Here is a 115,343-nt window from a genome sequence, read left to right on the forward strand (position 1 = left end):
CCTTACTCCTCTCTTTTGTTCTTTCTGATTAATAGCTAAATGTAGAAAATGTAAACTTAAGGCGGTTTGGCTCAATAGCTACTAATCAATAAAAATCACGTTCGATTTTCCGCTGGAAAATCTTATCTTAGCAAGAAAATAATCGTTCACGCAGCCGCTACTGAGCCAAGCCGCGAAACGTTATGCATAATGTTTAGCCAACTTAATTTCTGAAAACATGAAACAATTTTTGACCTTTTTATTTGTTGTGTTAATTCTTTTTTCCTGTAATAATAAGAAAGCTTCAAATTCTGAAAATGGAAATGATAAAATTTCTGAATTCGATTTAAATGTTGTGAAATTAAAAATCCAGAAAAAAACCAAACTTTTCACCGAAGCGCATATAAAAAAAGACACAATATATCTCAACAATAGTTTCTGTCAAGATGCAAAAGTATTTCCTCCAAATTCGGAAATTGTAAATGGAATAAAAGCTATTTCTAAACTTAACTCTGATTGGGTTAATTATGGCGTTTATGAATTTAAAGAAGAGACAACATCATTTTACGGAAATCAAGACTATGTAATTGATGAAGGAAATTATTATCTGGTTTATGGCAAAGAAAAGACTGTTGATAAAGGTAAGTACATAAATATTTGGAGAAATGTAAATGGAGAATGGAAAATTTGTAGTAACATCTGGAATACAAATCTTCCTGCGCAAACTTCCGAATCAGAATAAAAACACTATGCATAACAGCAGTTTTATGCTATAGCGGGGCTTGGTGATTTTTTGGAATGGTTAGTGAAAGTATTTCTTCTTTTCATTCAGCTATTTTCTTTCAGACTCTTCGGTATATTTGTAAACATCAGTAATAAAAACACTCCACTTCTTAAAGCCGGTGGAACATTGGCGGTAATTTTACAAACCATGGGTAACAAGCAACTATTTCATGTTATTTGGACAACTTTTAATGAGTATCCCGTTTGGGACAAAAATGGGAATTGGCAAAAACTCTCCAACACTTATAGTGAATTACAAAAACAGCATATAAACTGTAACTTATTCAAAGAATTGCAAAATGGATACTTAAAAAGTAATTCAAAAAAAGACAGATTGCTTCTAAACAAACAAGCAATCTTGCAGTTAAAATTCGACATTGAGGATCTTTGCAAAGAAAACCATGACAGGATTATTGACGGATTGGAAATTAAAATGCTTACAATTGATGAATCAAAAGTGGAGCTGTTGGTATATTCCAATTTAAATGCATTAACCCAAAAAATATCCAGATTAAAAAGCAGAACTGCAACGCTTCTAAATTTGAAATATCCGGAAGCGTATTTCGGAAAAGGAACCTGGGGAAAGGGATTTTGGTATTCAAATATTCTAAACAAAGAAGATTTAGCCATTTCAATTATAAAAAACTGCCGTTAACAGTGGAATAGGAAAAGTAAAATAAAAGTATTTAAAATGGAAAATGCTGAAAACGAAAAATCATACATTGGTATTTTTGAAAACCAAAATCTATCTGAAAGAGAAAAGTATAAATATTTCGTAAATAATAACAAAGAAGCTCTTGCACTGAAACAAAAAGTTAAGAATATTGTTGCAGAAAAAGGCTTGACCTCCATGATGAATGACACAAAATGGTTGAAATTGCAAAGTGGTATTAACAAACTCCCATTTCCACCTGCATACACTAACAAATTTATTTTTGAAGAAAAAGCATTTGAAGATATTAAAATAAGCGATGATCCACACTGGTTTGGTAATTGGGATCCATTTTATGAAGAAGGGATGTATCTATTTTTTACCATTGAATATCTAAAAATCAAACCTCGTTATGCAGAACATATTGGACGCCATGTAAGTCCTAAAATACATGATGAAACAAAAGAACTTGAAGAACTCCTAAAAGAATTGCAAATACCCTATGAGACAGACAACGGTACTTTTGTAATATACGGATACAAATAGCCCTGCTACACAATCCCGATAGCTATTGTCATTGCAGAGTAAGTATTCTGAAATTTTATCTATTTTTGGAAGCGGTAAAAAATAAAGGGTATACACCACTAATAGTATACAAAAAAGTTAGCGGTAATTTTATCCTTAACATGACGTTGAAACCTTAAAATAGAATGTATGAAAAAGTATCTCCTTCCTATAGTTTTAATTTTCTTTATAGCACAAAATTTAGCGGCTCAAGGATTTAATAAAACCCATTATTTAAGTTTAATTAAAGTGGATAAAAATGAATTTGTGACTTATGCGGAATCAGTCGGCATGATAACAGAAATGGACGAAATCTCCGAAACATTGTTTGCCAGAACAAAAGGATGTGTTTTTGGAAAACCATTAGGAACCAAAAACAATAATGCATCTTATGACTTAGTGCTTTTAGTTTCAACCCTTGACAAAAGCAATAATAAGTTGATTTTAGACAAGGCAAAAGAAATTCCTGAAAAAAAAGGAACCTGGATCGATGATGAGTATTTATACATAGAATGGGACATGGAAAATCCTAACACAAAAGAAATGTGGTATAAAATCCTTGTTTACAAAAGAAAAAAATAAAACGTTTACTGCCTCTACTCTTGCGCCAAGCCACATTCCAAGATCAAATCCAAATTTTTTAAGCTAAAAATTTATTGATTTCTACATATGGCGTTCCTCTGTTTATGGTTGCAAATACTCTTGATCCAATTTTATTTCTGATAATGTTTAAAACTACCATTTTAGGCTTACCTTCTTCCACTCGTTTTTGGTAATATAATTTTAGCTCTTTATCGTGTTGAATGGCACTTATAGCAGACATTGACAATAAACTCTTCATTTTCTTATCGCTAATCGGATGTATTTTATTGCGCCCATTTATACTCGTCCCTGATTGATACGGATAAGGAATCAAGCCGCAATAAGCAGAAAACTGTCTTGAATTTTCAAAACGTGTGTAATTGTACGTGTGCAGTAACATTTGAACAACTAGAACCATCCCTACTCCTTTTACTGTTTTGGAAAGTTTGAAATTAGTTATCATTGTTTGGTCCTGCTTTATCAACTCGTTCATTGCTTTCTCGGTTGTTAGAATATGTTTTTCTATGTTGTTTATATTCTCTTGTAAAATTGACACAGTAACATCTTTTTGATCAAAAACAATCTCCTGCATTCCTTTGTAAAGATTCTTACTTGCTGTGAGCTGTTTGACTAATTGCTCACGCAGGCTCATCATACGCTGCAACTCGATTAATTTTTTGGCAGGAGGTATTGAGGGTGTTAATTCAACTCATCTAAGCCAGGCATAATTGGCTATTTCCCATGCATCTGCTTTTTCACTTTTTCCCCGCTTCAATCCCATAGAACGTTTGATTTCTATAGCATTAACGCAGCAATAACGATAGTTGTTTTCATAAAGATAATAACTCAACAGTAAACAATACCAACCTGTATGCTCAAAGCAAAACAGGGTTTCTTCCAGATTAATTTTCAGCTTTGTAGTCCAACTAATACTTTGTTTAAATCCCTTTACATCATTAGTGAATTTCTTGTGAACATTAATCGTTCTGACATAAAGATCTAATGTCAATTACGATACGTCAATACCAATGGTGTAACTTTTTTCATAGATTTGTTTTTAGGAAAAATAAATACCTTGCTGGGCTATCGCCTTTAGCGGGTTTAAAAACCCATCATTCCAAGTAGTACTGGCAAGACCGAAAGTGGAAACGGGACTTATGCGGCTTATAGGTCTCAACCCTACGGAACGTTTTAGTTCACCCGTTTCCTCTTCGGAAAGTTAATTATTTTAGTAATACAAACTAAAGACGGAACGTTATGCGTAAATTTATGAAACGACACATCTACATAATATTGACAGCTTTTTTGACTGCTTGTGGGACAACATCGGAAGACAAAAAAGAAGCTGAAGTTAATATTGCAAAAATCGATAGAACGATCAATTTACAAACTAACATTGCGCCTGACAATAATATAGAGGAAGACACGACCGACTATAATAATGCAACTTATTTCGTAGTGGTTGCCGACACAAGCCATGACTATTCAATGCTTCATAAAAAAATGTTTGACCTGAGCAGCAAATTAAAATTATCTATTGACACAATGGGACGATTTTACAACAAGACCAAAAATCTTATTGCCTTGCCCGACAATGACGAAGATGAAATATATGCAGGCGACTATTTCCCTAGACGCTTTCCATCGGACAATTTAAGTTTAGAATATTTAAACTTTTACCAAAGACAAGCAGGTGAAAAAACCATTGCTTTGGTGACAGGTATTTACGAAACAGAAAAAAGTGCAGACAGTGCTTTGACAATTTTACATAAAACAGAGAAAAAAGTGTTTAAAATAAAAGCTGACATTTATGTGGGTTGTACGCACTGAAAGGCAAATAAAATCTACGCATAACACGGGTTTTGCGTTAGGCGGGCTGACGTGCAAACTTGCAGCATTGTGCTTTTAATGAACTTTAGTTATAAATTGAAACTTTGTGCTCCGAAACCCGCCCGAACGCAAAGTCTGAAAACGTTAGCGGCAACTTAAGAACGACACTTCATGACAAAAACATCCTTCTTCTTCATTACACTCTTCTTAACTATTCAAACTTTTGCGCAGGAAACTTTTTCTGTTGACGCTATAATGAAAAACCAAAAGTTAAAGATTAAGACCCAATTTGAGTGTGACCAGAAAGGAAAGAACTGTAAAATTATATTTCAGGACCACTTTGACAATAAAGGAAGATTAACAAAACACATTGAATTTAGTAGTGGTAAACCATTTATGACATCATTGTATCACTATAACAAATTCAATAAAGCAGACATTTTTTATATCCAATTTTCAGGTCAGAAAAGTTATGTAAGCCAAGTTAATAAATTCGACAATAATGGAAATATTACTGAGTCTCAAAGTTGTTTTGAAAACTCAGGCTGTTCGACAAGTGAAAAATATTTTTATAACCGCAACAATAAACTTATTAAAAAGATTGAGTTTATTGACGGAAAGCCAGACACCATATACGAATATTTCTACGACAAGAAGGGGAATAACATAAAAGAGACCACTCAATATCCTGCTAATCATGATGAATTAAAAGAGCTTAATTACTTTGATAAAAATAATAGGATGATTAAGTCCATTAGTTATCAGAATGGGAAACCATTTGATAGCACCATTTATTCGTATGACACAAATGGTAATCTTACATTGCTTAACTGGAAAGCAGGTTATAAAAGTTTTTATTCCTACGATAGAGACGGTAATGAAGTTAAATATCTTTCTTTTTCACAAAATAACCAAAAAATCGACCATAGGGTAATGACTTACAAAAACAAATTGGAGCAAACTAGAATTCATTATATAGGAAAATCAATAGAGCGATTCTTTAAATTTAATTATCAATTTTATTAATTAGAACTGCCACTAACAAAGAACTTTGCTTAAAAACAAATACAATTTGATTTTTAATTATTTATTTGCGGTTTACTTCCATGAATTGGATTGAATGACACACCCGATTTAACAATCATAAAAGCCTTGTCGCATTTTGAGTTGAGTCCGCTGGAAAATAGTATCTTCGTAAGAAAATAAGTGTTACCAACTGCCGCTATTGCGCTTATTCACTTGAATAGTACCTATAATCATTGCAAAACTAAATACAACCCTTTTTATGAGTCAAAGTACCCAAAGAAATTTAATTATGTTGCTAATGTTAGTCTGTACTGACTTACTCTTTGCTCAAAAATTTCTTTTACCAAATGAGACATTAATTTACGGTTTCGAAACTCAAAGCGGGAAAAAACTTGTTTTAGCAAAAGACAGAAACGATAAATACATCATTTATCGATTTGGTACAAAAAATAAAATTGAATTTGAGTTCCCAAAAAAAACAAAAGAAAGTTGGAATACATTTACCTATGCATTTTATATGCGTGGAGGAGGAATTCGAAATGAAGGAATGGATTTGAATTACATCAAGTTTATAAATGGAGATTTTAAATACGTCATTTATGACACATATTATGCAATAGGTAATGAAACTTCAATAGGGATAAAAATAACGAACGTAAAAAATAATAAAACTACCGTCATTAAAGGAAAAAAAAGCACTCAAAAAGGAAATCTTGTTGACTTTAGATTTAATAAACTTTTAAAAATTCAAGACGAAGTCGAAGAGTAATTAATATTGCTAACTGCCAATTCCCAAATGTCTATATGAATGAAAATAATTTAAATATTGCTTTCGAAAATAATATAAAACTATATGTTTTGCAGAAAGATACAATACTCTTTGAAAGTGAACTGAAAAAGCAAGGTATAGAGTACTATTGCGATATTGATAATCAAGTAATGGTTGACAATGGCATTAGATATATCTTCAAAGCGACGGACAGCATAAAGCTTGATAAAATTTTGATGGAAAATGCAATAATTGCTTCTACCGAAACAATTTCAATTTATGATTATCGAGATGCAAAGAAAGCTCAAAAGTTGTATTTCAAAGTTACCGGAATTGTGTTGGCGGTAATGGTTCTGCTACTTATAATTGAACATTTCTTCAATTAAAGCACAACTATAACAACGATTGGGTGCTGTTACTAATTGTATTCCATTTCTGAAATATTTTGGTAGTGTCTCACTAACTGTTTTCGATAAAATGGCGTTAAAAGACTGCCTCAACAGTATTTTATACCAAGTAGCTTTCTTTGATAAAGCAGTATTCATTCCTCAACAAATGCTATACTGCTTCGATATGTTAGGAGCAATTAAAAATCTGGAATCATCCTTCAATTATTAGAGTAATAACTCCCTACACTTTGTGTTCGTTTAAAAAAGAAGCTACCACAATGTGGTAGCTTCTTTTTTAGTATCGCAGTTTACTATTCTTTATAAGCCATTGCTTCTATCGTCATCATCGTCTTCGTCGTCATCATTATCATCGTCGTCGTCGTCATTAATTTCATCGTTGTCATCATCGTCATCATCATCATCACTTATTCCATCATTATCATCATCATTGTCTATTCCATCAGACAATCCATCATTGTCATCATCGTTATCGTCATCATTATCCTGACCGTCATTGTCAAAATCATTATCTTCATTATCATCCTCATCATCATTGATTCCGTCATTGTCATCGTCTTCATCATTATCATCATTGATTCCGTCATTATCATCATCCTCATCCTCCTCGTCATTGATTCCGTCATTATCGTCATCGTTGTCAATGTTATTATTAATTCCATCAAGGTCAAAATCACCTTTCTTATTCAACGCAACAGTAGACTCATTTTCTGCTAATTCGTCAGAAGTACATGCATTTAAAAACAATAGACTTACCAGTAAGGCTATTAAATAGGAAATAAATTTAAGATTTTTCATAGATTAAGGTTTTAATTTAAAGCATTTCTACTACCAAAAATAACTACATTTCATTAATATTCAACGCGATACGAATCAAAATTAAGTAGGTATTTGTAAAACTTATCATTGCATCAGACAAAAACTATCGCTCAATAGAATATCGTATTTTTCAAAAGTAGCTAATAAGAAAACGAGGATTTAGACTTTTTGGGAGTATTTTTTTGTATTTTAGTCACTCTCCTATGAATAGAATAGGAACTAAAATCCAAAATTCTGTACTACAATGGATTTTCAGGCAAGATATTTAAACTAAAAAAAGTCCAAATTGATTGAAATACAATATACTCTACAAGAAAGTGATTTTTTAGAATTACATCTTTACTATTTTAAAAGTGAAGGAAAATTAAAACGTCTTACTTTAATAACTTGGATAGGATTCTTACTCGTAATTGGAATTCTCTCGGGAATACTAATTTGGAAGGATGATTTTTTTTTAGTTATTGTGTTAGGAAGTACTGCTGCACTACTCTCTATTTTTCATGGCAACCAAATGAAAAGAGTTTATCAAAAACATTTCAAAAAGACAATAAAAATTTACGAAAGTAGATTTGGCCAAGAGGTTTATTTAAAAATTACTGAGTCTCAATTACATGTTGAAAGCATAGCTGGTAGCACCAACATCAATTTTACTGAAGTAATTGAGCTTTCAGAAACCCAAAATCATTTTTTTATAAAACTGAAAACACAAGCTATTATTATTCCTAAAACCGAAGTAAAAAACATAGCAAATTTAAGCGCAAATTTAAAAGATCTGGCTAAAAAACTGAATGTAAACTACAGAGATGATCCGAATTGGAAATGGTAAAAACTGGTGAATTAAACGGATTTTACTATATTGATAAGTACAGCTGATTTTACAGGATGTTTTGATACCTAATTTCAGTAAATATTTAAAACAACCCGAATTATTTTAACGCTTTATAAAGAGCTTACAAAACAATAAACTACAAACCCCATGAAATTAAAGATCACCCTTTTTCTTGTATCAATTAGTTCGTTTTTGTATTCGCAATCGCCATTAGATAGCATTAAGCAATTCAATTATAAAAATCATTTTGAATTGATTCTTAAAGAAACAAAGAATGAAAAAAGTGACTATTCGTATTCGAAACAATTAAAAAAATTCATTAATGATGAGCCCCAAACTAATTTTGAGGTTTTAACTTTATTGATTGGGTATTCGGATAATGAAAACTTTACTCCTTACATAGATATTTTAATTACAGATAAAGAAATTTACGATTTAAATGAAGATGGTAAATTCAATGAAGCTATAGCATTTGGAAATAAAGCGCTTTTAACAAATCCCTTTATGATTAAAGTCATGAGAATTGGCGTATGCCTATGAAAAGACTGGAAATTCGGAAAAGGCAACAAAATTTATGGAACGAACCGGAAAAATATATCGAGCAATGTTTTATAGTTCATCTAAAACAGGAGTGTCAATTGACAGCCCATTTTTCTCGTTAGGACCTAAAGACGGACAATATTTCCTTAAGTATTTTTGCAAATTCGTACTAGGCAATATGGGTTCAGGTGATGATAAAAATGGCTACTTCATTGATATTTTAGAAGCTACTGTTGAAAATAAAAAAGTAAATTTTTATTTTAACATAAATCATGTAAGAACAAAAACGATGAAGAAATAGTTTCTTTTTAATACTATCCGACTTAAACTTCATTTGGGAAAATAGATTTGTCTCTAACGAAAAAAAATTACTTCCAAAAGATTCTATTTTATTGAATAGCAAGTGGTAAGTTGAACACTAAATAAAACAATTAGAACATTCACCAGGAAATTGGAAAATCTAAAATAAAACAATCACTATGTTTACTCAGTTTTTTGACTTTATAAATCTTCATAATGGAGAAGAACGAAAAGAAAAGGTTTTAGAAACGATACAATCCAATGTGTCTTTTCGTGGTTCAAACCTTTGGGTTTTAGCTTGTGCTATTGTAATTGCATCGGTTGGGTTAAATGTAAATTCAACTGCTGTGATTATTGGTGCAATGCTCATTTCTCCACTAATGAGTCCCATTGTCGGAGCAGGATTTGCCTTGGCTATTTACGATTTTGACTTACTTAAAAGATCGGGGAAAAATTTACTCATTGCAACGGTTGTTAGTTTAATAGTTGCAACAATCTATTTTTTCATTAGCCCATTCAAAGAAACACAATCAGAATTATTAGCCAGAACATCACCGAATATTTATGATGTTTTAATTGCCTTTTTTGGTGGCTTGGTTGGTGTTATTGCTTTGACAAGAGTTGAAAAAGGAAATCCGATACCCGGAGTAGCAATAGCAACCGCTTTGATGCCTCCACTTTGTACAGCAGGTTATGGATTAGCTACTGGCACTTATTCCTACTTTTTCGGAGCATTTTACCTGTACACCATTAATTGCTTTTTTATATGTATTTCCACTTTTTTGATCGTTAAATATTTAAAGTATCCACCCGTAAAAACATTAAATACGAAGTTTGAAAAACAAATCAGATATGGAATTACTATCCTGATTTTAGTTATGATCATTCCGAGTTTTTATTTAGCCTATGCCCTTTTTCAAGAAAAAAAGTACAGCCAAAACATTGAGCAATTTATTACAACTGAATTTGTGAACAAGGGGTATACTCTAATCTATCAGAAAACAAAATTCAATTCAACTCCTAAACAATTAGAACTCGCATTTTTGTCCAAAAAGTTCAATCAAGAAGAACTGAAATTGTTAAATCAAAAACTGATACAATACGACATTACCAATACGAAACTTACTATTAAACAAGACACAAAAGATCTAAAAGGTGAAATTCTAAATGAGTTGGGAAATCAAAATAAAAAATTATCTGAAAAGGATATTCTGATAAATACACTTCAAAATGAATTGAGTGAATATAAGATTGACAATACGGAAACAGTAAAAGAAATAGCAATACTGTTTCCCGAATTGAAAGAAGTATCGATTGGCAAACACATTACAAACCAAAATACAGACAGTACTAAAACAATGACTGTTTTACTGTATCAAACAGACAAAACCAAACAAGAAATTGACGTCAATAAAATTGACCGGTGGTTACAACTAAAATTCAATACAACGAATGTAAAAATAGTGCGTCAACAATAAGAACCACAAATTAAATTGCTGGTTTCCCGCTTCATAAAAAGCCTCACTTTTCAGTGAGGCTTTTCTATTCTTATATTGTGGTTGCTGTTTTGATTACACTACGAAGATTCTGCCTTCAATTCACTATTTTCGCTATATTTGAAGAGGTTTGTGTAGTTTTTTCACAAACTGATGTTATAGAAAGTATAAAGCCAAGTTTGTGTTGAAAAACACTAAAGAATAATTATAAACCATTTCTAGATTAAATGAAAAAAATAATTGTTGTCCTATTGTTTATAGTTAGTTTTTCTTGCAAAAAAAACAATCAAGAACAAAAGCTAATTTATAAACAACTTCTAACGTATAAAAATGAATTAAAAGCAGAAACTGAAGCTGTAGAATTGCATATCAATTCGCTAAAAGAAAGAAAAGTCTACAAAAATTCAGGTAAATTAGACAGTTCATTCGTTGCATTTGAAAATTCATTTAAAAAATTGAACCCAAAAGATCGTTTAAAAAAAGTCCAAATTCTAGATTCGTTTACTAGAAAATATCCATTGTATTTGAGATCTACTACTTCCGATTACAATACTATATCTGATACTATTTTCAATACCTTAATAGAAATTGAATTTTATAGAATAAAAAAAGAAACTCAAAGTATATTACTAAGAAATGGTTGCAAGTAAACAGAAAATTAAGCACGGAAAAAAGTAATAAATTAAACACCTTCTTGTAACAGCAGTAACTGTTGCACAAATTCTATTTTTACAAAAGAATTCCAAAAAGCATCCTAGTACAGCTCTTTTAAAGTATTTAAGGAAGTATTTTGGTTATATTTGAAAAGGTTTGTGCAGTTTTTTCACAGACTGATGTTAGGCACAATTATGAGAAACACAATAATCCTATTAATATTTCTAATGACTTTTAGTGTTCAAAGTCAGATTTCAGAAACTTGGGATCTGAATATTAACACTTACACTAATAACTCATCAAATTACTTCCAAAAATTTCCACCAATAGAAATGGCGAAATTTTCAAATGGCGATAACGTAGTTTTATCCCAAAATGGAACTTTAGCGAAAATAAAAACTAACGGAGAAATAGTTTGGCGTAAAGAATTAAAAATTGGCGCTCAACAAAGAATATTAATAGACACTAACAATAATCTTATTTTTAGTTGTGGAAGTGAAATAACTAAATTTAACTCCAACGGAGAAATTATTTGGAATCAAGACTATTCTAATAAATTTGATGAAAAATATCTGACATTTGATGCCATAACTTCTGACAAAGACAATTTATATGTTGTTGGTCATTTTTTTCATTCAAAAAATATTTGTCAACTTTCTATTGATACAAATGGAAAAATCTTGTGGAAAAAGAAATTTAAACAAGATGTTGATTATGAGTTTTCATTTTTACCACCAAAACAACTAGTTCTTTTTGAAAATAGACTCTATATTTTAGCTTATGACAATTCAAAATCAATTTCTTATTTATATTCATCAAATTTAAACGGTGGAAAAAGGAAGTACAAACAATTAGATTTTATAATCAAGAAACTAAAGTCAAAAGACAATACTCTGTTTGCTTTAGGACATTTTAATACTCTTGCTGATAAATTGATTGTTGGAAAGTTAGACGATCAATTGAACCTGATAGAAAAATCTGAAATAGAACTACCTCGAAATTATGATTACAAAAAAGCAATAAGAAGTTGGTCTACAGTACCACCAACAAAGGAAGAATTTGACAAAAAATATATAACTTCCTATGCAGTTAACGATTTTGTATTTGAAAATGCTCATGATATAATAGTAGTCGGAAATTCATATGGTAAACCTTGGATTACCAAAATTAATTTAAGTAATCAAATGGTTTGGAATTGGGATAATGAGGATTTTCGTTATTATAAATTTAATAATGAATATTCTCAACATAATTCGAGTCTTTTTTCGATTGCAAAAATTGGGAATCATTATTTAATTAGTGGAATTTGTGATGAAGAAGATTATAAAGAAAGTGGATTTACAAAACACATCAACATTTTTATTCGAGAAATTAAAATTGAAAAATAACTGTCCCTATCAGCAGTAGCTGTTGCACAATTTCTATTTTTACAAAAGAACTCCAAAAAGCATCCTAGTACAGCTCTTTTAAAGTATTTAAGGAAGTATTATGGTATATTTGGAAAGATTTATGAGGTACTTCATGAACTGAATTCAAATGAAATTTAAAAACAAAACTTAAGAAAAATGAAATACTTTTTTATTTTAATACTTATATCAACCTTTACATCACTTGCTCAAACGAACAAAAAAAACACTATAAAAATAGTAAAAGATGAACTAGAAAATTACAGCTTAGTAAATCCTTCAGATTCCACATTTGTACTAATTACTAATTCAATAATTAAAGGTTTTGCTTTAAAAAAGGAGCTTCCAAATGGAGAATACAGTATATATGTGAATAATAAATTAAAATCAGTGTATACAATAAAAAATAATAAGTTTGAAGGACAAAATTCAATTTATTATGACAACGGAAACATTTCGCGTATTCGATTTTTCAAAAATGGCGAAAGAGAGGGTTTACATAAATTATTCTATGAAACGGGTGAGTTACTTGAAGAAGTAAATTATAGTAATGGAAAAACTGTTGGTGTATCAAAAACCTATTATACAAATGGAAGCATTAAAAGTAAGGCATATTATGAAGAGGATAAATTGAAAAAAATTGAAAAATTCGATGAACAAGGTAATCTTTTAAGCACAAAAGATTATAATCAATAAACAGAATACAACAGTAGTAGCTGTTACACAATTACTATTTTTTTAAAAGAACTCCCAAAAACACTACACTTCTTTTGTTTTTTTTTAGGATTCCTTGGACCTATTACATTATTGAAACTTCGAAAATTCTTCTCATTCCTTTATTGCTCAAATTGTTGTGGCATTTTTTTTATCTGAACTATTTTGCCACACTTTTTCCTGTGGCAACTTTTTTTTTGAAAAAATTTTTGCAACGAAATCTGTGGCTGCTTTTTTTAAGATTTTATTTTGCCACAGGTTTTTTGAAAACCAAACGGGTATAAAAATAGCTTGGTATAGAGATTGTCAATGTGTTGAAAAGTGACTAGTTTTAGCCCCTTTTATGCTTCTCGAGGCTTATGAACGTGCAAATGTAGAAAACGGTTATGGTTGTGTTACTTCATAAAAAAAGCCCTGCATTACTGCAGAGCTTTTAACTATTTAGATAAAGAAAGATTATTTCTCTCCTTTTTCCATTTTAGCTTTCAATTCAGCTAATGCATCGATATCACCTAAAGTAGATGCCGGAGCATTGTTGCTTGAAGATGTAGTTTCAACAGAAGCTTTCACATTTTTCTCTTCTTCTTCACGGAAGATAGCAGTGTGAGAAGCAACTACTCTTTTGAATTCTTTGTTGAATTCAATTACTTTGAAATCAGCAGCTTCACCTTTTTTCAATTTTTTACCGTCTTCTTTTTCTAAGTGACGAGTTGGGATAAACGCAACTACATCATCTCCGAAATCTACAGTAGCACCTTTGTCAACGATTTCAGCGATTGTTCCGTTGTGGATAGTTCCAACAGCGAAAGCATCTTCGTGCTTATCCCAAGGGTTAGCAGTAGTTTGCTTGTGACCTAAAGATAATTTACGAGCGTCAACGTCTAATTCTAAAACAACAACGTCTAATTTCTCACCAACGTTGATGAATTCAGATGGGTGTTTGATTTTCTTAGTCCAAGATAAGTCAGAGATGTATACTAAACCATCGATTCCTTCTTCTAATTCAACGAAGATACCGAAGTTAGTAAAGTTTCTAACTGTACCTGAATGCTTAGAACCTACAGGGTATTTAGAAGTGATATCAGTCCAAGGATCTTGCGACATTTGTTTGATACCTAAAGACATTTTTCTTTCTTCTCTGTCTAAAGTCAAGATAACTGCTTCAACAGTATCTCCAATTTTCACGAAGTCCTGAGCAGAACGTAAGTGAGTAGACCAAGACATTTCAGAAACGTGGATTAAACCTTCAACACCTTCTGCAACTTCGATGAAAGCACCGTAATCAGCTAAAACAACTACTTTACCTTTCACTTTATCACCAACACTTAAGTTAGCATCTAAAGCATCCCAAGGGTGAGCGTTCAATTGTTTTAAACCTAATTGGATTCTTGTTTTCTCATCATCGAAATCAAGGATTACAACGTTTAATTTTTGGTCTAATTCAAGAACTTCAGATGGGTGGTTGATTCTTGACCAAGATAAGTCAGTGATGTGGATTAATCCGTCTACACCTCCTAAGTCAATGAACACACCGTAAGAAGTAATGTTTTTAACAACACCTTCTAATACTTGTCCTTTTTCTAATTGACCGATGATTTCTTTTTTCTGTACTTCAATATCCGCTTCGATAAGCGCTTTGTGAGAAACAACAACGTTTTTGAATTCATGGTTGATTTTAACCACTTTGAATTCCATCATTTTGTTTACATATTGATCGTAATCACGGATTGGTTTCACGTCAATTTGAGAACCTGGCAAGAAAGCCTCGATTCCGAATACGTCAACGATCATACCACCTTTAGTACGACATTTAACGAAACCATTAACGATTTCACCTGTTTCATTTGCAGCAATAACTCTATCCCAAGCTTTGATTGTTCTCGCTTTTTTGTGAGATAAAACCAATTGACCTGTTCTGTCCTCACGGATATCGATTAATACTTCTACTTTGTCCCCTACTTTCAAGTTTGGATTGTAACGGAACTCGTTTAATGAGATAACACCTTCAGATTTTGCGTTGATATCAACAATAGCATCTCTTTCAGTAATTCTTACTACAACTCCTTCAACTACTTCTTCAGCATCTGTAGAGATGAAAGTTTTTGCTACTAGATCTTCAAATTCTTGTAAATTTTTAGCATCAACTGCATCAATACCTTCAGCATAGTTATGCCAGTTAAAGTCTGCTAAAAATTGTTCTTGTGTTTTGTTTAATTCAGACATGTCTGATAAATAATTTGTATTCTGATTCTCTTGGGTTTCTTGTTGTGATAGAAAAAACAGAAGCGTTTTACATATAAATGATTGATTACCTTAAGGAAACCCTACTCACCAAAAGGTGTGCAAAAGTAAGAATAATTATTTAATTACCAAAGCTTTGGTTTATATTATTAGAATTTTTGATTGTTGGATTATTGACCTAAAGAACAGGAAGATAAATAGATTGAAGAATCCATCATAAAAAAAGCCGGCAAAAACCGGCTTTATCTTTTTTATTTTAGTGCGTTACACTCTCCACATCTCTAGGATTGTGCTTGTGTTTGAATAAAATAGCGAAAGCTATGGCAATAATCAAAGCATACACTGCGAAAGCGAACCAGATACTATGCCAGTCTCTGTTTCCGTTGATTGTATAAAATTTATCAATTAAGATACCACTGATTCTTCCGCCAAAATAAGCTCCGAAACCATTGGTCATCATCATGAATAATCCTTGCGCAGAAGAACGCATTTTAGAATCGGTTGTAGTTTCTACGAAAAGAGAACCTGAAATGTTGAAGAAATCGAATGCCATTCCGTAAACGATACAAGAAAGGATAATCATCCATAATCCTCCTTCCGGGTCACCATAAGAGAACAATCCAAAACGCAATACCCAAGCCAACATTGAAATCAACATTACCTGCTTGATTCCGAAACGTTTTAAGAAGAAAGGTATCGCCAATATGAATAACGTTTCTGATATCTGTGAGATAGACATAATGATTGTTGAATATTTCACAACGAATGAATCAGCATACTGAGGGATTTTCTCAAATTCAGACAGATAAGTATCTCCATACATATTGGTCAACTGTAAGGCACCTCCTAAGAACATAGAGAAGATGAAAAACAAAGCCATTTTATAGGTTCCGAATAATTTAAAAGCATCCAAACCCAATTTTTTTGTTAATGGAGCATCTTCATCCATCAACTTTTGAGGAGGACATTGTGGCAATGTAAATGAATAAATTCCTAAGATAACTGCAGAAACAGCTGAAATATAGAACATGTTAGCTGATGCCTTATTCCCTGTTAAATTGGTAATCCACATTGCAACAATAAAACCAACAGTTCCCCAAACACGAATAGGAGGAAAAACCTTTATTACATCGAAATCATTATTTTTAAGAATGGTATACGCTACTGAATTCGACAATGAAATGGTTGGCATATAACACATCATTGCTCCGAAGATAACCCAGTAAAAAGTTGATGGATTCTCCACCTGCGGTAAGTACGCAATGAACAATCCACCTAAAACATGCAAAATTCCATACAATCTTTCTGCATTCAACCATTTATCAGCAATGATACCTGTAATAGCAGGCATGATAATAGAAGAAATTCCAAGTGTTGAAAATATAGCTCCAAATTCTGCTCCGCTCCATTGTTTCGTTCCGAACCAATAATTTCCAACAGTAATTAACCAGGCTCCCCACACAAAGAACTGAAGGAAACTCATCACGGTTAGTTTAAATTTAATATTCATAATTTTGTTTTGGTTTTTGTTTGATTTTAAAAGGGCGGTAAAGCTAACATTAAAATTCAAATTCGCAAAGAATTACATCGATTTCGTGATTTCTTTTTCTGCCAATTCTAAAACTTTTTGGAATTGTTCTTCACGGGTAAGATTTGAATTATCAATTTCTACAGCATCATCTGCTTTGACCAAAGGAGAATCACTTCTACTAGTATCAATATGATCGCGTTGTAGCACATTTTCGAGAACACGATCGTAAGAAACCAACTGACCTTTTTCTGTCAATTCATCAAATCGACGTTGCGCTCGTACATCGGCACTGGCATTCATGAATATTTTTAGTTCGGCATCAGGAAAAACCACCGTACCAATATCTCTACCATCCATCACAACTCCTTTGCCTTTACCCATTTCTTGTTGTTGCTTAACTAACATGGCTCGGACTTCAGACACTTCAGCTACCTGACTTACAAAACCGGACACTTCCAAAGTTCGGATTTGTTTTTCAACATTTTTATCGTTCAAATACATTTCAGCAAAGCCAAGTGACGGATTGAATTGAAATTTAAGATGAATGTTATGCAATTTTTGAACAAGAGCTTGCTTGTTAAATTCAAAAGCGTCAATAAAATTATTTTGCATAGCATACAAGGTCACAGCGCGGTACATTGCACCAGTATCCACATACACATAACCTAGTTTCTTAGCAATTTGTTTTGCTAAAGTACTTTTTCCTGTAGACGAAAAACCGTCAATTGCAATTGTAATTTTTTTCAATCTATTATAAATTAATCATCAAACCGAACTGACTTGTACTTGAAGCCAGAGTATATCTTGAATACGAATAATCAAATCGGAATTTATTGAAACGTATACCGAAACCAGCTGAAATTCCAGCAAAAGTTCGTTGTTCCACCAACTTTAATTCGGCGGCACGTCTGAAGTTGTAACTCAAACGAAAATTAATCCCTTTGGTAGGTAAAATTTCGGCACCAAAAATCACATGTCGGAACGCATTTCCAAAAAAAGTTACTTTTTCTTCAATTACTTCACCGTCAATTGTTTCTTCTCCTCGTGCTGGATTTGCAAAGGCCACTTTCCATTGTTGCAAGTTTTCCAATGTTAAATGCCATCGGATGGGCACATTTTCCAGTTCTTGAGATACCCCAGCTATGATCTCTAGTGGCAACTTTTCTCTTTCACCATTGTACGTTGTAATTTGAGTTCCGAGATTTCGAATTACCAAACCATAATTTGTATTGGTTTTTTCATCTTTATAAATTGCACCCAAATCAGTAGCCACTCCTAACGAATTATAGCTTTCCAGAGTTGAAGAAATAAATTTTGCATTCGCACCAACATACAAATCGGTATAAGGAACATTATACGCATAACCTAAAGATAGGGCTACTTCTCCACCTGAAAATTCACCAGTAGCCTCCCCTTGTTCATTTCTTCCTTCAAATTTTCCGTAATTGATATAAGTAACCCCTGCATGAAACGTTTGCAAGTGTCTATCATAGGTATAGGCATAAGCCGCAGATCCATAACTCACATCCGCCAAATAGTTCACATAATTCAATCCGAGTCTACCACTCATCTCATCATTAATTGTGGCAGGATTGAATAAGGGCTGATTGACATCATAATCATAATTGGTAATGACCTTACCTCCCAAAGCGGCTTGTCTTGGAGATGCCACATTACTTAAAAACTGGTAAACACTCTTACCTCCTACTTGTGCAAAAGCCGAATAGTGAATTAAAAAAAAGATAAGAATACCGAATTTCTTTAGCATGGAATACGTGACAGATAATTATATATAACGTCGTGGCGAAGATATTATTTTTTACAAAAAAAACGGCTAAAAATTTTAGCCGTTTCACATTATAGTTTTTTCGCGTTCTTCACCTTGTCTTTAGTGATCGCAATTTCGAGTACTTCTGTCATATCATTTACATAATGAAAAGTAAGGCCTTCTAAATAATCCGCTTTGATTTCATCAATGTCGCGCTTATTTTCGGCACAAAGAATAATCTCTTTGATCTTTGCTCTTTTGGCGGCTAAAATCTTTTCTTTGATTCCACCTACCGGCAATACTTTTCCTCGTAATGTAATTTCACCCGTCATTGCCAGATGTTTTTTCACTTTCTTTTGCGTTAGTAAAGAAACCAAAGAAGTCAACATTGCTATACCGGCACTTGGCCCATCTTTAGGCGTAGCACCTTCCGGTATATGAACGTGAATGTTATATTTGTTGAAAATTTCAGGGTTAATACCTAACAATTCCGCATTGGCTTTTACATATTCCATCGCAATGGTTATTGACTCTTTCATCACCGTTCCCATATTTCCTGTAAAGGTTAAGTTTCCTTTACCTCCTGAAATAATTGACTCAATGAATAAAATATCACCACCAACACTTGTCCAAGCCAAACCGGTTACTACACCAGCCGTTTCATTATTTTCGTATTTATCACGCTCCAATTTTGGCGAACCCAAGACATCAATAATATCTTGATCTGTCACTTTTACATTGTACTCTTCTTCCAATGCGATCGACTTGGCTGCATTACGCACCATTTGCGCAATTTTTTTCTCCAATCCACGAACTCCAGATTCACGTGTATAGCCTTCTACCACTTTTTCTATTTGCTTTTTACCGATAGAAATTTGTTTTGAGGTTAATCCGTGTTCTTTGATTTGTTTCGGTACCAAATGCTGTTTTGCAATTTCTACTTTTTCTTCAATAGTATAGCCTGTCATGGTAATAATTTCCATACGGTCACGAAGTGCAGGTTGCACATTGGCGATATTATTTGAAGTCGCAATGAACAATACTTTTGATAAATCGTAACCCATTTCAAGGAAATTATCATAAAATTCCTTGTTTTGTTCTGGATCAAGCACTTCTAATAATGCAGATGACGGATCACCATGATTACTTATCGAAAGTTTATCGATTTCATCCAAAATAAAAACTGGATTGGATGTTCCTGCTTTCTTGATACTCTGAATGATTCTTCCCGGCATCGCACCAATATAGGTTTTACGATGTCCTCTAATTTCAGCTTCATCACGCAAACCACCTAAAGACATACGAACATACTCGCGTCCTAATGCTTCAGCAACAGACTTTCCAATCGATGTTTTACCAACACCCGGAGGTCCTGTCAAACATAAAATTGGGGATTTCATATCGTTACGCAATTTTAAAACTGCAAGATGTTCAATTATACGCTTCTTAACATCATCCAATCCAAAATGATCTCTGTCCAAAATTTGTTGCGCGCGTTTCAGATCAAAATTGTCCTTAGAAAACTTATTCCATGGCAATTCCAGGAATAACTCCAAATAATTGCGTTGTATTCCGAAATCGGGAGAATTAGGATTGGTACGTTGTAATTTTGAAATCTCTTTATCGAAATGTTTTCGGGTTTTAGCATCCCAATCCATTTCGGCCGATTTTTTGCGCATTTCTTCAATTTCCGCTTCATGTGAAACACCACCCAATTCTTCTTGAATGGTTTTCATTTGCTGTTGCAGAAAATACTCTCTTTGCTGCTGGTCCAAATCAAAACGTACTTTCGATTGAATATCATTTTTCAACTCCAATTTTTGAAGTTCAATATTCATAAATTTCAAAGTACTCAGCGCTCTATCTTTCAATTTATTTTCTTCCAACAAACCTTGCTTTTCGGAAGCATTCAGATTCATATTAGAAGAAACAAAATTGATTAGAAACGGATTACTTTCAATATTTTTAATTGCAAAAGTAGCTTCTGTTGGAATACTTGGACTTTCTTTGATAATTTGTATCGCCAACTCACGAACCGAATCGATTATTGCTTGAAATTCCTTGTCGTTTTTTCCCGGACGAACCTCGTCTACTTCTTTGATAGTCGCTCTAATGTAAGGCTCTGTTGTTGTAACCTTATCGATTTCAAATCTTTTTTTCCCTTGAAGAATAACAGTCACATTACCATCCGGCATTTTTAACACACGAAGAATACGAGCAACTGTACCCACCTTATTGATTTGGCTTTCGTTCGGATCTTCATCCTCTTCGTTTTTCTGCGAAACCACGCCAATAATTTTATCGGATGCATTGGCATCATTAATTAGTTTGATTGATTTATCTCTTCCCGCCGTAATAGGGATTACAACACCTGGAAATAATACCGTATTGCGCAAAGGTAAAATCGGCAAATCGGAAGGCAATTCTTCGTTATTCATTTCCTCCTCGTCTTCGGGAGTCAATAACGGAATTAAATCAGCTTCATGATCCAATTCCTGAAGTGACAAACTGTCAAGCGTAAGTATTTTTTGTTGGGACATATAAAAATTAAGTCATTTTGTCATTAAACATCGGCACTTTCCATTACAAAGATACTGTAATAAAAAGAGCCATTCTACTGAAAACCAATAAATAAGAAAAATATTAACGGAGTCAGCATACTAAATAGACAAGTTTTATGCCATAAAAAAATCCCGATGTAAAAATCGGGATTAATGTAAAATTATTTTTTTTGAGGCACTCTCAAGAGCAAAATCAGACCAATAATAAAGAAAACTGCTAAAAAAACAATAGAGTTTCTCATGGATCCAGTGACCTGGTCGATGATTCCATAAATAGACATACCAATTACTATACCTACTTTTTCTGTCACATCATAAAAACTAAAATAGGAAGCTGTATCTGTAGTTTCAGGTAAAAATTTAGAATAGGTTGAGCGAGCCAACGATTGGATACCTCCCATCACCAAACCAACAAATCCTGCTATCGAATAAAATTCATTAGGGGTTTCAACAAAAAAAGCAAAACCACACAAAGCCGCCCAAAAAGCATTCAAGAATATTAAAACATTTATATTCCCATATTTTGCTGATGCTCTCGAAGTTAAAAATGCCCCCAGTACAGCAACAATCTGAATCACTAATATACTAATAATCAAACCCGTTACTTTTTGGCTTGGTGTTTCCCAAGCAATTTCCTGTTCTCCAAAATAGGTAGCCACTAGCATCACCGTTTGCACAGCCATAATGAACACAAAATAGCTCAACAGATATCGTTTCAATACTAAATTTTTCTTTACATCATCCCAAACAATACCTAACTCTTTAAAACCATCTAAAACAACAGCTCTCGTTACTTTATGGCCGGTTGAAACTCCTTTAGGCAGATAATAATACGTAATATGACTAAAGCCAATCCACCAAATACCGGTCATCACAAACGAATACTTCATCATTTGCATACGTTCCGCATCGTCGTCAGCAAAAAACATTACCATCACTAAATTAACAACCAACAACAAAGTACTCCCAATGTAACCCATTGAAAAACCTCGGGCACTCACTTTATCCTGTTGTTCAGGATAAGCAATATCTGGTAAATACGAATTATAAAACACCAAACTTCCCCAAAAACCAATCAATCCAAAAAGATAAATCGTGTAACTCACAAAAAAGCTATTGATATCAAACCAATATAGCCCGATACATGAAATTCCACCCATATAACAGAAAAATCGTAAAAAAACGAGTTTATTCCCTACGTAATCGGCAATTCCTGACAAAATTGGAGACATAAAAGCTACAATTAAAAATGCCAAAGCAGTAACAAAAGTAATCATGGCTGTGTCTTTAAAATGGTATCCAAAAACATCCACATAATCTCTTTTGGCGTCTGTAAAAATAGCTTTATAAAATATTGGAAATATGGCCGAAGCAATAACTAAACTGTATACAGAATTCGCCCAATCATAAAAAGCCCAAGCGTTTAATAGTTTCTTATCTCCTTTTTGAAGTTGCTCCATATTGTTTTTTTTTGAGTATAAAAAAAGTCCCTTAATAATGTAAGGGACTTCGAAAATACACTTTTTTTCTTATTTCGCAGAGGAATTAAATTTTGCAGCCTCAGCTTTAATTCCAGGAATCCATGATTTGATATTATCAATACGAGTTTGGTTACTTGGGTGTGTGCTTAAAAATTCAGGTGGCGCTTGTCCACCAGATTGTGCTGACATTCTTTCCCAAACGGATACTGCATTTTCAGGCGCATATCCAGCAATAGTCATCAATAGCAATCCAATTTGATCCGCTTGCGTTTCATGGGCTCTGCTAAATGGTAACATTCCTCCTACTTGACTTGCTAACCCATAATATTGCATAAATTGCTGTTGCTCTTGTTCTGTCTTATTTCCTGTAGCTACAGCAACACCAACAGCTCCAGCCTGTTGTAATAATCCGGCACTCATACGTTGTTGTCCGTGATTCGCCAATGCGTGAGCCACCTCATGACCTAAAACTGCAGCTAAACCAGCATCGTCTTTAGTGATGGGTAAAATTCCGGTATATACTACAATTTTACCACCAGGCATACACCAAGCATTGACTTCCTTACTGTCAACCAATTTATATTCCCATTTATAATCTTTCAAATAATCTACATTTCCATTTGCTGTTAACCAACGTTCGGCAGCTACTTTAATCTTATTGGCTACCGCCTCTACCCTTTGTGCATCTTTGGTTCCGGTTACCACTTTATTTTCAGATAAAAACTGGCTATATTGTTGGAATGACATTGGAAAAATCTGACTATCGGGAACCAAGGCTAATGTTTGCTTTCCTGTAAACGGATTAGTAGCACAGGAATACACCAAAGCCAAAAGTCCAATTGAAACGACTATTCTTTTCATCTTAGTTAAATGTTTGTTGTTATTATACGTAAAATTACTACTTTTCATTCATTCCTTTTTACAAAATCTGAACGAATTTTATCATAATTTTAAGATTCAAATTCTATACCAAACGACAAAAAACCATTAAATTGCATACGATTTAAAGTAAAAAATTTTGAAACCAAAAAAAAATCAGGGTATCGAAGTCCCTAAACCATTGATATACACATTACAGTTCGTCCAATTTTTTTCAAAAGATTTAGTAACCAAAATTGGAGCTAGGATTTTCACGACACCTATAAAACACAAAGTGCCAAAACGTGAACATGAAATGGAGGCTAATGCCAGACAAGAAAAGGTGATGATTGCTAAAATTAATAAAGAAATAGTAACCTATCATTATGGAAACAGTAACAAAAAGGTACTATTGGTTCATGGTTGGTCTGGAAGAGGAACACAGCTAGTGAAATTTGCAGACGAATTAATAAAAAAAGGGTATTCGACAATAAGTTTTGATGCTCCCGCCCATGGAAAATCAACCACATCGACAACATTGATGCCTGAATTTATTGCATCGATTTTAGAATTGGAAAAAAAATACGGCCCATTTGAATTCGCTATCGGACATTCATTAGGAGGCATGTCATTGTTAAATTCGGTAAAGCAAGGACTAAACATAAAGAAATTAATTGTGATTGGAAGCGGTGACAAAATCATTGACATACTTAAAGATTTCGTTTCAAAATTGCGATTGAATCCAATCATTGCGGAAAAAATGAAAGATCATTTTGAAAAAAAATTCGGCGAACCTATGGAAAGCTATGCGGCACATGAAGCTGCTAAAAATGTTATGATTCCAACATTGGTTATCCATGATGAAAATGATTATGAAGTTCCTGTTTTTTGCGGTAGAAACATTCATAAAAATCTTCCCAACGGAGAACTTTTCATAACTCAAAAATTAGGTCATCGGAAGATTTTAGGCGACACAACAGTTATTAACAAATCAATATCATTTATTTATGATTAACATTTTAAAATACACCGTCCTATTGGTTTTCCTGTTTGTTTCATCGTGTCAAGGCCAGGAAAAAAAAACAACTTCTAAAAAAGAAATCAAAACCATGAAATACGCAGTAGAAAAAAGTGACGCTGAATGGAAAGAACAATTGGGTCCAGAACGCTATAGAATTCTAAGAGAAAAAGGAACAGAATATTCACATACTGGAGAGTACAATCTTCACTTTGAAAAAGGAACTTATGTGTGTGGAGGCTGCAGTGAGCCTTTGTTCACAAGCGATTCTAAATTTGAATCCCATTGCGGATGGCCTTCTTTCGACGAAGCTATTCCAGGTAAAATAGAATACAAAAAAGACTTAACTGCCGGGATGGTTAGGACTGAAATTTTATGTGCAAAATGTGGTGGCCATTTAGGACACATTTTTGACGATGGACCCACCAAAACAGGAAAGCGTTTTTGTGTTAATTCTGCATCACTCGATTTTAAAAAATGATAAAAAATTGTCATTCTTGTTAAATTTTTTTACTTTGCAATCCCAATTATATAGCGAACACCATAATGACCAAAATTACTCGATTATTTGATTTTCCTTATTATCAATTAGATAAACAAAATAAACCGGATGCCTTAGTAACAAAATACGACGGAGTTTGGGTTAAAACGTCCACACAGGAATATATTGACAAAGCCAATGCAGTTTCAAGAGCGCTTCTACGACTTGGAATTCAAAAAAACGATAAAATCGCCATAATTTCATCCAACAATCGAACGGAGTGGAATATTATGGATATCGGCGCTTTACAGACGGGAGCACAAACAGTGCCAATTTATCCGACAATTTCACAAGAAGATTACGAATACATTTTAAATCATTCAGAATCTAAATTTTGTTTTGTCTCAGATATCGAAGTATTGAACAAATTAAATGCTATCAAGCAAAATGTTCCATCGTTAACTAAAGTATTTACTTTTAACGAAATCGCAGGTGAGGCACATTGGTCAGAATTAGTAACACTTGGCGCAGACACTTCCAATCAAGACGAAGTTGAAGAACGTAAAAATAGCGTTCATCCAAATGATTTAGCCACCATTATATACACTTCAGGAACTACCGGAAAACCTAAAGGGGTAATGTTATCACACAGTAACATTGTCTCCAATGTAATTGACAGCTCGAGCAGAATTCCTTTTGCTGCTGGCAAAAACAGAGCATTGAGTTTTTTACCTGTTTGTCACATTTTTGAGCGTATGATATTGTATTTGTACCAATATTATGGCGTTTCAATTTATTTCGGTGAGTCAATCGAAAAGTTAAGTGACAATATAAAAGAAGTTAAACCTAATGTAATGTCAGCCGTTCCAAGACTTCTGGAAAAGGTTTATGACAAAATATATCAAAAAGGAACTGAATTAAGTGGCCTGAAAAAGAAGTTATTCTTTTGGGCAATTGATTTAGGCTTACGCTACGAACCTTACGGAGCCAATGGTTTTTGGTACGAATTTCAATTAAAAATAGCCCGAAAATTAATTTTCAGTAAATGGCAGGAAGGACTAGGCGGTAACCTAGATATGATGGTTTCAGGAAGTGCTGCTTTACAACCAAGACTAACACGCGTTTTTGCGGCAGCAGGAATTCCAATCATGGAAGGATACGGTTTAACCGAAACTTCTCCCGTTATCACCGTTAACGACCAACGAAATAAAGGTTTTAAAGTGGGCACCGTTGGAAAAGTAATTGACAACGTTGAAGTTAAAATTGCTGAAGACGGTGAAATACTTTGTAAAGGACCTAATGTAATGATGGGCTATTACAAAGATGAAAAATTAACCAGTGAAGTTATAACTGACGGCTATTTCCATACAGGTGATATTGGTGAATTTGACAACGAAGGTTTCTTACGAATAACAGACCGTAAAAAGGAAATGTTCAAAACATCTGGTGGAAAATACATTGCTCCACAGCTTTTGGAAAACACTATGAAACAATCCCGTTTTATTGAACAAATTATGGTAATTGGTGACGGTCAGAAAATGCCTGGTGCATTGATTCAGCCAAGCTTTGATTTTATAAAGGAATGGGCTGCTATTCATAAAATCGAAATCGGAAAAACCAACGAAGAAATTGTAGAAAACAAAGCGGTCATTGAAAGAATCCAACAAGAAATTGATACTTTTAATACCAAATTCGGAAATTGGGAAAAAATCAAGAGATTTGAATTAACTCCTGATATTTGGTCAATTGATGGCGGACAACTTACTCCTACCCTAAAACTGAAACGTAAAGTAGTTCTTGAAAAATACAAAGGACTTTACGATAGAATATACAACTAAAATATAACGTTATGAAACTTAATTTGCTTCTTTGTTTTTCGCTTATCACTATACTTTTGTTGGGTTGTAAAAACAAAGAAGACAACATTAAGGACAACTACTTCAATTTCTCCCAAAGAGACGACCAAGCTACAGGAGGAATTAAAATGATTCCAATAAAAACTCCTGCTGGCGAATTCAAAGTTTGGACAAAACGCATTGGTAACAATCCAAAAATAAAAGTTTTATTACTTCATGGTGGACCAGGCGTAACACACGAATTGTACGAATGCTTTGATGGCTATTTCCCTAACGAAAGTATCGAATACATCTATTATGATCAATTGGGATCTTATTACAGTGATCAACCTAACGATAATCGTTTGTGGACCAACGAACGTTTTGTAGAAGAAGTTGAACAAGTCAGAATTGCCCTTGGCTTAAACAAAGATAATTTCTATTTATTAGGACAATCTTGGGGCGGAATACTTGCCATGGAATACGCTTTCAAGTACCAGAAAAATTTAAAAGGCTTGATCATCTCCAACATGATGTCAAGTGCGCCAGAATATAATAAATATGCAGAAGAAGTATTAGGTCCGCAATTACCAAAAGAAGTATTCGAACAAATTAAAAATTTTGAAAAAAACAAGGATTATAAAAATCCAAAGTATGCCGATTTACTTTTTAAATACTACTATACCGAACATATTCTTAGAAAACCACTAAACGAATGGCCTGAAGCCGTTAACCGTTGTTTCAAACATTTAAACCCGAATGTGTATATTTATATGCAAGGACCAAGCGAATTCGGAATAACCGGTGATGCTACACTAAAAAATTGGGATGTAAGAAATCAATTGAAAAATATTACTGTTCCAACATTAGTCATTGGTTCAAAATATGACACAATGGATCCAAAACACATGGAATGGATGTCGAAAGAAGTTCAAAATGGCCGCTTTTTATACTGTGCAAACGGAAGTCATCTCTCACAATACGACGACCAAAAAACCTATATTCCTGGCGTCATTCAATTCCTCAAAGATGTAGATCAAAACAAGTTTGATAAAAAATAAACACCTCTAAACCAATTTGTTAGAATAAATTTATTAAATTCACTTCACTAACCAAAAACAAAAAAAGATGAATTTAAAAAATTTTATTATTGGGGGAATTCTAGGCGGCATTGTCGATTTTTTATTAGGCTGGGTTTTTTATGGAATGTTATTTAAAAACATCTATCCACCAAGTGAAAATGAAAATCTTACTTTTATTTTTTTAGGCTGTTTAACTTATGCCTTCTTATTGTCTTTCGTTTTTAACAAATGGGCACATATTGCAAAGTTTACAAGTGGAGTTACAGCGGGTGCAATCATTGGATTTTTTTATGGACTTTCAATGAATTTCTTTATGTATTCAAACATGGCATTCAACCCAACAAATATGCTACTTGATGTAGCCATCAACATATTCATGTCTGCAATAGTAGGTGGAGTTATCGGATTAATTTCCGGCAAACTGAAATAATTATAGAAAATTACACTTCAAAACTCCCTCAAACAAAGGGAGTTTTTTTATTTGTTATAAATTCTGATAAAAATTTTCATAATTTATTATGCGTGCATAATATTTTTTATTACTTTTGATTTACTAGAACAAATTTATGAAAGATAAAACTATAGACTATGTATTACGTGCAACCTGGCAAGCAGTATCACGTATGTACAACGAAGAGGCAACCAAATATGGTGGTTCGATGGCTGTAGGATTTGCACTTTTAAGTATAGATAAAGAAGACGGTACACCTTCAACTAACATTAGCAGTCGCATGGGAATGGAACCAACAAGTTTAACCCGAACGCTGAAATCAATGGAAGAAAAAGGATTAATTTACAGAAAACCAAATCCTGCCGATGGTAGAGGCGTTTTAATATACCTCACAAAGGAAGGAAAAGAGAAACGTGAATTATCAAAACAAACCGTTCTTAAATTTAATGAAAGTGTCAGAAAGCATGTTTCGGATGAAAAAATCCTACACTTCATGGAAGTTGCCGAAATAATCAATGAATTAATTCAAGATAAAAACATATTCAATCAACCAGAAGAATTAGAAAATGAAAAGAGTTATTAAAAAAGTTGCGGTAGTTGGATCCGGTATCATGGGTTCAGGTATTGCTTGTCATTTTGCTAATATCGGTGTCGAAGTTCTATTACTAGACATTGTTCCTCGCGAACTTAACGAAATTGAGCAGAAAAAAGGTTTAACACTTGAAAATAAAGCAGTCCGCAACCGTATCGTAAACGATAGCTTGGCAGCCGCTTTAAAATCGAAGCCCTCTCCTATTTACGATCAAAAATTTGCAAATCGTATCTCAACAGGGAATTTAACTGATGATATTACCAAAGTCAAAGATGTAGACTGGATTATCGAAGTAGTTGTAGAACGTTTGGATATTAAAAAACAAGTTTTCGAACAACTTGACCAACACAGAAGACCTGGCACTTTAATTACTTCAAACACTTCTGGTATTCCAATCAAATTCATGAGTGAAGGAAGAAGTGAAGATTTCCAAAAACACTTCTGCGGAACACACTTCTTCAACCCAGCACGTTATTTGAAATTATTTGAAATTATCCCTGGTCCACAAACTTCATCAGAAGTATTGGATTTCTTGAATAACTACGGTGAACAGTTCTTAGGTAAAACTTCAGTTGTAGCTAAAGATACTCCGGCATTCATTGGAAACAGAATCGGAATCTTCGGAATCCAAAGTTTATTCCATTTAGTAAAAGAAATGGGATTAACGATTGAGGAAGTTGACAAATTAACTGGTCCGGTTATTGGTCGTCCTAAATCAGCAACTTTCCGCACAGTCGATGTAGTAGGTTTAGATACTTTAGTACACGTTGCTAATGGAATCTATGAAAACTGTCCAAACGACGAAGCACACGAATTATTCAAATTGCCTGATTTCATCAACAAAATGATGGAAAACAAATGGTTAGGAAGTAAAACAGGACAAGGTTTCTACAAAAAAGAAGGAAAAGATATTCTGTCATTAGACTTAAACACTTTAGAATATCGTCCTAATAAAAGAGCGTCATTTGCAACACTTGAAATGACAAAAACTATCGAAAAACCTATTGATAGATTTAAAGTACTAGTAAAAGGAACAGACAAAGCAGGAGAATTCTACAGAAAATCGTTCTCTTCAATGTTTGCTTATGTATCGAATAGAGTTCCTGAAATTACAGACGAATTTTACAAAATTGACGATGCCATGAAAGCTGGTTTCGGATGGGAAAATGGACCTTTCGAAATTTGGGACGCTATTGGTGTTCAAAAAGGTATCGAGTTAATGAAAGCAGAAGGTTATGAACCAGCTGCTTGGGTTAATGATATGGTGGCTAGCGGAAATACGTCTTTCTATACCGTAAAAGAAGGAGCGACTCATTTCTACAACATTGCTTCAAAATCTCAATCTAAAATTCCAGGACAAGATGCATTTATCATCTTGAACAATATCCGTGAAACTAAAAAAGTTTGGGGTAATGCAGATTGCACTGTTCACAACATTGGTGACGGAATCCTTAACTTAGAATTCCACTCAAAAATGAATACAATTGGTGGTGGTGTTCTTCAAGGAATCAATAAAGCTATCGATTTAGCCGAAAAAGAATACAACGGATTAGTAATTGGTAACCAAGCCGCTAATTTCTCTGTTGGTGCGAATATCGGAATGATTTTCATGATGGCGGTTGAGCAAGAATACGATGAGTTGAACATGGCCATCAAAATGTTCCAGGACACAATGATGCGCGCTCGTTACTCTTCAATTCCAGTTATTGCTGCTCCTCACGGAATGACATTAGGAGGTGGATGTGAACTTTCAATGCACGCTGATAAAGTAGTTGCTGCCGCTGAAACGTACATCGGATTGGTAGAATTTGGTGTTGGTGTAATCCCTGGTGGTGGTGGTTCTAAAGAAATGGCTTTACGTGCTGCTGATACATTCCGCAAAAACGACGTTGAATTAAATGTGCTTCAAGAATACTTCTTGACAATCGGTATGGCCAAAGTAGCAACTTCTGCTTACGAAGCTTTCGATTTAGGCATCTTACAAAAAGGAAAAGACGTTGTAGTTGTAAACAAAGACCGTCAAATTGCTGAAGCGAAGAAACATGCCTTATTAATGGCTGAAGCCGGTTATACACAACCAGCACGTCGCAAAGACATTAAAGTATTAGGAAAACAAGCTTTAGGTATGTTCTTAGTGGGAACAGATCAAATGGTAGCCGGTCAATACATCTCCGAACATGATCAGAAAATAGCGAACAAATTAGCTTACGTTATGGCAGGTGGTGATTTATCTGAACCTACATTGGTTACTGAACAATACTTGTTAGATATCGAAAGAGAAGCTTTTTTATCACTTTGTACAGAAAGAAAAACATTGGAACGTATCCAATTTATGTTAACTAAAGGAAAACCGCTTAGAAACTAGAAACAAGAATAAAGAAGCAAGAATAAAGAAATTTTCTTTCATCTTTTCTCTTTCTTCTTTTCTCTAAAAAGTAAAATATGAAAACAGCATATATAGTAAAAGGATATAGAACAGCCGTTGGTAAAGCACCAAAAGGATTGTTCCGTTTCAAAAGACCTGATGAATTAGCCGCTGAAACCATCGAATATATGATGGCGCAATTGCCAGGTTTTGACAAAACAAGAATTGATGACGTAATGGTTGGAAATGCCATGCCGGAAGCAGAACAAGGACTTAATGTTGGTCGTTTGATTTCATTAATGGGATTAAAAGTAGATGATGTTCCGGGTGTAACTGTAAACCGTTACTGTGCGTCAGGATTAGAAACTATTGGTATGGCTACAGCTAAAATCCAATCAGGAATGGCACATTGTATCATTGCTGGTGGAGCCGAAAGTATGAGTTATATTCCAATGGGTGGTTACAAACCAACGCCTGATTATAAAGCTGCTGCTGCTGGTCACGAAGATTATTACTGGGGAATGGGATTAACGGCTGAAGCTGTTGCAAAACAATTCAACGTTTCTCGTGCTGATCAGGATGAGTTTGCGTACCAATCACACATGAAAGCTTTAAAAGCACAAGCTGAAGGTAAATTTGATGCTCAAATTGCTCCTATCACTGTTGAACAGACTTTCTTAAATGAAGCCGGGAAAAAAGAAACCAAATCCTACACTGTAACCAAAGACGAAGGACCAAGAGCTGGAACTTCTGTAGAAGCATTAGCTGGTTTAAAACCTGTTTTCGCTGCAGATGGTTCGGTTACTGCTGGTAACTCTTCCCAAATGAGTGATGGTGCTGCTTTCGTTTTAATCATGAGCGAAGAAATGGTAAAAGAATTAAACCTTGAGCCAATTGCACGTTTGGTAAACTTCGCTTCTGCGGGTGTTGAACCAAGAATCATGGGTATCGGTCCTGTAAAAGCAATTCCAAAAGCAGTGCAACAAGCTGGTTTAAAAATCTCTGATATCGAGTTATTCGAGTTAAACGAAGCATTTGCTGCACAATCTTTAGCAGTAATCCGTGAGTTAGACTTAAATCCTGAAATCATCAACGTAAATGGTGGTGCGATTGCTTTAGGTCACCCTCTAGGATGTACAGGTGCAAAACTTTCTGTTCAGTTATTTGACGAAATGAAACGTCGTGGTAACAAATACGGAATGGTAACCATGTGTGTGGGTACTGGTCAGGGAACTGCTGGTATATTTGAATTATTGTAATTAGAAAAAAGTTAAAGAGGAAAGAGAAAAGAGGAAAGAGAAAAGACTTATGAAGCACAACTTTAAAAATCTAAAAATTTGGTTGTTATCGATGGAAATTACTTCTGACATACATAAAATAACATTAGATTTTCCAAAAAATGAAGTGTATGGTTCAGTAAGTCAAATGAATAGAGCATCTGTTTCAATACCTTCCAATATTGCAGAAGGATCAAATAGAGTAAACAATCATTTCAAACACTTTCTAAATATTAGCCTTGGTTCTTCTTTTGAATTACAAACACAATTACTAATAGCATTACAAAACAATTATATAACCAATGAAAAAGGGATAGAATTAGAAAACAAGATTATAGAATTACAGAAAATGATTTCTGGGTTCATTTCTAAATTAGAATAATCTTTTTTCTTTATTCTTTTCTCTTTTATCAAAAAAATAAAATTATGGAAGATATTACAAGAGGAGGTCAATTCCTTGTTAAAGAAACAAAATGCGAAAACGTATTTACTCCTGAAGATTTTTCGGAAGAACAAATTATGATGCGCGATTCTGTAAAAGAATTCGTTGATAAAGAATTATGGGCTGAAAAAGTTCGATTTGAGAAAAAAGACTATGCGTACACTGAAGAAACTATGCGTAAAGCGGGTGAGCTAGGATTCTTAGGAGTAGCTGTTCCTGAAGCTTACGGTGGATTAGGAATGGGATTTGTTTCCACAATGTTGACTTGTGATTACATTTCTGGAGCTACTGGTTCATTCTCTACTGCTTTTGGTGCACATACAGGTATTGGTACAATGCCAATCACTTTATACGGATCAGAAGAGCAAAAATTAAAATACGTTCCAAAATTAGCTTCAGGTGAATGGTTTGGTGCTTACTGTTTAACTGAGCCAGGAGCTGGTTCTGATGCAAATTCAGGAAAAACAAAAGCGGAATTATCTGCTGATGGGAAATCATACAAAATCAACGGACAAAAAATGTGGATCTCAAATGCAGGTTTCTGTAATGTAATGATCGTTTTTGCTCGTATAGAAGATGATAAAAATATTACTGGTTTCATCGTTGAGTATGATGCTGCAAACCCTAACGGAATCACTTTAGGTGAAGAAGAACACAAATTAGGTATCCGTGCAAGTTCTACTCGTCAGGTATTCTTTAATGATACAGTAGTTCCTGCTGAAAATATGTTGGCGGGTCGTGGTGAAGGTTTCAAAATTGCAATGAACGCATTAAACGTTGGTCGTATCAAATTGGCGGCTGCTTGTTTGGATGCACAACGTCGTACAATTACAGAAGCAGTTAAATATGCTACTGAGAGAGTTCAATTTAAAACTCCTATCGCAAGTTTTGGTGCTATTCAAGCTAAATTAGCTAACATGGCAACCAATGCTTATGTAGGTGAATCAGCATCTTACCGTGCTGCAAAATCTATCGAAGATCGTATTCACGCTAGAGAAGCGGAAGGTTCTACTCATCAAGAAGCTGAATTAAAAGGTGTGGAAGAATTCGCAATCGAATGTTCTATCTTAAAAGTAGCAGTTTCTGAAGATATCCAAAACTGTTCTGACGAAGGAATCCAAATCTTTGGTGGTATGGGATTCTCTGAAGAAACTCCTATGGAATCAGCTTGGAGAGATGCTCGTATTGCTCGTATCTATGAAGGAACTAACGAAATCAACCGTATGTTATCTGTAGGTATGTTAGTGAAAAAAGCAATGAAAGGTCACGTAGACTTATTAGGCCCTGCAATGAAAGTTGCTGAGGAATTAATGGGTATTCCTGATTTTGACACTCCAGATTACACAGAATTATTTGCTGAAGAAAAAGAATTGATCGGTAAATTGAAAAAATCATTCCTAATGGTTGCCGGAGCAGCTGTACAAAAATACGGTCCGGATTTAGAAGCGCACCAACAATTATTGATGGCGGCTTCGGATATGTTAATCGAAATCTACATGGCAGAATCTGGAATTTTACGTACTGAAAAATTAGCGAAAGCGAAAGGTGCAGAAAACGTAAAAGAACAAATCGCTATGGCTCAATTGTACTTATATCAAGCAGTAGACATCATTAGTCAAAAAGGTAAAGAAGGAATTGTTTCTTTTGCTGAAGGTGACGAACAACGTATGATGTTAATGGGCTTACGTCGTTTTACAAAATACGTAAACATGCCTAATGTGGTTCAATTACGCGAAACTATCGCTGCTAAATTAATCGCAGAAAACAAATACTGTTTCTAAAATTTAAATTTTAATTAGTTTGGTGGGAAAGGTCACAGTAGTTAATTCTACTGTGGCTTTTTTCTTTATAGAAAATCTAAACTAGATTTCGTTTTATTTAGTAAATTTACCTAAACCAAATTCAAATTTATGCATTCCAAAAAATTACTCACTCTCGTACTTACTGCTACGTTACTAGTAGCAGGTTGCAAAAATAAAATACAAAAAGGATATGACTTTGTTCGGGAATACAACGAAGCTGCCTATATGTTCAAAAATGATCTTATTTACCGAACCGAAGCCAAAATCCAAGGAGAAAGAGCTTTGGAAGAAATCATTATTGACATTGATTTTGATCTGAATTTAAAGAAAGAAGAATGTAAAGAAGATATCGGTGCCAAAATGCTACCCAAAACCATTTCAAGTGCTTTGGTTATGGATCAGGCCGGTGATTTGATTAAAGATGGTGCTACTGTAAATCTGACATTCCGTTCGTTGGACAACTTCATCCTTGAAAAAATAAAATTGGATAAAGCAATGATGGATAAACTTTTGGCTGAAAACAAAGGCTTAGAGAATTCTGAAATCAGTTTTGGCACATCCAAAAATGCCGAATTACAAAAAATACTAGGTGCAATCAATAGTAGTTTACCATTAGAAAACGAACAAGATCACACCAAATTATTAAAAATGGAATTGGACAAAGGGAATAGTCTTGTATGTATTACTGAAGTGCCCGATGAATTTGCAACTATGTTAAGAGATCCAGAAACAGTTGCCTTTCTCAAAGAAAATATGCTAAGAGATGAAAAAGTCAAAAAATTATTAGAAATGAAGAAAACCTACAACATCTCTAAAGTAATTTACAGGTATCAGAATACGAAAAGAAAAACAATTGCAAATATTGTAATCGACTAATATGGAAAATAATAGCCCCTGGAGAATCGTTTTAAGTGTATGCTTGATTTTGTTTGCTGTTTTTCGCATCGCTACACGATGCTCTAACAGTTCGAGATCCAACTCGTATGACAATTCCGTACAAAGCAATCAGGATCAAATCAGTACGTCATTGCGAATGATCAATGAACAAATCAGCAAAACAGGTGAAGATGTATTCAATGATTCGTACGCAAAAATCAGTACTCTTGACAGTATTTTTTTAGATCAGTTTTCAATACAGAAACTAAACAAAGACACTTTAGTGCATGTTGATTTATTGTCCAAAATACGAATCCCAAAAGAAGCGTATCTTCAAAATACGCATGACGATTCCTTGCGTTTTGGTTCAAAATTTAAAGACGACGTTACCTTATTGGTTCATGATTTCGAAAGTAAATCAAAGGCTGAAGAAAATCTGAAGCAACTGAAAAATCATTCCGATTTTAAAGTCAAACCAACTGAAAACAATTCAGAATTGGGCAACTATATGGAGTATTCTTTTTCGAAGAATGATAAAAAAGTGAACGGTTTTGCCTATTCGCATAATGATGATGAATATCAGCTCTTCATTGAATTCGAATCGGATAGATTATCTGAAAAAGAAATAAAAGCATATGCTTTACACTATTTAAAAGAAAACCTTGTGGTTAAAAACACAAAACTTTAAACGACATACTATGAAAAAAATAACCATCATAAGTCTTTCCGTTTTTGCATTGATCATGGCCTGTAAAACAACTTCAGGCAATAAAAACGAATTAGTATTGATGTTGCAACCCAAAAGCGATACACAAGTATCCGGCTCGGCTGCTTTTACTGAAAAAAACGGTGTGGTTTCCTTTGTAGCCAATATCAAAGGATTAACCCCCGGAGAACATGCGATACATATCCATGAAAAATCGGATTGCTCTGCACCCGACGCGTCATCTGCTGGTGGCCATTGGAATCCTACTTTCAAGAAACATGGCAAATGGGGTTCATCCGAATACCACAAAGGTGATATTGGAAACTTCACTGCCGATGCAAATGGCAACGCAATCGTAAAATTCGAAACCGACGAATGGTGTATTGGTTGTGATGATGAAACTAAAAATATCGTAGGAAAAAGTATTATTGTTCACAAAGGAAGTGATGATTTTACTACACAACCTACAGGAAATGCAGGTGGCAGAGTGGCGTGTACCGCGATAATTAAATAATAAGAAGTGAAAGAAAAAGGGAAATTAGGAGTCATAATTGGCTTAAGCTTGCTATTATTTAGCATTTCACTCACACAAACATGCATTGTAATTGATTTTAAAGAAATTGTTGCAATCCCATCATCCAATTATTTTCTAATGGGTAGTACGGCAATTCTAGGTGGTGCAGTATTGGAATGGATCATTTGGTTTGCAAACCCACTATGTCTATTAACGATACTACTTTTGATTTTCAACAATAAATTGGCGATTACAACTTCCCTGGCAGCGTTGTTTTTAGCTTCCTCTTTCCGTTTTTGGAAAGAAATCTTGGGAGCCGAAAGCGGCAGTATGGCAAAAATCATTTCTTTTGAATCGGGATATTATCTTTGGGTAATTTCAATTGCTTTGCTTACAGCAGGAACCCTTCACCATTTTCTAGCGACAGAGAAAACAAAATCTACCACTTAAATGACCAAACCCCTACTCTATTTCAAAAACGCACAGGAATGGCGTGAATGGCTGCATGAAAATCATTTAGACTCTAATGGTGTAGAATTAATTTTCTATCGAGTAGATTCTGAATTTGAAAGTATGCGCTGGGAAGAAGCCGTTCAAGTAGCTTTATGTTATGGTTGGATTGATTCTACTGTGAAACGAATGGATGATATAAAGCGAAAACAAGCCTTTGGACCACGAAAAGACAAAAGTGTGTGGAGTAAACTCAATAAAACCTATATCGTACAACTTGTTGCCGATGGGTTAATGCATGAAAGTGGCTTGAAGAAAATTGAAACTGCCAAACAAAATGGCTCTTGGACTTCTTTGGATGCTGTCGAAAACCATGAAATTCCTGATGATTTACAATTGGCATTTGATTCAAACCCAATTGCTTTTACGAATTACCAAAATTTCAGCAATTCCTATCGCAAAAGCTATTTGTATTGGCTAAATCAGGCGAAGCGAGAAGCAACTCGAAAAAACCGAATCGAGGAAATCATTCGATTGTGTGAACGCAATTGTAAACAACGATAAAGCGCAAATTGTGCTATTGGATTTGCGCTTATAAGTTGTAATTGGAGTCTTTGAGGTTATAATTTTAACCTTTTTGCTTATAATTTTAACCTTTGAGGCTATAATTTTAACCTTTTTGCTTATAATTTGAGCCTCTGAGCTTATAATTTGAGCCTCTGAGCTTATAATTTTAACCTTTTTGCTTCTAATTTTAACCTCTGAGCTTATAATTTGAGCCTTTTTGCTTCTAATTTTAACCTCCGAGCTTATAATTTTAACCTTTTTGCCTATAATTTTAACCTCTGAGCTTATAATTTTAGCCTCTAAGCTTATAATTTGAGCCTTTTAAAACAAAACTCATAGTATTCCTTGTCAAAACTGCAACTGTAATAAAGTGAGATTAGTAAGCGATTCGGAACTGCGGTTGATTTGAGGTAGATTGTGCGCGTCATTTATACACTAACGAAGCAAAAAACTGCAATAAATCGAACACAATGAATTATCTTTCTATAATTAAAAATAAGCAATACCAAACAAAACTATATTTAGTAGGTTACTTATTTTAGACAAAAAAATAGTTTGGAAAATTTAGAACATAGTAAACGGATTCGAAGAGTCTTAGACTACATTGAAAACAATCTTCAAGAAGACCTTAGATTGGAGACCATTGCAAAAGTAGGACTCTATTCCCCTTATCATTTTCATAGGATATTTAAAGCCATTATCGGCGAAACCATTCAGGAGTATATTGTCAGAAAAAAAGTCGAAAAAGCAGCATTACAATTGTCCAAAAACAAAACCAAATCCCTAACTGAAATCTATTCGGAAATTGGCTTTAACAGTCATTCTACTTTCACAAAAGTATTTAAAAAACAATATGGCATTCCCCCTACACAATTCAGAAAATTAGCTCCGGAGCATTTTAGCAAGATTGCACAAATGAATGGCAATATTGAACAAAATACCGTCATTTTTGAACACTACATTTACACTATTGAACAAATACAAAAAATGATGGAAAACACAAAAATTGTAGTGAAACAAATGCCCGAAATGCATCTTGCTTCAGCATTGAGCATAGGCGTGCATAATGTAGAAAAAGCCTATGAAAAGGTAATCAATTGGGGGATTTCAAAAAATCTATTCCCTAGCGAAAATGTCAAAATGATTTCTGTTTATCATGACAGTGCCAAAGTAACGCCACTTGATAAAATCAGAATCAATGCTTGCATGTTGGTTGACCAACCTATTCAACGAGAAGATGCTATTTTTCCCGAAACCTTAGCAGCTGGAAAATATATAGTAGGTAGTTATTGTATTACCCTTGCTGAATTTGAACAAGCATGGAATGGTTTATTTTTATGGATGAATGAAAAAGGGTATCAATTTAGAAAATCCTATCCTTATGAAATTTATCATACCAATTACAAGGAACATCCGGAAGGTAAAATGAGTGTGGATTTTTGCATTCCTATTCTCTAAAAAAATCAAAAAAACCAATCTCCATGACAGAGATTGGTTTTCCAACTGAACTAATTTATATTAACCTACTTTTTCTTTTTTAATCGATCCTTAAATACTTTCTCAAATTTTTCCAATTTGGGTTGAATCACATATTGGCAATAACTTTTGGACTTGTTCTTTTCATAGTAATTTTGATGGTAACTTTCTGCTTTGGTAAATCCTTTATACGATTCAAGTGTGGTTACAATTTTAGAGTCGTAAGCACCCGAACTATTTAATTTGTTGATAAGGTCTGTCGCACTTCTTTTTTGACTTTCGTTAGCATAAAAAATGACCGATCGGTATTGTGAACCTTTGTCTGCGCCTTGACCATTCAATTGTGTCGGATCGTGAACCGTAAAAAAAACTTTAAAAATTTCGTCCAGATTCGTTTTATTAGGATTGTACTTTATCTGAACCACTTCGGCAAAACCAGTAGCTCCGGTAGAAACCTCTTCATACGTTGGGTTTAGACTACTTCTTCCTGAATAACCCGACTCAGCAGAAAGTACGCCATCAAGCCCATCAAAAACCGCTTCGATACACCAAAAACAACCTCCTCCCAAAGTAATCGTTTCCGTTTTCGGTTTCGATTGTTGTGCAAAAAGCACCACAGGAAACCATAGTAACACATACAGTAACTTTTTCATCTTTAGGCTATTTTGATTTGCTATCCGGTTCAAAATCCAAGGAAATCGAATTCATACAATACCGCTTCCCTGTCGGTTCTGGCCCATCGTCAAACAAATGCCCCAAATGCCCATCACAACGTCCGCATAATGCTTCAATTCTATTCATACCATAGGATGTATCTTCTTTAAACACGATACTTTTTTTATTTTCCTGTTCAAAGAAACTTGGCCATCCACAAGAACTTGCAAACTTTGCATCCGAACGAAATAGCGTATTTCCGCATGCAGCACAGTAGTAAGTTCCCTTACCTGTATAATTCCAATACTTACCCGTAAAAGCAACTTCGGTATTCGCTTTTCTAGAGACTAAGTACAAATCATCCGATAAAATAGCCTTCCATTCCGCATCTGATACCTGTAGTTTTTTTTGGTCTGTGTGTGAATAATATTTGTGTTTCGCTACTTTTTGTGCTTGCAATGGAGAAATCAATCCCAATAGCAAAACAAAACAACTGATTTTTAAAAACTTAACTAACATTTTTCTATAATTTAAAATTAGTACAACAAATGTATACTGCTATCAAAATCAAATTTGTAAGCTAGATGACATCGCAAAAAAAGCTTAACAAATGTTTATGAGTAAAAAAAAGTTCCTTTAGAAAAGGAACTTTAAAAACTAAAAAACTTTAATTAAAAAAAAGCACTTTACTGAATGTTTTATTATCTGATTCAATGACCCAATATCCTTTTTTGGAAAGGTATGTTTTATAATTGAGCGTTAAATTCTTATTTGTTTTTTGCAAATACTGCTGGAAATCAGGTGAACTGTTTAGCAGATACAATGCATCCTTGTCAAACTTAAAGTTGGTATAGTTCGCATCTCGCAAATCTCCTTTTACCACCTCTTTTGAAGCAGTATCCTGAGACTTTGTAAATTTTAATAAGGCTTCTGATTTCTTCACACCATAACTATCATTCATGGTTACAACATCCAGGTAATTGCGCTCTTTTGAAAAAATACTACAGAAAACTTCATTTTCTCTTAATCGTATTGAAAAATTAATTTTTGAAACATCCTGCTTTTGATTAAAACCTGAAACATCTTTCACCTCTTGCTGCGATTCCCAAAGTAACTTCCCGTTCGGATCAAACTTAAAAACATAAAAACCCATCGGAATATTCGAAGTATTGGTTATTTCCTTTTCTTCGCTTCCAAATAATCCATAGACATATACGTTACCAGTATTTTTATCCACCAAGTAATTATTGACTGCCAATTCGCTTATTCTTTTATTGGCATTGGAGGCATCGACAACACCACCCCCATTATTTGACAACAATAAGAAATATTTTGGCGCACTCACTAAATAGGAGAAATCTCCTATCCTACTTCCGGATACATCATAAATTGTTCTATAGACTGAGGCCGATTTATAGTTACTATTGATTGACTTCGTTATAAAACTGATTGTACTTTCATTAATGCGAACATCAAAATCAAATCCTTCCGTAAAAACTGCTGTTGTCTTATTCTCTAACTTCGTTAAATCCGGTTTTTCCAACTTGTTCTTACTCACTTTGCTTTCGAATAAATCGATAACTTTTAGAAAAACATCATCATTTTTTAAATCAATTTTTGTGTTTTCTTTTTGGTTTACAAAATCCAATCCGTAAATATCATTAAAGTATCTAAAACGTTCATTGATTGCAAAATACTTACTTGGCACTCCATCAAGAATTAATTTATATTCTGTTGGAAATTCGTTCTTTTCCGGCAATTTACCAATCAAAAAAGCGGTTTCGATGGGTGAAAACACACAATTCGCTAATCTTTCATTGGCCACTAATTTTTGTGTAAAACCTTCTTTATCAAACGACCATACATCGGTAATAATATTTCCATATACTTTCGATGTCTTTTCACCCAAAGTCATTACTATCTTGTCTTGATTGGGCAGATAAATAATATCCAATGGTTGCTTCTTTTCTTTGAAGGCAACTTCACTTATCACTTTTTGTCCAAAAGTGATTGTCGATACAAATAGTAGCAAAAAATTCAACTTTCCCATAAAATTAAAAACTCTGTTTAAAGGATAATCCTATTGTAAAAGCTCTTGTTAAACCATCAGGTCTAGCCTCTCTCACAACAAAAGGAGTTGCGATAGAAGTTTCAATACTACTATTGTCACCAATCTTATAATTGGCAATTAAGTTTCCATTAATAGTTAGCCCTTCAGAATCTGCAATTTCAACACGGTTTCCAAATTGATTCACATACGAATCGGTTCCTAAATGGTATATAAACAACATATTGGGTTTTAGAGACAATTTTTCATCGAGTACTACAATTGTGTAAGTAGATCGAAATAATACATCGGATTTACGATGAAACAAATTGGTAGATTCAAATTTCTCTGTGGGAGCTAAAGAGGATAAATAAGAGTTTTTATTGTCGTTTAAAGGAATTTGAGCCGCAATATTAAAATCCCATTTTTGTACACTTGCCTCAAATCCTCCAATAATATCAAAAGTACCCAAACTGGATTGGTAAGGCATTGGTAATGATACATTATTGATTTTGTCATTCCCTGATGTTAAAGGAATTTTAACACCAAGAAGCCCAGACCATTTCACAGTATTGGCATCAGGATTGAATTTGTAATTACCGGTTAGAAAAACGTCACCCAAATTACTTCTTGTGCCAAAACTACCATTCGCCACTGTAGCGGTTACTTTCGCATTTACCGCAAATTTATCGGTAAACATACGGGTATAACTAGCATAGGGAGAAAAAATGGTTACGTCTTCTTCTCCAATTCCATAGACGCCTCCTATTTCAATCCAGTTCTTTTTTTCAGAAGAAGCTGCTTTGAAAGGGTTTCCAACCGAACAAAATCCGGCATCACTACATCCTTGGGCTGTAACCTGTTGGATACAAATAAACATCAAAGTAAAAATTGCAATTTTAAAATTGGTAAACATAGTTATTTAATTAAGTTAGTTAATTCGGAGTCAGTCTAGCAATAGCATACAAATGATTGTATTGCTGACAATGTATAAGCACATACGGATAATCTGCTATATTGGTTTCAGAAGGAATTAAATAACCACTATTTCCATTACCTGCAAAATTTCCAAGATTGACATATTGTGTTGGCGAATCCGATTTTGACAAATAGACTTTTAAATCCGGACCTGAGGACACATTTGCATTTTCAATTTCTACCTTATACACGCCATTATCGAAATACACTTTCACCATTCCACTGGCGTTAACACCCGAAGTGGGTTCAAAACTCCCTGTGTATTGTACTACAGCACCATCAAGAATCGAGACATTATTGTTTTCTCGAGTCAATTCGCCTTCTTTTTCACACGATAGCATAAACAAGGCAACTAAGAGTAACAAAAACTTTTTCATAAGCTAAAGATTTATACTACAAACTTATTTCGTTCTATCGTATCAAAATGTCAGCTAGGTTACATTAGAATATATTTGTTATAGTTTCTTTTTTTACATTAATTTGTTGCATGATAAATCCTTCGGCACATGGCTGGGTAAATAAATTTTTCTTTGAGCAAAATGCACAGGAACAATTCAAGGTATACGATCTTGAAAAATTCTATGTAGCTACAAGAAAAACAGGGTTTTTGGTGGGTTATGCGACACATTTTGTGACTTCAAAAACAATCGATACCAAAGGCTGGACTACGGATGAATTTTCTAAAATTGCACTCTTAAATTCGCTGTATGGCGTTTATCAAATTGTAACTAAAGACAATAATTCTGAGGAATTTATTAAAAAGTGCGTTGCTTTTTACCAAGAACTGCATCCTAAAAATTCCGGCGTACTAGATATTTTTTTACCCACCGATTCTGCAGAAAATAAATTAGAAAAGATTATTGCCAATCGCATAAAAACCAACGACAATATCATTAGCAAGAATTTTTCTCATATCCTGACTAATGCCTTGCTATTTATTGATGTATTGGCTTTTAAAAGATGTATTGAAGAGGATAGTTTACCCAAAAAGTATTTAAAAAAAATCGAAGAGATTATTGTGAGTGTGGTATCCATAGCACTAAACACTAAGGAGACCAAATCAAAATACGATGATTTGTTACAAAAACTATTCGAATCATCGGTTCGCTATTCGAAGTTTGAAAAATCAGCCAAAGAGACATCGCTTGAGAACATTGATTTCTCCTATTTAGAAGACGATTATGAGCGTTATTATTTGATTGATATTGCTAATATGGCACTTTGGAATGATGGAGTAATTGAAAAGTCGGAGCGTGATTTTTTATTTGAATTGGCAAAACAACTCAAAGTATCGGATGATTTTGCGAAGAATAGCATTAATGACATGAATGCCTTTTTAACCGAAAATAAAGCGTCAATACATTATTTCAACTATTCGAACCCTGTAAAACATTTCTATGACCAAACCACTTCGAATGTACAAACATTGGTTCAAAGAAATAAATCAAGATTACTATTAGAAATCTCGCAAAGCAAAGAGTTGGTCACTCTATTGCGTAAATCCGCTTCGGAAAAATTAACGCTTGAAGAGAAAAAGAAGATACGTAATCAACTACTTGACATTTGTAAAAGCATACCCTCATTGACTATATTTCTTGTTCCTGGCGGAAGTTTATTATTACCCATTTTGATCAAATTTATTCCGCAATTGTTGCCTTCTGCCTTTAATGAAAATTTAGATAAAAGCTAGAACCAACTTCTTTTAATAAAATTTAAAATAAATTAATTATCAATTAAAATTATAGTTAATTATATTTGCATCAAATTTTACTATAAATGACTATTACTCAATTACAATATGTTTTGGCGGTAGCCGAACACAAAAATTTCACACTGGCTGCAGAAAAATGTTTCGTTACACAACCTACTTTGAGCATGCAAATTCAAAAAGTGGAAGAAGAACTAGATATTATCATTTTTGACAGAAGTAAAAAGCCAATTCAATTGACTGAAGTTGGTCAAAAAATTGTAGCTCAAGCCAAAAACATCGTCAATGAAGCCGACAGAATTAAGGACATCGTTGATCAACAAAAAGGATTTATTGGTGGAGAATTTCGCTTGGGAATAATTCCAACGGTAATGCCTACACTACTACCTATGTTTTTAAATAACTTCATTAAAAAGTATCCGAAAGTAAAATTGATCATTGAAGAGTTAAACACTTCTGAGATAGTTACTAAATTAAAAAACGGACATTTGGATGCCGCAATTGCAGCCACTCCATTGGAAGAAGAAAAAATAAAAGAAGTGGTTTTGTACTACGAACCGTTCATGGTGTATGTACCGCAGCAACATCCAAAATTCAATAAAGAAGAATTAGAGGTTGCCGATCTTAATGTAGATGAAATTCTACTATTACAGGACGGACATTGTTTTAGAGATGGTATTTTGAATTTGTGCAAAAACAATTCAAATGGTGGCGAGAATAAGTTCCAAATTGAAAGTGGAAGTTTCGAAACACTAATCAAACTAGCTGATGAAGGATTAGGTATCACTTTATTGCCCTACTTGCATACATTGGATTTAAAAGAAGAAGACAAACTGAAATTAAAACATTTCATCGAACCTAAACCGGCTAGAGAAATCAGTTTACTCTTTCCTAAAAACGAATTGAAAATTCATATCATAGATGCGTTAAAAAATACGATATCAGGAGTTTTACGAGGCGCTATTGCGTTTCAAAATGTGGAAATCATCAGTCCGTTACAGAAGAAATAAAAAAGGAGCTTTTAAGCTCCTTTTTAAGTTAAGTTCGTGGTATCTGGGTTAGACTTCAACAATGTGAATGCATTGTCTCAATTCTGGTCTTTCGCTTGTGAAATACAACAGCCAATTTTTTAGATGTTCTAGTTCATAAGGAAGCAAATTTCTAACAGCTTTCTTTAACTCTTTAGTAAACAGTTTAAGATCAAAGCTAACTTTTTCAAGTACGTTTTTGGTGTAATCGTAAATCATTCGAGGCATAATAACTACAACTTTAATAATGAAACACTTGATGAAGAACTCGTTGTAAAAGTAGATAAAAATATCGATAAAATACAAATAAAATCGATGAAATGCATCAATTGTATTTTATCTTATAAAAAAACTTACATAATCATCAAAATACATAACTAAAAAAGGAGCTATAAAAGCTCCTTTTTAAATTATACATTAAGGTATATTTCACATTTTCTAAGTTCTGGTTTTTCTTTTGTAAAATCAAAAAACCAAATTTTTAATTCTTCAACTTCGTACGGTAATAATTGTTTTACTGCTTTAACAAGTTCTTTCCCGAACAAAGCTGGATCAAAACTAACTCTTTCCAGAATCGATTTTGCATAGTTGACCATTTGTCTTGACATAATTTCAAATTAGTGGTATTATACACTCAAATATACTAAAAATATGGAACTTAAATGTTATAGTTTTCTAAAAATTATTCACTTTCTTAAAGCCAACCATCATCTCTCGTTTACCAGGAGGCCCTTCCATTTTTACCACAGAAAAACCAACTTCTTTAAGAGATCGTTTTACAGCACCTCGGGCAGCATAGGTTACTAATAAACCTTCTTCTTGTAATGCAGCAAACATTTTGGCGAAAATTTCGGTGCTCCAAAGTTCAGGTTGGTATTGATATCCGAACGCGTCAAAGTAAATAATATCAAATTGATTACTATAATTTATGTCTTGAAAAAATTGTTGCTTTTTGGTTAAGAAAAATGCATCTGAAATTTTATGTTGTATTTCCCAAGAGCACTGATGCATTCTTTTAAATACATCCTCCTGTTCCAACTTACCGAGTGTATCGGCGTAATTCATTGCAAAAGCTTCCTCTTCCTTAACGGGATAAGCTTCCACTCCAACATAATCGATTTCAAATCCATTTTTATCACCTTCAAGATAAGTAACGAAAGCATTCAATCCGGTTCCAAAACCAATTTCTAAGATAGCCACATTTCTTTTGGATTGTTGTAGTAAACCATTTTTTATAAATACGTGCAATGCCTCCTGAACAGCACCATTTACAGAATGATAACATTCACCCCAATCTACTAACTGTATTGTAGTGGAACCGTCGAGTGTGGTTATAATTTTTCGCTCCAATTCTACTTAATATAAAGTTTTTTAATGCGCACTATTGGTCCACCACATTTAACTTCGTGGCACTTTACACATTCGGTAATACTATTGTTAAAGTGCTTTTTTGCATTTTTTGGATCTTCATATATTAGTTCCTGAGACACAATGAAAGCATTAGCATGCTCTTTAAAAAAAGCATCATTTTCCTGTTTGTCTGTCATGACAGCCTCATGAATTTTATGAAAATGTTGAGGAAATGCGCCAATTGTATCACCGTTCACAATTCGTTGTTTCAAACGCTCGTTATCAACGTACATTTGTTCCATGAGCATTGCCATTTCGGACATCTCATACATTTCAAATTTCTTTTCCTCTTTGGGCAATTCGCATTGTTCCTTCTTCTTTTCACATGAAGAAAATACAACAATGGATAAAAACAATAGAGTGATTCGCATTAGGATTTCTTAATTAAAACACCAGTAGCCTGAAATGCATAAGTCACTTTTGGCTTTGTAATTTTATTGATTTCTTCTTGTGATTTTTTTGCATCTTTAGCATAGTGACGCAATTCTTCAACCGAAACCACATCGATAAATGCTTTACCATTAACAATTGCTTCACTGCCATCTGCATTCAATGGAACAAAAAATCCATAATCTTTAAATCGGACAAAAGAATTTTGGCTATTTGATAAATCCATATTCATCCAGCAACCTTTCTTTTTACATACTTCTTTAATTACTGATTTGAATTTGATGTTTATGGTATCTCCTTTTTTTAATGATTTGTATTTTTTGAGCATCGCTTTTTCAGTCAACACATTGGCAGGCACAAATTTTTCTCCAAAAACAGCATAATCATTCGAATTAATAGAAGTTTTAGCTACTTTTTTAGTTTTAGTTGGTGTTTGGGCATTAGATCCAAATCCGGCCAATAATAAAGACATTACTACGGCTAAATGTATTCTTTTCATTTCTATAACTTTTTTGTTTGTTAATGCAAATCTATTAGAAATAGGCGAAATGCTATACATACTTTAAAACTTTTCTAAAAAATATAACATATTGATAACTTAATTACGAAAAATTTAAAATTATCAAAAAAATCATTCAAAGTATTTCAATTCTTGTTCTTTATTTAACAATAAGTGCTGTTTTTTCATAAATTAGCAAAAAATAATTTTAGGTAATGGGCTTAGATATTCAAAGTGAAATTGATATTATTAAAGTTAACTCTTCTAAAATCAACGAAGTAGATTTTGAAAACTTAACTTTCGGGAATGTTTTTACTGACTACATGCTAGTGTGTGATTTCAGAAATGGTGCTTGGGAAAAGCCTGTTATTAAACCATACGAACCATTCACTTTAGATCCTTCAGCAAAAGTTTTCCATTATGGGCAAGCTATATTTGAAGGAATGAAAGCGTATAAAGACGAGAATGATGGCGTTTGGTTATTCCGTCCGGAAGAAAACCATCAACGTTTCAATAAATCAGCTGTACGTTTGTGTATGCCTGAGATTTCTGAGAACATTTTTATCGATGGTTTGAAAGAGTTATTGAAAATCGAGAAAGACTGGGTTAAAAAAGGAAAAGGAAATTCGTTATACATCCGTCCATTTATGATTGCTATAGGAAGTGGTGTAATTGCACAACCTTCTACACAATATCGCTTTTGTATTATTTTATCTCCCGCAAGAGCTTACTACTCTGGCGAAGTAAAAGTACTTATAGCTGATTATTACAGCCGTGCTGCCAACGGTGGTATCGGAGCTGCCAAAGCTGCCGGAAATTATTCAGGGCAGTTCTATCCAACTCAATTGGCTCACAACGCAGGTTTCCAACAGGTAATTTGGACTGATGATGCAACCCATACTAAATTAGAAGAGTGTGGTACAATGAACGTGTTTTTTAGAATCAATGACACATTATTCACTGCACCGACAAGCGAAAGAATTCTAGACGGTATAACTCGTAAAAGTTTGATTGATTTAGCCAAACGAGAAGGAATCGATGTTGAAGTTCGTTCGGTATTGGTTTCAGAATTAGTGGAAGCTTCTAAAAACGGAACCCTTAAAGAAATTTTTGGTGCGGGAACTGCTGCTGTTGTTAATCCGATTATTGGTTTTCAATACGATGAAACCTATTATGAATTGCCTAAGTTAGAAAATTCATTTGCAGGTCTTTTAAAAGAAAAAATGACCAACATCCAACATAAAATTGATGAAGATACTTTTGGTTGGACAGTTAAAGTATAATTAAAAAGCGGTTGAAAATTCAACCGCTTTTTTTATTTTAATATAGCTTCAAAATTGGGTTTGAAATAGTTTGGTCCCTTTAATACTTTCCCGTCTTCACGGTAAATCGGTTTGCCATCCTCACCCAACTTACTCATGTTACTGCGTTGAATTTCATCAAAAACTTCTTCAATTTTATGCTGCAATCCATGTTCCAAAATTGTCCCGCATAAAATATAAAGCATATCCCCAAGAGCATCCGCTATTTCTACAATATCATTATTTTGAACTGCTTCCAAATACTCTTCATTTTCTTCCTTCATTAAATTGAAACGAAGTCTATTTTTATTTTCACCTAAATCGCCCGTTGGTTCATTTTTTATTCCCAAACCGAAGGCACTGTGAAATTCGTGTACCGATTGAATTTGTTTTTGCATTTTTTACGTCATTTATTACTGCGCAAAATAACATATTGAATTTACAATTACTATTTTTGTCAAAAAAAAATATGTTCAGTCAAGGTCAATTATTATTTGCTTTATTTTTTGTTATCAGCTTCATAATCATCATGATTTTCTCCTATAGAAAAGACAAAAAACTACACAAACAACATTACAAAGGAAGCATTTGGATACTGATAGCATTTTTAGTATTTATAGGACTTCTGTTTGTAATCAAAACACTATTAAAAGATTAATTAAAAAATGATTCTTTTAACATTTTTTTCCTAATTTTACGCAACTCACATTACCCGAATCTATGAAGATAGCCAAATATCTGATCTTATTAATGCTACTTTGCGCAGGTACCCTTTCTGTTTTTGTAGCTACTAAAGACGGCAGTTATTCCATCGAACGAACAAAAGTTATAGAAGTTCCAAAAGATGTTGTCTATAAATATGTTAGCGATACTCAAAACTGGGATTCAATTAACCCATGGAAAGATGAAAATTGGAAAATCAATAAGATGGATACACTTGACAACGAAACGATTATTCACAATATAACCATCAATGATGTTGTCAACGAGCTTACTTTAACCATTAAAGATACACTAGCAAAAAAAACCGTATTGCGCTGGACTACAGCAGGAAACCTTACTTTCAAAGACAAATTCCTAAGCATAATAGGACGTGGCGTTAAAAATGATTTTGCCGATGAATTTGACGAAGGCTTAAACTCAATCAATACGATTTTGACCCGTGAAGTGAATACATTCGACATCAAAGTAGATGGATATGTAAAAAGAGATACAATTTTCTACATCCAAAAGGTTGTTGCAGCCAAAGCAGAAGAAATACCACAAAGAATTAAATTGTATGTTCCTAAACTTAGAGAACTACTCATAGCGACCAACACACCTACTAATGGAGATCCATTTTTAATTTATCATGCCAAAGACACAGTAAATAACTTGTATAAATTTTCGGTTGCTATACCGACTCAAAAGAAAATTTATACTTCTGCCGATAGTGAATTCTATACAGGGCAAATTAATCCTTCAAGTACTGTAAAAGCTACTTTAAAAGGAAATTACAATCATAAAAAAGAAGCAGTGAAGCAACTCCGAGATTTTATGGTTAAGAATGGTTTAGAACAGAGTGATAAATTCAAAGAAATTGAAGTCATTACTAAAAACATAACGACAGACAAATCAGCTTCAAAATGGATTACTGAATTGTACATTCCGGTAAGACCGATTAAAAAAGAAGTCACTGTTCAAAAGACAAAACCAGTCAATCAGGATTCTATCACCAATGCCATTGTAAAAGACATTCTTAACGCTGATAAAAACAGGAAAAACAAAACTGAATAAGTGAAAATGAAACATAAAAAAACCGGGAATATCCCGGTTTTTTTATGTTTCGTATATCAATTTTATTTTTTCAACAGATCCCTTACCACTTTTTCTGCTGCATGCAAACCAAACAAAGCCGGCATCCAACTATTGGTTCCGTAGAAAGATTTTTTAAAGTTAGAACCGTCAGTCATTTTCACACTATCATAATCAGGTCTTTCATGGGAATAAACCACTTTGACTCCACTTGAAATACCTTCTGTTTTTAAACGCTTACGCACTTGTTTCGCTAACGGACAATAATCTGTTTTAGAAATATCCTTAACACACACTTTACCAGCTTCAAACTTCCCTCCTGCACCCATATTACTAATAATTTTCACTTTTTTGCGTTTAGCAGCAATGATTAAATTCAATTTTGGAGTAATACTATCAATACAATCCATAACGTAATCATAATCATCCGTAACCAACTCAAAAGCTCTTTCCGGGGAAAGAAATTCCTGAACAACCGTTAAATCCAATTCAGGATTGATGTCCTTCAAACGAGCTGCCATCAATTCTACTTTGGGCAAACCAACGGTAGAATGCAAAGCAGGTAATTGACGATTGATGTTTGTTATATCTACCACGTCACCATCAACAATGGTTATTTTTCCAACACCGGCACGTGCCACAAATTCGGCAGCAAAAGAACCTACACCACCCATACCAACAATTAGCACATTAGAATTTTTTAATTTTTCTAATCCTTCTTTCTTAAACAATAACTCTGCTCTTTCTTGCCACACTGCCATTTTTATATTCTTTACTTTAATTTATACTTCAATTCCCTTATTTTTGAAAAACCCGTTTAAAATTATTTTCAACTTGCTTTTCAATGTCTATTTTCTTTATTGATGCTGCTTTAGCATAAACTTCTTCGATGGTTTCTTCAACCATATCGGTTTCCATAAAAAACCTTTCATTTGGCACTTGTTCAAATACAGAAGCCAAATCTGAATTTCGCAATAAATATTTCCCAAACGACAAATAAAATCCGTTATCCAATAATGATTTGGCCACCTGAAAATTTTTAGAAAAACCATGAATAATCATTGGTTGTTCAATTTTCAAACGCTTTTTTATTTCGATAACTTCCTGATATGCCGAAACGCAGTGCAAAATTACAGGTTTTTTATAGAATTGTGCAAGAACTAATTGTTTTTCAAAAACCAATGATTGATATTCTAAAGAAATTTCAATCCTTTTATCCAAACCACATTCACCCAAAGCCAAACAATTGGGCAACTGTAATTTCTCCTCAATGATTTTTAAATGCTTTTCCAATTGATCTGCATCAATATACCAGGGATGAATGCCAATTGAAAAATTAGAAATCGTTTCATCAAAATCATACGGATATTGATTGACAATTTCCAATACATTATCAGCAATAGACGCTTTATGTGTGTGCAGATTGAACAACATTAGTCATGGAACTTTTTAACACCTGCTTTGATCTCAATGCTCAAATCATTTTCCATTGGAACAATCGGACAAGAATACTTATAATTATAAGCACAATACGGATTATACGCTTTATTGAAATCAATCAGAACAGTTTCAGTTTTAGGAATACGTATATCCAAATAACGCCCGCCGATATAGCTTTCTTTTCCATTTGTCAAATCGCTAAACGGAAGAAATAAATAATCTTCGTAGCCAGGTCGTTTCATCAAGTCCAAATTCTGATAAACATACAATTGTAAATTCTTTTCATTCATTTTAAACTTCAAAACACCATACACTCTGTATTTTGGCTTTCTATCGGTAGAGGTTTTCATTTCAAAAACTTCACCTTCAATGCGCGTAAATTGTGCTTTAACAATATAATTTTCGGAAATTGGAAAAAAATCTAACGTTTTAAAATGCACCAAATCCTCTTTCATTAATGGACTTGACGTACTATCGGCAAATTCTTTATTCAAATGTTGTTGGTACTCTAAAGCGGTTTCCATTTTCTCCTGAGCGAAAGAAAAGCCAAAGGCAAACAAAAACACTAATACATATAACTTTTTCATTGTTGTATTTTTCACAAAATTAGGTTAAACAATTTTTACTGCAAAGGAGTATTTTAGTAACTTTGAGACTCATACTTCAAACAATGCCTATAAACGCCTTTCAACGCTACATCAACAACTTCAAGGGATTTTCAAAAGAAATTTGGATACTGACTTTAATGACTTTTATCAATCGTGCTGGAACGATGGTACTTCCTTTCTTATCAAAATATTTATATGAAGATTTACATTTCAGTGCAACTAAAGTGGGAACCGTTTTGCTCTTTTTTGGTCTGGGTTCTATGCTGGGATCTTGGTTAGGTGGCAAATTATCTGACAAGGTTGGTTTTTATAAGATAATGATTTTTAGCTTGTTCACTAGCGGTATAGCATTCTTTGTGTTACAGCATATTACAAGTTATGTTGGATTTTGTATTTCTATCTTCCTGATTATGGTTATTGCAGACATGTTCAGACCAGCGATGTTTGTATCATTGGGCGCTTATGCAAAAAAAGAAAACCGAACTCGTGCGTTAACCTTGGTACGTTTAGCTATTAACCTAGGTTTTGCAGCCGGTCCGGCCATGGGTGGGTTAATCATAATGAACATAGGATATAAAGGCTTGTTTTGGGTTGATGGAGCAACTTGCATTCTAGCGGTTCTAATTTTTTGGTCATTTGTAAAAGAAAAAAAACATTCAAAATATACGGATAAAGAACATCCCGGCGAAATCCTTACAGATTCGGTTTTTAAAGACAAAACATTTTGGGTTTTCTTAGCTTGTTGTACAATCACTGGAATTTTATTCTTTCAATTATTTACAACGCTACCTCTCTACCATAAAGAGCAATTTAACCTAACCGAATTCCAAACCGGACTATTGATGATGATGAATGGTCTCTTAATTTTCTTTTTAGAAATGCCCATTGTAAGTTATGTTGAACGCAAACAATTGAATAAAGTAAAAATAGTTACGTTAGGTGCCTTTTGTATGACTATAAGCCTTTATTTACTTGTTATCAATCAATGGAGCGGCATTTTAATTGTGATGATGCTATTCATGACCTTCGGTGAGATGTTTGCTTTTCCATTTTCGAACTCCTTTGCCATGAGCCGCGCACCGAAAGGACACGAAGGTCGCTATATGGCTATTTTTACTATGTGTTATAGTTTGGCACATATACTAAGTGGTAAAGTCGGACTGGAAATCATAGATTATTATAAAAGCTATCAAAACAATTGGATTTTTATGGGTTCTCTTGGTGCACTTGGAACCCTATTCGGTTTATGGACTTTAAAACTTATAGCCAAAGAACGTGCATTGAAAGCAGTAGAAACTAATTCTATTTAATTTATATCAACTGAGATGGATAGTATTTCAATTCATGAATTTTTCACGATTAAGTTCCCGTCACCTCGGGAATTTTTTATTTTAACATACAAAACAAAGTAAAAAACAAACTCTTACACTAAAAACGAATTCAGAAAACTTAAAATTTAGTTAAATAACTACAAAAGCAGTTGTGTAACTATTTTTATAGTTGTATGTTTGTTTAACAATTTACAATCATGCAAAAGTTAACAAACAAAGAAGAGGAAATCATGCACATTTTATGGAAGCTTAAAAAAGCATTCGTAAAAGAAGTCATGGCAGAAATCAAGGAGGAAACTCCTCACTACAACACACTATCGACCATAATCAGAAATCTTGAAGAGAAAGGATACGTAGCGCACAATGCCTTTGGTAATACACATCAATATTATCCGGTTGTAACGATGGAAGAATATCGTAAACGCTTTATGAAAACGGCTATTGAAAATTACTTCAACAGTTCGTATAAAAATTTAGTTTCGTTCTTTGCTGAAGAACAAAAAATATCAGCAGAAGAATTACGTGAGATTTTAGATATCATTGAACAGAAAAAATAATGGAAGCTTTTTTCATTTACCTACTCAAAGCAAGTGTACTGATAACAGTATATTTTTTGGCCTATCATTTTTTGTTACGCAAAGAGACATTCTTCACAACAAACAGATGGTTTTTACTGGCAGGGTTAACAACATCGGCGGTTATGCCTTTGTATTTTATCACAAAAATCATCATTGTGGAACGCCCAAAAGTAGCAATGGAAGATTTAATAGCGTATTCACAAACAGCAACACTCACTCCGCAAACAGAAACAGCTTTTACTATAGATTGGTTTCAATTCGGGTTAATTGCATATGGCTTAGTGGCTTTCTTGTATTTTAGTAAAATCATGACCAATTTGGCATCATTATTCAAACTATTACACAAAAAGGAAGTTGTTAAAAAAGAACAATTCAGCTTAGTAGACTTAGATGACAATATTGCACCCTTTTCATTCTTTAACTATATTGTTTACAATTCAAATCTTTACACAAAAGACGAATTGCAAAGTATCTTATTACATGAAAAAGTACACAGTCAGGAAAAGCACTCCATCGATGTAATGATTGCCAAATTCTTTTGCATCATCTTTTGGTTTAATCCTTTCATGTGGCTCTATAAAAAGGCAATGATTCAAAACCTGGAATACATCGCCGATCAAAAAGCCAGTCAATTAATCGACGATAAAAAAGTATACCAAAAAGCACTTTTAAAAGTAGTTACTCATCAAAACTGCTTATCGATTACTAATCATTTTTACCAATCATTAATTAAAAAACGAATCGTTATGTTAAACAAAAATCAATCACACAAAAGAAATTCCTGGAAGTACGCTTTAATTTTACCAGCATTAGTAGCCTTTATCTTATTATTTCAGATAAAAGTCATTGCCCAGGAAAGAGAAATTGTTCAAAAATCACAAGAAGGCGGTGTTTATATTAAAACCGATAAAAATTCAAGTGATGATGAAATGAAAAAAGATGCCAAAATAGCAAAGGAAAAATTTGGGGTAACTTTAAAATATTCAAAAGTCAAAAGAAATAAAAAAGGTGAAATCACCGGAATCAAAATTGAATACAAAGACGAAAACGGTCAAAAAGGAATGGCTCAATTTGATAGTGACGAACCAATAAAACCGATCTATTTTCATAAAAACAGAAATACCATTGGATTTGGCAAATCAAATGAAGTACAAGTGTTCAAAAATTTTAGAAAAAACAACAATCCAGTAATTGCAGATATCGACGATATTGAAATTCCCGACATGGAAGATATGATTGTTGATATCGAAACTCCAGAACTACCAGAATTCGCTGATGAAATAGAAGCTCCAGCAGTACCAAGAACTCCAAAAATGATCAGAAAAAACATCGTGATTAAAAAAAATGGAAAAGATGCACAACCGGAAGTCTATATCAACGGAAAAAAAATGGATATTCCATTAGCGGATTTAGAAAAAATGGACAAAGACTTTGAAGGGAAATTTGAGTTCAAGGGCGGCGATAACGGTCCGTTCGAATTCAAATTCAATGATGATGAAATTTTCAAAATGAGCAGAGAGGATATTGAAAGAATCAAATCGGATGCCATGGAAAATTCAAGAATCCATATGAAAAAAATGAAAGAGCACATGGATAAAATGCGTCCACAATTAGAGAAAATGAGAGAAGACAGATCTAATTTCGAATGGAATTCTGATCAAGAAGAGGAAATGCAAAAAGCACGTGAAGAAATGCAAAAAGCCCGTGAAGAAATGCTGAAAGCTCGAGACGAAATGATCAAAGCAAGAGAAGAAATGCAAAAAGCAAAAGCCGAACAGCAAAAAGCACGTAAAGCCTAAAGCAATAAAAAAGACTGCCATTTGGCAGTCTTTTCTTTTTTATATATTTGCTTAAAAAAAAGTATGTATAAAGTCTTAGCTAAAATCAACAAGGTCGTACTTCCAAGTTTTACGAAAAAGCAACTAGATCCTGCAAAAGCAAAAAAATGGCAAATGGCCATTTTAGCATGGCGTTATTATGTAACTACTCGCGCTCTGTCTAGTAAGTAATTGCCGCAAAGATTTCGTTCTTTTTTATCTTTTCTCTACCCGATAAAAAAGAGAGTTCCATTAAAAAATTACACTGTACAATCTCACCACCCAATTTCTCAACCAATTCACAAACTGCCTTGGCGGTACCACCTGTCGCTAATACATCATCGTGAATTAACACCTTATCCCCTTTTTGAATAGCATCAATATGCATTTCAAGAACATCCTGACCGTATTCCAGTTCATAGCTTGCCGAAATGGTCTCATAAGGCAATTTATTCGCTTTTCTAACCGGTACAAATCCTGCGTTTAGTTTTTCTGCCAATAAAATACCAAAAAAGAAACCTCTCGATTCTACCCCAACCACCTTATCAATTGTAATTCCATTCAAGTTAGAAACTAAAATTTCAAGCATTTTTTCCCTCGCTTTTGGGTTTAACAAGAGTGGAGTGATGTCTTTGAATAAAATTCCTTCTTTCGGAAAGTCTTGAATATCACGGAAATACTGTTCTAAATTCATTTTTATTGATTTTTTTAAAAAATTTACTTTGCAAGTTACACATTTGTTTCTATATTTGCACCCGCAAACAGCATAATACTCATGAGTATTTGCAAAAGCAAAAAAGGCCTCGTGGCGCAACTGAATAGCGCATCTGATTACGGCTCAGAAGGTTACAGGTTTGAATCCTGTCGAGGTCACAAAAGCCCACCGGTAGGTGGGCTTTTTTTTGTGTCTGAAATTTCCGTATCTCTCATCTATATTTGTCTGATTTTTAGCTATATTTGCCAGCTAAAAATGGATTTAAGTGAATTTTGAAAAGAAAATAACGACGCTAATCAATTGGTTTTTATCTCGACCAAAAGCTTCTGGTTGTATTGTTTTCAGTTTCTTTCTTTTCGTTTTAGGACTCAGCATTTTCTTTAAATACCAAGTTAATAACGAAAATGAAAAACATGAGATGAACAACATCCTAAATGTTGTCAAGAAAAACATAGAGCAAAATTTAAAAAATAATTACGCAGCTGTCATTACACTCGCTTTATCTATTAACGATTCAGGAGAACCCAAAAACTTCGAACAGATTGCAGAAAATCTCGTTAAGAGCTACGAAAATATCAATGCTGTTCAATTAGTTCCAGGCGGAGTAATTAAATACACCTATCCACTCAAAGGAAATGAAGCCGCTACTAATTTTGATATTTTACATCATCCACTACATAGAGCTGCTGCATTAAAAGCTATCGAATCTAAATCGATTTATTTTTCGGGTCCGGTAGAACTTAAACAAGGCGGTTTGGGCGTTGTGGGAAGGTTACCTATTTTTAAAAAAGGGAAATTTTGGGGTTTTTCTGCAGTCATTGTAAAATTTGATGATTTCATCAAATCAACAGGTATTAGCTCTTTTAAAAGCGATAAATATTATTTTCAACTTTCAAAAGTTAATCCGATAACTAAGAAAAATGAATTTTTCTTGGAAGACAAATCCGACTTCAGCGACAAACCATTTAATGTAGTCGATATACCAGAGGGAGATTGGAAACTTTACATTATTTCCAAAAAAAATTCCCATTTACCAGAATATATAATTCTTACCTTATTTTCTTTATTTGTTAGTTTCCTTTCTGGATTTTTCACCACTACCCTTTTAAAAAAACCGGCTGAATTACAAGAATTGGTAAAAAAGCAAACCAAAAAAATAACACAGAGCGAACTTTTATTCAAATCGATATTTGAACACGCTGGTTTGGGAATTATTCATACTAATTCGATTACAGGAGATTTTATTGATGCTAATGATAAGTTTAGTGAACTAATAGGTTACAATAAGGATGAAATCAAGAAAATGAATTTCATGATGATTACCCATCCTGATGATCTGGAAGAAGACATTGATAATATGAAAAAGCTCCGTAGTGGAGAAATCAGTCAATTTTCAATGGAAAAACGTTATTTTCATAAAAATGGAAATATAATTTGGGCCAGAATCACAATTTCACCACTTTGGGAAAAGAATGAAAATTCAAATAGCCATATTGCCATTATTGAAGATATTTCCAGAAGAAAAGCAACCGAAAAAGAAATTTTAGAATCCAAACAAAAAATAAACGATATCATTGATAGTATTGACGGAGTTGTTTGGGAAGGAAATTCAAAAGATCCGGGAGTAAGTTTTGTGAGTAAGAAATCATTTGACATTTTGGGTTATACACCCGAAGAATGGATGTCGGATGAAATGTTCTGGCGAAAAATAATACACCCTGATGATCAAGATTGGGTAATTGATTATAGCAATCAATGTGCACAAGACAAAACACCATTCGATTTTGAATACCGAATGATTCATAAAAACGGTAACGTTGTTTGGGTAAGAGACATCGTGAGTGTTTACCACGAAGAAGTAACCTCAACCCGTTTCCGAGGTATATTAATTGATATTACAAGATCAAAACAATTTGAGATTGATCTTAACAACTCGCTAAAATTAGTTACCGAGCAAAACAAACGATTGTTAAATTTCTCACATATCGTATCTCACAACCTTAGATCACATACCAGTAATATTGAATCATTGATCAATCTGATTGAAGTAAGCGAAGACGAGGAAGAACGAAATGAAATGTTAGGATTACTTAAATCGGTTTCAGAAACATTAAGTCAAACAATGATCAACCTGAATGAAGTCGTTTCTATACAAACTAACATCGATCAGGTAGTTGAAAAACTTGAGCTTAATAAATACATCCATAAAACATTACAAGTGCTTCATAATAAAATATCCAAATATGAAGCCAACATTATCAATACCATTTCGGATAGCACAACCGTCTATTTTAACCCGGCTTATCTAGAAAGTGTGCTTCTTAATTTTATCTCAAATTCTATCCGATACAAACATCCGGACAGAAAACCAGAAATTAAATTACAATCGTATACAGAAAACAATTATCTTGTACTGGAAATTCAAGACAATGGTATTGGGATTGATTTGAAAAAAAATGGCAAGAAGTTATTCGGTTTGTACAAAACATTTACCAATAACATAGAATCGAGAGGAATTGGCTTATTCATCACCAAAAACCAAATCGATGCCATGAAAGGCAAAATAGAAGTCGAGAGTAAAGTAAACGAAGGGACAACATTTAAAATTTATTTTAACAATGCAAAAGAAAATATACATCATTGATGATGACCCTATTTATAAATTAGTGACGCACAAGCTCATTAAAAAAACTAATCTTTTTGGTGAAACACGTGATTTTGCTAATGGAAGTGAGGCGTTGAACTATTTTGAATCAACCACAGATTTTCCTGATGTTCTCCTTCTAGATTTAGAAATGCCCGAAATGGACGGCTGGGAATTTTTAGAAGAGTTTTGCCACTTGAAGAAAAAAATGGATCATAAAGGTATCATTTATATCGCTAGTTCTTCTATTGCACTCGAAGACAAAGCTAAAGCCGAACAATACAAATGCGTTAAAGAATTTCTAAGCAAACCTATCAATTTGGATAAATTGAGAAAAATTGCTGATCAAGAATAAACTATATTTGCACCAAATTTAATGAAATGAGTGCAGAATTTATTTACGACAAAGAATACAACCATCATACTTTTTCACAATACGAAATCAGTAACAACGAATACGAAAACTGTATTTTCGACCATTGTGATTTTACCCAATGCAACTTCGTAGGAGCCATATTTGTTGACTGTACCTTCAATCATTGTAATTTTAAAGAAACTAAAATTGGTCATGTGGCACTTCGTGGTGTGCAATTCAATGATTGCGATTTTACATCCGTGAATTTTGCCATGACCGATCAAAAAATTTACGAATTCCATTTCACGAATTGCTTATTGGATTATTCCATGTTTTACAAACTAAAGCTAAAAAGAATGCAGTTTACCAATTGCAGTATGGTTTCTGTCGATTTTATGGAAAGCGATTTAACAGAAGCCTTGTTTGACAACTGCAATTTACGATTGGCTGTTTTTTCAGATACCGATTTAACCAAAGCCGACTTATATAGCAGCCACAACTTTTCGATTCATCCCGTTAAGAATAAAATCAAAAAGGCTATTTTTTCCAACGAGAATGTAAAAGGCTTATTGGATCATTTTGAAGTAATCATCAAGTAACTACGATAAACTCCATCCTGTGCTCATCTGAAAACAACGTGGAAATTCATAATCACAATGCCCAACCTCATCAAATACACCTTTTCTGCAACAATATGGCAATACGAAGGGCCTAATGGCTGGTATTTTGTATCTCTCCCACTGGACATTTCAAAAGAGATAAGAGAAAACTTAAAATGGCAAGAGGAAGGTTGGGGCAGATTAAAAGCTACCGTACAAATTGAAAACCAGGAATGGAAAACAGCTATTTGGTTTGATACTAAACAAAACACCTATCTCCTACCCTTAAAAGCTGCCATTAGAATCAAATGCCATTTAGAAAAAGACCAAGAAATTACCGTTACTATTTTGGTATAAAAAAACTACTTACACTTCATGAGCTTTTACTAAAAGTGTAAGTAATAAAAACTATGTCTTACAATTCAGTTATGATTTGTTCAACTTGTAATCTTGATTTAGGCTTTACTTCGGGTTGATTTGCATCATTTTCATCTCGTATTCCAATCGCTACAGCAAACAAAGGCTGGTAATCTTCCAATTGTAGTATCTGTTTGTATTTCTCTTTTTCAATACCTTCCATAGGTGTCGAATCGATTCCTAAACTAGCACACGCCGATAAAAAATAACCTAATGATAAATACACCTGATGTTGCAACCAGGCTTTGATTTCATGTTCCGGCAATGGTTTTATAAACTGACGATAGTAACCTACTGCACCTTCAGGTAAATTAGCTTCGATTTGCTGCTCAAATTTATCCAAATCATCAATCGCACTAAACACCACCGTGTAACTCGATTCTAACACCTTAGGAGCGTTAAAATAAGAAGCCTCAGCAAGTTCTTGTTTTATATCTGGATTGGATACAAAAATAAAATGCCACGGTTGACTATTAATTGAAGATGGTGACAACTGCAAAATGTTTTTCAATTTAGTAATTACCTCATCCGATAACTTTTCATTGGCATTATATTTCTTAGTTGTATAACGCTTTTGAGCCAATTCTAAAAAATCCATATTTTCTTTTTAAATTAAACTATACTTTTTATAGTTGCAAAACTATTTATAGTTTAATACATTTGCAATAACGGTCAAATTGTATAGTTTAAAAAATGTATAAAATAGACGATAAAAAATTTCCTTGCAGTACAAGTCTTGCGATGAAATATATTGGAGGCAAATGGAAAACCGTAATCTTAATTCACCTTTTTTCTAAAAAGAGATACAATGAATTACGCAAAGAAATACCCATGGTAACCGAAAGAACATTAAGTATACAACTTAAAGAACTAGAAAACGATGGTTTAATTTCAAGAACGGTCTATACCAGTAAGCCACCACTTAAAGTAGAATATGAATTAACCGAACTTGGCAAAACAGTAATTCCATTGTTGAATGCTTTAGCAGAATGGGGGAAATTTATGGGCGAATCTCATTTAAAAGTGGCTACTGAACCTTGCTTCGTAAGTTAATTGGAGATTTAAATTAAATTAATATCCTACCATCTTCCATGGTTATGATTCGATGGGTGCGATTGGCAAAATCAGGATCATGTGTTACAATTAATAAGGTTTGATTGTGTTCTTGCGTCAATTGATTGAAAATATCAAACACAATATCACTGTTTTTCTTATCCAAATTTCCAGTAGGTTCATCTCCCATAATAATAAGGGGATTATTAATTAATGCTCTTGCTATCGCAACGCGCTGCTTTTGTCCACCGCTCAATTGATTCGGCATTTTTAAGGCATGCTCATGCATATCCAATGTTCGAAGATGTTCAATTGCATTATGTTCTATTTCTGCTTCGGATAGACGGCCCAATTTCAAACCAGGCAGCATCACGTTTCGCAATACATTAAACTCGTTCAATAAATAATGAAACTGGAAAACGAAACCTATATTTTCATTGCGAATTTGAGCTAATTCTTTGTCGGTTTTACCTGTAATCAACTCTTCATCCATAATGATCTCACCTTCATAATCCGTATCCATAGTCGATAATAAATATAATAAGGTAGACTTCCCGCAGCCCGATTTTCCCACAATAGAAACAAACTCACCATGTTCCACTTGCAAATCAATTTCTTTGAGAACCTGAATGCGGACAGGATCATTAAAATATTTGGTTAATTTTTTAGTCTCTAAAACAATTGTACTCATTATTTTCCTCTAATAATTTCTACAGGATCAACTTTACTGGCTTTTAAGGCAGGAAACAAACCTGCAATGAAAGTGGTAATTAAAGCAAATGTTATTCCTATAATATAAAACAACGGATTATAGTTTACCGGAAAGGTTTTTATTGTAGGCAATGCAGCCGTATTAAACGGTATCACATCAATAATATTCGAAAAAACAAACCCAAATATAAGTCCCAACACACCACCACAAATCCCAATTACCATAGATAAAAACATGAAAATCCATTTCACATCTGCACCTGAAAAACCAGTGGCTTTGAGAATGGCAATACTATCCATTTTTTCAAATATCATCATATTGAGAATATTATAAATACCAAATCCTGCTACGATAAGTAATACAATACCTACTGCGTAGGAAATAATACTTCGAATAGTCGTACCCGTTTCAAATTGTGAATTCGTCGTTTGAAAATCTATAGCATCGACGCTATACTTTGTTCGATATTCATTAGCCAATGATGGAGCCAAGTCAATATCATTAATTTTTACTTGAACATCTGTAATATAACTTTTTGGAACTCCCAAAATTTTTTGTGCCATAGCCAATGAAGTGTAACTGGTTACATCATCTATTTCAGCAATCCCAATTTGAATAATTCCTACAATTTTCATTGAAGTCAAACTCCCTTTTGGCGTAGTTATCTTGATAATATCACCCTTTTTAAGAAGCATTTTAGTCGACAACCCTTTGCCAATGATGATACTATTATTTTGCTGCAGGTCTTCCACTTTCCCTTCTACCATATAATCGTTTAAGGAAAAAAGTTTTTGTTCCGTAAGCACATCAATACCATTAACAACACCTGAAATTTCAATCGTTCCCGAGTTAAAAAAAACAGGAGTAGTAATTTTAGGTGCAACGTCGAATACCCTGTCATCCTGCTTTAAACTCTGAATAATTGCTTTAGCATTGTAAATAGATTTTCCTCTATCCTTAGGCTTAATAGAATTGATAAAATTCACATCATTTTTGTATTTTTCTGAAATAGTGACAGGTTGGTTTTCGGAAGGTTTTATTTCATTGTACAATCGAACATGAGGTGTACGGTTAATGATCAAACCATCAAGCAAATCATTCATTCCATACATGAAACTAACCAAAGTAATAAACATGGCTATACCAAATGTTACTCCCACACCTGCAATCACAGTTTGTTTCAATCGGGAGCGCATTAAATGCAATGCAATGGAAAAAACGAGTTTACAATTCATTATTGGGGTAAATAAATAGTTTCATTAGCTTTCAAACCATCGAGAACTTCAACATTTTGATAATCACTCAAACCAATTTTAATTTTTCGTTTTTCATCTTCATTAACCAAAACATAATTATCATCAATGAGATAATTACGGGGAATCGTTAGCGCATCTTTTTTCGAATTTATAATAATGTTCGCTTCTGCTGTAAGATTGGGATATAATTTAGGCGGCGATTTTACAAAATGAGCTTCAATTTTAAAAGTTCTGGAGCGAATATCCATAATAGGATAAATTTTATCAACCGAAGCTTCAAATACTTGTCCTTTATAGCTATCCATCGTTACTACTATTTTTTGACCTACAGTCACGCGAACCATATCATTCTCATCAATTTCAAGTTCCAATATGTAATTATCCTTCTTCCCAATGATGGCCAATGGTGTTTGTGGATTGACCATTGTTCCCTCTTTTACCAAAACATCAAACAATTCACCGGAAAAAGCACTTTTTATGGTAAAATCACCTTGGGCTTTTTGATTGATTTTTAGATTCACCTTACTTCTACTTTGTTCATTTGCCAATTGAGCCTTAAGTTGAGAAAGTTGTTTTAAAGCAGTCGCGTAGGTCGCTTTTGAAGTTTTATAAGCTAATTCCGTCTTTTCAAAATCGACTTCTGAAATGGCATTGTATTCCTTAACATTCTTACTACGCTTGTATATTGATTCATCGAGAGCCAATTTATCTTTCGCACTTTGTACGCGTAATTCCGCCTCAGCAATTTTATCTTGAATATACCGCCCGCTTTCCTGACTCATCAAATAGGCTAAACGCGCATTTTCTGTAGCCAATTGTGCTTTTTCACTTTCGATTGCAAATAAAGATTGACCTTTAGTTATGGATTGCCCGGCGCTAACATTGATATCTTGCAAAACACCACTAACAGTAGCATAAACCGTATATTGATTATCTGCTTTGATTACACCTGAAGCATATACACTTTCGGTAACGGCTCCTTTTTTAGGTTGAATTTCATTTGTTTCTTTTTTTCCGCAAGAAAACATTACTAACAGAGAAACTAGTAGTACTTTATTCATGTAAAAAATAATTTTCCGATACTAAAATTACGGAATAACTACTATAATTACGTGACAATTGTCAGTTTATTCATTACATTTATAGTAAATCAGCACACCTACCATGACAGTTGAACTTCTGATCTATTTTATACTCTTGGCATTACTATCAGAAATTGTAGGAACAGTCGGGGGTTTTGGCTCATCGATGCTTTTTGTACCCATAGCTGGTTATTTCTTGGATTTTCACTCTGTATTGGGTGTAACTGCAATTTATCATCTGTCCAGTAATATTTCTAAGATCTATTTCTTTAGGGATGGTTTTGACAAGAAGCTGGTAATCAACATGGGAATTACTTCTATTCTATTTGTGATTTTGGGTGCATTCTTAAGCAAATCCATTTCTTCAAAGCTACTGGAACTACTCCTTGCTCTATTCCTGATAAGCCTAAGCGTGTTGCTCCTTTTTTTTAGAAATAAAAGATTGAAACCAACTAGAACAAATGCTATTCTAGGTGGTAGTATTTCCGGATTTACGGCAGGCCTTTTAGGAACTGGCGGTGCAATTCGAGGAGTTGTTTTGGCGTCATATGGTTTACAGGCTAACGTATTCATTGCAACATCTGCATTGATAGATTTAGGGATTGATGCTAGTCGAAGTGTCGTTTACTCGCTAAATGGTTTTGTACATAAAGACGATTTGTATCTAATTCCTATTTTGTTAATTGTAAGTTTTACAGGCACATATATCGGAAAGAAAATTGTGAATCTAATGTCAGAAAAACAATTTCAAACCATGGTTCTACTGTTAATTCTAATTACCGGAGTAGTAACTCTTTTCAAAGCGATTCCCTTAACAATACTGCAAAAAAGTTGAATTTTAGCAAGAATTGACAAGAATTACTTAAATAAAGATTACTGCCATACCCATACTCTCTTCAAGCTTTTTCGTATATTTATACTTTGATTTCCAAATACTTACCCATTGTGTTTTACTTGTTTATGGAATCCAGAAACCATATAAAAAAACGGGGCAAAACCGAAAAGCCATACGAGTAGGAACTCAAAATTTTTTATTATGCCAAAGTATGTTATTGAAAGAGAAATTCCCGGTGCAGGCGATTTGACGACAGAACAATTAAAATCCATTTCGCAAACATCCTGTGGAGTTTTAAGTGATTTGGGACCACAAATACAGTGGGTTCATAGTTATGTTACGGGCAATAAAATTTATTGCATTTACAATGCACCCAACGAAGAAATGGTTCGTGAACACGCGCAAAAAGGCGGTTTCCCAGCCAATGCAGTAAATAAAGTACACACCATTATTGATCCTGTCACTGCAGAATAAAAAAAAATCCCATCAACAGATGGGATTTAATAATTTAGCTTATTTAAGACTCATTAAACTTTGCTCAATAGTAGCTATTTTTGCTAAAGCGTCTGCTTCTTTTTTGCGTTCATTGTCTATAACTTCGGTTTTTGCGTTGGCCACAAATTTTTCATTGGACAATTTCACCTGAACCGATTTCAAAAAGCCTTTGATATAGTTCAATTCTTCCGTTAATTTAGCAATTTCAGCCTCAATATCAATATTACCTGTAATCGGAATAAAGTATTCGTTCGATTTAACGCGGTATGACAATGCGCCATCTACTTTTTCAGTAACGTATTCTAAGGTACTAATATTGGTTAGCTTCATAATTACAGCATCAAAAAAGTTAGCTGCCTTTTCATTATTAACTACTTTCAATTCAATAGCATCTTTGAATGGAATGTTTTTGTCTTTTCTGATGGTTCTGATTCCTGAAATTACATCCGAAGCCAATTCAAAATCAGTGATGATTTTTTCATTGTAAGGTTTCATTTCCGGCCATTGTGCAACAATCAAAGCCTCTTCTGGTGTTCTGTCAGCAATATACTGCCATATTTCCTCAGTTAAGAAAGGCATAAATGGATGCAATAACTTCAGGTTTGCTTCCAACATTTCAATGGCTTTATTAAAAGTTGCTCTGTCAATCGGTTGTTGGTATCCCGGTTTAATCATTTCAAGGAACCAAGAACAGAAATCATCCCAAACCAATTTATAGATAGCCATCAATGCATCGGATATTCTGTATTTTTCAAAATTATCTTCGATTTCAACTAATGCTTTTTGCAATTTAGCCTCGTACCAATCGATTGCAGCTTTAGACGATTCAGGCTGTTCACTATCAGCCACTTCCCATCCTTTGATCAAACGGAAAGCATTCCAGATTTTGTTCGCAAATCCTTTACCTTGATTGCATAATTCTTCATCGAATAAAATATCATTTCCTGCCGAGGCACTCAACAATAAACCAACACGAACTCCATCAGCTCCAAATTTCTCGATCAATCCAAGCGGTTCGGGTGAATTACCTAATGATTTTGACATTTTACGGCCTTGTTTATCACGAACCAATCCTGTCAAATATACATTCGAGAACGGTTTTGCATCGGCATATTCGTATCCCGCAATAATCATTCTGGCAACCCAGAAGAATAAAATATCCGGACCAGTTACTAAATCATTCGTTGGATAATAATAGTTGAAATCTTCATTCTCGGGATCCATAATTCCTCCGAAAACGGCCATCGGCCACAACCAAGAAGAGAACCATGTATCTAATGCATCTGCATCCTGCCGCAAATCAGTTGCTTGTAAATTCCCATTTCCTGTTTTTTGCTTTGCCAATTCCAAAGCATCAGCAGGAGTTTCAGCCACAACAAAATCTTCTTTCCCTTCACCGTAATAATACGCTGGAATTTGTTGGCCCCACCATAACTGGCGAGAAATGTTCCAATCGCGGATATTGTTCAACCAATGCGCGTAAGTATTATTAAAACGACTTGGATATAATTTAATTTCATCCGATTCTAGAACTGCTTTTATAGCTGGCTTCACCAAATCTTCCATTTTCAGGAACCATTGATCCGATAAACGTGGTTCGATTACCGCTTTAGTTCTTTCCGAAGTACCAACGTTGTTCGTATGAGTTTCAATTTTAGCCATCAACCCAAGTGATTCTAATTCTTTTGAAATTTCTTCACGAACCACAAAACGGTCTTTACCTTGGTAATGCAATCCGAACGAATTCAAGGAAGCATCTTCATTGAAAATATCGATAATTTCCAAGTTATGTTTGGCACCCAACTCTTTATCATTTACATCATGAGCTGGAGTTACTTTCAAACATCCAGTACCAAATTCCATATCCACATATTCATCAAAGATGATTGGAATTACACGATTACAAATTGGAACGATTGCATTTTTTCCTTTCAAATGGAAATAACGCTCGTCTTCAGGGTGAATACATACAGCTGTATCTCCTAAAATTGTTTCCGGACGAGTTGTCGCGATAGTAACAAATTCGTTTGAACCTTCAATTTGGTATTTCAAATGGTACAATTTACCTTGTCTTTCCTCATAAATAACCTCTTCATCTGACAAAGTAGTCTTTGCTTCTGGATCCCAATTAACCATTCGGTAACCACGGTAGATCATTCCTTTGTTGTATAAATCCACAAAAGAACGAATAACTGAAGCTGACATATCCGGATCCATAGTAAATTTAGTACGATCCCAGTCACAAGAACAACCCAATTGTTTTAATTGTTCCAAAATTGTTCCACCGTATTTGTCGGTCCATTCCCAAGCATGCTTTAAGAATTCGTCACGGGTTAAATCGTTTTTATTGATTCCCTCTGATTTCAATTTCGCTACTACTTTAGCTTCGGTAGCAATAGAAGCATGATCAGTTCCGGGAACCCAACAAGCATTGAAACCTTTTAAGCGGGCACGACGAATTAACACATCCTGAATCGTATTATTTAACATATGCCCCATGTGTAACACTCCGGTTACATTAGGTGGCGGGATTACAATCGTATAGGGTGTTCTGTGGTCAGGCTTCGAGTGAAAATACTTATTTTCCATCCAGTAGTCATACCATTTCTTTTCTACTGATTTTGCTTCAAATTGTGCAGGTATCATGATCTTTTATTGATTTTTAAACTATTAAAATAATGTTTCAGCTGAACTGAAATCGTTTTACAAAAAAATACGTGTGTAAGCTCTCCTGCCCGTGTAACCTTTGCATGGGGCAACGGGAAAGAATAGTTGAGTCTAAAGACAGACTCGTTCTTGAAAAAGTATGTAGAATTGACTTTGGTACACTTTTTGTAATTTATATGCAAAAGTAAGGAAACTGCGTAAATATAAAAAGAAGAAAATTTTTTGTAAGTTTACGGAAACAAATCTAACTTTACTTGCTAAATTAATTGATATGAAAAAATTAATGTCGTTAATAGCTGTTATTGCTATCGGTATTTCAGCTCAGGCCCAAAGTGGTGCTAAAATTGAATTTAAAGACAAAGATAACACTATTGATTATGGTACTGTTACAAAGGAAACAGACAATGGAATTAGAGTTTTTGAATTTACCAATACAGGTGATGCACCTTTGATTATTACTAATGTGCAATCTACTTGTGGTTGTACTGTTCCAAGTACACCGAAAGAACCAATTTTACCTGGAAAAAAAGGAAAAATTGAAGTGAAATATAACATGAACCCAGGTCCAATACGCAAAACGATTACTGTAGAATCCAATGCTGTGAATTATGAAGGTGGTAAAGTTCCTTTAAAAATAAAGGGAACAGTTGTAGCACCTGCAGATGTTAATGTTTTAGAAAAGAAAAAGTCGTTGATGACACAATAAAAAAAGCCCTGAAATTCAGGGCTTTTTTTTTATTCTTCAGTATTAAAAAGCTTTATCATTTCTCTCCGACTGTACATTTTTAACACTACTTTATTTTACTTTTTTTATAGGATACTCTTCATTCCCTGGATTGATGTTCGAAATAGGTTCTCCAGAGATTATATAATTTCCATCCTCTTTTTGAATATAAATACTTCCAAGTTCATCATACTTCTTATTAAACTGAATCTTGATTTTATCTTTATCAATTAGCTCAGCTATTAAATTTTTATAAGTTTCCGGTTTTTCGCCATCTGAAACATAAATGACATCTATCGCTTTTAAACTTTTTATATTTATTTCAAAACTGGTAACTAACTCATCTCTGTTTTCTCTTTTGAAAAAATAGTTACCAGACCAATCATTTGCATTCAAATTTGTTTGTTGGGCTGGTTCCGCTTGATTTACAAAACTTTTTTTGACAAAAGTGATTTTTCCTGTATTTGAATCAACTTTAAACTGATTCCATGATTGAATGTAAATATTATCCTCTTCTTCAGTTATTGCAAGTGTCCAAATATTTAATTTAGCATCAATATAAAAATATTGTGTTACTGCGACTAAAGCTTCAGCGTAATTTTCCTGTTTGTATAATGTTAAGGTATCGGTTACTTTATTTCCTTTTTCTACAGTCAGTTTAATATGCGAATATATATCAGCATCATTTTTACCTGAATTATCTTTTGTTAGCTTCAGTGAAATTTTATCTTTCTTTTTTTCTTCAATTGAATTATCATTCCAGGAAGCATATTTATCATAATCAAACTTAATTTCTCTTAATACTTTTCTTTTTTCTTTAAGAGAAGTGGCATCATTTAATTTGTTTATAAATCCTTCCTGACCAATCATTTCATCACCGATATCAGTTAGTTGGTTTTCAGCCTCAACAACTGCTAGGGGAGCATTATTTGAAATTACATCTTTTTCTTTTTTACAAGAAACTAATACCGCAATTGTGAAAATTAAAACAAGTTTTTTCATCATTTTTTTATCTCTGTTATTTTATCATCACTAAAATTTCCCGAATGGAGATGGCTATTATGTAAAGCACCTCCATCAGAAGCATTCTTTATTTTTTTGCAATAATCATTATTACCAACCAATACTTCCGTAAATTTAAATTTTATAACTGCATCAACGAACTTTTGATCTTTATTTAAATTATTGTAATAAATTGTATCGACACTTCTTCCATTTACGTGTTCTGCACTTGGAAAACAAGAAGCCTCTTTAAAACAACTACCCGTAGTTACAATTCCATCAGAAAAACTACACTCAGCGAGAGCTCCGACAAATCCTGCAAAAACTCCCGGTCCAGTATATCTCCTTTTAGTTTGTGAAAACTCATATTTAACAACAATACCACCGTTTGAGTAACTTAAACTATCTGGCATTTTGATAAGTTCAATATCCTTTCCATTTGATTTATATAGCCTCCATATCTTTCCTTTAGTAGGATGTTTTCCATACTCAGCAATATCATCATTTTTATATTTCACTCTCCTGCTTGTACTACCTTCAGAAACATTATCATCAGATAAAACTTCGGCGTGAGTTGGTTTTGTTTTAAATACAACACCTACATCTTTCCCTTTAGTGTTATGCCAGTCTAATATGCAAATAGCATGCTCTTTGTCACTTTTATCATGATAAACATACTTGTATTTCTTTTCAAATCCTTCTTTAATTTCTTTTGGAATTCTCTTTTCAATTTTACCATCATGATAAACATGATATGTAACAATATCTTTATCAGTTGTATTTTTAAGAATTATTGGACAGGTGCCAAAAAAGTTTAATTTATAACCAACTCCTTCATTATAGAAGTCGTTGATTGCTTCCTCAAATTCCCAAACGTAAGAACTTCCTTTTTTACCTTCATAGAATTGTTTTTTCCCTTTCTTATCAAAGAAGTATTCATCTTTTTCACGTTTGAACATTGGATTATCATCATAGGCATCTTTACTACTATCATAGACTACATAATCTTTTTCTGTTCCGTGCCCACAAGCATTAGGGTAGTTAACAGCCAAATACAAATCGGTTTTGGTTTTTAATTTACCTGTAAACTTTTTCTGTTTGAAAAACTTTTCGACATATTCTAATTGCTGGGTATTAGTCAGTTTTAAGAGTTCTGTTCTTTTTACCCCTAAATCAATTGCAGCTACTTTACCTATTTGGATTAATCCAACATAACCGTTCTTCGAATCATCTTTATGCTTTTTGAATGTCCCACATGTTGGACTGAATGTTCTCCCAGTTTCTAATGCCATTACGGCCATTAACCAATTTGCGCCCTCATTTTTTTCCTGAGGTAATCCTAAATTTTTAGCTACTTCAACAACCTTCTTTCTAAAATCACAACTGACTTTATTACCCCAAATTAAATCATAATCTTTACAGATACACCCAGTCTTTTTCTCATCTTTCTTTTCCGGCAGCTTAACATCCGAAACCTTTGCTACCGTTGTACTTTCTGCTGGTTCATGTTTAAATGCCTTGGTATCGACATCGATAACTGAACTTTTGATATGCGCTTTGCTCTCGATAACTTCTATATCGACAAAAAGTTCCTGAGTACTGCCTTCGAAGAAATCGTCACCGGAACTTTTCGGTATCTTATCCAACGAAAGATTGATTGTAAAATCATCACCTGTAAGTGTGAAATTTTTCACCAATAGCAGTTCGTTCTCTGTTACATCTTCTTCATACAATTTGAATCGTATTTCCTTACCTTTTAATCCCGTTGACTTTATATTCACTCTGAGCGCTGACTGTGTTACCGTTCCTGATATAGGACGACCATTCACATCTGAAAATGAAACATTGGATATGCCTGCTTTCCCCTGTGTTGCAGGTGGCGTTGCTTTTTTAGGCTGTTGTAAAGGAACATTTTTCTTGAATGGTGGAACAATTGGTTTAGGTGGTTGTTTTTTATCCGAAAGATGATCTCCGGTTTCAGTTTTACGTTCCCTTTGAAAATCCGGGTTTCTAACATTCAAGTTTGCACTAGCTTTCGTTTCGCCCGAAGCAAAAGCGGTGACATAATACTCGTGTGTACTACCTTCACTACTGTCACCTTTCGCTAAATACGCATTAGCCACTTTTTTGAAATCCGGTTTCAACACAAACTGTTTGTGGGCTACACCTTTATCACCCACCTCCACTTTACCGTCTTCCACTAAGTTTTTTTCGTTTTCACTACTATGACCGTCACCGGTGGCATCATCTTCCCATAACGAGATATAGATAAATTGTCCTTTTAATCCTGTAGTTTCGACGTGAGCATTAACAATTTCTCCGTAGGCCAGCGGTTTGCTTATAGGATTATTATTGATATCACTAAGTTTCACACTTAGAATTTCTGCCTTTTCAGAAGGTTCTACATTAACAATTAACGAACCTGCACCGTTGGGATCGGGTTCATTTAAAAAGGCAATAATTTTATATTTATTATATGCTGCTTTTTCCTGAAAGCGGAAATGCCCTTCATTTTTTTCAAGTATTTTCTGCGGGTTGGTATCGTTTTGAAGGTAATGTAGTTCCCATTTGACATTGGCAGGGTTACGATCCGCTTCAGGAGTTCCTTCAAACCATTCTTCAACTTCATAGGTCTCCCACTCACCTACTTTAACTAAATTTTTTCCTTTGATAGTCTTTACTCCGCTTTTTGATTTCTCTTCATTGAAAAAAGGAATTTGAAGCGTATCTCCTTCTTTGATATCAAGACGGTAGGTTGGCGAACTGAAAAAACCGCCACCATAAGAAACCAATGGAACATTCGGATTTGCTTGTACCAATTCCGCTTCCGAAATACCATATTGAGAACAAATACTTTGAACCGTATCTTCTTTTTTAACAATATGCGTTTTAAAATCGTTATATCCCTTTTCCATTATTCAGCATGATTGGTTACTTTTTGTTCTTGTGCAATTTTGAAAGCTCCGGTATCTACAGCAGGATTAAGTTGATTCGTAGCTGTTTTATCCGCCTTTCTAGCCTGTTGTTGTGCTGGTTTAGGTTTCTGTCCATGATCGGTGATAGTGATACAATCAGGACCGCCAATAGGACATGTCGCTTTACTGGATTCCATCAGCGCTTTCCCTCCATTTTCGTCTAAAGTAATTTTATCGTAAAAACCACTCCATTTTGTAACTTGTGCCTGACAAGGTTTATAACCGCCTCCTGGTAAAGGTTGTTGTTTGCATGGGCCGAAAGTATTCTTTTCGAATGTTTGACCAATATCCTTATGGGTAGCCATTAATTTTTCACTACCATCTGGATCATTAATAAAAGTCTTTTTTTGGGTTTTTACTTTCAGTTTATCCGGGGCATTGCCATACTTACATTGGCAAGTTGCGCCTTGACATACGAGGTGTTTATCAGCCATAACTACATTTTAAAACAATTAAATACTACTCTCAACCCTTTGTTTTGATTCACTTATCGCCCAATTTCCCTGTTTGGAATTCATCGTTAATTTGATTTCTTCATTTCCTGAAAGTACCATTGATGCTTCACAAGAAAGAAGACTATTGTCTTTAGGATGAAATGTATATTTACCATACATATCAATCCACTCCGATTCTGATTGAATTTCAATATGTATTTCATCTTTGGTCACAATTTCATCATTATTCATTCCTTTTTTTTTCACCAAAACTTGTTGCATTGGAATATCTATTGAAAAATCCATAAATGGTGCCGCTTTCCATTGAGTCACCTTTGTATTATCTTGATAGTGCCCATACAAGGGTTTAAAAAAGAAATAAACAAAAAGATGGTTTTGCATTATACTTTTAAGGAGATTGCTATTTTTTATATTAGTGTCGGTCATTTGAATATACTCCAACGCAGTGTCACCTTCATAATAATTAATGAGCTTATTTTTAATGATCTCCCATCTTTGTAACATTTTTTCATGCTCAAAAATTTGTTCGATTTCACCCAAACTAGTGACCAAGAATTTCAATGGAAATAAAGCATTCCCACAATCGAAAGCCAATTGGTCGAAAACCAAATCTGGTGTACTTCCATCGATTAAAAGATTCTTTCTGTCGAGTTCATATACAAAACCATTTTGGCTGACATTATTCAATAATGTAACCTGCATTTCATATTGAATTGTTTTATCAACCCAATCACCCGAATATTGTCGATGAATCACTTCAAAAGTTTTTATTCCCGGTTTTGGGTGTAGTACAAATAGTTTTGTTGAATCTTCTATTGAATTCATGATTGATTATCGAATAGATTAGCAATTATTTTAATGATTTACACATACTATTTTTGAAATTTTCAAAGAAGTTTCATTATTGAATCCTTACAGATTTCATTATTATTTTTAAATTCCAAATAGAGCGATTCCCTTTTATGCCTATTATTTAACAACTTTGTGAAAATCTCAAAATTTCTTCTCAATTGGATATTTACATCAATGTATTGTTTTTGTTTTTCCAATGGAATTTTAGATTCCGAAATTGTACTGTTCTTTTCAAAGTTTTCAACATTTTGAAGAAATTTATACCCCTCAGTTTCTATCGTGGAAATTTCATTATCGTCCATTGTTCTGAACCAAACAACACATTTTTTTTCAATTTTATCTAGAACTTTGAATTGCTCAACCAAGTAATCAATCACTACTTTACTTTCATTATTTGGATTTAATTGTAGATAAGTAGTGTATTTCTCATCTAAACTTGATTTTGTGTTTTGTGAAAAACCATGTGTAGCGCTTAGTAACACTAAAAATAAAATGATTATACTAGTTTTTCTCATTATCGTTTTCCGTTTATTTTCAGTAAATGTTTCTATGCTTTATATATTCCAAACCGAATAAATTACTCTTCATATGAATCTCTAAATCTCATATGGCTGTTAGGGTAAATTCGAATGCTATCAACTTCTATTGGTTTACCATTTAGATTTATACTTAGCTGACTATTATCTTCTTTAATTTTTATATTAAAAATATTTTCTTTTACTCCCGAGTTTTTCAATAATTCATTAGTTTTTTCCCAATCAAAAAAGATACGAGCTATATACCGTTCATTTTTACCTGTTTCCCAAAATAAATGAATCACTTCAGGAACAGCTCTATCTTTACTAATAGGCTTTGCTACCAATGAACCAAACATTACTTCATATTCACCATTAAAATATTCATTCCCTAATTCAAAAAATTTAGCTCCTCTATTTTCAGAATTCACTTTATGACTCCATTTGTATTTCAATCTGTAGTTATCCCATAAATCAGGGGATACATCTGGCAAATACATACTTTTCTTTGCTTCTTCATAGCGTTCCGGGTGAATTCGGTATTTTTCCATGTAGATTTTTTTTACTTTTTTAATTTCTTCTAAATCAGTAATTTCCATAGCTTTAAAACGCCCGATTTCGTATGAAATAAATGCATATCGCATCCACACTACAATCATCCCTTTAGGAGCAAAACCAAACACCAAAGTACTAAATGGCTGATAAGTATATCTATATCGCTCGAAGTCATCATTATACTGATCTAAAGAAATAAATTCTTTAACGGAATCTTCACCATTATCCGATGTTGGATAACATCGATTGGTCATTTTTTTTATAAATTCTAAATCGAAATCTTGGTTAATCTTATAATACTTATCTTCATAACGTGAATAATACGTAATATCGAATCCAATTGGAGTACCATGTTGCTCTGTCCACATAGCTCCAGAACTACCCCATTCTCCACTTGTACTTCCATAAGGTAATCCAGCAGGAACTCCTTCAAGTGTTTTTATTTGGTCTAAAATTGGTGTAACTTCATATTTTTTATTAGGCTCTGATATTTCAGTACGAAACTCTGGTAATTCTTTATGCATTTGACAATGGGAATGTGTTGTTAATAATAAAATATAAATTATTATTTTATAAAAATATTTAACCATGATGTATTTCTCTTTTTCGTACTTCTTGTTTTAAAGCCCCTTCATTTCTTGCTGATAGTCCAAATAAATTACTTTTTACTGACCAATGCAGATACTCATTACGCAAACGATGTAAATCATTATTATCCATATAGTTGATATAGTGAATAGACTTTACTTCATTAAAATAATTTTTAGAATATAAATCAAAATTTTTAAGTTCTTTATTGTATCCTACTACATAACGATTACGAATGTTAATTTTTGCGTTATAATAATCTTTAATTTGATTATAAACTATGTTTATAAAAGAATCTTTAATTTTATAATCTTCTAATTTATCTGGCTTGTATTTAACATTAAAATCTTTCGATTTTTCTATCATCAAATCCAATGGTATTTTATCGTAGCTATTAAACAAAACCCTTCTACCAACTAACCCATAATTATACTGGTTTTCATACCATTTAGTATGTCGATCAAGGTCTTTTTCATAAAAAAATTGCTTTTTTATTTGAGGGTCTTTAAACCATCCTTCTTCCACTACATATTTTTTAAATAAATCATACTCCTTGTCCTTTCTTTCTTTAGCCATGTTTTTGTGGTCTTCCGTTTCAGCAATCTGGATATTATCAATTACTGAAATTTCTTCAACATTGTCAAGATAAGATCCTCCTATATCAGAATGTACTCCTGGAAGCGTTAGTTCCAAGCCAGATAATCCAGCACTGTTAATATCAGAAAGATCAAAATTTTCCCGATACTCATCATCGGAAACTAAATGAAAAACATATTTAGCTTTTTGAATACTATCTAATTTCAATTCTTTAACATCGTTTCCATGATATGCACCCAAAGAAGCAACTGTATCATAAATTCCAACAAAATTGAAAATGATTTTTTTAATTTTCATACCTAGATGTAACAAACAGGCTCCAAAATAACCATAGTTGTCCAAAATTTTGGTATTTTCTAATACTAAATTAAATTGATGGATTTTGTCATTAAACAAATAATCTGGGTAAACTTTATATTTATTTTTCTTATCACTAATCTCATCTTCTAAAGAATAGTTTGCCATTTTACTGGCTACATGCAAAAAATGCCTTGCAGCTGCTGCCCCTCTACTAAAACCATATACATTAACAAATAAAATATCAATTTCTTTATTATTATATCCCTTTTCAAACATTTGTTTTGCAGCATCCATACATCCTTTTGTTACCTTTGCAGTTACACCAGTATCTCCCATACCAGTAGCCACTCCAGGAAATTTAGAATCGCTTTTTAAATTTTCGGTTCCAATACCCTCTATGTATACTTTAACTTGATTTTCTACATTAGAATCTACTGCATCATAACCTCTGGCTACATTGGTATAATCATTCTCAAAACTATCATCATTTTTATTCCCTGTTTTGATATAAGCTTGATGATTACCCGAGCTTGGATTTCTTGCTTCAGTATTCGTTTTATTATTTTGGGTACCGTCAAAGAAGAGATTCAAATTCACATTGATTGAATTAGATAAAGTGTCCTCCTTATTTGAAGCCTTATAATCGGATTCGACCACGCCGTCTGCCTCGCCTTTCCATTGGTTTTTCATGGGCGTACTGAACTCATAATTGCCTGCATTGGCAGTTAAGTTCATCTCGGTAGAAGTATTAATTAAATCCCCTTCAACAATTCTTGTGATACCCATCTTTTAAAATGCATTAGATTTTTCACCACTTTTTTTCACCACTTTCTGAGAAGCGTTTACCACTATACTTTTTTCAGTTGTACTTAATTGTGCCGATTTCGCAATTTCGGTACGTTCGGTCGTTTCGGATTCCCTGTTGCCTTTTACGATTTCAAGCAAACTGCCCATTACATTGACCAAGTAATTTTTTCCAACAGAAACATTATGGAAAGCTCCGGCAATAAGATTTTTATTTGCTCCAGCAGTTTCAGTAATATCGACACCCGCAATAACCGATAAATTCTGTCCTACATTGATACTCATATTTTTACCAGCAGTAATTGATATATCATTGGGTGCATTCACACTGATATTTCCTTGACCATCCATTAACCAGGTATTGCCACTTGGATCTTCTATAAAAATGCTTCCTTGAGCATCATTAAAAATCATTTTGGTTCCTGAACGGGTATGAATGACCTTCTGATCATTGCCTGATGTATTGTATCCTGAAATTTCAGCACCGTTGTATTGCGTTCCAATCACAAACGGTTTTTCCGGATTCCCGCCTTCGAAAGAAACAAAAACTTCCTCTCCGATTTCGGGTATAAAATAAAATCCTTTACCTGATCCTGCATGAGGAGTAACCAATCTAGTCCAGTCGCTTTCATGATTCCAAAAGAATTTCACTTTAATTCGTCCCATTCCGGCTGGATCATTGTTATCCGTTACAACTGCAGCTTGAGTTTCTGCTTTAGGATATACCAACGGATTTGTGTAAGGTGGTACTTTGACATCTCTTGGAATCGCTTCAAATTGGCATTCGTAATGACCGAATCCTTTAGAATAGTGATGAACCCCTATGGCAATAAATTCTCCTTCTATAAAATCCTTGGTTATGGTAAGTGTTCCTCCTATTTGTAAAGGAATCTTACTCAAACCGGAATACGTCACTACATTAGCTTCTTTTGCTTGTTGTTTTGTTTCTTGTATTCTCTGAATATCTTGAGCTTCGTAAGCATTACTCACAAAAGCATGATTCTCATTTTCTCTGTTATATACATTACCCGATGCGTTTTGAGCATTTTGAGCAATGTAGCTTTTGGTATTATTTTGGGGTTGCAAATTTTGCGCATCAATTTCTGACGCCAAATTATAATCATACCCTTTGTAGGCAATCTTTTGTGGTTTCAATCTACTCACTACCTTAAAGCTATGTAGATTGACACCATTTTGCAATGATGCTTTCGATGTTTTAAGCGATCCAAACTTCAAATAATCACCGTCGTAATACATCCATTCTCCATATTGAACAGCTAACCTTTGAAGAAATTGAAAATCGGTTTCATTGTATTGTACGATGTAAGGAAAAACAGTTTTATTCACTGTATTCACATCGGTTCCTGTAAAAATCCCTTTGACAATATTCTGGTCGGTTTTCCTTACAATATCTTCTAAAGAATTCGAAAAATGGGTTTCACATTGTTGAATTTCATCCAATAAGATAGTCGGACTTTCACCAATGATTTGAAATCCCTTAGAAGCACCGTCATTATCTAAAATTTCCATTTGTGAAATAATTCCTTTAAACTGAACATTTTCACCCCTAGCACTATCTTTAAATACAATCAGTACTTTGGCCCCCATATATTGTTTAATGAAGTCCGCCTGATCTTTAAAATTCATCACAACATCTCCGATTCGCCATGTAAAACTAAAGGTGTGATGCCCTAGTAGACTTTGGTTTATCATTAGATTATAATATACAATTTGTCCGCTGTAACTGCCTATCTGGATACTTACCCTTTCTTGCATGGCATCGGTCACTTTTTCCATAATTCCATTCATAACGCTCATAGTGATTGTTGTTAAATTTTAAATAGGTGCTGTTCTCTTAAATTTTTGTAAAACTGTATTTAGTCTCTTATTCCACTAATCAAATGAATTGCTTCTTTGGTTATGGTATCGTATAAAATTTGTTGTTTGTAGGGAAAATAAACTCCTTCGAAAACTATTTTATTTTTTAAATCAAACTGTTTGATTAACGTTTTATCCTTCAGATTATCTGTATAAAATGACAAATCGTTTTCAACAAAAGGGTAATCAACCCTTGTCTTTCTGAATTTCGAATTCAACTCATTTTGAATTGGAAACTCTTCATGCTTTGTTAACTTTTCCATGAAAGAATCGTTTACCTTGTATGTAAAATAACCCGAACTCATAAAAGTTGGTGCAACTTCGGAAAATTCACCTTTACAATCTTTGATTTCATTTTTCATGGTATCGGACAACTTAATCAGTTTTGACAATTGTTGTATTGGATTTTCCTTCTTTTCGAGAAAAGAACAACTAAAAAGAAATGCGGAAACCAGAAACATAGATTTTATTTTTCCCATGTAGCTTCAATATTAAATTCCTGATAAACATCGCCTCCAAAACTTGGAATTTTAAAATTCATTTCAGACTCCAATTTGCTGGAAATCAAAACTGGTAATTTTCTCTTTATGGTTTGACCTCTTGGCGCACTATCCACTAAATTTTCAATGCTAAAACCAAGTGTTTCATCAAGTTTGTTTTGCCAACTTTTAGGCAATCTTGTACCCGAATACCAATGACTTCTATTATTAATTATGGCTTTTATTTTGTAGGTATTGTTCACTTTTACCCAATATATTTTTGCTTTGTACGAACCTAAAAACCATTCAACGACAGTATAATAATCTTTCATTCCGGTCTCAGCACCCACAAAATGAAAACTGGCTTCGAATGGATTGGGTCTCATTGCATCTGAGACCTCAAAAAATTTCCTTTTGATGGAATTATTTGTTTTGGTTCCTGAGAAACTGGGAGATTTAGCAATATCTTTTGAAAACGCACTGTTGGTATTGAATATGATTTTGTCACCATTCCACGATGCATTAGGCAACATTGGAGAAGTTTCAAAAAACCATATAGCAAACAGTTCATCCCAATTAGCAGTGGTACCTGCTTTAGGTAATTCCGGAAATCTAATTTTTAAAATTTGTTCAAGTTTCTTTTTTATCCACTCATATATCTCGTATTGATCAACAGGAAAACTGTTTGATTTTAACTTATGTATGATTTCAAAATCGGACAGGAACAAAAGTTTTGATTCATAAGAAAGCATAGAAATTTCTTTATTTTATAAATCCAATGACCATGGTTTGCCTAAAACAGCACCACTAAAGTCAATATCTTTAGCCGAAAGCAGCAATTCAATTTGCATCGGCACTTCGTTATTTGATCTAAAACTCTCATGAAAATTGATACAGAAAGCTTTTTCAAATTTTAACTCTTTCATTTTTGACATGGCATCACGTCTAAAAAAAGTAATTTTTCCGTTTTTAGTTTGCGTACTGCTTATCATCCATTTCATAAAGTCAACACTTTTGGTAGACTCTACAACAAGTCTAATATTACCTCCCTGAGCAATTGTTTGAGGTTTTCCATTATGATCAACTTCCTGCGTAATGTGCAGGTCAAACTCTAATACATTGTAGGTTTCCCCATCTAATTCAAATTTTGCTAAAAAAGACATGTTATATTGTTTTAAAGGTCAGAATTCCATTAAAAATTGTCGAAAAACCAACGAGATAAATTTTGGGTCTTCATCCCGTTGGAATTATTTCGACATCACAAATAAGTACTATTTAAAAAATAGCTTATTTCTTATACCCATTCGTTTTCATAAACTCCTGTGCCCATTTCGATTTTTCTTGCCGAAATAGTAAAAGTTTCTGTTAACGGGTTTTTTCCTGTTGAATCAAAGTTTTCTTTGTGTTTAACCAAATAGCCCTCAGTAAATTTCAATTCTTTCAAAGTTGCATCACTGTCTCTTTTGAAAAACTTCACACTTCCGTCTTTACGCTCGAAACTGTTAGTCATCCATTCGAATAATTCAGTTGATCCTGTTCCTTCGATTGTTACATCAATTTTACCTCCTCTTGTTACTGTTGAAGGACGTCCAGTTGCATCAGTTTCCTGAAACAAACCATAGTTTACGTTTAGTACGTTGAATTCTTTACCTCCAACGCTTAATCTTGCTTTAAATGACATAATAAAAAATATTTAAATAATTAATAAATAAAAACATAGTACAATTAAACCCACTCGTTCACATGCTCTCCAGTTCCCAGTTTAATGGATTTTGCAGATAAAACGAAGGTTTCAGTTAATGGATTCTCACCCTCAGAATCGAAATTTTCTAGATAATTCACAATATAAGCTTCTGTAAACTGTAATTCTTTGAGAGTTGCATCACTATCTCTTTTAAGGAAAACGATACTACCATCCTTACGTTCGAAACTATTGGTCATCCATTCAAACAAATCTGTTTCACCAGTGCCTTCCACTGTAATTTCAATTTGCCCTCCTCTAGAAACAGAAGAAGGTCTGCCAGTAGCATCAGTTTCCTGAAACATCGCATAATTAACATTCAAGATGTTTCGCTCTTTTCCAGCGACTTTAATTTTAGTTTTAAATGACATATAAAATGTATTAACGTTTTACAATTAGCTTAATCGAATCAAAAGACAATAAAAAACCACACCAAATAACGGTGATACAGAAATAATAATTGAATTGATTCTTTGTAGTTAATTAATTGAATTGACTACATAAAAAAGTTGATTATGAAGTGGCACAGATTTGATCTGTTGATCAACTCATTCTTTTGAAGTTTGAAGTAGTTTCATATTAAAAATGCTGAATTAAGGTTAAATAAAAAATAATACCAATGAATATAAATATATAAGTGACGAATGTAAGAATTTTACTTCAAAAATAAAAATAAAATCGTGTTATTTTTCTTACTTATTTTAAATCCCAGTAACCATAAGTCATTCGAAAGCATCAACTTATAAAAAATCAATACTTTCTAAGGCATTTAATATCTTCATTTATTTGTTTTGCAGTTTTTTTATCGACTCTAAACTCATAATCTTTCTGATAGGTATGAATCATAAAACCTTTGATAAAACTTTTCATGATGTATTTTATATCGTATTGCCTTAATTCTACCACAATATAACCTTCACAATTCACTTGATACTTGTTTATCAACTCATACTTATCATCATTAACAAAAGACAATTCTACTACATCATCTTTCTTAATACATGCATTGAATGAGAAAAGTTTGATATACAAAAATACTTTTGACCCTTTTCTTTTTCCAAGTTGAAAAGAGATATAATCCTGGTCTGTATTATACACTTTAAAATAATAAGGTTCTGTGTGGGCATAAGGTCTTTTATCCAGAAAATTTTCTTTGCTACGTGTAATTTTAACTCTGTTTTTAAACCTAATCTTAAGAGAATCTCGAGAAGACATTTGTGCCTGAACTCCAGTAACGGATAAACTAAAAAAGAGTACAGCAAGTATAAGTTTTTTGATCATAGTTATAGATATGAGTTTAAAAAAAGGGATTTTTCAATCCCTTTTTAGTTGCTTCTTATTTTTGTTCGTATTCAGTATCCCATTCTGTACCATCATCCCCTTTTTGACCTTCCATTTTGATCATGAAATTTTTAGCAGGGAAATAAGGCTTCATATGGATATCCAAATAAATTCTGTCTTTTTGAATTGGATCTTGTTCAAATCGTCTGATTTCGAAATTTTCAATCAGTTTATCCGGTCCTGTAATACCATCCAAAAACTGAACAATTTGTCCCATGATTTCTTTACGTGTTTTAGCCGTGAAGTTTTCAAAAGCTCTTCTATTTAAGAAGTCCATTAAAACTTTGGTTACATAATCAAATACACGAACAACAGAATAGGTTTGTAATCCTAGGTTATCTCCATTAAATAATGTTTTACCAGAGAAAGCCATAACTTTTCCATATTCATTCACCATTGGAATCAATCCCATGTTTTCCAAATTGGCAATTTCACTTTTTTTCAAGTCGAAACGAACACCGTCAACCTCGTTGATTCCTCCGAATTTTTTACCTGCAGTCACCTGAGACATTAACGTTTTATAAATTTTTCCGGCCAAAGCAGCTGATGGCGGTACAAAAAGATCTTCTGACTCTCCAACGGAATCAAATTTTCCTCTTCCTACTAACCAGTTACATGTCATTAACACATTCGAACGATAAATATCACCTCCGGTCAAATAAGCTGCATCAAACATTTCCATCACATCATCCGGTTCATCAAGATGTGCGAAATCCGTTACCAACATCACTTTATTTTCATGAGCGATTTTAGCCCATTTTTCGACAACTTTATTGCTTCCTAAATAACCTGGAATCACTAACAAACCGTAATTATTTTTTAAATCCAAACGATCATAATTGTCTACTAATTCATTGTGAATTGCATCAATAAAACGAGTGTTATCAAGATCTTGCAACTGATCCAATTCTGCATTGATAATTGTTGCATTTCGAACTTTATCCGTTTCAGTATTTTTATAGAACAAACCGATTGTTCTGTATGATTGTTCTAATTCTTTTGTTTCATGTATAGCAATGGCTAAGTTTTTCAATAAGGTTTCTTCAGCAACTTTACTTTTATCTTCGCTTTGTGCCACCATATCGGTTAGAGATTCATTTTCTTTTAAAACCGAAGCCCACATTTGTAATGTTTTCTTCAAAGTTTCTCTTTCCACTTCTTTATTCGCTTCACTCATAAAAATCTGACGACGCGCTTTACGGTCTGGATTCATATTTTGAGCACCTTCAATGGCTGTTTCCAATAAATCGAAACCACCATACTTAGCTAATTTCTCAACATTCAGTTTAAAACCGCTTTCTTTCTTTTTTGGTTCCAATACAGCAGTATCGGTATTTTGAGCTTGTAATTGTTCTTTAGACATACTATTAATTTTTACTGTTTATTGACTGTTATACTTTTACTTTTGATTCAATTCAGAAATCAATTCTTCGATTGTTTCCAATAATGCTTTTTTAGCATCCGGATTATCTAAAGCACTTTTTAAAATTTTGTTTGTTTTCAATTGCTTGATAATTTTCTGATACTGATCCTTTTCAGTCTCTAAATTGGTAAGGAATTTACTTTGAGCAGTGATTCCTTTGATACCAAAATCTCCTAAATTATTGAACTTAAGCTCTTCGTTTTTAGATGCACCATCAGCATCTTCAAAAGCCACTTTTGCTGTGGGTTTGAAATGAGAAAAAACCTGTTCGACATTTGTCAAGCCTTCAACTAATTCTGGTTTAACTGGTGTATCACCCGTTAACTTTTGCGCAATTAATGTTCTGTTTTGAGGGATTTCCAAGATTGCTTCGCTAGCATCTAACTTTACCTCATTTCCTCCGATTCCGTAATTTGATAACATAAGATTATAATTTGTGTTTATAAATAATTTAGTTCGCTTTGTTGATTTGTCTGCAAACCTCTAAATCTCTTTTTACAATTTCCAACTCGCTTTTATACGTTTCAATTTGTTGCAAAAGTTTGTCCATTTCTTCTTTGCTTTCCCCCATCATCTGAATACTTTTTTTAGCATCAATTAGTTGTCTGTTAGTCAATATGATATTGTCATACATATTGTCACGCAATAAACTGTCTTTCGTTGGAATAGACTGCTGCATACTGATAATGGTTGAAATGGCTTTTTGCTGATTATAATAAAAGTCTTGTCCGGGAGCATTTAACGAATCAATTGACGATTTCAGATCTTCCATATTTTTGGCAAAATCTTCTTGAAACATAAATTCCCTAGTCATGATTTCGTTGTCTTTTTTCAATTCACTATTTTCTTTCCAGGGCAAATAGTAATCAAAGAAAATAGCCCCAATAATAACAAACATGGTAATCCCAAATACACCTATAAAAGCTACGAAAGATTTTGCTCTTTCTTTTTTGTTTAATACTTCCATTCTACTTTTTAATCTTCTAAAAATGTTTTATTTCTTTTCGATGAGTCCAATGCCATATTTTCAAGTTCCAGTCTTTCTTTGACAAAAATCCCGTTATCTTTTCGCTTACCGATATAATCCAAATGATTAAGTGTCGAAAACAATTCGTTGGTAATTTGCATGAATCGAAGCGTTTTCTCGACAGTTTTATCTATCTGAGTGTGATTGTAACCGACATTAACCAAATCAGTAAAAGTTCCTTCAAATTCTCCTTGACTGATACCGCACCATTCTGCGATATAATTCAAGAGCTCCTCCTTACCAGCTCCTGATTTTGAATCGATATAGTTTTTCATCATTCTAGCCAATGAAATCACTTGATCAAACATATATGCAGGTGGTTGATACTGTGAAAACCAACGAAATGAATTGATTGTCACTCCTAAATACATCGTGATTTTTTCTGACAAAGCCTGAATAATCAATGCCAATTCATTACTTTGATTACGTCTGTTAATTTTCTGAGAAATCTGAACAGTAAATAGTTCCAATTGCCCGAAAAAACGATCAATCTTAGTATGAATTTCCATTAACTTTTCATGACTTTGAACTGAAGTACAAGGAGGTATATAGTTCGTCATAAGGTAAGTTTCATTTTTATTGACAATAATTTTACCTAAAGTCAAATGATAACCTCCATAATTATTCTCGTTGTTCTTTTCAGGAACCAAATTCAGATTGAATGAAGGCAAAACGTTAGGATAACGAGGAGGATTTTCTTCAGGATCCGGGTTTCCAAACGGTTTTTTATCAAATAAATTCACCGAAACATTGACTAATAAAACCACATCCTGATCGGAATCAAGTTCGTATACCGCTTCGGGATATGGCATTTCCATGTTTAGCATATGCCTATTGTTTGCACTGATAGCAATGCGACTTCCGTTGGGTGTAACTGCATGACATTCTTCTACTTTCACCCTTAAAAGTTTATGATTATCAATAACCAATGAGATTTTCATTGATTCTTGTGCATTTCCTAAAGGAAGCAAACCATAGTTTAAAGCATTTAACTGAGTTCCCATTGCATCCCTGACCACATCACTGATATGATCTTGCATTCCTATGAAATGAGATTTATTAATTTTCATTCCATCTACCCAGTTCACCGGGAAATGATTTAGTTTTTCTAGCATAAAACCTTAGTTATAATTTTAATTCATTATTATCTTTCCTTGCTCCAATGATTCTTGTTGCCAATTCCCCTCATCCAAAGGCTTAGTTCTCAAACATATAACCATACTATCCTCTTGAATTCCATTCATATACATAGTTAATTCTGGATCGATATATTTAGATACTCCATACCAATTCGGTTTCAGATAGAATACCCAATGTTGCGGATTCCCAAATTCATCTAGTAGTTGAATGGGATGATCCGAATTTCTTGTATTATAATCATTAACAAAATGATAGAAAAGTCGTCCAAAATCCATACGAATAGGTGATTTGGCTCTAAACTCAGTTCGTATGTTTGAAGTAGGACTTTTATAAAAAACAAATGTGATCACCACCATATCTCTAAATTCATCGTCCTTTGGCTCGGCAAAGGCCCCAAATTCTGGGAATGGCCAGGTTTTATAAATTTTAGCAGGTATTGATACAGATGTTTTAAAGGTGGCAAAAATCCAGGTCGGTACTAAAAACATTAAAATACAAGACGCGATAGTAAATGCATAGGTAATTCCGTTCATATAAGTATACAACAGTAAAAAAGGAATGGTTCCAAATACAGCAATCAACATATTATAAACACCTTCCAACCAATAACTATCTAACTCATACTTCAACAGATAAGTTCTATAGAAAATAACATGCAGAGTACCCAAACCAAATAAAAGCACCTGATAAAAAACAAATTCACTATAAAGACTACTAATTGCCTTAGATTGTCCTAAAAAGGAAACCAAAGCAAAAACCAGTAAAGCCGAAAACAAATAGATGTAATACTTAGTCTTATACTGTGTTTTGAAATTTTTCACTTTATCGATAAAGAACATGGATAAAATAGCACCTAATAGCAATAAAACTACAAGGATAATTAGCAAACTAGGATCGATTAATTCTTTAAAATTGGGTCTAAATGCAGGTTTCATAATTATATTCTGGTAGTTATTCCCAGCACAGTTTCTTTTTGGTTAAAATCAAATAATTCTATTTCTTCAGGAAGAAGAACAGTTGTTTTTACATCGACTTCCATAGGCAGGAAATGTTCATAAAAAAGGGTAATAAATTTTTTAATTCCTCCTTCATGAATATATTCTGTGAATGCACTATTTCTTAATGGTCCGATTCTGAATTCGAGGTTTAAGGAATAATCCAAATACGACATTCCTGATATCATGTCAAGTCCTAATTGACAATTATTCAAGGTTACACTTTGCTCACTGTTTGATTGATCACGGTAACCTAACTCAATGATCTCCACTTTTTCTTCCAATAGATATTCAAGACATTCTGCCGTTTTATCCAATTTCCCAACCATTTTATGTACAAAAGGAATCAATCGGATAAACTTCGCAACTAATACTTCAGGCATTGATTTGTCAATATCCCAAAACTCATAGAAAAATTGAAATGTCTTTCCTTCATTCAATTTGAACAAAAAATCTTTTTCAGCCTTTTCTCTAATCAAACCGTTTAAAAAGAATTCATTTTCAAATGGCAAAAAAAACAACCGGGCTTCTTCTTCTTCTTTTTGCTGAACACGATACTCTTTCGTCATATCGTCTACCGACTGGTTCAATCGATCCGTTTTGGGGTAATGAAAAACGCCTTCCGGTAGACCATCATAAATCCCATCCCTTGAAACGTCAATTTTCAGAAACTGCGTTGCATCATAATCATAATCGATTATTTCACAACCCAAAATATCGGTACTGTATGGTCTTTTAAATTGCCCTTTGAAGTTGATTAAAAAATCAGGATTGTACTCCTTTTCTTTCTCCAATAAAGGTGCTAAGACTACTTCAGCTTTTAAATCAAAAGGCAGCGCATTAATTTTTTTCTTAACTTCTTCTATCCTATTCATTGCAAACTAATTTGTTTTATCATCATCTGTTTTAATCCTTCCAGAAGCAAAGTACCTAGTTTGAAAATAGTCATCATTAAAATTAAATATTCTTAATCCTGATGACTTAGTGGTCGCTAATATTCGGTCATTCTTAAGATAAATAGCCACATCAGAAATTGGATTATCCTTATTGTATCGTAGAAAAATCAAATCTCCTTCTTCTAAATCAATTCTCGATAAAAACAATTCGATGTCTTTGGATTTAAATATTCCTAATGCCGTTCTTGGCAAACTCTTTTTATAAGCTTTGCTGTACAAAGCTTGTGCAAAAGGAACCATTGCCAAACTATCTTTTGAAAATGATCTGTTTCCATAGGGAGTACCTAACCATTTATCGATATATTCATAAAAATCGTAACTCTTTATTTCATCAGGTCTTACACTCAATAAAACAGCATATTTTTCTTTTACTCGAATCTGTTCATCGGTAAGACCTTCTTCATATTGATCTGCTAATCGATGATTCGGTTTAGTTTCTTTAATCCCTAATTCATCTTTTATTTTATTTTCATCGTATTTCAACTTCAACGGGACCTCATCAATATATTTTGGGTTACCACAGCTAATTCCAAGAAATAACAATGTTAGTATTGAAACTTTTTTAATTAAGGAGTACATAATAAATTATATATTTGTAATTTATTTCTTACAAAAGAAATACTTATTTCAGAAATAAAAAAATGTATTAATCAATTTTAACTATTAAAAAAAGTTAGAGGCTAAAAAACACCACGTAAAACTCTTCTTACAAAACAAATATATAATTTTATATTTATGTAAGAATTTTTTTTCAAAATATTAGTTATAAATTTTTTTTTTCACTAAGTTCGTCAACAAAAAAATTATGGCTCGAGGAGCAAAAGGCATACAAAGTTTATTACTGAATTTTGATTATAGAATATTATTAGTTTTCATCTCCATACTATTTTTTGGAGCTGTCTTTCTGTTTTCAAAACTGATTCATTCTGTGGATTGTGAAAATGCCACATTCTATGTAGTGGCAAAAAACAGAATTGTTGGAGAAACCATTGAATTTTATAATGAAACCCCAAATGCAAGCACATGGGAGTGGAATTTTGGTGATGGTTCCAAAAACCAGTTTGAAAAAAATGTTACTCATCATTTTAAAAATCCTGGAAAATACAGAGTTACACTTAGCATTAATGACAACTGTATCGCCTACAAAGATGTAGTCATTAAATCAATCGGTGATTTGGCCAAACGTACAAGAATTCCAGAAATTATAGCTCCGAAAGTCGTTAAAGTAGGCGAAGAAGTCGTTTTTGATTACTATTACAACGGCAATGATATTTTTTCATGGGAATGGAGTTTTGGAGAATCTTCGAGACTTGACGATACCGAAAGCAATCCCGTTCATGTCTATAGAACGCCTGGACAAAAGAAAGTCACACTCATAATCAATGGGAATATTGCCAGCATGACATCTGCAACTATTTTTGTAAAACCAAAAGATCCGGAAATTGCAGATACACAAATTGAAGATGTAGAAATCAAACCTTTAAAACTTAGACCCGGTCCTTCACAAATTGATCCCGCTGAGGAATATGCTATGACGCTTCCTGTCGTTCCGCCTTCGTCGAAAAAGAGACAAAAAACGAACAGTCAAGGGAAAAATTTAGCACCTTCCATTTCTGAAGAACAATTCGAATTATTACTGCATCAAGTAGCAAAACAAAGTAAAACAAAAGATGATTTTGGCCCTTACTTATGCGAAGATTATAAAATACCTGTACTAATAAATGATTCGAAAATTATGCCTTTCGATGAATTTTGCAAAAAAATCACAGGCAAAACATTAAAAATTTCGAACATCCGATTATCAACCAATAATGACAATTGTGTTGTGAATGTTGAAATAGCATATAAAATAAAAAAACATCTTATTTGGATTACTGATTAACTTCCAAAAACATCCTTATGAATAGAAATCCAAGAGGCTTAAAACAAGTATTTGCAAATTTTGAAACCAAAATCATAACTCTTTTTGCCTTACTATTAGTTACAAGTATCATAGTTTTCAGCTTTAAATACAAAAAACATGTCGATTGTGATACTTCCGATTTTTACATCGTTGCCGAAAACTTTTCAGTAGGTGAAGTTATTGAATTTCATAACGAAACCTTAAACGCTACTGATTGGAAATGGGATTTTGGTGATGGTAGTCCAAGAGAAACCAAAAACCATGCATTACATAAATATACAGAACCAGGAATATATACCGTTACATTGGTGATTAATGGTTTTTGCCTGAAAGAAAAGAAAATCCAAATTAAGGATCATGGAGAAATTTTAGACCGAACAAAATTACCCACAATCATCGCTCCCAAAATTGCAACTGTCGGTCAAAAAATCAATTTCACTTACAAATACTATACGAATGAAACATTTTCATGGGAATGGTGTTTTGGAGAAACGGGTCAGATTGACAATACAAATGAATTTGCAAGTTATAGTTTCAGGACTCCAGGCCCTAAAACAATCACCCTTATTGTAAATGGCGAATATAAATTCAAAACCTCCAAAATCATTTACATCAAGCCTCGTCCAACCTTCAAAAAAGACAGTGAGATGATGTTGGAAGAAGGATATACTTATGAAAAACCTGTAAATGCTTTTTACAAACCAAAAGGTAACCCTAAACCCGACTATTCCGATACTTGGTTAAAACCAATTCCAACACGATCAAAAGAAAGACATATCACCGAATTCGCACCCGATATCTCTGAAAATCAGTTCGAATTGCTCATTCATCAGGTAGCCAATCAAACCAAGCAAAAAGAAGATTTCAGTAAATACATTTGTGATAATTATCAAATCCCTGTTATTAAAAACGGAGATCAGGTGATTGCTTTTGAAGAATTCTGTACAAGAATAAAAGGCAAAGAGATAAAAATTGAATCCTTACGACTAACCAGAGATAATCTGAACTGTATTGATGGATTTACCATTACCTATAAAGTCAAAGGACTTCTGGGTTGGACCGAGGACTAAGATAACGATAAGAAAAGCTAAAACATGATTACAGAAAATATCATTTTTCACGAAGACTTGCATTCCGCTCTTGAAATTGCAAAAAAAACTGCTCAGGAAGCCAAGCAAAAAGAATATACTGCAGCACATTTACTAAAAGCCATACTTCACAGAGATTTTACCCTGCTGAAAGAATTAGAATCTATGGGAAAAGACGTGTTTTTCATCGAAGAATGGGCAGAAGTACGTATGGATGAACTTCCAAAAACAATTAAACCTACGGAAGCGGAAGCACATGAATCTATCGATGAAGTAATCAGTGAAGCAGATGCTGTACGAGATATCTTAGGCAGAGAAGAAGTCGATTTGTTCGCTATTATGGTAGCATTGGCTACTCCTGGGGTCGGTTTTAACTTTGATCAAATGAAGAGTTTCCCCGTAACAAGAGCTGAATTGCTGACGGAACGAGAAGACGGAAAACTCAATTCTGAATTGCTTAATCTACCTTCAGAAAGATCCATTTCCAAATACATTCATAAATATTGTTTCAATAAAACAGCGAAAGCAAAAAAGAATCCGATTGAAATTGTTGCCAGAGATAAGGAAATCAAGGAAATTACAGAAATTTTATGCCGCTTTTCGAAACCCAATGTATTACTAAACGGATATCCTGGTGTAGGGAAATCGGCCATAATCAATGGATTTGCCAATGCAATAGTCACACACCAAGTTCCAGAAAAATTACTTAATACTGAAATTTTTGAATTGGACCTTGGAACACTTATCGCCGGTGCGTCCTATAAAGGCGAAATAGAAGACAGATTAAAAAAGTTGATCCAGGAATTAAAAACCTATCCCAAAGCCATTTTAGTTATCGATGGAATCCATGTTTTACTGGATAAAAATAGTGATAACGCAGGTATATCAAGCATCTTAAAAAGTGAACTATCCAAAGGATTAACCTTGATAGCAACCACAACTATAGATGAGTTCACTAAAAAAATTGAAAAAGACGAAGTTCTTTCAGGCATGTTCGAGATGATTAAAGTAGATGAACCTGACGATGAAAGAGCATTTCGTATCATCAAAACCGCAATAAAATCTTACAATGATCACCATACTATTAGAACTAATGATGAAACTATTAGAGAATCTATCCGATTGTCTAAGCGTTATCTAAAAGAAAAAAGTCTACCTGAATCGGCACTTAATTTATTAGACAGAACCATGTCGGTGATTAAAACCGCAGGTGAATCCTTCCTGTCTGAAAAAGAAATCCTAAAATCCAAGTTAAAAAAAATTAAGGATCAGGACAGCGATAGTCAATTTCAGGAAGCTTCTTGGCTCTATAGCGATATCAAAAGGAAAGCGCATTATTTGCTTACCCAAGAAAATTTTGAAAACGAAAACATTTCGGAAATCACTTTGGACGATTTATTCCTTAAATTGGACAATCTACTAGAGAAGCTCACTACTATTGCTCAAGAGAAAAAAGAACACATTGAGCCCATTGATTTGGGAGCTATTGTTGCTCAAAAAACAAATATTCCTTTGGGAAAACTTCAAACCGAAGAAAAAGACCGTCTACAAAACATGGATGCGATCTTGAAGAAACGTGTTGTAGGTCAGGATTTAGCAATACAAATTGTATCAGAATCCGTTCTAGAGTCTCGATCTGGTTTAAGTAAAGCTGGTCAACCTATTGGATCGTTCTTCTTTCTTGGTCCAACGGGAACTGGAAAAACGGAATTGGCCAAATCTCTAGCTGATTTCTTATTCCAAGATGAAAACGCCATTATTCGTTTTGATATGTCCGAATTCAAAGAAGAACATTCTGCGGCATTACTCTACGGGGCGCCTCCAGGCTATGTAGGTTATGAAGATGGTGGTCTATTAGTGAATAAAATCAGACAGAAGCCCTACTCTATTGTACTCTTCGATGAAATTGAAAAAGCACATCCTTCTGTATTTGACGTTTTTCTTCAAATAATGGATGAAGGAAAATTGCATGACCGTCTCGGAAAAGAAGGTGATTTTTCGAATGCACTTATTCTTTTTACGTCCAATATCGGATCTCAATTTATCGTTGATTCTATTACAAACGGTAGCGGATATCCAAGCTCAAATCAACTAATGGAAATCATGACCAAAAATTTCCGACCTGAGTTTTTGGGACGTTTAACTGAAATCATTCCTTTTGCACCAATCTCCAAAGACAATGCGATGGGGATCTTTGAAATTCATTTGAAAAAGGAATTGTTTGACTTAGTAAAGTCATTAGAAATTACCTTACATATTTCAGAAGAGGCGAAATCATTCCTAGTTGACAACGGATTCAATGCTACCTATGGAGCAAGACCTTTAAAAGGCATTATCCGATCGGAATTGAGAAGACCACTTGCTAAAAAGATTATATCCAATGAAGTCAAAGAAGGTAGTGTGGTAACCATTGCTTTGGAAAATGGAGAATTAACTTTGTCAATTGTATAAAAAAAAGGAGCTATTTAAGCTCCTTTTTTATTTATTCATCAATTAACAATTAAACGATACGGGTATGTATTTGAGGATACCTGATCGAGTTTATGCAATAAATTATCGCATAAATAATTCCATTCATTATCGGTAACCGGATATTCCGTATCGGTATTTTTAGTCACTTTAATATCGATTGTTCTTACAAAACCCGTTTTGAGAGAAGTATCAATCTTCGTTCCTTTACCTACTTCAACTTTGGCTATTGAAAATCCAAAATGATTCATTGTAAACGTTTTTATATCTGCGAAAGTAACAATACGACCGTGCGTTAATAAAGCCTCTCTGTAAGAAAGTATCTTCTCTCCTGATGTAAGGCGTGTTTTTCCTCCTACACTTGTTTGCACCAAATACATGGAATTTGCAATAAAATCAGTTCCCGACGGCAAATCTAATTTCGTACCCGGTTTAATTTCATTAGCCTCTTCCCCACAAGTTGACCAAAAGCTGACAAAAAATGAGTCGTTTTCATTTCTATCTTCATTGCTATTCGGTTTTATGATAACATAGGGAAAATTGGATTTGAGAAACGAGTTTTCTTTCGTTTGTTGCTCTAAAGTTGCAATGAGCTGATTCATTTCTCCAATCACATTTCGAACAAAATCACCTCCTAAAACAGAAAAAGAGGCACTTTCATCCTTTAACAATTCCAATAGGTATTGCATCATTTCTGAAGCATTGCGCTCATCAAAACGCTCCACACCTTTGTGTCTTAATGTGGCTTGGCCGGATTCTATACTGGCTCTGGAAAAATCTTTCAGATGATAATTAAAACCTGTCGTGTCCGTAATCTCTTCAAGATCCAAAAAATGATCATTGTTAATTAGGGGAACATAGTTAATATAGGGGTCAATTCTTTGAGCCAAATTGATTAACCTTTTGTTGATAACAGGAAAACAATTCAACGAAAAACTCAGACTTTCAAAAATAGTATTGTTGATAACTTCTGGGAATTCAATCCTTAACCAGAAAACGTCTTTTTTTGCCGTTAATTTATCACTTTCGAAAGTATTTGCGATTTCTTCTGGAAGAGTAAACATATCGGGTTGGAGTGCAATTTCTTCTGTAAGATGAATGAATTTATCAGCATAAAAAGTATTGACTTCCGAATAAATTTGGTTGATGCGATTGTAATTTCTGGTTATAATTGCATCAACGTCAAAATCTTTCGTAGTGACATTATAACCTTCATTGAACTTAATTTGTCTGTCTCCAATAAAAAATTTGGCTTGTTTGAGATAATGATAAAATACTTCCCGTTGGTGCGAATTTTTAATTTCAACATAAAACATCAAATTCTTCAAAATTTCGTCAGTATCCAAACATTGAATACCTAGCCAAAAAGTTGAAGACTTCAACGATTTTGGCGATCTCAAATAAAATTCCTTATGAATTGTGTTATTGAATTGGTATAATGAAGAACCAAAAGCCATGAATTCCACTTCGGCTGTAGTCAATTGAAATGGTGCAGTTGGCCCAAAAAAGACTTCTTTGATAGTCGGTTTCACCGGATCATAAATGTTGGGAATATTCCTCTTGCAGAAAAACTGATGTTCCAAAGAAACTTTATAATTATTCTCAGATGGCTTAGCGTGAACAATTGTTCTCGATGGCAATGCCCCAGCATTTGAAGCGGGCGACATAATTTCGATCAGACGTTCAACAATTCGGGTATGGGAATTATTCAGTTCTACGGACAATTTTTCCAATTCGGAAGCACATGCTTCTAAAAGTAATCCAACAATTGGATCGAAGGAAGTTTCCAGTTCACTGTCATTATATCCCCAAACTCTTGCGGCTCTTTTTAATATTCTATCTTTAATACGTTCTTGAATCTCCATAATTTTAAATATAAGAAAGCGGTCCTACGAAAAAGTAGCCATAAAAATTAAACGGTCTATTGGTTTTTTTCACATGCCCTTTTATCACAATATTGATCTTTTTTTTCATTCTGAGATTATGATTATAAGAAGCAGCTTTGGCTTCTGTGATAGACACTTCAATTTCGGTCAATTCTAATCTATACTCATGTTGTTTCACTGCATTTTTGAGGGCATCTCTGATTTTATCTTTTAATGTATTTTGATCTGAAAGCAAGTCAAAATCCATCTCCCAAATTTTACATCCGAATGTTTCATCAAATTTGCATTCGCCAAATGACGAAGTGGCCACAAGATTTATAAATTGTGCTATTGAATGTTCGATATTCGTTTTTTCAATCTCTTTCTTCCCAATCAAATCCTTAAAACTAATTGGTGTTTTATAATATATTCCGTACATCTTACAGGTAAATTATCTTATTAATTTTTCCACTTTTATCCAATTCAAACTCCTTAATGCTTTTATTTCGTTTCATAACTTGAATTTCAACATTTGGAATTGTTTTAATGAACTTTTCTCGGTAGCGAATATCTCCAATAAATCGTTGTCCATTACTGTTATCAATCACACAAAAGAAATTGTCCCTTTTCGAAGTAGTAAAAAGAGTTTCCGGAATTTCACCTGCTACAAGATTGGCTACCGCATCCCCTTTTTTTAAGGTATAGGCTAGATAATTCTCTTTAAGGGTACGGTATCTAGATACCTCAAAATGTTCGATATTTACCTTTAACGGTTCATAGGAAATAGAAGGTAGACGTGTAATTTGTTTTTTAAACCATTCCAGACCAAAAAGTGAAAAACGTCCAATACTTTTAGTTGTCAATTCCTTCAATAATAAAGTATCTCTGGTGACCTGATAAAATGTGGTTTCATTCGTTTTATCATCAGTAACACTCATTTTATAAGTCATCAATTCGAGTTCGGATACTTTATTGTTTTTATGCAATTTTACTGTAACCAACCCTGATTCTTCATCGGTTATGACAATAGTTATGGTGTGTTTTGTAAGAGCAGAATCGAATTCACTCATTTTCTCTCTCTCTCCTACCCCGGCATATAAAGGTGAACCGGGATTATCTGTTATAGACATTGAAAGTCCTAGTTGTGGAAGTGGCATTACATTTTTTTATAAATGTAAGAAAAATACTTCAAACAAAACAAGCTTTGAAAATTGTTTTAAAAAAAAGCTATGACAATCAAAATAACCAAATGATTACCAAACAATTATAATATTTTTTGAAGCTGAAATTTACCTTTTACTATAACTCCTTTTCTATCGACTTCGAGACGAATCATTTTACCCTCTTCGGAACGCAAAATCTCTACAATTTCTTCCAATTTATATTGATAAGCATAATGTCCGTTGATATTAACAATAATATCTCCTTTTTGAAAACCTGCTTGTTCTGCGGGAGAATTAGGTCTTATCTTAGTAATTTCATATTTTGGTTTTAATGAAAACTGATACTTAAAACTTATTGGAGAAGCATCTCTTAAGTCAACATTTATAACATTCGCAGGAACCAAATTTGCTCTAAACACCGTTTGCTCTTTAACCCAATGAAGACCAATGTGTCCAATCTCCAATCCACTCATATTATAGTTGAAAGGTTCCTTGAAATCAAGATTCTTTTTAAGATAAATCGTACCATTAGCATAATCAAACAATACATGGTATCGCTTAAGTATTTCTGAACCAATAGAACCATTTCTGCCTGATCCCATGTTTACATGACGAATCGATTCTTGATTCGGAAAGGATATTGTTGCATTATCGATAACACTGGTTCCCAATTTGATTTTTTCTACCCGAGATCTTTTACCAAAAATTTCTCCACTAAAACCGTTTCCTAAAAAATCATCAAAATAATTTTCTGGAGAAACAATGTTATTTTCCTTGTTTTCAAAAAGCCAAATAGCATCGCTACCTCCAGAATCTACTAACAATCGAGTATTAATTTCTTTTCCATTTAATGTTACCTGAGCGTTGAGATACGGTTTTTTCATTTCGATATCCAAAGGTAAAACATCATAAGCTTTCCTTCTTTTTTCAGAAAAACCTGAACTTTCTTTATAAATAGTAATTTTTTTGGCTTTGTAATTCACTTCTACAAGATGATTCTTAAAAAACTCATATCCAATGATACCATGGACAGGAATACCTATCTGTGAAGAAAAATTGATTCCTTGATCCAAAATTATAAATACATCATGATTTGAATCTTCAAACTCCTTAATTTTCAACGTATTCGTTTTAGAATACAAAGCATCAATAGGTTCTCCATTACCCAATCCGCGCATTTTTATTTTCCTTACATTATTGAAAGTAATTGAATCTGTCTCTTCAAGGCTAAATAAAATCGTATTATCAACTCCGGTATCTAACAAAAAACTTAATTCAGCCCCATTAATATTTACAGGAATAATGATTAGATTATTACTGATTTTGAACGGGATTGTGATTTTCTTTTTCTCAGAATTAAATCGAAACCCTTCCTGAGAAAAAGAAAAGTTAAACGCGCTCAAAAACACGATTATGAGGTAAATTTTTTTCATTAAAATGTTGGATTGATGATTGAACCTTCTCTATAAAGTTACAAATTCCCTAGGTAGGATTTTCTTTATGAAAAGTTAATGTTTTTATTTTCAGATTCTTTGTAAGTTCGCCCAACAGGAATTTTCACACCATTTACAACTAACTCATTCGCAGCATAAACTTCAATTTTATCTATTGAGACAATAAAAGATTTATGCACCCTTCTGAATTTATTTTTATCCAAAATGTCTTCAATTTTACTTATTGGCATTTTGATTTTAACATCTTCTGTTTTGGTATGAATAATAATATACTCTCTGAAACTTTCTATGAAAAAGATATCATCAGAAAAAATTTTAAACTGACGTTTACCCACATGCATCAAAATGTAATTACGCTCACTATGCTCGATCAAGGCCTCTTCAGCTTTCAAAAAATGCTTAAATTTTTGAACCGATTTAACAAAGCGATCATAAGGAATAGGTTTCAACAAGTAATCAACGACATCTAAATCATAACCCTCCAAGGCATAGTCATGATATGCCGTAGTCACAATTACTGCAGGTGGATCTGTTAATTTTCTTAAAAAATCGAATCCTTTCAAAATGGGCAAATGAAGATCCAGAAACAATAAATCAATGGTTTCATTTTTTAAAACCGAATGAGCGTGTATTGCATCGGAACAAATTTCAACCAATTTCAGCTCTTCATCCCTAGCTATAAATGATGCAACAATTTCTGCGGCAATAGGTTCATCTTCCACAATCAAACATCTGTATTTTCTTGAATGCTGTTTCATTTGTTAAAATCAATTTTTAGAGAAACCGAATAGATATTATTCTCTTTCTTGGTTTCAAGATTGTACTTTTTAGGGTAAAGTAATTCCAACTGCCTATTGATATTCTGTAATCCGATTTTTGTAGAGTCTGTCCTATTTCGTTCGTCAGTCGAATTGGAAACCTCATAATGCAATAGATTGTCTTTTAATTGCAATTTAATAGTGATGAACGCATCTGAAATGCTCTCCGAAGCTCCATATTTGAATGCGTTTTCAACAAACTGTAATAAAATCAACGGCGAAATTTCTTTAAAAGGCTGATCAACTTCATGAATAAATTGCAAATTCAGCTCTTTATGTCTTATTTTCTGAATGGAAATAAAATCTTGTATATTTTCTATATCTTTCTCAATTGGAACAGTATCTTTTGCCGATTCAAAAATATTATACCGCATAATTTTGGATAACTTCAAAATAATATCCGGTGTTTCATCCGATTTTTTAATTGCCAAACCATAAATATTATTTAGGGTATTGAATAAAAAATGAGGATTAATCTGTGCTTTCAGAAACTTCAATTCGGTTTGCAATTTTTCCGATTTTAATTCACTCAATTCATTTTTCATGACCAAATGTTGACGGAACTTTTCAAAACCCAAAGCCAATGAAGCACCAAAACCAATATTCATCAAAGCATTGAAAATACCAAACAATGAAAAACTATCCACATCCTCCTTGACTCTATATATTACTTCATAAACAAAATAGTGACAGGATACGCGGAAAGTGATTACAAAAAAAGCAATACATAAAATAACCGCTACTACCTTAACTACAACAGATCTAAAAAAAGCTTTTTCAGAATCTATGATTGCTAATAAACAATAAAAACAAGGTACGATCGACAAGTCAAACACCAGTATCGAAATAACCGAAAAATTGAGCACATCCAACCAATCAGTCCGTAAATGTTGAGGAAGATAGGTACTCAAGTAAGCATACTCCGAATTAACTTGATAGATAAAATATAATATCCAAAAAATAAGATGAGATGAGACTTTGTTTTTCATTAATACGAAAATCATGATTATATCTTTTAAAAGTAGAAAAATATCTACAAACAAACGTTTGTGGTCTACGAATTACTCTAAATAATCACATTTCTTTTCTAAAAATACCTTTCGGGAACCAAAAAGACAGGAACACAAAAATCAAAATAAAATTAAATTCAATCCCATTTCTACCTCCTCCAACAACATACCAACCTTCCCAAGCATGTACCATAACGATACCCGAAATCAACACTAGGATATTCAAAATCGCCGTAGGTTTTAAATGTTTATTTACCAATAAAGTATAAATTGAAAACAAATGGATTAATTTAACGGCAATGGCTACAGGTAATCCCAAAAACCCAAATCCTTTGGGAGACAAATAATCAATTCCAAAAGCAATCACATCCCCAGAAACGATAGATGGAACGCTGTGCATAAACATCACTACTGCCATTCCAAATCTCAGCAAAAAAGTATCTTTCATATTTTTTTATTCAAGTGTAAGAAATGATTTCAGGATTGTAACCATCTTAGCTACCAACAGCAATTTGGCATCTATTTTTTAACAAATCAACCCGTTATAAGCCTTTTTATTTGGATAAAATGTTGCAAATTTGCATCACCAAACTTTTTAATTATGCCTAAAATATCAAACAAGGGCCAACACATGCCTGAATCACCAATCAGAAAATTGGTTCCATATGCTGAAACAGCAAAGAAAAAAGGTCACAAAGTATACCACCTAAACATTGGTCAACCTGATATCAAAACTCCTGAAGTAGCTTTAGAAGCGATTAAAAACAATGATATCAAAGTTTTAGAATACAGCCATTCGGCAGGATTTGAAAGTTACAGAACAAAACTAGCATTGAGCTATCAAAAAATAGGATTGCCAATCCATAAAGAAGATATTATCGTTACAACCGGAGGAAGTGAAGCGCTATTATTCGCTATGGGTAGTACAATGGATGCTGGTGATGAAATCATTATTCCTGAACCCTTTTATGCTAATTACAACGGATTTGCAACAGCATCGGGAGTTAGTGTAATTCCAGTAATTTCTGGAATTGAAACCGGTTTTGCATTACCCCCAATTGCAGATTTTGAAAAGTTAATCACTCCTAAAACCAAAGCGATCCTTATTTGTAATCCCGGAAATCCAACCGGTTATTTATACTCTGAAACTGAAATACAACAATTGGCTGAATTGGTAAAAAAACACGATTTATTCCTAATTGCTGATGAAGTTTACCGTGAATTTGTGTATGACGAAGGTGCCAAACACTATTCTGTTATGGATGTTCCTGGAATCGAAGAAAATGCTATTATGATTGATTCGGTTTCAAAACGTTACAGTATGTGTGGTGCTCGTATTGGTTGTATTGTTTCCAAAAACAAAGCAGTAATGGCTACAGCGATGAAATTTGCACAGGCACGTTTATCTCCTCCAACCTACGAACAAATTGCTAGCGAAGCTGCTTTAGATACACCGCAAAGTTACTTTGACGAAGTAATTGACGAATACAGAGACCGTCGCGACACTTTAATTCGTGAAATGAATAAAATCCCAGGTGTGAAAATTGCTACACCAAAAGGCGCATTTTATTGTATTGCACAATTACCTGTAGCTGATGCTGATGATTTTGCGCAATGGTTATTAGAGTCATTCGACTTCAACAAAGAAACGGTTATGGTAGCTCCTGCCGCAGGATTCTATTCTACTCCTGGAATGGGTAAAAATGAAGTGCGTATTGCCTACGTTTTGAAAAAAGAAGATTTAATTAAATCGGTTCAAATTTTAGGTGAAGCCTTAAAAGCTTATAAAGGATAATTTTCACATTACTAAATAAAAAAAAGGCTTTCGAAATCGAAAGCCTTTTTTTGTTACTTCATTATCTCTTCATTGCGAAATGACCTCTGAATACTTTTTGTTGTGCATTTTCTTCATAATGAACAACAAACCAATAATCTGTCGAAGGCAATGGCTGATCCAAATAAGTTCCATCCCAACCTTGTCCTGATGGATATATTACTTTCAATAATTTACCCATTCTATCAAAAATCTCAATTTTGGAATTAGATTGAGAATTTAGAAATCCTATATTCCACACATCGTGAATACCATCTCCGTTTGGTGTAAAATATCTTGGAAAATCCACTAAATCAACTTGACCGGTAATTGGACTACATACATTGTGAATATCTCTTACACTAACAATATGCGCACCAGGTGTTACACCTGTAAATACATTACTAGATTGGTATTGTCCGTTGTCTAACTGATACTCATAATTCCCGGTTGGACTGGCAATCACTTCTATTGATAATGTTTCTGCAAAATAATTAGAAGTCACAAATGCTAAACTTTCTGGTGCCGATGAAGTCTGAACTGTTGCCGATGCACTTGCCGTTGAACAAAATGGTGCTGCAATTGTCGTTGCTACCAAACTGTAGGTACCCGGTGCAGTTGCTAAATATGTACTTTGAGTTCCAACAGTATTATTTTGATCGTCTTTCCAAACAAATGTATAATCAGTAGCACTTAATTGTGAATCCAATAACAATGTACTTAGAACTGTTCCAGTTGCACTATCAACACACACATAACCGCCGTCTAACGATACTACAGGAATTGCATTTATAGTTACAGTTACTGGTTTAATATCCGAACAGGTTCCCACTGTACTCTTAATATAATACGTTCCACCTATTGCCACTGCACTAGGAGTTGCCAATGCAGTTGTAGCTGCAGCATTGGTCCAATACGTCAAAGTACCGCTTCCTGTACTGCCAGCTGTTACTGCTGCTGCGGTCAAATCCACTGTTGATGGTTCACATACCGCTGCCGGATTTGTAATCACCAATATCGGACTTGGACTTACTGTAACCGTTACCGGTTCAATATCTGTACAAGATCCTACTGCACTTCTAATATAATACGTTCCACTTGTTGCTACTGCATTAGGGTTAGCCAATGGTGTAGTTGCCGCAGCATCGGTCCAATAACTTAAAGTACCATTACCCGTGCTACCTGCTGTAACTGCCAAGGCTGTCAAATCAACGGTCGCTGGTACACAAACAGCTGCCGGATTAGTGATCACTAAAGATGGTGTTGGATTAACTGTTACTGTTACCGCTTCGATATCCGAACAGGTTCCCACTGTACTCTTAATATAATATGTTCCACTTGTTGCCACCGCATTAGGACTTGCCAATGCAGTTGTAGCTGCAGCATTGGTCCAGTAACTTAATGTACCGCTACCTGTACTGCCTGCCGTTACTGCTGCTGCCGTCAAATCAATCGTTGATGGAGCACAAACGGCTGCCGGATTTGTAATCACCAATACCGGACTTGGACTTACTGTAACCGTTACCGGTTCAATATCTGTACAAGATCCTACTGTACTTCTAATATAATACGTTCCACTTGTTGCTACTGCATTAGGGTTAACCAATGGTGTAGTTGCCGTAGCATCGGTCCAATAACTTAATGTACCACTACCCGTACTGCCTGTTGTAACTGCTGCCGCTGTCAAATCAACGGTCGCTGGTACACAAACAGCTGCCGGATTAGTAATCACTAACGATGGTGTTGGATTTACAGTTACGGTTACCGATTCGATATCCGAACAGGTTCCTACAGTACTCTTAATATAATATGTTCCACTTGCTGCCACAGCATTAGGACTTGTTAATGGAGTGGTTGCCGCAGCATTGGTCCAGTAACTTAATGTACCGCTACCTGTGCTGCCTGCCGTTACTGCTGCTGCCGTCAAATCAATCGTTGATGGAGCACAAACGGCTGCCGGATTTGTAATCACCAATACCGGACTTGGACTTACTGTAACCGTTACCGGTTCAATATCTGTACAAGATCCTACTGTACTTCTAATATAATACGTTCCACTTGTTGCTACTGCATTAGGGTTAACCAATGGTGTAGTTGCCGTAGCATCGGTCCAATAACTTAATGTACCACTACCCGTACTGCCTGTTGTAACTGCTGCCGCTGTCAAATCAACGGTTGCTGGTACACAAACTGCTGCCGGATTGGTAATCACTAACGATGGTGTTGGATTTACAGTTACGGTTACCGCTTCGATATCCGAACAGGTTCCTACAGTACTCATAATATAGTAAGTACCACTTGTTGCCACCGCATTTGGACTTGTTAATGGAGTGGTTGCCGCAGCATCGGTCCAATAACTTAATGTTCCGCTACCTGTACTGCCCGCCGTCACTGCTGCTGCCGTCAAATCTATTGTTGATGGCGCACAAACTGCTGCCGGATTGGTAATTACCAATACCGGACTTGGACTTACTGTAACCGTTACCGGTTCAATATCCGTACACGTACCCAAAGTACTCATAATATAATACGTACCACTTATTGCCACTGCATTAGGGTTAGCCAATGGTGAAGTTGCCGCAGCGTCGGTCCAATAACTTAATGTACCACTACCCGTGCTTCCAGTTGTAACCGCTGCCGCTGTCAAATCAACGGTTGCAGGAACACAAACTGCTGCCGGATTGGTAATCACTAAAGAAGGTGTTGGATTTATTGTAACGGTTACCGCTTCGATATCCGAACAGGTTCCTACAGTACTCATAATATAGTAAGTACCACTTGTTGCTACTGCATTTGGACTTGCTAATGGTGCAGTTGCCGCTGCATCGGTCCAATAACTTAATGTACCGCTACCTGTACTACCCGCCGTCACTGCTGCTGCCGTCAAATCAATCGTTGATGGTGCACAAACGGCTGCTGGATTGGTAATTACCAATACCGGACTTGGACTTACTGTAACCGTTACCGGTTCAATATCCGTACACGAACCCACTGTACTCATAATATAATATGTACCACTTGTAGCTACTGCATTAGGACTTGCCAATGGCGAAGTTGCCGCAGCGTCAGTCCAATAACTTAATGTACCTCCACCGGTGCTTCCAGTTGTAACCGCTGCAGCTGTCAAATCAACGGTTGCAGGAACACAAACTGCTGCCGGATTAGTAATCACTAACGATGGCGTTGGATTTATTGTAACGGTTACCGCTTCGATATCCGAACAGGTTCCTACAGTACTCATAATATAGTAAGTACCACTTGTTGCTACTGCATTTGGACTTGCTAATGGTGCAGTTGCCGCTGCATCGGTCCAGTAACTTAATGTACCACTACCTGTACTACCCACCGTCACTGCCGCTGCCGTTAAATCAACTGTAGTTGGCGCACAAACTGCTGCCGGATTGGTAATTACTAAAGAAGGAGTAGGATTTATTGTTACAGTTACCGGTTCAATATCTGTACAAGATCCCAATGTACTCATAATATAATACGTTCCACTTGTTGCCACGGCATTAGGGTTAGCTAATGGTGAAGTTGCCGCAGCATCTGTCCAATAACTCAATGTACCTCCACCGGTGCTTCCAGTTGTTATCGCTGTATCGGTTAAATCAACTGTAGTTGGCGCACAGACTGCTGCCGGATTGGTAATCACTAACGATGGTGATGGATTTATTGTAACGGTTACAGGTTCGATATCCGAACATGCACCTACAGTACTCATAATATAGTAAGTACCACTTGTTGCCACAGCATTCGGATTCGTTAATGCGTTTGTTGCCGCTGCATCGGTCCAATAACTCAAAGTACCGCCTACAGTACTACCTGCCGTTACTGCCGGAGCTGTAATATCAACAGTTGCTGGTTCACATACTGCTGCAGGATCTGTAATGACTAAAACCGGTCCAGGATTGATAGTAACACTAACTGAAGGCGCTGAATAAGAAGGACATGTTCCAGAAGCTGCTATAAAATAACTTACTGTATAGGTACCGGGTGTGCTACCTTCCGGAGTTATTGCTCCAGATGTCGGATCAATTATTAAACCAGCAGGAGTTGCCGAAAAAGTACCATTAGATGTTAAGGCATTTAATGTTGGGTTTTGTGGCGTACTGACACTATCACAAAAAGGATCAGCGTAAGAAAAAGTCCCACTAGGTGATGCTACCAAATCAATGGTAAACGATCTAAAATTAGAACAACCTGTTGTATTCTGATCGATCACTTCAACCCAAATCGTTTGAGGGTATGAAGGAGAAACAGGAACATAAGTACTTAAAGAAGCATTTGGAATCTGTGTTCCAGGAGCACCTGCATTATCTACATAATATTTAAAAACAAAATCAGCTGCTGGATAGCCATTCAACATGTAAACATTTTGATTGATGTTGAATGGAGGTGTACCACACTGAACGATATTCTGTGGGTCTCTTGTAGGTAGTGGTCCTTCAACATCTACCGAAACATCATCCTGAATTACAACTTGTGTACCATCGCATCGGGTATAGGTAGCCACTGCAGTGTAGGTTGTAGGTCCACTAACGTTCACCGTAAGATTATTAATACCTGTTCCACCGCTAACTCCAGGTCCTAAAGAAGTAGCGCCATTGAACCATTCAATAGACACATTTGATCCCCCTGCTGCTGATGGTGTAAAACGCCATGCCTCATTCGTAGCACTCCAAGCTCCAGTGTTTCTTCCCGGAGGAATTGCAGCCAAAGTACCTGCCTGATTCATAACACCTATAACACCAACTCCACTCTGCCATCCTGTACAAGGAGTTCTATTTTTCACTAAAACATCAATGGTATTGGTTGTTTCATATAAAATGATTTGTGATGTTTGCAAACCAACCCCTGAGCCACAACTAAATTGAGGTAATTCGTTAAAGTTCGCAACAAAAGCTCTGTTGGGATAGGTACCTGTTGTATAAAATCGTACTCTTTGTACTGCAGGATTAGTTACTGGAGGGGTTCTGATATCAGTATCTTGATACACCCCATAAATAGCATTTTTTTCTCGAAATGTTGTTGGATTGGTTGTTGGCAAAGTTGAAGAAAATGACCAGTCGCAACCACTATGTGTAGAAGAAACATCAGTAGAATTTGGCAACTCCGTTCCACCAGGTATACCCCCTGGAACAACAGATGGATGAATATTAAAACTTATAATACCATTCGATCCAATCAGAATATGTGTATAATTTACACCATAAAAACAAAATGGAAAAGGCAACTCATACAATCTAGACCAAACATCATCATTATTAGTAGTAGTAATCTCTTCACCACTTGTAAATGAATACGCCGGGGCAAACGGAATGGACGTTACCGTATAATTATTGGTATTAGTAGCGTAGGTTTGAAGAAAATCTGCTTGAAGAGTTGTTGCATCACCAGGTGCACAGACAGGTAATGGTGGTACCGTATTAACATAAACAGTAGGTGCATTTTGACCAAAGGAATTCCCCCATACAATTGATAAAAACAGCACAAGTAGTTTTATTTTCATAATTTAGTTCTATTTATTTTGTAAAAAACGTCGAAATTTAGCAATTTTTTAACCATACACGGTTTTTTTTTTAGATTTTTTTTAAGAAATAATCTCATTCCATAAATTCAATATAATACGTATATTTGCGTCATAATTGTAAATACGAGAAATAATAGAATGGCTCATAACGAAGATTTTCAAGACGAAATTGGAAATAACCATATAGCAACAAGTGCAACCAATCCTTTACGTAAGGACGCATTTGACAAAACCGATGACGAAAAAATTGCATTGATTAAAAAAGATGTGGAAAGCATTTTGATTACTCTTGGAATGGATTTAACTGATGATAGCTTAAGCGGAACTCCTAACCGTGTGGCAAAAATGTTTGTAAAAGAAATATTTGGTGGGTTACATCCTAATAAGAAACCTGGCTCTTCTACTTTTCAAAATCATTACAAATACAATGAAATGCTTGTAGAAAAAAACATTGTAGTGTATTCTACTTGCGAGCATCATTTATTACCTATTATAGGTAGAGCTCATGTTGCCTATATCTCTAATGGTAACGTAATCGGCTTATCCAAAATGAACCGCATTGTTGATTATTACGCAAAACGTCCGCAAGTACAAGAACGTTTGACCATGCAGATTGTACAAGAGATGCAACGTGTATTAGGAACAGAAGATGTTGCTTGTGTAATTGACGCAAAACACTTGTGCGTGAATTCAAGAGGTATCAAAGATATCGAAAGTAGCACCGTTACTTCTGAATTTGGAGGTAAATTCAAAAACGAAGCAACAAGAAAAGAATTCTTAGATTATATCAAATTAGACACTAAATTTTAAAACATAGCCCTGATAGCAGCGGCATCCTTTAAAATGGTCATTGAAAAATGGCCATTTTGAAGATATAGCGGATAGCAGGACCGAGCATCTTCCAAAAACTGAGTGTTGTGCTCCTAAAAAACAAATCAAAAAATGGCCTTATATCAAACTCATTCATTGCAAGTTTACAATACGATTTCGGGTGAAAAAGAAACTTTCACTCCATTACACGAAGGTAATATTGGTATGTATGTATGTGGTCCAACCGTTTACAGTCATGTTCACTTGGGCAACGTTCGTACATTTATGAGTTTTGATATGATCTACCGTTATTTTTTACATCTAGGCTATAATGTACGCTATGTAAGAAATATCACTGACGCAGGACATTTAACGGATGATGGGAACGTGGAAAATGATCGTTTCGTTAAACAAACCCGTTTAGAAAAATTAGAACCAATGGAAGTGGTACAGAAATACACTGTTTACTTTCATAAGGTTTTGGATGTATTCAATTTCCTACCTCCCAATATCGAACCCACTGCAACAGGCCATATCATTGAACAAATTGAATTGACACAAAAGTTAATTGAAGATGGATTTGCCTATGTAAGCAATGGCTCCGTATATTTTGATGTTCAAGAATACAACAAAAGAGGCATGAATTATGGCGAACTAAGCAATCGCAATATTGATGAGTTGTTTGCCAACACAAGAGACTTAGACGGTCAGAATGAGAAGAAAAACCCTCAGGATTTCGCGTTATGGAAAAGTGCTTCTCCGGCTCATATCATGCGCTGGAACTCACCTTGGGGTGAAGGATTTCCAGGTTGGCACCTAGAGTGTACTGCGATGAGTACTAAATATTTAGGTGAAACTTTTGATATTCACGGTGGCGGAATGGATTTAAAATTCCCACATCATGAATGTGAAATCGCACAAGGGAAAGCACGCAACGGTGTAACTCCCGTAAAATACTGGATGCATACCAACATGCTTACCATGAACGGATTGCGCATGAGCAAATCTACCGGAAATTTCATTCTACCAATGGAATTGCTTAATGGCGACAATGATTTCTTCGAAAAAGCATTCAGCCCTAGCATTGTTCGTTTCTGCTTTATGCAAGCACATTACCGAAGCGTATTGGATATTTCCAACGAAGCAATGGTAGCCAGCGAAAAAGGATTCATCCGCTTAATGGAAGGTATTAAATTAATTGATTCATTACCAACCAGTACTAAGTCTAGTGTAGACATTACTACATGGAAACAATCGTGCTACAATGCTATGAACGATGATTTCAATACGCCAATTTTAATTGCGCAATTGTTTGAAGGTATTCGTTACATTAATTTAATTAACGACAAGAAGGAAACCATTACGGAAGCAGATTTAGCAACACTAAAAGCCACACTACAGCTTTTTGTCTTTGACATATTAGGTATCAGAAATGAAGCGGAAATAGCCAACAACTCTGATAAATTGAGTGGCGTTATCGAAATGCTAATTGGTATGCGCAATGAAGCGCGTGCCAATAAAAACTGGGCTTTATCTGATGAAATCAGAGATCAGTTAGCCGCACTGGACATTGTCCTGAAAGACGGAAAAGAAGGAACTACATTTACGTTTTAATATAGAAACCCGCTTAATGGCGGGTTTTTTATTACATATCCGGTTATTGTATAGACCTGATTATCCCTTAGCAAATCATTACAACACTTCCAACACAGATAAAACATTGTTTTTTTCACTATGCAGCCTATAGGTGGTTTCATTCATCTCCTGGAAAAACGAAATAGCCAACACACTAAACAATATACCGCTCCCATCAGGCAGGCTTTCGGGGGTTAGAAATAAATTGATGGGTGTAGACCGTTTTGGAACGGTAACCGGTAAACTATAAGTGACTGTATATTCACGGCTCGCAAAATCTACATCTAAAACAGCTAACAAAAAAACAGCATGGGTCGCTCCTTTCGGGAAAAACAATTGCTTGTCCGGAGTAAAATCAGGAATGCGTAATATCCCTGCTTGACGGTCCAATTGCCAGTTACTTTGCAACACCTCACCCAAACGCGCATGGCTATTAAAATCAAAACCGCTGATAAGCGCTTTCCCTTGATCTGTTTTCAAACCTTCCGATACTTTTCGTAAACCACGCGGGGAATTGGTATCCATATCTTTGATCCGACTCATAACACCTAACATTCTTCCGGCCAATTGGGTGTCTTTGGCTTTAATCAATAAAGAAGCCAATGCGTTGCGTACCAACTTTCCTGCACTGCTGCACTGCCCAAATTCAGTATTATTCTCTCGTGTACGTTCAAATTTCGGGGAATGAGCAATGCGTTGCTTCCTGTGAAGGTCTTTACGTCGCACAAAACGCTCTCCTCCCATCTTGTAAAAAACCAAATCACCTAACTGCCCTTCTACCTGTAGTATCCCTTTTGCTTTAGCCATTATTTTCTTGTTTTGAAATGAAATGTAAGATTTTACTCCAAATTTCAAGCCAATCTTTATTACAATTGCCGTTTTGGTCGCTTTTTGCCGTTTTTGGTCACTTTTTACCGTAAACAGACATGAAATAGTGCTCAATTCTTGGAAAAGACGAATCAAAAAGCCCCATATATAAGGCATCCCCAATAGTTCATCCATAGTTTATCCATAGTAAAGTGCTATATAAGTAGTATATAAGTGTACTATAACTAGTATATAAGTGTAGTGTAAGTATACTCTGAGTATAGTAGAAGACGAAATTACAAAGGGATTCAAATACGCCTTATAGACTTATGCGCTTTTAGCACCGAATAAAAAAGAGGGAAAACAGAACCATTTATTTTAATCCTAAAAAAGTGCACGGTAAGTTATGTCGGAATCTATATTTTTCTCAACTTAGCATCAAATCAATTTCATATCCAATGCTGAAAAAAATTTTAGTATTCCCTCTTATATTCTTAGTCCGGTTTTACCAGTACATACTATCCCCGCTTATGCCGGCTGCCTGCCGATACCAACCCACCTGCTCTAGCTATATGATCGAGGCTTTGAAAAAACATGGTCCATTTTACGGTTTATTTTTAGGGTTGAAAAGAATTGGAAGATGTCACCCTTGGGGAGGAAGCGGTTACGATCCTGTCCCATAAAAAAAACAGCAATAAAACCGTACAAAAAAATCTTGCTTAGTCCTTTTTTAAATACTATTTTTGAATCAATCGATATAAAAAACTATGACTCACTTTTTATCCTTTGTTTGGAATCCTTCGGAAGGAATACAAATAGGCTCTTTTACCCTTCGTTTTTACAGTTTAATGTTTGTTATTGCTTTTGCATTAGGCTGGTATTTAATGGCACCCATCTTCAAACGTGAAGAAGAACCTCAAGAAAAACTAGATTCTCTATTTGTATACATGGTGGTTTCCATATTATTGGGAGCTCGTTTAGGACATGTCATTTTTTACCAACCTGAATTGTTTGCAACCGATCCGCTAAGTGTCTTTTTACCTTTTCATTTTGTTCCGGAATTTAAATTTTCAGGCTTCCAGGGATTAGCCAGTCATGGTGCGGCAATAGCAGTAATCATTGCCATGTATTTATACAAAACACGCATTTTAAAACGTTCTTATTTATGGATTTTAGACCGAATTGTTATTCCGGTTGCTTCAGGCGCCATATTTGTTCGTTTAGGCAACTTTTTCAATTCCGAAATTTATGGACCGGTAACTTCAGGAGATCACTTCTATGCTGTTAAATTTGTTCGTGAAACTGAATTTTGGGAAGATCAAAGTCCAAATTTTATCACAAAAACCAACGATATAGATAAAGCGTATGATCTGATTCAGAATGATCCCCGCTTCATAGATACCTTAAATGCGATTCCTTTCCGACATCCAGCCCAAATGTATGAAGCCATCGGATATGTATTTGTATTTGCACTTTTATTTTACATGTACTGGAAAACCGATGCACGCAAGAAAACCGGCTTACTATTTGGAACTTTCTTAGTTACTTTGTTCTCTATCCGTATTTTAGTAGAATCAGTAAAAGAAAGCCAAGGCGGTTTTGAAAACCTATTAGGCTATTTAACCACCGGACAATGGCTAAGTATACCTTTTGTTTTGGTTGGTGCCTATTTAATCTTTAAAGCTAAAAAAGAAACAGTATAACAAAAACATCATAAGACAAAAAAAGAGCTCCAATTGGAGCTCTTTTTTTATTTATATCTTTTGTTTTATTCTTCAACTGGTTTTGGTTTTTCAACCGGAACCGTTTCGGTAGTTGTAGGAATCACTGCTTCCGTTGTTACTGGTTCTTGATATACCGGTGCAGATGATTTTGTAAATGCGCCGTAACGCTGTTCTACTTTATCCCAATTCACCACACTAAAGAAGGTATTGGCATATTCTCTTTTCTTATTTTGAAACTTCAAATAGTAGGCATGTTCCCAAACATCTAAATTCAATAAAGGCACTCCTACAATTCCTAACCCTTTCATTTGTGGTGCATCATTATTAGGTGTAGTGATGATGCGTAAACGTCCGTACTTGTCTGATAACAACCAAGTCCATCCGGAACCATTCAACTTAACAGAAGTCTCTGAAAACTGACGCACAAATTCTTCAAAAGAACCAAAATCGCGATTGATAGCTTCTAGCAAATCCCCTTCCGGTTCTCCACCTGCTTTTGGCGCAATACCTTCAAAGAAAAAATTATGATTGTAAACCGCACCAGCATTGTTGCGGACTTCAGCATCTGAAAAATTGAGATTCTTTAAAATCGGTTCCAATTCCAATACCTCATACTTCGTACCAACAACCACTTTATTTAAAGCGTTCACATAAGGAAGCAAATGCTTTGAATAATGCAATTCTGTAGTTGTTGCATCAAAATAAGGCTCTAAGGCTTTGTAATCAAATGGTAATTCAAACAATTGAAAAGCTCCTTCATTTGCTTTTAA

At 34.1% G+C, this 115,343-nt stretch carries 115 protein-coding genes and 1 tRNA gene (1 of these 116 running past the window's edge); 56 read left to right on the forward strand and 60 right to left on the reverse strand.

Annotation, left to right across the window (positions count from 1 at the left end; all coding sequences use genetic code 11):
- Positions 1-217: 217 nt before the first annotated feature.
- The 4 genes from ACFO7M_RS06630 (at position 218) to ACFO7M_RS06645 (ending at position 2,560) form a co-directional block, all read left to right on the forward strand.
- Positions 218-721, forward strand: coding sequence for a nuclear transport factor 2 family protein (locus ACFO7M_RS06630; RefSeq protein WP_379734723.1), 504 nt, complete (start codon positions 218-220; stop codon positions 719-721).
- A 63-nt stretch (positions 722-784) separates the two neighbouring features.
- Positions 785-1,417 carry a hypothetical protein gene (locus ACFO7M_RS06635; protein ID WP_379734725.1) on the forward strand — a complete coding sequence of 211 codons (633 nt, stop codon included), beginning with the start codon at positions 785-787 and terminating at the stop codon, positions 1,415-1,417.
- Positions 1,418-1,453: 36 nt separating this feature from the next.
- Positions 1,454-1,960: a DUF6678 family protein gene (locus ACFO7M_RS06640; protein WP_379734727.1), complete on the forward strand. Its 507-nt coding sequence runs from the start codon at positions 1,454-1,456 to the stop codon at positions 1,958-1,960.
- Positions 1,961-2,128: 168 nt separating this feature from the next.
- Positions 2,129-2,560 (forward strand): hypothetical protein, encoded by a 432-nt coding sequence (locus ACFO7M_RS06645; protein ID WP_379734729.1) that lies wholly within the window; start codon positions 2,129-2,131, stop codon positions 2,558-2,560.
- A gap of 58 nt (positions 2,561-2,618) precedes the next feature.
- Here the strand turns inward: ACFO7M_RS06645 and ACFO7M_RS06650 are convergent, their stop codons facing one another.
- Together ACFO7M_RS06650 and ACFO7M_RS06655 are read right to left on the reverse strand one after the other, a co-directional pair.
- On the reverse strand, positions 2,619-3,215 hold the full coding sequence (locus tag ACFO7M_RS06650; RefSeq protein ID WP_379735508.1) for a transposase: 597 nt from the start codon (positions 3,213-3,215) through the stop codon (positions 2,619-2,621).
- Between the two features lie 54 nt (positions 3,216-3,269).
- Positions 3,270-3,569 (reverse strand): IS110 family transposase, encoded by a 300-nt coding sequence (locus ACFO7M_RS06655; RefSeq protein WP_379734731.1) that lies wholly within the window; start codon positions 3,567-3,569, stop codon positions 3,270-3,272.
- Positions 3,570-3,829: 260 nt separating this feature from the next.
- On the opposite strand from ACFO7M_RS06655, the gene ACFO7M_RS06660 reads away from it, so the two are divergent.
- From ACFO7M_RS06660 to ACFO7M_RS06675, 4 genes are all read left to right on the forward strand, one after another.
- Positions 3,830-4,390 (forward strand): hypothetical protein, encoded by a 561-nt coding sequence (locus ACFO7M_RS06660; RefSeq protein ID WP_379734733.1) that lies wholly within the window; start codon positions 3,830-3,832, stop codon positions 4,388-4,390.
- Between the two features lie 171 nt (positions 4,391-4,561).
- Positions 4,562-5,416, forward strand: coding sequence for a hypothetical protein (locus ACFO7M_RS06665; RefSeq protein WP_379734735.1), 855 nt, complete (start codon positions 4,562-4,564; stop codon positions 5,414-5,416).
- Between the two features lie 298 nt (positions 5,417-5,714).
- Complete coding sequence (locus tag ACFO7M_RS06670; RefSeq protein WP_379734737.1) at positions 5,715-6,185, forward strand: hypothetical protein; 471 nt, start codon at positions 5,715-5,717, stop codon at positions 6,183-6,185.
- A gap of 35 nt (positions 6,186-6,220) precedes the next feature.
- Positions 6,221-6,571, forward strand: a complete 351-nt coding sequence (locus tag ACFO7M_RS06675) for a hypothetical protein (RefSeq protein ID WP_379734739.1) — start codon at positions 6,221-6,223, stop codon at positions 6,569-6,571.
- Positions 6,572-6,892: 321 nt separating this feature from the next.
- Here ACFO7M_RS06675 and ACFO7M_RS06680 read toward each other — a convergent pair whose 3' ends face one another.
- Entirely contained in the window at positions 6,893-7,390 is a 498-nt protein-coding gene (locus ACFO7M_RS06680; protein ID WP_379734741.1) for a hypothetical protein, read from the reverse strand.
- A gap of 307 nt (positions 7,391-7,697) precedes the next feature.
- On the opposite strand from ACFO7M_RS06680, the gene ACFO7M_RS06685 reads away from it, so the two are divergent.
- The 7 genes from ACFO7M_RS06685 (at position 7,698) to ACFO7M_RS06715 (ending at position 13,332) form a co-directional block, all read left to right on the forward strand.
- Positions 7,698-8,237, forward strand: a complete 540-nt coding sequence (locus tag ACFO7M_RS06685) for a hypothetical protein (RefSeq protein WP_379734743.1) — start codon at positions 7,698-7,700, stop codon at positions 8,235-8,237.
- 150 nt (positions 8,238-8,387) lie between these two features.
- Positions 8,388-8,780 (forward strand): hypothetical protein, encoded by a 393-nt coding sequence (locus ACFO7M_RS06690; RefSeq protein WP_379734745.1) that lies wholly within the window; start codon positions 8,388-8,390, stop codon positions 8,778-8,780.
- 34 nt (positions 8,781-8,814) lie between these two features.
- Entirely contained in the window at positions 8,815-9,081 is a 267-nt protein-coding gene (locus ACFO7M_RS06695; protein ID WP_379734747.1) for a hypothetical protein, read from the forward strand.
- Positions 9,082-9,259: 178 nt separating this feature from the next.
- Entirely contained in the window at positions 9,260-10,558 is a 1,299-nt protein-coding gene (locus ACFO7M_RS06700; RefSeq protein WP_379734749.1) for a DUF389 domain-containing protein, read from the forward strand.
- A gap of 245 nt (positions 10,559-10,803) precedes the next feature.
- A complete protein-coding gene (locus ACFO7M_RS06705; RefSeq protein ID WP_379734750.1) occupies positions 10,804-11,226 on the forward strand; it encodes a hypothetical protein in 423 nt (140 codons plus the stop codon).
- A gap of 198 nt (positions 11,227-11,424) precedes the next feature.
- Complete coding sequence (locus tag ACFO7M_RS06710) at positions 11,425-12,618, forward strand: hypothetical protein (RefSeq protein WP_379734751.1); 1,194 nt, start codon at positions 11,425-11,427, stop codon at positions 12,616-12,618.
- Positions 12,619-12,795: 177 nt separating this feature from the next.
- Positions 12,796-13,332, forward strand: coding sequence for a toxin-antitoxin system YwqK family antitoxin (locus ACFO7M_RS06715; RefSeq protein ID WP_379734753.1), 537 nt, complete (start codon positions 12,796-12,798; stop codon positions 13,330-13,332).
- A 474-nt stretch (positions 13,333-13,806) separates the two neighbouring features.
- On the opposite strand, the gene rpsA is transcribed toward ACFO7M_RS06715, so the two are convergent.
- The 7 genes from rpsA to ACFO7M_RS06750 all read right to left on the reverse strand — a co-directional run bounded on the left by rpsA (position 13,807) and on the right by ACFO7M_RS06750 (position 23,793).
- The gene (gene rpsA / locus ACFO7M_RS06720; RefSeq protein ID WP_379713377.1) at positions 13,807-15,573 is read right to left on the reverse strand and encodes a 30S ribosomal protein S1; all 1,767 of its coding nucleotides are present in this window, start codon (positions 15,571-15,573) and stop codon (positions 13,807-13,809) included.
- A 274-nt stretch (positions 15,574-15,847) separates the two neighbouring features.
- Positions 15,848-17,101 (reverse strand): nucleoside permease, encoded by a 1,254-nt coding sequence (locus tag ACFO7M_RS06725; protein ID WP_379734755.1) that lies wholly within the window; start codon positions 17,099-17,101, stop codon positions 15,848-15,850.
- Between the two features lie 72 nt (positions 17,102-17,173).
- Positions 17,174-17,869 carry a (d)CMP kinase gene (cmk, locus tag ACFO7M_RS06730; protein ID WP_379734756.1) on the reverse strand — a complete coding sequence of 232 codons (696 nt, stop codon included), beginning with the start codon at positions 17,867-17,869 and terminating at the stop codon, positions 17,174-17,176.
- A 4-nt stretch (positions 17,870-17,873) separates the two neighbouring features.
- Positions 17,874-18,890, reverse strand: a complete 1,017-nt coding sequence (gene porQ / locus ACFO7M_RS06735; RefSeq protein WP_379734758.1) for a type IX secretion system protein PorQ — start codon at positions 18,888-18,890, stop codon at positions 17,874-17,876.
- 89 nt (positions 18,891-18,979) lie between these two features.
- A complete protein-coding gene (lon, locus tag ACFO7M_RS06740) occupies positions 18,980-21,430 on the reverse strand; it encodes an endopeptidase La (protein WP_379713388.1) in 2,451 nt (816 codons plus the stop codon).
- A 182-nt stretch (positions 21,431-21,612) separates the two neighbouring features.
- Positions 21,613-22,911 carry an MFS transporter gene (locus ACFO7M_RS06745; protein ID WP_379734759.1) on the reverse strand — a complete coding sequence of 433 codons (1,299 nt, stop codon included), beginning with the start codon at positions 22,909-22,911 and terminating at the stop codon, positions 21,613-21,615.
- 69 nt (positions 22,912-22,980) lie between these two features.
- On the reverse strand, positions 22,981-23,793 hold the full coding sequence (locus tag ACFO7M_RS06750) for a M48 family metallopeptidase (RefSeq protein WP_379734761.1): 813 nt from the start codon (positions 23,791-23,793) through the stop codon (positions 22,981-22,983).
- A 157-nt stretch (positions 23,794-23,950) separates the two neighbouring features.
- Between ACFO7M_RS06750 and ACFO7M_RS06755 the strand changes: the two genes are divergently transcribed.
- The 16 genes from ACFO7M_RS06755 (at position 23,951) to ACFO7M_RS06830 (ending at position 39,706) form a co-directional block, all read left to right on the forward strand.
- Positions 23,951-24,805, forward strand: coding sequence for an alpha/beta fold hydrolase (locus ACFO7M_RS06755; RefSeq protein ID WP_379734763.1), 855 nt, complete (start codon positions 23,951-23,953; stop codon positions 24,803-24,805).
- A 94-nt stretch (positions 24,806-24,899) separates the two neighbouring features.
- Positions 24,900-25,289 (forward strand): peptide-methionine (R)-S-oxide reductase MsrB, encoded by a 390-nt coding sequence (gene msrB, locus ACFO7M_RS06760; RefSeq protein WP_379714994.1) that lies wholly within the window; start codon positions 24,900-24,902, stop codon positions 25,287-25,289.
- Between the two features lie 65 nt (positions 25,290-25,354).
- Positions 25,355-27,127: an AMP-dependent synthetase/ligase gene (locus ACFO7M_RS06765; protein ID WP_379713401.1), complete on the forward strand. Its 1,773-nt coding sequence runs from the start codon at positions 25,355-25,357 to the stop codon at positions 27,125-27,127.
- An 11-nt stretch (positions 27,128-27,138) separates the two neighbouring features.
- Positions 27,139-28,185: a proline iminopeptidase-family hydrolase gene (locus ACFO7M_RS06770; protein ID WP_379734765.1), complete on the forward strand. Its 1,047-nt coding sequence runs from the start codon at positions 27,139-27,141 to the stop codon at positions 28,183-28,185.
- A 67-nt stretch (positions 28,186-28,252) separates the two neighbouring features.
- Complete coding sequence (locus tag ACFO7M_RS06775) at positions 28,253-28,636, forward strand: hypothetical protein (protein WP_379713407.1); 384 nt, start codon at positions 28,253-28,255, stop codon at positions 28,634-28,636.
- Between the two features lie 136 nt (positions 28,637-28,772).
- Positions 28,773-29,240, forward strand: a complete 468-nt coding sequence (locus tag ACFO7M_RS06780; RefSeq protein ID WP_379713410.1) for a MarR family winged helix-turn-helix transcriptional regulator — start codon at positions 28,773-28,775, stop codon at positions 29,238-29,240.
- Entirely contained in the window at positions 29,224-31,614 is a 2,391-nt protein-coding gene (locus ACFO7M_RS06785) for a 3-hydroxyacyl-CoA dehydrogenase/enoyl-CoA hydratase family protein (RefSeq protein WP_379713413.1), read from the forward strand. The genes ACFO7M_RS06780 and ACFO7M_RS06785 overlap by 17 nt, the downstream gene beginning before the upstream one ends.
- A gap of 77 nt (positions 31,615-31,691) precedes the next feature.
- Positions 31,692-32,873, forward strand: coding sequence for an acetyl-CoA C-acyltransferase (locus tag ACFO7M_RS06790; RefSeq protein WP_250597459.1), 1,182 nt, complete (start codon positions 31,692-31,694; stop codon positions 32,871-32,873).
- A gap of 49 nt (positions 32,874-32,922) precedes the next feature.
- The gene (locus ACFO7M_RS06795) at positions 32,923-33,273 is read left to right on the forward strand and encodes a four helix bundle protein (RefSeq protein ID WP_379734767.1); all 351 of its coding nucleotides are present in this window, start codon (positions 32,923-32,925) and stop codon (positions 33,271-33,273) included.
- A gap of 44 nt (positions 33,274-33,317) precedes the next feature.
- Complete coding sequence (locus ACFO7M_RS06800; RefSeq protein ID WP_379734769.1) at positions 33,318-35,114, forward strand: acyl-CoA dehydrogenase family protein; 1,797 nt, start codon at positions 33,318-33,320, stop codon at positions 35,112-35,114.
- A 129-nt stretch (positions 35,115-35,243) separates the two neighbouring features.
- Positions 35,244-36,011, forward strand: coding sequence for a hypothetical protein (locus ACFO7M_RS06805; RefSeq protein WP_379713420.1), 768 nt, complete (start codon positions 35,244-35,246; stop codon positions 36,009-36,011).
- Position 36,012: 1 nt separating this feature from the next.
- Positions 36,013-36,699 carry a hypothetical protein gene (locus ACFO7M_RS06810; RefSeq protein ID WP_379734771.1) on the forward strand — a complete coding sequence of 229 codons (687 nt, stop codon included), beginning with the start codon at positions 36,013-36,015 and terminating at the stop codon, positions 36,697-36,699.
- A gap of 10 nt (positions 36,700-36,709) precedes the next feature.
- Complete coding sequence (locus tag ACFO7M_RS06815) at positions 36,710-37,231, forward strand: superoxide dismutase family protein (protein ID WP_379713424.1); 522 nt, start codon at positions 36,710-36,712, stop codon at positions 37,229-37,231.
- 6 nt (positions 37,232-37,237) lie between these two features.
- Complete coding sequence (locus tag ACFO7M_RS06820; RefSeq protein WP_379734773.1) at positions 37,238-37,681, forward strand: hypothetical protein; 444 nt, start codon at positions 37,238-37,240, stop codon at positions 37,679-37,681.
- Complete coding sequence (locus ACFO7M_RS06825; protein ID WP_379734775.1) at positions 37,682-38,245, forward strand: YdeI/OmpD-associated family protein; 564 nt, start codon at positions 37,682-37,684, stop codon at positions 38,243-38,245. It abuts the gene before it with no gap.
- A gap of 558 nt (positions 38,246-38,803) precedes the next feature.
- Positions 38,804-39,706: an AraC family transcriptional regulator gene (locus ACFO7M_RS06830; protein ID WP_379713431.1), complete on the forward strand. Its 903-nt coding sequence runs from the start codon at positions 38,804-38,806 to the stop codon at positions 39,704-39,706.
- Between the two features lie 65 nt (positions 39,707-39,771).
- On the opposite strand, the gene msrA is transcribed toward ACFO7M_RS06830, so the two are convergent.
- The 5 genes from msrA to ACFO7M_RS06855 form a co-directional block, all read right to left on the reverse strand.
- A complete protein-coding gene (gene msrA, locus ACFO7M_RS06835) occupies positions 39,772-40,377 on the reverse strand; it encodes a peptide-methionine (S)-S-oxide reductase MsrA (protein WP_379713433.1) in 606 nt (201 codons plus the stop codon).
- A 7-nt stretch (positions 40,378-40,384) separates the two neighbouring features.
- On the reverse strand, positions 40,385-40,897 hold the full coding sequence (gene msrB / locus ACFO7M_RS06840; RefSeq protein ID WP_379734777.1) for a peptide-methionine (R)-S-oxide reductase MsrB: 513 nt from the start codon (positions 40,895-40,897) through the stop codon (positions 40,385-40,387).
- A 148-nt stretch (positions 40,898-41,045) separates the two neighbouring features.
- Positions 41,046-42,428 (reverse strand): hypothetical protein, encoded by a 1,383-nt coding sequence (locus tag ACFO7M_RS06845; protein ID WP_379713439.1) that lies wholly within the window; start codon positions 42,426-42,428, stop codon positions 41,046-41,048.
- Positions 42,429-42,432: 4 nt separating this feature from the next.
- Entirely contained in the window at positions 42,433-43,341 is a 909-nt protein-coding gene (locus tag ACFO7M_RS06850; protein ID WP_379734779.1) for a hypothetical protein, read from the reverse strand.
- A 19-nt stretch (positions 43,342-43,360) separates the two neighbouring features.
- Complete coding sequence (locus ACFO7M_RS06855; RefSeq protein ID WP_379713444.1) at positions 43,361-43,780, reverse strand: DM13 domain-containing protein; 420 nt, start codon at positions 43,778-43,780, stop codon at positions 43,361-43,363.
- Between the two features lie 110 nt (positions 43,781-43,890).
- Between ACFO7M_RS06855 and ACFO7M_RS06860 the strand changes: the two genes are divergently transcribed.
- Both ACFO7M_RS06860 and ACFO7M_RS06865 read left to right on the forward strand, forming a co-directional pair.
- Entirely contained in the window at positions 43,891-45,093 is a 1,203-nt protein-coding gene (locus tag ACFO7M_RS06860) for an LETM1-related biofilm-associated protein (RefSeq protein ID WP_379734781.1), read from the forward strand.
- Between the two features lie 86 nt (positions 45,094-45,179).
- Positions 45,180-46,121: a LysR substrate-binding domain-containing protein gene (locus ACFO7M_RS06865; protein WP_379713450.1), complete on the forward strand. Its 942-nt coding sequence runs from the start codon at positions 45,180-45,182 to the stop codon at positions 46,119-46,121.
- Positions 46,122-46,549: 428 nt separating this feature from the next.
- Here ACFO7M_RS06865 and ACFO7M_RS06870 read toward each other — a convergent pair whose 3' ends face one another.
- The 4 genes from ACFO7M_RS06870 to ACFO7M_RS06885 form a co-directional block, all read right to left on the reverse strand.
- Positions 46,550-46,747 (reverse strand): hypothetical protein, encoded by a 198-nt coding sequence (locus ACFO7M_RS06870; RefSeq protein ID WP_379713453.1) that lies wholly within the window; start codon positions 46,745-46,747, stop codon positions 46,550-46,552.
- Positions 46,748-46,814: 67 nt separating this feature from the next.
- Entirely contained in the window at positions 46,815-47,489 is a 675-nt protein-coding gene (mnmD, locus tag ACFO7M_RS06875; protein WP_379713457.1) for a tRNA (5-methylaminomethyl-2-thiouridine)(34)-methyltransferase MnmD, read from the reverse strand.
- Positions 47,490-47,491: 2 nt separating this feature from the next.
- Positions 47,492-47,920, reverse strand: a complete 429-nt coding sequence (locus ACFO7M_RS06880; protein WP_379734782.1) for a hypothetical protein — start codon at positions 47,918-47,920, stop codon at positions 47,492-47,494.
- Positions 47,920-48,438 carry a DUF4920 domain-containing protein gene (locus ACFO7M_RS06885; RefSeq protein WP_379734784.1) on the reverse strand — a complete coding sequence of 173 codons (519 nt, stop codon included), beginning with the start codon at positions 48,436-48,438 and terminating at the stop codon, positions 47,920-47,922. The genes ACFO7M_RS06880 and ACFO7M_RS06885 overlap by 1 nt, the downstream gene beginning before the upstream one ends.
- Positions 48,439-48,653: 215 nt before the next feature.
- Between ACFO7M_RS06885 and ACFO7M_RS06890 the strand changes: the two genes are divergently transcribed.
- Positions 48,654-49,721 carry a branched-chain amino acid aminotransferase gene (locus tag ACFO7M_RS06890; protein WP_379734785.1) on the forward strand — a complete coding sequence of 356 codons (1,068 nt, stop codon included), beginning with the start codon at positions 48,654-48,656 and terminating at the stop codon, positions 49,719-49,721.
- A 32-nt stretch (positions 49,722-49,753) separates the two neighbouring features.
- Here ACFO7M_RS06890 and ACFO7M_RS06895 read toward each other — a convergent pair whose 3' ends face one another.
- Positions 49,754-50,137 (reverse strand): hypothetical protein, encoded by a 384-nt coding sequence (locus ACFO7M_RS06895; RefSeq protein WP_379713468.1) that lies wholly within the window; start codon positions 50,135-50,137, stop codon positions 49,754-49,756.
- 322 nt (positions 50,138-50,459) lie between these two features.
- On the opposite strand from ACFO7M_RS06895, the gene ACFO7M_RS06900 reads away from it, so the two are divergent.
- A complete protein-coding gene (locus ACFO7M_RS06900; protein ID WP_379734787.1) occupies positions 50,460-51,515 on the forward strand; it encodes an AraC family transcriptional regulator in 1,056 nt (351 codons plus the stop codon).
- Positions 51,516-51,577: 62 nt separating this feature from the next.
- Here ACFO7M_RS06900 and ACFO7M_RS06905 read toward each other — a convergent pair whose 3' ends face one another.
- The 3 genes from ACFO7M_RS06905 to ACFO7M_RS06915 are packed head-to-tail and all read right to left on the reverse strand — an operon-like array spanning position 51,578 to position 53,560.
- Positions 51,578-52,294, reverse strand: a complete 717-nt coding sequence (locus ACFO7M_RS06905) for a tRNA threonylcarbamoyladenosine dehydratase (RefSeq protein WP_379713472.1) — start codon at positions 52,292-52,294, stop codon at positions 51,578-51,580.
- A 37-nt stretch (positions 52,295-52,331) separates the two neighbouring features.
- Complete coding sequence (locus ACFO7M_RS06910) at positions 52,332-52,967, reverse strand: TatD family hydrolase (RefSeq protein ID WP_379734788.1); 636 nt, start codon at positions 52,965-52,967, stop codon at positions 52,332-52,334.
- Positions 52,967-53,560 (reverse strand): DUF1684 domain-containing protein, encoded by a 594-nt coding sequence (locus ACFO7M_RS06915; protein ID WP_379734789.1) that lies wholly within the window; start codon positions 53,558-53,560, stop codon positions 52,967-52,969. Before ACFO7M_RS06915 ends, ACFO7M_RS06910 begins: the two co-directional genes overlap by 1 nt.
- An 83-nt stretch (positions 53,561-53,643) precedes the next feature.
- On the opposite strand from ACFO7M_RS06915, the gene ACFO7M_RS06920 reads away from it, so the two are divergent.
- The 4 genes from ACFO7M_RS06920 to ACFO7M_RS06935 all read left to right on the forward strand — a co-directional run bounded on the left by ACFO7M_RS06920 (position 53,644) and on the right by ACFO7M_RS06935 (position 57,499).
- Positions 53,644-54,891 carry an MDR family MFS transporter gene (locus tag ACFO7M_RS06920; RefSeq protein ID WP_379734790.1) on the forward strand — a complete coding sequence of 416 codons (1,248 nt, stop codon included), beginning with the start codon at positions 53,644-53,646 and terminating at the stop codon, positions 54,889-54,891.
- Positions 54,892-55,109: 218 nt separating this feature from the next.
- Positions 55,110-55,469, forward strand: coding sequence for a BlaI/MecI/CopY family transcriptional regulator (locus tag ACFO7M_RS06925; RefSeq protein ID WP_379713479.1), 360 nt, complete (start codon positions 55,110-55,112; stop codon positions 55,467-55,469).
- Positions 55,469-57,289, forward strand: coding sequence for a M56 family metallopeptidase (locus ACFO7M_RS06930; protein WP_379734792.1), 1,821 nt, complete (start codon positions 55,469-55,471; stop codon positions 57,287-57,289). The genes ACFO7M_RS06925 and ACFO7M_RS06930 overlap by 1 nt, the downstream gene beginning before the upstream one ends.
- A 63-nt stretch (positions 57,290-57,352) precedes the next feature.
- The gene (locus tag ACFO7M_RS06935) at positions 57,353-57,499 is read left to right on the forward strand and encodes an SsrA-binding protein (RefSeq protein WP_379713484.1); all 147 of its coding nucleotides are present in this window, start codon (positions 57,353-57,355) and stop codon (positions 57,497-57,499) included.
- On the opposite strand, the gene ACFO7M_RS06940 is transcribed toward ACFO7M_RS06935, so the two are convergent.
- Entirely contained in the window at positions 57,489-58,001 is a 513-nt protein-coding gene (locus tag ACFO7M_RS06940) for an adenine phosphoribosyltransferase (RefSeq protein ID WP_379713487.1), read from the reverse strand. The two genes, ACFO7M_RS06935 and ACFO7M_RS06940, sit on opposite strands and share 11 nt — an antisense overlap.
- A 105-nt stretch (positions 58,002-58,106) precedes the next feature.
- On the opposite strand from ACFO7M_RS06940, the gene ACFO7M_RS06945 reads away from it, so the two are divergent.
- From ACFO7M_RS06945 to ACFO7M_RS06965, 5 genes are all read left to right on the forward strand, one after another.
- Positions 58,107-58,180 (forward strand) — tRNA-Arg (locus tag ACFO7M_RS06945).
- Between the two features lie 107 nt (positions 58,181-58,287).
- On the forward strand, positions 58,288-60,666 hold the full coding sequence (locus tag ACFO7M_RS06950; protein ID WP_379734794.1) for a PAS domain-containing protein: 2,379 nt from the start codon (positions 58,288-58,290) through the stop codon (positions 60,664-60,666).
- Positions 60,641-61,021, forward strand: a complete 381-nt coding sequence (locus ACFO7M_RS06955) for a response regulator (RefSeq protein WP_379734796.1) — start codon at positions 60,641-60,643, stop codon at positions 61,019-61,021. Before ACFO7M_RS06950 ends, ACFO7M_RS06955 begins: the two co-directional genes overlap by 26 nt.
- Before the next feature lie 26 nt (positions 61,022-61,047).
- Positions 61,048-61,620, forward strand: coding sequence for a pentapeptide repeat-containing protein (locus ACFO7M_RS06960; RefSeq protein WP_379734798.1), 573 nt, complete (start codon positions 61,048-61,050; stop codon positions 61,618-61,620).
- A gap of 57 nt (positions 61,621-61,677) precedes the next feature.
- Positions 61,678-61,977: a DUF1905 domain-containing protein gene (locus tag ACFO7M_RS06965; RefSeq protein ID WP_379734800.1), complete on the forward strand. Its 300-nt coding sequence runs from the start codon at positions 61,678-61,680 to the stop codon at positions 61,975-61,977.
- Positions 61,978-62,035: 58 nt separating this feature from the next.
- Here ACFO7M_RS06965 and ACFO7M_RS06970 read toward each other — a convergent pair whose 3' ends face one another.
- The gene (locus tag ACFO7M_RS06970; RefSeq protein ID WP_379734802.1) at positions 62,036-62,635 is read right to left on the reverse strand and encodes a nitroreductase family protein; all 600 of its coding nucleotides are present in this window, start codon (positions 62,633-62,635) and stop codon (positions 62,036-62,038) included.
- A gap of 95 nt (positions 62,636-62,730) precedes the next feature.
- Here ACFO7M_RS06970 and ACFO7M_RS06975 point away from each other — a divergent pair, with 95 nt between their 5' ends.
- Complete coding sequence (locus tag ACFO7M_RS06975; RefSeq protein ID WP_379734803.1) at positions 62,731-63,090, forward strand: winged helix-turn-helix transcriptional regulator; 360 nt, start codon at positions 62,731-62,733, stop codon at positions 63,088-63,090.
- Positions 63,091-63,103: 13 nt separating this feature from the next.
- Here the strand turns inward: ACFO7M_RS06975 and ACFO7M_RS06980 are convergent, their stop codons facing one another.
- From ACFO7M_RS06980 to ACFO7M_RS06990, 3 genes are read right to left on the reverse strand one after another with little or no spacing between them, the layout of a single operon-like run.
- The gene (locus ACFO7M_RS06980) at positions 63,104-63,781 is read right to left on the reverse strand and encodes an ABC transporter ATP-binding protein (protein WP_379734805.1); all 678 of its coding nucleotides are present in this window, start codon (positions 63,779-63,781) and stop codon (positions 63,104-63,106) included.
- Positions 63,781-65,037 carry an ABC transporter permease gene (locus tag ACFO7M_RS06985; RefSeq protein ID WP_379734807.1) on the reverse strand — a complete coding sequence of 419 codons (1,257 nt, stop codon included), beginning with the start codon at positions 65,035-65,037 and terminating at the stop codon, positions 63,781-63,783. The genes ACFO7M_RS06980 and ACFO7M_RS06985 overlap by 1 nt, the downstream gene beginning before the upstream one ends.
- A complete protein-coding gene (locus tag ACFO7M_RS06990) occupies positions 65,037-66,119 on the reverse strand; it encodes an efflux RND transporter periplasmic adaptor subunit (RefSeq protein WP_379713509.1) in 1,083 nt (360 codons plus the stop codon). Before ACFO7M_RS06990 ends, ACFO7M_RS06985 begins: the two co-directional genes overlap by 1 nt.
- A 103-nt stretch (positions 66,120-66,222) precedes the next feature.
- Here ACFO7M_RS06990 and ACFO7M_RS06995 point away from each other — a divergent pair, with 103 nt between their 5' ends.
- Both ACFO7M_RS06995 and ACFO7M_RS07000 read left to right on the forward strand, forming a co-directional pair.
- Entirely contained in the window at positions 66,223-66,975 is a 753-nt protein-coding gene (locus ACFO7M_RS06995; RefSeq protein WP_379713513.1) for a sulfite exporter TauE/SafE family protein, read from the forward strand.
- A gap of 201 nt (positions 66,976-67,176) precedes the next feature.
- The gene (locus tag ACFO7M_RS07000; RefSeq protein WP_379713516.1) at positions 67,177-67,449 is read left to right on the forward strand and encodes a DUF4242 domain-containing protein; all 273 of its coding nucleotides are present in this window, start codon (positions 67,177-67,179) and stop codon (positions 67,447-67,449) included.
- A gap of 39 nt (positions 67,450-67,488) precedes the next feature.
- Here the strand turns inward: ACFO7M_RS07000 and ACFO7M_RS07005 are convergent, their stop codons facing one another.
- Positions 67,489-70,119 carry a valine--tRNA ligase gene (locus tag ACFO7M_RS07005; RefSeq protein ID WP_379735510.1) on the reverse strand — a complete coding sequence of 877 codons (2,631 nt, stop codon included), beginning with the start codon at positions 70,117-70,119 and terminating at the stop codon, positions 67,489-67,491.
- A gap of 289 nt (positions 70,120-70,408) precedes the next feature.
- Between ACFO7M_RS07005 and ACFO7M_RS07010 the strand changes: the two genes are divergently transcribed.
- The gene (locus ACFO7M_RS07010) at positions 70,409-70,843 is read left to right on the forward strand and encodes a DUF1573 domain-containing protein (RefSeq protein ID WP_379713519.1); all 435 of its coding nucleotides are present in this window, start codon (positions 70,409-70,411) and stop codon (positions 70,841-70,843) included.
- Positions 70,844-70,933: 90 nt separating this feature from the next.
- Here ACFO7M_RS07010 and ACFO7M_RS07015 read toward each other — a convergent pair whose 3' ends face one another.
- From ACFO7M_RS07015 to ACFO7M_RS07115, 21 genes are all read right to left on the reverse strand, one after another.
- Entirely contained in the window at positions 70,934-71,866 is a 933-nt protein-coding gene (locus tag ACFO7M_RS07015) for a hypothetical protein (protein WP_379713521.1), read from the reverse strand.
- Complete coding sequence (locus tag ACFO7M_RS07020; protein WP_379734809.1) at positions 71,863-74,778, reverse strand: LysM peptidoglycan-binding domain-containing protein; 2,916 nt, start codon at positions 74,776-74,778, stop codon at positions 71,863-71,865. The genes ACFO7M_RS07015 and ACFO7M_RS07020 overlap by 4 nt, the downstream gene beginning before the upstream one ends.
- Entirely contained in the window at positions 74,778-75,272 is a 495-nt protein-coding gene (locus ACFO7M_RS07025; RefSeq protein WP_379713526.1) for a DUF4280 domain-containing protein, read from the reverse strand. Before ACFO7M_RS07025 ends, ACFO7M_RS07020 begins: the two co-directional genes overlap by 1 nt.
- Positions 75,273-75,290: 18 nt before the next feature.
- Positions 75,291-76,118: a hypothetical protein gene (locus ACFO7M_RS07030; protein ID WP_379713528.1), complete on the reverse strand. Its 828-nt coding sequence runs from the start codon at positions 76,116-76,118 to the stop codon at positions 75,291-75,293.
- A 62-nt stretch (positions 76,119-76,180) separates the two neighbouring features.
- Positions 76,181-76,660, reverse strand: coding sequence for a hypothetical protein (locus ACFO7M_RS07035; protein WP_379734811.1), 480 nt, complete (start codon positions 76,658-76,660; stop codon positions 76,181-76,183).
- A 62-nt stretch (positions 76,661-76,722) separates the two neighbouring features.
- Positions 76,723-77,739 (reverse strand): DUF2931 family protein, encoded by a 1,017-nt coding sequence (locus ACFO7M_RS07040; protein ID WP_379713532.1) that lies wholly within the window; start codon positions 77,737-77,739, stop codon positions 76,723-76,725.
- A gap of 58 nt (positions 77,740-77,797) precedes the next feature.
- The gene (locus tag ACFO7M_RS07045; protein WP_379734813.1) at positions 77,798-79,486 is read right to left on the reverse strand and encodes a T6SS phospholipase effector Tle1-like catalytic domain-containing protein; all 1,689 of its coding nucleotides are present in this window, start codon (positions 79,484-79,486) and stop codon (positions 77,798-77,800) included.
- A 3-nt stretch (positions 79,487-79,489) separates the two neighbouring features.
- Positions 79,490-81,322 (reverse strand): type VI secretion system Vgr family protein, encoded by a 1,833-nt coding sequence (locus ACFO7M_RS07050; RefSeq protein ID WP_379713536.1) that lies wholly within the window; start codon positions 81,320-81,322, stop codon positions 79,490-79,492.
- Between the two features lie 59 nt (positions 81,323-81,381).
- A complete protein-coding gene (locus tag ACFO7M_RS07055; protein ID WP_379713538.1) occupies positions 81,382-81,861 on the reverse strand; it encodes a hypothetical protein in 480 nt (159 codons plus the stop codon).
- The gene (locus ACFO7M_RS07060; protein WP_379713540.1) at positions 81,849-82,613 is read right to left on the reverse strand and encodes a hypothetical protein; all 765 of its coding nucleotides are present in this window, start codon (positions 82,611-82,613) and stop codon (positions 81,849-81,851) included. Before ACFO7M_RS07060 ends, ACFO7M_RS07055 begins: the two co-directional genes overlap by 13 nt.
- A 15-nt stretch (positions 82,614-82,628) precedes the next feature.
- Positions 82,629-83,024 (reverse strand): type VI secretion system tube protein TssD, encoded by a 396-nt coding sequence (gene tssD, locus ACFO7M_RS07065; protein ID WP_379713542.1) that lies wholly within the window; start codon positions 83,022-83,024, stop codon positions 82,629-82,631.
- 131 nt (positions 83,025-83,155) lie between these two features.
- On the reverse strand, positions 83,156-83,542 hold the full coding sequence (gene tssD, locus ACFO7M_RS07070; RefSeq protein WP_379713544.1) for a type VI secretion system tube protein TssD: 387 nt from the start codon (positions 83,540-83,542) through the stop codon (positions 83,156-83,158).
- 44 nt (positions 83,543-83,586) lie between these two features.
- Positions 83,587-83,973, reverse strand: coding sequence for a type VI secretion system tube protein TssD (gene tssD / locus ACFO7M_RS07075; protein WP_379713546.1), 387 nt, complete (start codon positions 83,971-83,973; stop codon positions 83,587-83,589).
- 379 nt (positions 83,974-84,352) lie between these two features.
- On the reverse strand, positions 84,353-84,883 hold the full coding sequence (locus ACFO7M_RS07080) for a hypothetical protein (protein WP_379734815.1): 531 nt from the start codon (positions 84,881-84,883) through the stop codon (positions 84,353-84,355).
- A gap of 55 nt (positions 84,884-84,938) precedes the next feature.
- Positions 84,939-86,306 (reverse strand): DUF5458 family protein, encoded by a 1,368-nt coding sequence (locus tag ACFO7M_RS07085; RefSeq protein ID WP_379713550.1) that lies wholly within the window; start codon positions 86,304-86,306, stop codon positions 84,939-84,941.
- A 36-nt stretch (positions 86,307-86,342) separates the two neighbouring features.
- Complete coding sequence (locus tag ACFO7M_RS07090; RefSeq protein WP_379713552.1) at positions 86,343-86,789, reverse strand: hypothetical protein; 447 nt, start codon at positions 86,787-86,789, stop codon at positions 86,343-86,345.
- A gap of 28 nt (positions 86,790-86,817) precedes the next feature.
- Positions 86,818-87,333, reverse strand: a complete 516-nt coding sequence (gene tssO, locus ACFO7M_RS07095) for a type VI secretion system TssO (RefSeq protein ID WP_379713554.1) — start codon at positions 87,331-87,333, stop codon at positions 86,818-86,820.
- An 8-nt stretch (positions 87,334-87,341) separates the two neighbouring features.
- A complete protein-coding gene (locus ACFO7M_RS07100) occupies positions 87,342-88,508 on the reverse strand; it encodes a hypothetical protein (RefSeq protein WP_379713556.1) in 1,167 nt (388 codons plus the stop codon).
- Positions 88,509-88,526: 18 nt separating this feature from the next.
- Positions 88,527-89,468 (reverse strand): TssN family type VI secretion system protein, encoded by a 942-nt coding sequence (locus ACFO7M_RS07105; RefSeq protein WP_379713558.1) that lies wholly within the window; start codon positions 89,466-89,468, stop codon positions 88,527-88,529.
- 2 nt (positions 89,469-89,470) lie between these two features.
- Entirely contained in the window at positions 89,471-90,403 is a 933-nt protein-coding gene (locus ACFO7M_RS07110) for a hypothetical protein (protein ID WP_379713560.1), read from the reverse strand.
- A 6-nt stretch (positions 90,404-90,409) separates the two neighbouring features.
- Positions 90,410-91,063 carry a C40 family peptidase gene (locus ACFO7M_RS07115; protein WP_379713562.1) on the reverse strand — a complete coding sequence of 218 codons (654 nt, stop codon included), beginning with the start codon at positions 91,061-91,063 and terminating at the stop codon, positions 90,410-90,412.
- 226 nt (positions 91,064-91,289) lie between these two features.
- Between ACFO7M_RS07115 and ACFO7M_RS07120 the strand changes: the two genes are divergently transcribed.
- Genes ACFO7M_RS07120 through ACFO7M_RS07130 form a run of 3 tightly spaced genes read left to right on the forward strand, consistent with a single transcriptional unit; the run spans position 91,290 to position 95,926 of the window.
- Entirely contained in the window at positions 91,290-92,366 is a 1,077-nt protein-coding gene (locus ACFO7M_RS07120) for a PKD domain-containing protein (protein ID WP_379734817.1), read from the forward strand.
- 17 nt (positions 92,367-92,383) lie between these two features.
- On the forward strand, positions 92,384-93,457 hold the full coding sequence (locus tag ACFO7M_RS07125) for a PKD domain-containing protein (RefSeq protein WP_379713566.1): 1,074 nt from the start codon (positions 92,384-92,386) through the stop codon (positions 93,455-93,457).
- 24 nt (positions 93,458-93,481) lie between these two features.
- On the forward strand, positions 93,482-95,926 hold the full coding sequence (locus tag ACFO7M_RS07130; protein ID WP_379734819.1) for an AAA family ATPase: 2,445 nt from the start codon (positions 93,482-93,484) through the stop codon (positions 95,924-95,926).
- A 38-nt stretch (positions 95,927-95,964) separates the two neighbouring features.
- Here the strand turns inward: ACFO7M_RS07130 and ACFO7M_RS07135 are convergent, their stop codons facing one another.
- The 7 genes from ACFO7M_RS07135 to ACFO7M_RS07165 form a co-directional block, all read right to left on the reverse strand.
- Positions 95,965-97,809, reverse strand: coding sequence for a type VI secretion system baseplate subunit TssF (locus tag ACFO7M_RS07135; RefSeq protein ID WP_379734820.1), 1,845 nt, complete (start codon positions 97,807-97,809; stop codon positions 95,965-95,967).
- A gap of 4 nt (positions 97,810-97,813) precedes the next feature.
- Positions 97,814-98,248, reverse strand: a complete 435-nt coding sequence (locus ACFO7M_RS07140; RefSeq protein ID WP_379713572.1) for a GPW/gp25 family protein — start codon at positions 98,246-98,248, stop codon at positions 97,814-97,816.
- A 1-nt stretch (position 98,249) separates the two neighbouring features.
- Positions 98,250-98,939, reverse strand: coding sequence for a hypothetical protein (locus ACFO7M_RS07145; protein ID WP_379713574.1), 690 nt, complete (start codon positions 98,937-98,939; stop codon positions 98,250-98,252).
- Positions 98,940-99,073: 134 nt separating this feature from the next.
- Positions 99,074-100,405, reverse strand: coding sequence for a retropepsin-like aspartic protease (locus ACFO7M_RS07150; protein ID WP_379734822.1), 1,332 nt, complete (start codon positions 100,403-100,405; stop codon positions 99,074-99,076).
- A 65-nt stretch (positions 100,406-100,470) separates the two neighbouring features.
- A complete protein-coding gene (locus ACFO7M_RS07155; RefSeq protein WP_379734824.1) occupies positions 100,471-101,184 on the reverse strand; it encodes a LytR/AlgR family response regulator transcription factor in 714 nt (237 codons plus the stop codon).
- Positions 101,181-102,248, reverse strand: coding sequence for a sensor histidine kinase (locus ACFO7M_RS07160; protein ID WP_379713580.1), 1,068 nt, complete (start codon positions 102,246-102,248; stop codon positions 101,181-101,183). Before ACFO7M_RS07160 ends, ACFO7M_RS07155 begins: the two co-directional genes overlap by 4 nt.
- 70 nt (positions 102,249-102,318) lie before the next feature.
- The gene (locus tag ACFO7M_RS07165) at positions 102,319-102,702 is read right to left on the reverse strand and encodes a DoxX family protein (RefSeq protein WP_379734826.1); all 384 of its coding nucleotides are present in this window, start codon (positions 102,700-102,702) and stop codon (positions 102,319-102,321) included.
- 153 nt (positions 102,703-102,855) lie between these two features.
- On the opposite strand from ACFO7M_RS07165, the gene ACFO7M_RS07170 reads away from it, so the two are divergent.
- Positions 102,856-104,049 (forward strand): pyridoxal phosphate-dependent aminotransferase, encoded by a 1,194-nt coding sequence (locus ACFO7M_RS07170; protein ID WP_379734828.1) that lies wholly within the window; start codon positions 102,856-102,858, stop codon positions 104,047-104,049.
- Between the two features lie 61 nt (positions 104,050-104,110).
- On the opposite strand, the gene ACFO7M_RS07175 is transcribed toward ACFO7M_RS07170, so the two are convergent.
- On the reverse strand, positions 104,111-109,576 hold the full coding sequence (locus ACFO7M_RS07175) for a T9SS type B sorting domain-containing protein (RefSeq protein WP_379734830.1): 5,466 nt from the start codon (positions 109,574-109,576) through the stop codon (positions 104,111-104,113).
- 159 nt (positions 109,577-109,735) lie between these two features.
- Between ACFO7M_RS07175 and folE the strand changes: the two genes are divergently transcribed.
- Positions 109,736-110,407 (forward strand): GTP cyclohydrolase I FolE, encoded by a 672-nt coding sequence (folE, locus tag ACFO7M_RS07180; protein WP_379734832.1) that lies wholly within the window; start codon positions 109,736-109,738, stop codon positions 110,405-110,407.
- Positions 110,408-110,539: 132 nt separating this feature from the next.
- Positions 110,540-112,021, forward strand: a complete 1,482-nt coding sequence (gene cysS / locus ACFO7M_RS07185) for a cysteine--tRNA ligase (RefSeq protein WP_379734834.1) — start codon at positions 110,540-110,542, stop codon at positions 112,019-112,021.
- Between the two features lie 78 nt (positions 112,022-112,099).
- On the opposite strand, the gene ACFO7M_RS07190 is transcribed toward cysS, so the two are convergent.
- Positions 112,100-113,044 carry a hypothetical protein gene (locus ACFO7M_RS07190; RefSeq protein ID WP_379734836.1) on the reverse strand — a complete coding sequence of 315 codons (945 nt, stop codon included), beginning with the start codon at positions 113,042-113,044 and terminating at the stop codon, positions 112,100-112,102.
- Between the two features lie 263 nt (positions 113,045-113,307).
- Between ACFO7M_RS07190 and yidD the strand changes: the two genes are divergently transcribed.
- Positions 113,308-113,532, forward strand: coding sequence for a membrane protein insertion efficiency factor YidD (gene yidD / locus ACFO7M_RS07195; protein ID WP_379713594.1), 225 nt, complete (start codon positions 113,308-113,310; stop codon positions 113,530-113,532).
- A gap of 84 nt (positions 113,533-113,616) precedes the next feature.
- Positions 113,617-114,552 (forward strand): prolipoprotein diacylglyceryl transferase, encoded by a 936-nt coding sequence (gene lgt / locus ACFO7M_RS07200; RefSeq protein WP_379734838.1) that lies wholly within the window; start codon positions 113,617-113,619, stop codon positions 114,550-114,552.
- Positions 114,553-114,617: 65 nt separating this feature from the next.
- On the opposite strand, the gene ACFO7M_RS07205 is transcribed toward lgt, so the two are convergent.
- On the reverse strand, positions 114,618-115,343 hold the 3' portion of the coding sequence (locus ACFO7M_RS07205) for a superoxide dismutase (protein WP_379734841.1). It continues 141 nt past the right edge of the window; only the last 726 of its 867 coding nucleotides appear in the window; its start codon lies beyond the right edge, outside the window; its stop codon occupies positions 114,618-114,620.

Origin of the sequence: Flavobacterium sp. GCM10023249 (assembly GCF_042653365.1) — a bacterium.
In the GTDB taxonomy this organism is placed as follows: Bacteria; Bacteroidota; Bacteroidia; order Flavobacteriales; family Flavobacteriaceae; genus Flavobacterium.

Coding starts and splice junctions, on each gene's coding strand:
- ACFO7M_RS06970 (WP_379734802.1), bottom strand. CDS start 62,635: ATGGATTTTTTAGAATTGGCTCAAAAGCGTTATACAACTAAGAAATAT.
- ACFO7M_RS06665 (WP_379734735.1), top strand. CDS start 4,562: ATGACAAAAACATCCTTCTTCTTCATTACACTCTTCTTAACTATTCAA.
- ACFO7M_RS06895 (WP_379713468.1), bottom strand. CDS start 50,137: ATGCAAAAACAAATTCAATCGGTACACGAATTTCACAGTGCCTTCGGT.
- ACFO7M_RS06630 (WP_379734723.1), top strand. CDS start 218: ATGAAACAATTTTTGACCTTTTTATTTGTTGTGTTAATTCTTTTTTCC.
- ACFO7M_RS06765 (WP_379713401.1), top strand. CDS start 25,355: ATGACCAAAATTACTCGATTATTTGATTTTCCTTATTATCAATTAGAT.
- ACFO7M_RS06980 (WP_379734805.1), bottom strand. CDS start 63,781: ATGAGTACAATTGTTTTAGAGACTAAAAAATTAACCAAATATTTTAAT.
- ACFO7M_RS06805 (WP_379713420.1), top strand. CDS start 35,244: ATGCATTCCAAAAAATTACTCACTCTCGTACTTACTGCTACGTTACTA.
- ACFO7M_RS06860 (WP_379734781.1), top strand. CDS start 43,891: ATGATAAATCCTTCGGCACATGGCTGGGTAAATAAATTTTTCTTTGAG.
- ACFO7M_RS06995 (WP_379713513.1), top strand. CDS start 66,223: ATGACAGTTGAACTTCTGATCTATTTTATACTCTTGGCATTACTATCA.
- ACFO7M_RS06660 (WP_379734733.1), top strand. CDS start 3,830: ATGAAACGACACATCTACATAATATTGACAGCTTTTTTGACTGCTTGT.
- rpsA (WP_379713377.1), bottom strand. CDS start 15,573: ATGTCTGAATTAAACAAAACACAAGAACAATTTTTAGCAGACTTTAAC.
- ACFO7M_RS06670 (WP_379734737.1), top strand. CDS start 5,715: ATGTTAGTCTGTACTGACTTACTCTTTGCTCAAAAATTTCTTTTACCA.
- ACFO7M_RS07040 (WP_379713532.1), bottom strand. CDS start 77,739: ATGCATAAAGAATTACCAGAGTTTCGTACTGAAATATCAGAGCCTAAT.
- cysS (WP_379734834.1), top strand. CDS start 110,540: ATGGCCTTATATCAAACTCATTCATTGCAAGTTTACAATACGATTTCG.
- yidD (WP_379713594.1), top strand. CDS start 113,308: ATGCTGAAAAAAATTTTAGTATTCCCTCTTATATTCTTAGTCCGGTTT.
- tssD (WP_379713542.1), bottom strand. CDS start 83,024: ATGTCTTTTTTAGCAAAATTTGAATTAGATGGGGAAACCTACAATGTA.
- tssD (WP_379713544.1), bottom strand. CDS start 83,542: ATGTCATTTAAAGCAAGATTAAGCGTTGGAGGTAAAGAATTCAACGTA.
- ACFO7M_RS07100 (WP_379713556.1), bottom strand. CDS start 88,508: ATGCTAGAAAAACTAAATCATTTCCCGGTGAACTGGGTAGATGGAATG.
- ACFO7M_RS06725 (WP_379734755.1), bottom strand. CDS start 17,101: ATGAATATTAAATTTAAACTAACCGTGATGAGTTTCCTTCAGTTCTTT.
- ACFO7M_RS06855 (WP_379713444.1), bottom strand. CDS start 43,780: ATGAAAAAGTTTTTGTTACTCTTAGTTGCCTTGTTTATGCTATCGTGT.
- ACFO7M_RS07135 (WP_379734820.1), bottom strand. CDS start 97,809: ATGGAGATTCAAGAACGTATTAAAGATAGAATATTAAAAAGAGCCGCA.
- tssO (WP_379713554.1), bottom strand. CDS start 87,333: ATGGAAGTATTAAACAAAAAAGAAAGAGCAAAATCTTTCGTAGCTTTT.
- ACFO7M_RS07050 (WP_379713536.1), bottom strand. CDS start 81,322: ATGAGCGTTATGAATGGAATTATGGAAAAAGTGACCGATGCCATGCAA.
- ACFO7M_RS07170 (WP_379734828.1), top strand. CDS start 102,856: ATGCCTAAAATATCAAACAAGGGCCAACACATGCCTGAATCACCAATC.
- ACFO7M_RS06680 (WP_379734741.1), bottom strand. CDS start 7,390: ATGAAAAATCTTAAATTTATTTCCTATTTAATAGCCTTACTGGTAAGT.
- ACFO7M_RS06905 (WP_379713472.1), bottom strand. CDS start 52,294: ATGGCAGTGTGGCAAGAAAGAGCAGAGTTATTGTTTAAGAAAGAAGGA.
- ACFO7M_RS06910 (WP_379734788.1), bottom strand. CDS start 52,967: ATGTTGTTCAATCTGCACACACATAAAGCGTCTATTGCTGATAATGTA.
- ACFO7M_RS07160 (WP_379713580.1), bottom strand. CDS start 102,248: ATGATTTTCGTATTAATGAAAAACAAAGTCTCATCTCATCTTATTTTT.
- ACFO7M_RS07130 (WP_379734819.1), top strand. CDS start 93,482: ATGATTACAGAAAATATCATTTTTCACGAAGACTTGCATTCCGCTCTT.
- ACFO7M_RS06800 (WP_379734769.1), top strand. CDS start 33,318: ATGGAAGATATTACAAGAGGAGGTCAATTCCTTGTTAAAGAAACAAAA.
- ACFO7M_RS06815 (WP_379713424.1), top strand. CDS start 36,710: ATGAAAAAAATAACCATCATAAGTCTTTCCGTTTTTGCATTGATCATG.
- ACFO7M_RS06900 (WP_379734787.1), top strand. CDS start 50,460: ATGAAGATAGCCAAATATCTGATCTTATTAATGCTACTTTGCGCAGGT.
- ACFO7M_RS06710 (WP_379734751.1), top strand. CDS start 11,425: ATGAGAAACACAATAATCCTATTAATATTTCTAATGACTTTTAGTGTT.
- ACFO7M_RS06890 (WP_379734785.1), top strand. CDS start 48,654: ATGGGCTTAGATATTCAAAGTGAAATTGATATTATTAAAGTTAACTCT.
- ACFO7M_RS06790 (WP_250597459.1), top strand. CDS start 31,692: ATGAAAACAGCATATATAGTAAAAGGATATAGAACAGCCGTTGGTAAA.
- ACFO7M_RS06990 (WP_379713509.1), bottom strand. CDS start 66,119: ATGAATAAAGTACTACTAGTTTCTCTGTTAGTAATGTTTTCTTGCGGA.
- ACFO7M_RS06715 (WP_379734753.1), top strand. CDS start 12,796: ATGAAATACTTTTTTATTTTAATACTTATATCAACCTTTACATCACTT.
- ACFO7M_RS06955 (WP_379734796.1), top strand. CDS start 60,641: ATGCAAAAGAAAATATACATCATTGATGATGACCCTATTTATAAATTA.
- ACFO7M_RS06940 (WP_379713487.1), bottom strand. CDS start 58,001: ATGAATTTAGAACAGTATTTCCGTGATATTCAAGACTTTCCGAAAGAA.
- ACFO7M_RS06780 (WP_379713410.1), top strand. CDS start 28,773: ATGAAAGATAAAACTATAGACTATGTATTACGTGCAACCTGGCAAGCA.
- ACFO7M_RS07035 (WP_379734811.1), bottom strand. CDS start 76,660: ATGAGAAAAACTAGTATAATCATTTTATTTTTAGTGTTACTAAGCGCT.
- porQ (WP_379734758.1), bottom strand. CDS start 18,890: ATGCTAAAGAAATTCGGTATTCTTATCTTTTTTTTAATTCACTATTCG.
- ACFO7M_RS07025 (WP_379713526.1), bottom strand. CDS start 75,272: ATGGCTGATAAACACCTCGTATGTCAAGGCGCAACTTGCCAATGTAAG.
- ACFO7M_RS06920 (WP_379734790.1), top strand. CDS start 53,644: ATGCCTATAAACGCCTTTCAACGCTACATCAACAACTTCAAGGGATTT.
- ACFO7M_RS07015 (WP_379713521.1), bottom strand. CDS start 71,866: ATGATGAAAAAACTTGTTTTAATTTTCACAATTGCGGTATTAGTTTCT.
- lon (WP_379713388.1), bottom strand. CDS start 21,430: ATGTCCCAACAAAAAATACTTACGCTTGACAGTTTGTCACTTCAGGAA.
- ACFO7M_RS06795 (WP_379734767.1), top strand. CDS start 32,923: ATGAAGCACAACTTTAAAAATCTAAAAATTTGGTTGTTATCGATGGAA.
- msrA (WP_379713433.1), bottom strand. CDS start 40,377: ATGAAAAAGTTACTGTATGTGTTACTATGGTTTCCTGTGGTGCTTTTT.
- ACFO7M_RS06770 (WP_379734765.1), top strand. CDS start 27,139: ATGAAACTTAATTTGCTTCTTTGTTTTTCGCTTATCACTATACTTTTG.
- ACFO7M_RS06985 (WP_379734807.1), bottom strand. CDS start 65,037: ATGAATTGTAAACTCGTTTTTTCCATTGCATTGCATTTAATGCGCTCC.
- ACFO7M_RS06865 (WP_379713450.1), top strand. CDS start 45,180: ATGACTATTACTCAATTACAATATGTTTTGGCGGTAGCCGAACACAAA.
- tssD (WP_379713546.1), bottom strand. CDS start 83,973: ATGTCATTTAAAACTAAAATTAAAGTCGCTGGAAAAGAGCGAAACATC.
- ACFO7M_RS06775 (WP_379713407.1), top strand. CDS start 28,253: ATGAATTTAAAAAATTTTATTATTGGGGGAATTCTAGGCGGCATTGTC.
- ACFO7M_RS07155 (WP_379734824.1), bottom strand. CDS start 101,184: ATGAAACAGCATTCAAGAAAATACAGATGTTTGATTGTGGAAGATGAA.
- ACFO7M_RS06935 (WP_379713484.1), top strand. CDS start 57,353: ATGTATAAAGTCTTAGCTAAAATCAACAAGGTCGTACTTCCAAGTTTT.
- ACFO7M_RS06960 (WP_379734798.1), top strand. CDS start 61,048: ATGAGTGCAGAATTTATTTACGACAAAGAATACAACCATCATACTTTT.
- ACFO7M_RS07150 (WP_379734822.1), bottom strand. CDS start 100,405: ATGAAAAAAATTTACCTCATAATCGTGTTTTTGAGCGCGTTTAACTTT.
- ACFO7M_RS07090 (WP_379713552.1), bottom strand. CDS start 86,789: ATGTTATCAAATTACGGAATCGGAGGAAATGAGGTAAAGTTAGATGCT.
- ACFO7M_RS06845 (WP_379713439.1), bottom strand. CDS start 42,428: ATGGGAAAGTTGAATTTTTTGCTACTATTTGTATCGACAATCACTTTT.
- ACFO7M_RS06975 (WP_379734803.1), top strand. CDS start 62,731: ATGTATAAAATAGACGATAAAAAATTTCCTTGCAGTACAAGTCTTGCG.
- ACFO7M_RS06885 (WP_379734784.1), bottom strand. CDS start 48,438: ATGAAAAGAATACATTTAGCCGTAGTAATGTCTTTATTATTGGCCGGA.
- lgt (WP_379734838.1), top strand. CDS start 113,617: ATGACTCACTTTTTATCCTTTGTTTGGAATCCTTCGGAAGGAATACAA.
- ACFO7M_RS07175 (WP_379734830.1), bottom strand. CDS start 109,576: ATGAAAATAAAACTACTTGTGCTGTTTTTATCAATTGTATGGGGGAAT.
- ACFO7M_RS07105 (WP_379713558.1), bottom strand. CDS start 89,468: ATGAAACCTGCATTTAGACCCAATTTTAAAGAATTAATCGATCCTAGT.
- ACFO7M_RS07165 (WP_379734826.1), bottom strand. CDS start 102,702: ATGAAAGATACTTTTTTGCTGAGATTTGGAATGGCAGTAGTGATGTTT.
- ACFO7M_RS07110 (WP_379713560.1), bottom strand. CDS start 90,403: ATGAATAGGATAGAAGAAGTTAAGAAAAAAATTAATGCGCTGCCTTTT.
- ACFO7M_RS06745 (WP_379734759.1), bottom strand. CDS start 22,911: ATGGAGCAACTTCAAAAAGGAGATAAGAAACTATTAAACGCTTGGGCT.
- ACFO7M_RS07055 (WP_379713538.1), bottom strand. CDS start 81,861: ATGGGAAAAATAAAATCTATGTTTCTGGTTTCCGCATTTCTTTTTAGT.
- ACFO7M_RS06645 (WP_379734729.1), top strand. CDS start 2,129: ATGAAAAAGTATCTCCTTCCTATAGTTTTAATTTTCTTTATAGCACAA.
- ACFO7M_RS06675 (WP_379734739.1), top strand. CDS start 6,221: ATGAATGAAAATAATTTAAATATTGCTTTCGAAAATAATATAAAACTA.
- ACFO7M_RS07190 (WP_379734836.1), bottom strand. CDS start 113,044: ATGGATGAACTATTGGGGATGCCTTATATATGGGGCTTTTTGATTCGT.
- ACFO7M_RS06700 (WP_379734749.1), top strand. CDS start 9,260: ATGTTTACTCAGTTTTTTGACTTTATAAATCTTCATAATGGAGAAGAA.
- ACFO7M_RS06640 (WP_379734727.1), top strand. CDS start 1,454: ATGGAAAATGCTGAAAACGAAAAATCATACATTGGTATTTTTGAAAAC.
- ACFO7M_RS07060 (WP_379713540.1), bottom strand. CDS start 82,613: ATGCTTTCTTATGAATCAAAACTTTTGTTCCTGTCCGATTTTGAAATC.
- ACFO7M_RS07030 (WP_379713528.1), bottom strand. CDS start 76,118: ATGAATTCAATAGAAGATTCAACAAAACTATTTGTACTACACCCAAAA.
- ACFO7M_RS06930 (WP_379734792.1), top strand. CDS start 55,469: ATGGAAGCTTTTTTCATTTACCTACTCAAAGCAAGTGTACTGATAACA.
- ACFO7M_RS06695 (WP_379734747.1), top strand. CDS start 8,815: ATGGAACGAACCGGAAAAATATATCGAGCAATGTTTTATAGTTCATCT.
- ACFO7M_RS06925 (WP_379713479.1), top strand. CDS start 55,110: ATGCAAAAGTTAACAAACAAAGAAGAGGAAATCATGCACATTTTATGG.
- ACFO7M_RS06650 (WP_379735508.1), bottom strand. CDS start 3,215: ATGATGAGCCTGCGTGAGCAATTAGTCAAACAGCTCACAGCAAGTAAG.
- ACFO7M_RS06705 (WP_379734750.1), top strand. CDS start 10,804: ATGAAAAAAATAATTGTTGTCCTATTGTTTATAGTTAGTTTTTCTTGC.
- folE (WP_379734832.1), top strand. CDS start 109,736: ATGGCTCATAACGAAGATTTTCAAGACGAAATTGGAAATAACCATATA.
- ACFO7M_RS07020 (WP_379734809.1), bottom strand. CDS start 74,778: ATGGAAAAGGGATATAACGATTTTAAAACGCATATTGTTAAAAAAGAA.
- ACFO7M_RS06850 (WP_379734779.1), bottom strand. CDS start 43,341: ATGTTTACCAATTTTAAAATTGCAATTTTTACTTTGATGTTTATTTGT.
- ACFO7M_RS06870 (WP_379713453.1), bottom strand. CDS start 46,747: ATGTCAAGACAAATGGTCAACTATGCAAAATCGATTCTGGAAAGAGTT.
- ACFO7M_RS07140 (WP_379713572.1), bottom strand. CDS start 98,248: ATGTACGGAATATATTATAAAACACCAATTAGTTTTAAGGATTTGATT.
- msrB (WP_379714994.1), top strand. CDS start 24,900: ATGAAATACGCAGTAGAAAAAAGTGACGCTGAATGGAAAGAACAATTG.
- ACFO7M_RS07145 (WP_379713574.1), bottom strand. CDS start 98,939: ATGTCTATAACAGATAATCCCGGTTCACCTTTATATGCCGGGGTAGGA.
- ACFO7M_RS06915 (WP_379734789.1), bottom strand. CDS start 53,560: ATGAAAAAGTTATATGTATTAGTGTTTTTGTTTGCCTTTGGCTTTTCT.
- ACFO7M_RS07010 (WP_379713519.1), top strand. CDS start 70,409: ATGAAAAAATTAATGTCGTTAATAGCTGTTATTGCTATCGGTATTTCA.
- ACFO7M_RS07115 (WP_379713562.1), bottom strand. CDS start 91,063: ATGTACTCCTTAATTAAAAAAGTTTCAATACTAACATTGTTATTTCTT.
- msrB (WP_379734777.1), bottom strand. CDS start 40,897: ATGTTAGTTAAGTTTTTAAAAATCAGTTGTTTTGTTTTGCTATTGGGA.
- ACFO7M_RS06785 (WP_379713413.1), top strand. CDS start 29,224: ATGAAAAGAGTTATTAAAAAAGTTGCGGTAGTTGGATCCGGTATCATG.
- ACFO7M_RS06825 (WP_379734775.1), top strand. CDS start 37,682: ATGACCAAACCCCTACTCTATTTCAAAAACGCACAGGAATGGCGTGAA.
- ACFO7M_RS06810 (WP_379734771.1), top strand. CDS start 36,013: ATGGAAAATAATAGCCCCTGGAGAATCGTTTTAAGTGTATGCTTGATT.
- ACFO7M_RS06880 (WP_379734782.1), bottom strand. CDS start 47,920: ATGCGAATCACTCTATTGTTTTTATCCATTGTTGTATTTTCTTCATGT.
- ACFO7M_RS07085 (WP_379713550.1), bottom strand. CDS start 86,306: ATGTCTAAAGAACAATTACAAGCTCAAAATACCGATACTGCTGTATTG.
- ACFO7M_RS07000 (WP_379713516.1), top strand. CDS start 67,177: ATGCCAAAGTATGTTATTGAAAGAGAAATTCCCGGTGCAGGCGATTTG.
- ACFO7M_RS06965 (WP_379734800.1), top strand. CDS start 61,678: ATGCCCAACCTCATCAAATACACCTTTTCTGCAACAATATGGCAATAC.
- ACFO7M_RS07045 (WP_379734813.1), bottom strand. CDS start 79,486: ATGGGTATCACAAGAATTGTTGAAGGGGATTTAATTAATACTTCTACC.
- ACFO7M_RS06690 (WP_379734745.1), top strand. CDS start 8,388: ATGAAATTAAAGATCACCCTTTTTCTTGTATCAATTAGTTCGTTTTTG.
- ACFO7M_RS07080 (WP_379734815.1), bottom strand. CDS start 84,883: ATGATCAAAAAACTTATACTTGCTGTACTCTTTTTTAGTTTATCCGTT.
- ACFO7M_RS06750 (WP_379734761.1), bottom strand. CDS start 23,793: ATGAAAAGAATAGTCGTTTCAATTGGACTTTTGGCTTTGGTGTATTCC.
- ACFO7M_RS07125 (WP_379713566.1), top strand. CDS start 92,384: ATGAATAGAAATCCAAGAGGCTTAAAACAAGTATTTGCAAATTTTGAA.
- ACFO7M_RS07120 (WP_379734817.1), top strand. CDS start 91,290: ATGGCTCGAGGAGCAAAAGGCATACAAAGTTTATTACTGAATTTTGAT.